The organism is Erwinia sp. S43 (genome assembly GCF_016624745.1).
Taxonomy (GTDB): Bacteria; Pseudomonadota; Gammaproteobacteria; order Enterobacterales; family Enterobacteriaceae; genus Erwinia; species Erwinia coffeiphila.
The window spans coordinates 1-115,343 of the sequence record NZ_JACVTX010000008.1 but is presented as its reverse complement, the minus strand read 5'-3'; the positions used below and the strand labels follow the sequence as shown (position 1 = coordinate 115,343).

Genomic DNA, 115,343 nt, shown 5'->3' with positions numbered 1-115,343 from the left:
CTGGCCGGGAAGATTTCCACTGTTGGTGAGCATAGAAACCAGTGCAGCGACCCGTTCACCAAAACGCGCTTTAATATCACCGAGTGTGCCGGGAGTATCTTCAACGGTATCATGCAGCCAGGCGGCAGCCAGCATTTCTTCATCATCACTAACGCTGCGAACCAGTTCCACTACCGCTTCAGGGTGGACGATATAGGGTTCATCGGTATACTTGCGTCTCTGTCCAGCCGCCGCATGCGCTTTAGTCGCATAGCGCCGGGCACGTTCTTCGAGTGTATGCATTGTTATTTTCCCCGATTGGCTTCGAAAAGAGGCAATTGTATCGGCTGAATGGTTAGTTAACAGAATGCCATCACGCAGCATGATTAACGATCGGCCATGGTCATCTGTGTCGGCATTTATGCTGTAAGAATAGTTTGTTTATAAAAGGGAATTTAGGTTTATAGGTTTTTTCCGAACTCTCTGACAGCACCAGGGTCTGATAAATGTTCAGAATGTGTATAGAAATTGTTTAGGTCACGCCAGGACTAAAATCCCAATGAATTATATTAGAATGCTTACCCAGCAAAAGTTATCTCTGATGCTGGCCGTTTATATCGGTATTTTTCTCAACATTTCAGTATTTTACCGACGTTTTGACCCTCTATTCTCCAGTTTTAAACCTATGCAGTGGCTCTCCGCACTGGCTGAAGTGACCGCAGCGGTTCTGCTCACCTTCTTCCTGATGCGCCTGCTGTCGCTGGGTGGGAAATGGTTCTATCGCGTTACCGCGACCCTGCTGGTGCTGATATCCGTTTCGGCCAGCTATTACATGACCTTCTTCAATGTTGTGATTGGTTATGGGATTGTCGCATCGGTCATGACTACCGATGTTGATTTGTCGAAAGAAGTCGTGGGTTACCACTTTATTCTTTGGATGGTGCTGGTTAGCGTCGTGCCACTGGCACTGATTTGGACCAATAAACAAAGCATGACGCTGCTGGAACAGCTGAAAACGCCGGGCCAGCGCATTAAACCGCTGCTGACGCTGCTGCTGGCCGTCGCTCTGGTCTGGCTGCCGATTCGCTATTTCGACAAGCTGCAAAGCGCCAACGAGAAACTGACCAATATTGACCTGCCAAGCTACGGTGGCGTCGTGGCTCACTCTTATTTGCCGTCAAACTGGCTCTCGGCGCTGGGGCTGTTTGCCTACACCAGCTACGATGAAAAGATGGAGCATGATGACCTGCTCGATCCGGCGAAGAAGTTTAGCTACGTTGCGCCCGCTGCGGGTCTTGACGATACCTACGTGGTATTTGTAATCGGTGAAACCACCCGCTGGGACCACATGGGCCTGTTGGGCTATGAGCGCGATACCACGCCGAAGCTTTCGCAGGAAAAAAATCTGGTCGCCTTCCGTGGCGAATCCTGTGATACCGCCACCAAACTCTCCCTGCGCTGCATGTTCGTCCGCGAGGGCGGCACCATGGACAACCCAGGGCGCACGCTGAAAGAGCAAAACGTCTTCGCCGTGCTGAAAGAGTTAGGTTTCAGCTCCGAGCTGTTCGCTATGCAGAGTGAAGTGTGGTTCTACAACAATACCGACGCCGACAACTATGTCTTCCGCGAGCAGATTGGCTCAGAGCAGCGTAATCAGGGCAAATCGGTGGATGACATGCTGCTGATCCCGGAGCTGAAGGCGTCGATCGATCGCCATCCCGAGGGTAAACATCTGGTGGTACTGCATACCAAAGGCTCCCATTATCTTTACTCGCAACGTTACCCACGTGAGTACGCGCGCTATCAGCCGGAATGCATGGGGGTGGATGACACCTGCAGTAAAGCCATGCTGATTAACGCCTTCGATAACTCGGTGCTGTATACCGATACGGTACTGGACAGCGTGTTCGACCAGCTGCGCGATAAGAAAGCCATTGTCTTCTACGCGGCGGATCACGGTGAATCCATCAGCGACAACATGCACCTGCACGGCACGCCGCGCAATATGGCACCACCGGAGCAGTTCCGCGTGCCGATGATTGTCTGGGCGTCGGACAAGTATCTGGCTGATGCCAACAACAAAAGTGCATTTGAACGCCTGCAGGAGCAGCAACGCGCGGGCAAAACGCATCGCCACGTAGAGCTGTTCGATACCATTATGGGTTGCCTGGGCTATACCTCACCCAACGGCGGTATTAAGCAGGCGAATAACTGGTGTGCCGACCCGAAAGCGGTAACAGAGAGCAGCGCGGCGAAATAAGCCCTCGCGCTGAGCTATCCCACACTCAATCACGTCGATGGACCGGCGTGGTGCTGGCTTTTGTAGATTTACAGCCTAATCGGGCAGGAGAAACCTCCCGCCCGATTCCCTCACGGCTGAATCCCCCCACCAGAAAAACAACCAGCCCAACCTTTCCACCCGTATTCCAACCCGCTTAAATACTTCCCCAGCCATTAAAACAGACGACGCTAAACCCGCAGAGCGGGCGGGTTCCGACTCTGAACCGACAATCCACTGCGCTAAACGAAGAGAGGAAGCCAGGGTTTTGCTTTCCCCACCCGTATTCCAACCCGCTTAAATACCTCCCCAGCCATTAAAACAGACGACACTAAATCTGCAGAGCGGGCGGGTTCCGGCTCTGAACCGGCAATCCACAGCGCTGAACGAAGAGAGGAAGCCAGGATTTGGCCGCATGGACGCGGCCAAAAGCCGCAGCCGGGCCAGGACGGCCCGTCTGAGGCGGTCCGACAGGCTGACGAACGGCGTGAGGGAACCACGCAGCGCGTGGCGCGAGGACCAGCCGGTCAGAGCCGGAACCCACACGCGAAAACGCTGAGGCAACAAGTCACCGACAATCTCCCCACACCCAACATAAAACTCTACTGTTGCAAAATTATCCACCGTTTCAAACCGCATTAAACCCGACATAAAAACAACCTAACATCATGTTATATATGTAAATAAAATCTTAATTCGCGACGAATTATGTTGATGTCCGATTCACGTGAAACGACGATTTCTCACCGGACCGTTGCAGCATATTTATCTATAAGATAGCCATATGGATAATTTTATCGCGCCACAGACGGGGTAATTCGGTTTATTTTAAAGGTTTTTTCTCAACGCGATCCGCTGGATATCAGCGGTGTATTTAGCGATTAATCTGGTTTTGTGACGAAGTCATAAGTTTTTAATCCGCAAAATAGAGCTAATTGTTTTTTTAATATTTGCATGCGGTTTCTCACACTCTGCGTAAATACACTACGATTGTATTGACGTTCCTTGAAACTGTTGACAAATTGAAACCCCAGCACAAAAGGTAAGGAGATTTGTCTGAAGGTTTCTCAATCGTATGGAAACCGCAAACTCCACTCCCAGGACTGACGCCGCAAGGCATTACGCCAGACCACACAAAAAAATTATCGGTCGGCACGCAACACACAACATCACATCACTATTGGAGCTAAGCATGAGTATTTCCCTGACTAAATCTGGGATGCTGAAGGTCGGTTTCAGCGCGATCGCACTAATGATGGCCGCCAGCGTACAGGCGAAAACCCTGGTTTATTGTTCTGAAGGATCGCCGGAAGGGTTTAACCCTCAGCTGTTTACTTCCGGTACCACCTACGATGCCAGCTCGCGCCAGATTTATAACCGCCTGGTAGAGTTCACCATCGGTACCACGGAACTGCATCCGGCTCTGGCGGAAAAATGGGACGTCAGCGAAGATGGCAAAACTTATACCTTCCATCTGCGTAAGGGCGTGAAGTGGCAAACGACCAAAGACTTTAAGCCGACGCGTGACTTTAACGCCGACGATGTGGTCTTCACTTTCGAACGCCAGCTGGATAAAAACAACAAGTATCACGGCGTTTCCGGCGGCAGCTACGAATACTTTGAAGGCATGGACATGCCTAACCTGATCAGCAAAATTGAGAAGGTTGATGACAACACCGTACGTTTCGTCCTGACCCGTCCTGAGTCGCCGTTCCTCGCCGATCTGGGAATGGACTTTGCCTCGATTCTGTCTGCGGAATATGCCGACAACATGCTGAAAGCGGGCACGCCGGAAAAAGTCGATCTTAACCCGGTCGGTACCGGTCCATTCCAGCTGCAGCAGTACCAGAAAGATTCACGCATCCTCTATAAAGCCAACGCGGAATACTGGGGCGAGAAGCCGAAGATTGACCGCCTGGTGTTCTCCATCACCCCTGATGCCTCGGTGCGTTACGCCAAGCTGCAGAAAGGCGAATGCCAGGTGATGCCGTATCCAAATCCTGCTGACATCGCCAGCATGAAAAAAGACACCAAAATTAACCTGATGGAGCAGCCGGGTCTGAACGTCGGCTATCTGTCGTTTAACGTTGAGAAAAAGCCGCTGGATAACCTGAAAGTTCGCCAGGCGCTGACCATGGCGGTGAACAAGCAGGCAATCATCGACGCGGTTTACCAGGGTGCAGGACAGGCGGCGAAAAACCTGATCCCACCAACCATGTGGGGCTACAACGACGCCGTGAAGGACTACGCCTACGACCCGGAAAAAGCCAAAGCGCTGCTGAAAGAAGCGGGCATGGCCGATGGCTTTGCCATCGATCTGTGGGCAATGCCGGTACAGCGTCCGTACAACCCGAACGCTCGCCGCATGGCGGAAATGATCCAGAGCGACTGGGCGAAGATTGGCGTGAAGGCCAAGATCGTCACCTATGAGTGGGGCGAGTATCTGAAGCGCGCGAAAGCCGGTGAACACCAGACCGTGATGATGGGCTGGACCGGTGATAACGGAGATCCGGATAACTTCTTCGCCACTCTGTTCAGCTGTGCGGCAGCCAAAGACGGTTCGAACTATTCACGCTGGTGTGACAAGTCGTTTGAAGATTTGATTCAGCCTGCACGTGCGACTGACGATCACAACAAGCGTATCGAACTGTACAAGCAGGCTCAGGTGGTGATGCATGACCAGGCTCCGGCGCTGATCATTGCCCACTCAACCGTGTATGAGCCAGTGAGCAAAAAAGTGTCCAACTACGTGGTTGATCCACTGGGCGGACACTACTTTGCCCAGGTTGATATCGCCGAGTAACGAACCCGATAAGGGGTTGAAGAGCTGCATCGGTGGCTGTTCAACCCCTTTCGATGTTTCGAAGCCCGCTTAATCCTTGTTTATTCAGGTCAAGGCGCAGTTCGCTGCGTCGTGGCCGGGTCTACCCGGCTACAAGATGTGAGCAATAATAATCCCGCAGGCTAAGACCGGCGGGAAACAGAAGAGAGTACGGAATATGCTGCAGTTCATACTCCGACGGCTGGGACTTGTTATCCCAACGTTTATTGGTATCACCCTGTTAACTTTCGCGTTTGTCCACATGATCCCCGGCGACCCGGTGCTGATTATGGCAGGCGAACGCGGGATCTCCGCTGAACGTCACGCTCAGCTGCTGGCCCAGCTTGGTCTGGATAAGCCACTCTGGCAGCAATACTTCACCTATGTCTGGAACGTGCTGCACGGCGATTTAGGTATGTCGCTGAAGAGCCGTATTCCGGTATGGGACGAATTTGTTCCGCGCTTCAAAGCGACAATGGAACTGGGCATCTGCGCCATGCTGTTTGCGGTAATCGTCGGTATCCCCGTTGGCGTGCTGGCCGCGGTTAAACGCGGTTCAATTTTCGATCACACCGCAGTAGGTATCTCCCTGACCGGTTATTCCATGCCGATTTTCTGGTGGGGCATGATGCTGATCATGCTGGTTTCGGTTCAGCTCAACCTGACCCCGGTGTCCGGGCGCATCAGCGATACGGTCTTCCTCGACGACACGCTGCCGCTGACCGGCTTTATGCTGATCGACACCCTGATCTGGGGCGAGCCGGGCGACTTTATTGATGCCGTGATGCATATGATCCTGCCTGCCGTGGTGCTGGGCACCATTCCGCTGGCGGTGATTGTGCGTATGACCCGTTCGGCGATGCTGGAAGTGCTGGGCGAGGATTATATCCGCACCGCGCGTGCCAAAGGGCTGACCCCGATGCGGGTGATTGTCGTACACGCCCTGCGCAATGCGATGCTGCCGGTGGTGACGGTGATCGGCCTGCAGGTCGGTACGCTGCTGGCTGGCGCTATCCTGACCGAAACCATCTTCTCCTGGCCAGGCCTGGGTCGCTGGTTGATCGACGCACTCCAGCGCCGCGATTACCCGGTCGTGCAGGGCGGCGTGCTGATGGTTGCCACGCTGATTATCCTCGTTAACCTGCTGGTCGACGTGCTTTACGGCGTGGTCAATCCACGCATACGCCACAAGAAATAAGGGGCCACTATGTCTGTTGTAGATCCGGGCAGCGTCCCTGCTGCACCCAAGCCGATGACCCCGTTACAGGAATTCTGGCACTACTTTAAGCGTAACAAAGGCGCGGTGATCGGCCTGGTTTACGTCGTCGTAATGATTTTAATCGCTATTTTTGCCAACGTTCTGGCACCGCATGCACCGGCAGAGCAGTTCCGCGACGCGCTGCTGCGCCCGCCGGCCTGGCAGGAAGGCGGTAGCTGGCAGTACCTTCTTGGTACGGATGATGTTGGCCGCGACGTCCTTTCCCGCCTGATGTACGGCGCACGCCTGTCGCTGCTGGTCGGCTGCCTGGTGGTGGTTCTGTCATTGATTATGGGCGTGGTGTTCGGCCTGATTGCCGGCTATGTCGGCGGTGCGATTGATGCAGCGATTATGCGCCTGGTCGATATCATGCTGGCGCTGCCAAGCCTGCTGCTGGCGCTGGTGCTGGTGGCGATCTTTGGCCCATCGATTGTCAACGCCTCGCTGGCACTGACCTTTGTCGCCCTGCCGCACTATATCCGCCTGACCCGCGCGGCGGTGCTGGTAGAAGTGACCCGCGACTACGTTACCGCCTCGCGCGTGGCGGGGGCAGGGGCGATGCGCCAGATGTTTATCAATATCTTACCAAACTGCCTGGCACCGCTGATCGTGCAGGCGTCTCTTGGCTTTTCCAACGCGATCCTCGATATGGCCGCGCTGGGTTTCCTGGGTATGGGGGCGCAACCGCCTACGCCGGAGTGGGGCACCATGCTCTCCGACGTACTGCAGTATGCGCAAAGTGCCTGGTGGGTGGTCACCTTCCCCGGTGTTGCCATTCTGCTGACGGTACTGGCATTCAACCTGATGGGCGACGGCTTACGCGACGCTCTTGACCCGAAACTCAAACAGTAGGCAGCGAGATGGCACTATTAACTGTAGATAAACTCTCGGTGCATTTCGGTGACGAAAAAGCACCGTTCCGCGCCGTAGACCGCATCAGCTACCAGGTTGAACAGGGACAGGTGGTCGGTATCGTCGGCGAGTCCGGCTCCGGTAAATCCGTCAGTTCACTGGCAATCATGGGGCTGATCGACTATCCCGGTAAGGTCATGGCAGATCAGCTGGTCTTCGATCAGCGCAACCTGCAGCAGATTTCCGAGAAAGAGCGCCGCCAGCTGGTGGGTTCGGAGGTCGCGATGATCTTCCAGGACCCGATGACCAGCCTGAACCCCTGCTACACCGTGGGCTACCAGATTATGGAAGCCATAAAGGTGCATCAGGGCGGTAATCGCCGTACCCGTCGCCAGCGCGCGATCGACCTGCTGAACCAGGTGGGTATCCCCGATCCGGCCTCCAGGCTGGATGTCTATCCGCATCAGCTGTCGGGCGGCATGAGTCAGCGCGTGATGATCGCGATGGCGATTGCCTGTCGACCTAAGCTGCTGATTGCCGATGAACCGACTACCGCGCTGGATGTGACCATTCAGGCGCAGATCATCGAGCTGCTGCTGGATCTGCAACGCCAGGAAAATATGGCGCTGATCCTCATCACCCACGATCTGGCGCTGGTCGCCGAAGCCGCGCAGCACATCATTGTGATGTATGCCGGGCAGGTGGTAGAAACCGGTAAAGCGGTGGATATCTTTAAAGCACCGCGCCATCCCTACACCCAGGCTTTGCTGCGCGCACTGCCGGAATTTTCCACCGACAAGGCAAGACTGGCCTCGCTGCCGGGCGTCGTGCCGGGTAAATATGACCGGCCCAACGGCTGTCTGCTGAATCCGCGCTGCCCGTACGCCACCAACCGCTGCCGGACGGAAGAGCCGCCGCTGCGCGATCTTGCAGGGCGTCAGTCCAAATGCCACTTCCCACTGGATGATGCCGGGAGACCAACTTATGAAGCCTGAAGGAACGAATCCGACCCTGCTGATGCAGGCGATCGATCTGAAGAAACATTACCCGGTTAAAAAAGGCCTGTTTGGCCAGGAACGACTGGTGAAAGCGCTGGACGGCGTATCGTTTAACCTCGAACGCGGTAAAACGCTGGCGGTGGTGGGGGAGTCCGGCTGTGGTAAATCCACCCTGGGCCGCCTGCTGACGATGATTGAAACGCCAACCGAAGGCCAGCTGTTCTATCAGGGACAGGACCTGCTGAAGCACGACCCGCAGGCGCAGCAGATGCGGCGACAGAAGATTCAAATTGTCTTCCAGAACCCGTATGGCTCGCTCAACCCGCGTAAAAAAGTCAGTCAGATCCTGGAAGAGCCGCTGGTAATCAATACCAACCTGACTAAAGCCGAGCGCCGGGAGAAAACCCTGGCGATGATGGCGAAAGTGGGCTTGAAAACGGAGCACTACGATCGCTATCCGCATATGTTCTCCGGCGGTCAGCGCCAGCGTATTGCTATTGCCCGTGGCCTGATGCTTGACCCTGACGTACTGATTGCCGATGAACCGGTCTCCGCGCTGGATGTATCGGTACGGGCGCAGGTCCTGAATCTGATGATGGACCTGCAGCAGGAACTGGGGCTTTCCTACATCTTTATCTCTCACGATCTGTCGGTGGTGGAGCACATTGCCGATGAAGTGATGGTGATGTATCTGGGGCGCTGCGTAGAGAAGGGAACCAAAGAGGAGATTTTCGCTAATCCGCGGCATCCTTATACTCAGGCTCTGCTTTCAGCGACTCCGCGCCTTAACCCGGACGAACGACGCGAGCGTATCAAACTAACCGGCGAGCTACCCAGCCCGCTGAATCCGCCGCCGGGATGTGCGTTTAACGCCCGCTGCCGTCGGCGGCTTGGCACCTGCACCCAGCTGCAGCCGCAGCTAAAATCCTGGGGTGGGCAGCAGGTCGCCTGCTTTGCCGTTGAACAGGATGAGAGCGAACCGGCCGCCTGAAGACGGTCATAATGCAAAAGCGGAGATTAGCTCCGCTTTCTTTTTAACAACACTGAAACTGTACACACCTTAAACACTTAAGATAAGTAAAAGAGTCGTTTTACCGATAAAGGTAATTTTTTCCAGTAGTGATAACGAGTTAACGGATAACCTTAATAATTTAAAGGAAAATTAAGGAAAAGAAGTTAATAACTATTTTTAAGCTATTTCAAGTTTGTGAAATGAAAGCCTTTAACCCGGTAAAATTATCCAATTTATTAACATAGTCACTATTATGATAAGTGACGTTGGCAATAAATAATTTTGCTAGTAAGCCGTTAATTTACTGATTGAAAATCAGCAAACTGCGCACTGAGATTAATCTGACGATTTCAAAAAGAGTGTGTTATATTGCCGTAAAATCCTCCTTCTGCGCGATCGCTTCTATGAAAAGTTATGATGACTTGCAGCGTTTTAAAGAAAAGACGCAAACAAACCACATCGAATTCAAAGATATGTCCGAGCAGTCACTCCATTCTGACAGCTCAAACTGGGCCATTATCAAGCAGTTGCTCAGTGATGGCTCCGACCCGGTGCTGGATAAGAGTCAGAGGATTGATGTTGTTGCGCCTCAGCCTATCGATCCGTCGGTGCTGCTGGCTCCGCCGGTAGCCGCTGCGCCCGCACAGCCGTTGCCGTCATTCTCCGCGTTGGAGGACCGCACTCCATCGGTGGGCGCATCGTTATTCGACAGCATTTCATCATCGCTGAAGCCAGGCACACCGCCTGAAGCATCCGTACCCGTTACGCCGCAGCCGGAAGTTCCGCCTGTTGCGCCTGTTGCACCAGCGAAACCAGTGCTGACCAAAGTCGCCGATCTGCGTCCGGAGTCTGTTGCTCAGGCGTCAGGCTCGCTGTTCGATCAGCTGGCGAAGTCACAGCCAAACACTGCGCAGAAAAAGCCTGATGCTCCGCTTGAGCAGCCCACTGCGCCGCAGCTCAACGCGCTGTTACAACAGCAGCCGGAATCAACGGCGCCGGGCACTCAGCCCCTGCTGCAATCAGGCTTCCCGCTGCCGCCTCCGCCTGTACAGCCACAGCTGAATGCACTGCTGCAGTCGCCGCCGGTAGCGCCACAGCCTCAGCAGGTTGCCGCACCGCAGTATCAGCCGCATCCGCAGCAGGTGCCGCCACAGTATCAACCACAGCCGCAGCAGGTTGTGCAGCAGCCGTACTATGCGTCCCAGCAGGTTTCACCGCAGCCGCTGTACCAGTCGCAACCGCAGCAGGTCGCGCCGCAGCCCGTTTATCCACAGCAGCAGGCCGCACCGCTTTATCAGTCGCAGCCGCCAGCAACCTCGCCGCTTTTTGCCAGTAGTCAGGCGATACAGCCGCACACGCAGCCTGCGGCAACATCTTCAAATATCAGCTATAAACAGTTATTCAGCCCGGCACACGGCTCGGCTGAACAGATCGTTTCTAAAGAGATGCCATTACAATCCCTGCTGGAGAAAATTGCCTCATGCCGTTAGTTTGCGTCTGTTCCCCTAAAGGCGGTGTGGGTAAAACCACCATGGCAGCCAACCTTGCACACGCGCTTGCCCGCAACGGTAGCAAAGTGCTGGCGATCGATTTTGACGTGCAGAATGCGCTGCGTCTGCATTTTGGTGTACCGCTGTCGGACGGACGCGGCTTCGTCGCCAAATCTGCCGAATCTTCCGACTGGAGCCAGTCCATTCTTACCACCGGCGGGAACATCTTTGTTCTGCCTTACGGTGATGTTACCGAACAGCAGCGTATGCAGTTCGAAGATAATCTGACCCACGATCCCAACTTTATTATCCGGGGCCTGAACACCGTACTGAACTATCCCGGTCTGGTGATTATCGCTGATTTCCCTCCGGGCCCTGGCCCGGCGCTGAAAGCCATGGCGGCACTGGCCGATATGCACCTGGTGGTGATGCTGGCCGACACGGCTTCGCTGTCGCTGCTGCCGCAGGTGGAAAATGAAAAACTGATTGGCAGTGCGCTTAATCATCGTAAAGGCCACTATTTCGTGCTGAACCAGAGCGACAGCCGCCGCAATATCAGCCGCGATGTGACGCTGTTTATGCAACAACGCCTGGGCGATCGGTTAATTGGCGTAGTAAACCGCGATGAAAGCGTGGCCGAGGCGAATGCCTCACAGCAGTCTATTTTTGATTTCAGTTCCGTATCCGCTGCCGCATTCGATATCGAGCTGATCGGTAAACGTCTTTCCGCGCTGCTTGATATTAAAGTCGGCGACGGCGAGATGCATGCGCCGCTTCAGTCTCGCTAGAGCGGGTCACAGGAACCTGGCACGGATGCCTGAAGACGCGTGGTGAAATGCGCCACGAAGAATTATACCCACACGTGTTCAGGATGACTTATGAATAAAGTCCTGTTTTATCTGCTCTTACTCATCTTACTGCCCGTTGCGGCGGTAATCGTTATCACCCCGATGGATAGCCAGAAACAATATACCTTTGGTCTGATTTCCATCGGTATTGTGTTCCTGCTGGGCTTTATTAAGAGCAAGCCGGTCTCGCTGATCATGGTATTTCTTTCCGCGATCATGTCGACCCGCTATATATACTGGCGCGCTACCGAAACCCTGCACTTCAATTCCGAAGTGGAAGCGATTCTGGGTATCGGCCTGTTTATCGCCGAACTCTACGTCTGGCTGATTTTAATTCTCGGCTACCTGCAGACCTCCTGGCCGCTAAAACGCACCATCGAACCGCTGCCGGATGATATTTCACTCTGGCCGACGGTGGACGTTTACGTTCCCAGCTATAACGAAAGCCTTGATGTGGTTCGCGACACCGTGCTGGCCGCGCAGTGTATCGACTACCCGCGCGACAAGCTGAAGATCTACCTGCTGGATGACGGCAAGCGCAGCGAATTTGCCCGCTTCGCCGCCGACGTCGGCGTGGGTTATATCACCCGCGACGACAACCGCCACGCCAAGGCCGGTAACCTGAACCACGCGATGAAAATCACTAAGGGTGAACTGATTACCGTCTTTGACTGTGACCACGTAGCCACCCGCACCTTTCTGCAGGCCACCGTGGGTGCCTTCCTGAAAGATGACAAGCTGGCGCTGCTGCAAACGCCACACTATTTCTACTCGCCGGACCCGTTTGAACGTAACCTGAAAGCCGCTCGCGAAATCCCTAACGAAGGCGCGCTGTTCTACGGCCCGGTACAGCAGGGTAACGATAACTGGAACGCAACGTTCTTCTGTGGTTCCTGTGCCGTTATTCGCCGTTCCGCGCTGGAAGAGATCAATGGTTTTGCGGTGGAAACCGTGACCGAAGATGCGCACACCGCATTAAAAATGCAGCGACTGGGCTGGGGTTCCGCGTTTCTGGCCATCCCGCTGGCTGCCGGTCTGGCTACCGAGCGCCTGGGTCTGCATATCGTTCAGCGTACCCGCTGGGCGCGTGGCATGACGCAGATTTTCCGCGTGGACAACCCGCTGCTGGGCCGTGGCCTGAAGTGGCAGCAGCGCCTGTGCTACCTCAACGCCATGCTGCACTTCCAGTTCGGTCTGCCGCGCGTGGTGTTCCTGACGGCGCCGCTGGCCTACCTGCTGTTTAACCTGAACATTATTCACTCATCGGCCAGCCTGATCTTCGCCTACGTGCTGCCGCACCTGGTGCTGTCGCTGTACGTGAACTCCCGTATGAATGGCCGGTTCCGCGCCACCTTCTGGGGTGAAATTTACGAAACGGTGATGGCATTCCACCTGGTGATCCCGACGTTGCTGACGATGATTTCGCCGAAGCACGGTAAGTTTAACGTAACGGATAAAGGCGGCCTGCTGGACGTCGGCTTCTTCGACTTCAACATCGTACGTCCACACGTGATCTGTGCCCTGCTGCTGGCAGCCGGGGTGATCAGCGGCATCGTACGCGCCACCGCTCACGACTACTTCGGCGTAGACCCTTACGTTATTGCGCTGAACGTCGGCTGGGCCACCTTCAGCCTGGTGATACTGATGGCGGCGATTGCCGTAGCGCGCGAAACCAAGCAGGTACGTAAAACCATTCGTATCGACGTGAACATCCCGGCAATTGTACATTATGCCAGCGGTATCTCCTCACGCTGCCACACCATCAACCTGTCAATGGGCGGCGCACAGCTGACCGCACCGGATCAGCGCTTCGAGAATGATGAAATTGAAGAGATCGAACTGATGCTGCACTCCGGCGCTATCTCGATTCCGGTTCATCTGATCAGCGCTGATTCCGGCGTACTGCGCTTCCAGTTTAAGGATATTCCGCTGTCGCGCCGCCGCGAGCTGGTGCGCGTGGTGCTGTCCCGTGCTGACGCCTGGTTGAAACCTGAAGGGCCAAAAGATAATCCGCTGCGCTCGCTGGTGAATATCATTCGTACAGTATTCGAACTGTTCTGGCTGACCTGGAAAGATCGCCGCGCGAATAAAAAGCGCCGTATGCGTGCTGAGAAGGATGGAGTGGCATGAAGCAATTGATACTTCGCGCACTGTGCCTGAGTACTGCGCTGACGCTGAGCAATCTCAACGCCGCAGATACGGCCAACAACAATTCGCAGTTTGGCAACTTACTGAATAACTTTGTTCCTGCCAACCAGGGTAACGGCGCGGAAGCTGAAGAGAACGATCAGCCCGCTGCGGCATCAGAAAATCCGGCACCGGCAACGGGCGCGGAAAACGGCTTGCCTGCGGGCAACGAACCGGCACTACCGCCGGGATCGGTGGCCGAGCTGCCGGGGCTGCCTCCGCTTCCTGCTCCGCCTGCGGATACCTCACCGATGGTCTCCCTGAATCAGCCGCTCTCCAGTACGGTGACGGTTGCACAGATGGGCCAGCCGCAGGGCGTGCTGCTGACCGGTGGCCAGCTGCAGTCCGGTATCACCTTTACGCTGCCGGGCGATGAAGTGATCACCAATGCGCGTCTGAATCTGTCGCTGAAGGTCTCTTCCGCGCTGGCGGCGCGTAATACCTCACTGCAGCTGATGATGAACGGTCAGCCTCTGGGTACGCTGCCGCTGAGCGCGTCGGATAAAGAAAGTGAAGACTATCAGCTGGATATCCCGGCGGCGATGGTGGTCTCTAGCAACAACCTGAGCTTCAAAATTAACGATGCCGACCAGCTCCTGTGCGAGCGCGATAGCGAAGATCAGTACCAGGTGACGATCCTGCCAACGACCACGCTGTCGCTGGAAGGCCAGCAGCTGAACATCGGCACCAGCCTGAGCAATTTCCCACGGCCGTTCCTCGATCCGCTGCGGATGAACTCCTCCAGCGTCTCCATGGCGTTTGGCGAAAATATTCAGCCGGGCGAAGTCAGCGCGGCGGCAATCCTGGCGTCGTGGCTGGGCATTCAGGCGGACTACCGTGGGATTACCTTCCCGGTGCTGCGCGGCCAGCTGCCGGAGAAAAACGGCGTGGTGTTCGGCCACCCGGGTGAAGTGATCTCCAGCCTGACGCTGCCGCAAACCAGCGTGCCGCTGGTGAAAATCGTCGATAACCCGGACAACCCGGTCTACAAACTGCTACTGGTGGTGGGGAAGGACGATCTACAACTGCGCCAGGCGGCAACCCGTCTGCTACAGCCAATGAAGGTAGACAGCGCCCAGCTGGAAGTGGGCCAGCAAACGCTGCCGCTGCGTAAACCTTATGACGCTCCGCGCTGGATTAATACCGAGCGCCCGGTTCGCCTGAGCGAGCTGCTGCGCCAGGATCAGAACCTGACTGCCAACGGCATCTGGCATGACGCGCTGCGGGTTAACTTCCGCGCGGCACCGGATCTGTTCCTGTGGGACGGCGATACGCTGCCGCTGCAGCTGAACTATCGTTTCCCGTCTGAAAACTGGATTGATGAAGATAACTCCGTTCTTAACGTCACCCTGAACGGCACTTTCCTGCGTAATCTGACGGTCAATAAACTCGGGCTGTTGGAAAATATCTGGCACCGCCTGGGCGGCGACGCACGCCAGGAGAAATACACGCTGAAACTGGACCCGTATCTGATTTACGGTGATAACCAGCTGCAGCTCTATTTCAATATCAAACCGAAGGCCAACGCACCTTGTAGCGTTCTGACTAACAACAATATTAAGAGCCGAATCGAAGAAGACTCGTCGATCGATCTGAGCCACACGCGCCACTTCGCGATGCTGCCGAACCTGTCTTACTTCGTCGGTGCCTCGTTCCCGTTCTCGCGTCTGGCTGACTATTCCCAGACCGTACTGATGCTGCCTGAGAAGCCAGCTAATGCCGAAATCAGCGCGCTGTTAAACATGGCCGGACGTTCCGGTAATGCCACCGGCGTAGCGCTGGCCTACAACAATGTTGTGTTCGGCGTACCTGGCGGCGGCGCGATGCGCGAACGTCTGGAAAACAGCGATGTGCTGGCGGTGTCCACGCTCGGTCAAACTGCTTTCAACGAGTCGATACTGGCCGCTTCACCGTATGAAGTTCACGGCCATACGCTGGGCGTGAAAGTGCAGGGAACGCTGGAAAAACTTCGCAGCTGGCTGACCGGCGACTGGTCACGGCAATCGCTGGATGCAGACCGCTATCTCTCTTCTAACGAAGACTGGCGCGGGTTTGTCAGCTATCGCTCGCCGTGGAACGGCAGCCGTCTGGTGGTGATGACCATCGCGACCGACGACGATCAGCTGAACCGCCTGAGCAACGATTTAACCTTGCAGCGCATCAACGCCGGTATTCGCGGCGATACGGCTATCATTACGGATGAAACCGGTGTGCGCAGCTTCCGCGTTGGCGCCCAGTTCCCCAGCGGACAAATGCCGTGGTACATGATGGTGGTCTGGTATGCCAACCAGCACTCCGTTCTGATGGCCCTTGTGGCACTGCTGTGTTCGACATTAGTGGGATTAAGTACCTACGTGCTGCTGAAACGCCACTCATGGCGTCGCCTGCATCCACCGAAATCATCCCGTTCCTCTGGCGAGAAAAAAGAATGATGAAAACACAACTCACACAGTTAAGCGCCAGAATTCGCCATCGCTGGATGATCGGCGGCAGCCTTGCGCTGTCGGTCATCTCCTTCCCGCTGATGGCGGCTGATAACAACCCGGCCGTTCAGGCGCTTTTTGACCAGGCAAACTACTGGCATCAGAAATCGCACGACAATCTGGCGCGTGAAGCGTTACAGAAAGTGCTGATGGTGGACGGCAACAACACCCAGGCGATGTATCTGATGGCTCTGTGGTCGCAGCAGAACGGCGACACCGCAGGCATGACCAAATGGCGTACCAAGCTGAGTGAGGTGTCGCCGCAGGACCCGCGTCTGGTTGAGCTGGATAACGCCCGCCAGATGCAGTCGATTCCGGCAGCACAGCTGTCGCTGGCCCGTCAGCAGGCGCGCACCGGCAACACCGCCGCCGCGCTGCAAACCTGGCGCAACACGTTCAGCGGCAACCAGCCGCCTGCCAGCGTGGCGGCGGAATACTATCTGACGATGGCCGGTGACCGTAACATGCTGCCGCAGGCGATCGATAACCTGCGCCAGTTCAGTGCCCAGAACCCACAGGACAACGCTGCCAAGCTGGCGCTGGCCAAAGCGCTGACCTATCAGGAATCCACCCGTCGTGAAGGCTTGCAGTCGCTGGAAACGATGGCTCCGGCCAACCCGGATGCCGACCGCTCGCTGCGCCAGGCGCTGCTGTGGCTGGGTCCGAAACCGACCGATGATGCGCTGTATCAGAACTACCAGCAGCGTCATCCGCAGGATACGGCGGTGATGGCCTACTACCGTAAAAACGTCGGTGGAGAAACCAAAGGTCAGGGCTTTAACGCGCTGAACAGCGGCGACGTTTCCGGCGCGCAAAACGCATTCGACCAGGTACTTCAGGTTAACCCGGAAGATGCGGATGCGCTGGCCGGTCTGGGCTACGTTGCCCAGCGCAACGGCAATTATACTCAGGCCGCCGACTACCTTGAGCGGGCGGCCAAACTGGGCGGCAATAACAGCCAGCAGCGTCAGCAGCAGGCGGATGATGCCCGCTTCTATGGTCAGCTGGCCACCGCCCAGCAGGCGCTGAAATCCGGCAATACCGCACAGGCGCTGTCGCTCAGTGAGCCACTGACTCAGGCCGCCGGTGAAAAAGGCGTTTCCGCCAAACTGTTCCGTGGCGATGCGCTGCGCCGCAGCAACCAGCTCGATCAGGCGGAACAGACCTTCCGCAGCGTGCTGGCAACCGAGCCTGACAACCGCCCGGCCAAAGAAGGGCTGTTCTACGTGCTGCGTCAGCAGAATCGTACGGCGGAAGCCAATACGCTGCTGGCCTCACTGCCAGCCAGCGTTCGCGCTGCGGTCACGCCGCGCCCGGTCGCCACCAGCGATCCGGTGCGTAACGAGGCTAAGCAGGCGCTGGCCGCGGGTAACCCGCAGCGTGCGGTGTCGATCCTACAGCAGGGGATGCAGCGCTTCCCGTCAGATCCGTGGCTGCGCCTCGATCTGGCTCGTATCTATGAGCAGCAGGGCAATTCGGCTCAGGCCGCAGGCGTCATGCAGCCCGCTTACCGCAACGGTGCCTCCAGCAACGAAGTTTACGCCGCCGCGCTGTTTGCCAGCGAAACGGGATCGTGGGCGCAGGCCAACAGCCTGCTGTCGCGTATTCCGGCCCGCAGCCAGAACGCCGATATGCGCACGCTGGCACAGCGGGCCAGCTTTAATCAGCAGATGGATGTGGCAAAACAGTACCTGGCGCAGGGCAACAGTGCTGCCGCCGCCAATACGCTGAAAGTGCTGGCAGCCAACCCGCCGTCCAGCCCGTCCGATGCTGGTAATCTGGCGAAAGCCCTGGCCCAGGCGGGCGATATGAGCACCGCCGTGTCGGTAGTACGCGGCAACATGCGCCGTGGCGTGCAGGGCAACGCCGGGGACTATGCCGCACAGGCCGCCGTACTTGAGCAGGCAGGATTAGGAGCCGAGGCACAGAGCTTCCTCAGCAGCCCGGAAATCCAGTCGCGCAGTACGCCAACTCAGCTGGCCGGTATTCGCAACGGTGGCGTGATCAATGAAGTTGACCGCCTGCGCGAGCAAAAGCAGTACGCTGCGGCCTACGACAAACTGATTACGGCCCTGCAGAAAGATCCGCAGAACACCGACCTGATGTTTGCCATGGCGCGGCTTTATCAGTCCGGCAAAATGAACAAAGAAGCTGGCGTGGTCTACGACTACCTGATGACCCGCGATACGCCGAATCAGGATGCGCGTGAAGGCGCTATCAACGTGGCGCTGGCACTGAACGATGTCCCACGCGCGCGCTCACTGAGTACCGGCCTGCGCGGTCAGCAGTCACCTGAGCGGCTGCTACTGCTGGCTCGCGTGGCGAATGCCGACGGCGACCATAACGAAGCGCTGAGCTACCTGCGTACCGCACGTGGTAAGGTGATCGGGCTTTCGGGCGCGGATACCGGCAGCAGTGCGGGGATCGGCGGTCTGGCGATGTCAGATAACCCGTTTATCAACCGCACCACGCTTTCGCCGCGTCCTTCACCGTCAACCTACGGTAAAACCATGCCGTGGCAGCTGTCGCCGACCTATCGTGATTACCGCGATATTCCGGGCGCCACCTTCACCATGGGTAATGCACCGCTGTTAAGAGAAAACCAGACGCTGGCCCAGATTGATACCATGATGGCCGATCTGGAAAAAGACACCGGAACCTGGATGCAGGCCGGAGTGCAGATCCGCAGCCGTGACGGTGAAAGTGGCCTCAGTAAACTGACCGAAGCCAAAGCGCCGCTGACCTGGACCAGTTCACCGCTGGGCGATGCACACTTTGACTTTACCGTTACGCCGATTAATCTCAGCTCGGGCAGCGCCACCGGCGATGCCTATCGCCGCCTCGGTTCCGGCGCAACCGAACAGGCTATCGGCAACCTGGTCAGCACCATCGAAAGCGAGCAGACCTACGTCAGCGGCTTAACCGATACCGAATTGACGACCTTCAACACCACCAATCCGGGGGTAGCGACCGCGCTGACCGCGCTCGACGGTGTGAAATTTGAAGATTTAAACCCGTTGACCGCCACCGGGTTGAAAAACCTGACCAGCCTGAACAACAACACGGCGCTGAAAAACTATCTCATCGCCTCCACGCGTAAACCGAGCGTCGACAGTGCCAGTACCGGCACCAGCGACTCGCAGAACGCCAGCGGCGTTGAGCTGAACCTGGCGCTGACCGGCACCAGCTACAAGATCGACCTCGGCAGCACGCCGCTGGGCCAGGACTTGAGCACCATGGTCGGTGGCGTGAAGTGGGCACCGAAGCTGACCGACTACCTGACGCTGATCCTCACCGGTGAGCGTCGTGCCGTCACCGACAGTCTGCTCTCCTATGTGGGCGTGCAGGATAAGCTCTCCGGCAGCAACTGGGGGCGGGTGACCAAGAACGGCGGTAACGCCCTGTTAAGCTATGACGACGGCGATGCCGGATTCTACGTCGGCGCAGGGGCATACAGCTATCTGGGTGAGAACGTGGCCAGCAACCAGAGCCTGGTCGCCAACGCCGGTGCCTACGTTCGTCCGTACCATTACGACGATCGCGAACTGAAAACCGGTATCAGCCTGAGCTGGATGGACTTCAAAAAGAACCTGAGCTACTACAGCTACGGCCAGGGCGGCTACTTCAGCCCGCAAAACTTCGTCAGCGTGGCCTTCCCGATCGACTACTCGCAAAGCTATGACGACCTGAGCGTGCGTATCGGCGGCTCGGCGGGTTATCAGGCCTATACCCAGGATCGCAGCGCCTATTATCCGAACAATCCTGAGTGGCAATCCGCGCTGGAATCAGCAGTTACTGCTGGTTTTGCGAAAGAAGCCTACTATTCCGGCGGCAGTAAGAGCGGAGTTGGCTATAATCTTCATGCGGGTGCGGATTACAAGATTAATAAAAATATCACCGTCGGTGGTCAGCTGGGTTATGACACCTTTGGTGAATATAACGAAAGCACGGCGCAACTTTATTTCCGTTACATGCTGGGAGGTAGTCAATAAGCATGAGCCAGTTACAGGATCGTACCCTGCAATATTATCGTCAGCAGCAGTGTCAGCCAGGCTGGTTTGACCTGCTGAGCGTGATGATCGGCGGCATGATGGGCAATGCCGGCGAGCGTGAGAGCCAGGCTTTCCTGCAGCAGATGGGGGACAGCCTCGCGGGCCGTTACCCGCTGGGTAAAGCGGCGACCGTTGGCGATTTGGAAAAGCAGATTAACCAGGTGCTGGCGCGCTTTAACTGGGGCTTTATCGACATTCAGCCTTCCGACAGCGCAATGATTATTGAACATCTGGCGCTGCCGGTAGCAGATGGCGCACTGCCGCTGCATCAGTGGCACCTCGCTCTGAGCGCAGTATTGACCGGATTGTACGCCCGCTGGCTGCGTGAGCAGGGAGGATACGATCGCGTTTCACTAAGCGTGGAAGCGACCAGCGATGTTTCACTCCGCTTCCGCTATAAGGCCTGAGTGATACGATGATTGCGATGTTGAGGGCGACGGTAATTATGCTGGTAATGGCACTGGGATGTACCCAGGCCTTTGCTGCGGACGGCTGGGGCAGTTTTAAGACACGCTTTATGACCAGTGATGGTCGCATTCAGGACACCGGTAACAAAAACGTCAGCCACACGGAAGGGCAGGGCTACGCCATGCTGATGGCCGTGCAATACAACGACCGCACCAGTTTTGACAAGCTGTGGAACTGGACGCAAAACACGCTAAAAAACCCGAACAATGGCCTGTTCTACTGGCGCTATATTCCGACCCAGGCTGACCCGGTGGCGGATAAAAACAATGCCTCCGATGGTGATGTGCTTATTGCGTGGGCGCTACAGCAGGCTGGGGAAAAATGGCACGTTCAGGCCTACCTGAAAGCGTCAGACGCCATTCAGCGGGCCATTCTGGCACAGAACGTTATCCCGTTTGGCGGCTACACGGTGATGCTGCCGGGCGCTCAGGGCTTCAATAAAAACAGCTACGTGATCCTGAATCCTTCCTACTTTGTGTTTCCGGCATGGCGTGACTTCGCCCGACGCAGCCATCTTCAGGTGTGGAATCAGCTGATTAGTGACGGAATGGAACTGCTAGCGCAAATGCGGTTTGGCGATACGAATCTGCCGCTGGACTGGGTAGCGCTGAACGCCGACGGCACCTTTGCTCCGGCCGCAGCCTGGCCGCCGCGCTTTAGCTATGACGCCATCCGCATCCCGCTCTATCTGCACTGGTACGACGCGCAGAATCCTCAACTGGTCCCGTTCCAGCGCTTCTGGGGTGGTTTCCAGCGTCTGCAAACACCGGCATGGATCGATGTGTTAAGCGGCGAGAAAGCCCCGTACAATATGGCCGGTGGCCTGCTGTCGGTGCGCGATTTAACGCTGAATGAAACCGGTTATCTCAACGATGCGCTGAGCAGTAACGAAGATTACTACTCCTCCAGCCTGCATCTGCTGACCTGGCTGGCATTTCTGCAACAGCAGCAATAACTGGCTCTCAGGAGCCAGTCGCCTTTCCGCGACGGAGAGGGAAACGATCGGAAAACGCTTAAACCGATAGTCGCAGAGCGTGATAGCTTAACAAGCGGTTGCCATAGGATATACTCAGGGCAGTTTTTTGCCTTATGCGCCACGAATCCGGGGATTCAGGCTTTGGAGAACAGGCTTGCGCGTCAGTCGTTCACTAACGATTAAGCAAATGGCAACGGTGTCGGGCGTTGCGGTCGTCACCATCTGCATCTTTATCGTTATACAGCTTTTCCACTTTGTGCAGCAGCGCAGAATTGACTACGCCCAGCAAATGGAAAATGTTGCCCATACGGTGCGCCAGCCGCTGTCTCAGGCGGTGCTGAAGGCGGATATTCCCCAGGCTGAATTCATCCTAAACTCCCTGCGCCCGGCGGGAATCCTGGCGCGTGCCGAAGTGGTGCTGCCCAACGGCCTGCAGGCGCTGCACACCGATTTCGAACCGGAAAAACCGGTACCGCAGTTTATCGCCACCCTGTTTGAGTTGCCGGTGCAGATCACCGTGCCGCTCTACTCTATTGAGCCCGCAAACCCCAAACCGCTGGCGCTGCTGATCCTGCAGGCCGACTCCTGGCGGGTGTATCAGTTTATCCTCAGCGCCGTTTCAACCATGGTGACCACCTTCCTGCTGCTGGCCCTGATCCTCTCTGTCGCTATCAGCTGGTGTATCAACCGCCTGATTGTTCGCCCCGTGCGTAAAATCGCCCAGGATCTGCAGGACCTTTCGCCGCAGGAGCTACTGAGCCACCAGCTGGCGCTGCCACGCTACCACCGTAACGATGAAATCGGCCTGTTGATCCGCAATTACAACCGCAACCAGCTAACGCTGGGGGCGATGAACGAGGACATCAGCCGACTGAGCACGCATTATTCGCTCACCGATCTGCCGAATAAAACCCTGTTCCTGGCGCTGCTGGAACAGCATTTGCGATCGGTGAAAGGCGGTGGCGTCTTCACCGTGCTGGTGCTGCGCATTGAGACGCTGCTGGACGCCAACGGCATCGTCAGCGATAGCGAACGGGATGTGCTAACGCTGACGCTGGTGGATAAAATCCGCGGCTGCATTGATGAACAAACGGTGCTGGCGCAGCTGTCCAACTGTGACTTCGCTTTGCTGGTCAAACAGGCGGATAACCCGTTCCGCGCGCTGCGGCTGGCGAACAGCCTGTTACAAACACTTAATCAACCGGTTAGTCTTCAGCATATGCAGCTGAGGCCCAACGTCAGCATCGGTATGGCGCAGCGAGCGGAAACCCGGCAGAACGCCACTGAGCTGCTGGGGCGTGCCGTCTCTGCGATGATGTCCGCCCGCCATCAGGGCAAAAATCAGATCCTGTTCTTTGATTCTGAACTGGCGGAAAAAGCCGAGAAGCGCCTGACCCAGGAATTCGACATTCTGCAGGGGATCGAAGAGGGTAAGTTTGCCCTCTGGCTCCAGCCGCAGATCGATATGCGCAGCGGCGAAGTGATTGGTGCAGAAGCCCTGCTGCGCATGCAGCAGCCGGATGGCAGCTGGTGCCTGCCGAGCGACCTGATTGTTAATGCAGAAGAGATCGGCGTGATTAATGCCCTTGGGCGCTGGGTCTTTGAGGAGTCCTGTCGCCTGCTGGCAGACTGGCAGCAGCGGGGCATAGAGCTGACACTGAGCGTTAATCTGTCGCCGATTCAGCTGCGCGATGCCGATATGGTTACCCATCTGCGTGAACATATCGATCGGCATAACATTACTCCCGGCAGCCTGGTGCTGGAAATCACCGAAACCGCACAGGTAGGTGAGTCTGACCACGCGCTGCATCTGTTACAGGCGCTGCATGAGGCGGGGATTTCCGTTGCGCTGGATGATTTTGGTATGGGCTATGCCAATCTGAACTGGCTGAATCAGTTTAAATCCCTGCCGATCAGCAAAATTAAAATCGACCGCAGCTTTGTGTCTGCGCTGCCGGATGATGACACGATGGTGCGAATTGTGGCGTCAATAGCCGCCATCAGCAAGCTGGATGTGGTGGCGGAAGGGATAGAAACCGAAGCACAGCGCGACTGGCTGCTGGCGCGTGATATCTATATCGGTCAGGGTTATCTCTATTCGGAACCTTTACCGCGAGGCCAGTTCGACCGTTATTATTTTTCCCTTGGAAAAGTGATAAATCACCGTGAAGAATGTTAATTTACCTGAGGTTATAGGAATCTTCTGCTGAAGTGATTCAGTTCATAAATTTGCGTTATGGCTGACCCCGTATTCCCTCCGGTTATATCAATCCCGTTACCCGGGTGTTATTTTCGCCCTATCGTATTCCCGCCGATAACGGATATTTTATGAAACTTTCCCTGTTTAAAAGCCTGTATTTTCAGGTACTGACCGCCATTGCTATTGGCGTATTGCTGGGCCATTACTATCCCGAACTGGGTGCGCAAATGAAGCCTCTGGGTGACGGCTTCGTTAAGCTTATTAAGATGATTATTGCTCCGGTAATCTTCTGTACCGTGGTAACCGGTATTGCCGGTATGGAAAGCATGAAAGCCGTGGGCCGCACCGGCGCGGTCGCGCTGCTCTACTTTGAAGTGGTCAGCACTATCGCTCTTATCATCGGTCTGATCGTCGTCAACGTGATGCAGCCAGGTGCCGGGATGAACGTTGATCCTGCCACACTGGATGCGAAAGCCGTGGCGGTCTATGCCCAGCAGGCAGAACAGCAGGGCATTGTTGCCTTCCTGCTGGATGTGATACCCGGTAGCGTTATTGGCGCATTTGCCAGCGGTAATATTCTACAGGTTCTGCTGTTCGCCGTGCTGTTTGGCTTTGCACTCCATCGCCTGGGCGATAAAGGCACGCTGGTATTCAACTTTATTGACAGCTTCTCGCGGGTTATTTTCGGCATTATCAATATGATTATGCGCCTCGCCCCGATTGGCGCATTTGGTGCTATGGCCTTCACCATCGGTAAATATGGCGTCGGTTCACTGGTACAGCTGGGCCAGCTGATCGTTTGCTTCTATATCACCTGTATTTTGTTTGTGGTGCTCGTGCTGGGATTCATTGCCCGCGTGGCCGGCTTCAATATTTTCAAGTTTATTAGTTATATCAAAGAAGAACTGCTGATCGTGCTGGGTACGTCTTCCTCCGAATCGGCACTTCCGCGCATGCTGGATAAAATGGAGAAGCTCGGCTGTAAGAAATCCGTCGTCGGGCTGGTGATCCCTACCGGCTACTCGTTCAATCTGGATGGGACGTCGATCTATCTGACGATGGCGGCGGTGTTTATTGCCCAGGCCACCAACAGCCATATGGATATTTTCCATCAGATTACCCTGCTGGTGGTGCTGCTGCTCTCCTCCAAAGGCGCCGCAGGTGTCACCGGCAGCGGCTTTATCGTGCTGGCAGCCACGCTATCCGCAGTGGGGCATTTGCCGGTCGCCGGGCTGGCGCTGATCCTCGGCATCGACCGCTTTATGTCGGAAGCCCGCGCCTTAACCAACCTGGTGGGTAACGGTGTGGCCACCGTAGTGGTGGCAAAATGGGTCGGCCAGCTGGATGAGAAACAGCTAAAATCGACGCTTAATGCCGGTAAGAGTCAAAAAAATCTCACTGATAGCGCTAATTAAGCACTTAATTTATTAAAATTTCACTGAAATGCCCACCGCGACTTGCCCTCGCGGCGGGCATTTGCATAATAACCTCCAATGCTTTTTTTACGATTTTTTTCTACGCTGTGTGACATCCTCGCCGATGCGTGGTCTAACAAGCTGTTCCTTTAAAATACAGCGGCTTCCCTGGGGTTTTTGACCGGCTGAAACGTCGCGGGCAGCAGGTAACAGATCACCAGTGATTCTTTTTGGTTTGTGATTGAGTAGGGGTTCACATGCAGGGCACCAGAATTCGTCTTTTGATTGGTGGGGTAGTACTGGCAGCAGCCAGCTGCACGGTACAGGCTGAAACTCTCCAACCCGATCCCGCCTGGCAGCAGGGAAAACTGGATAACGGTTTCAGCTGGCAGTTATTAACAACACCTCAGCGACCAAGCGATCGTATTGAAATTCGTCTGCTGGTTAATACCGGATCGCTGGTTGAAAGCGCCCAGCAAATTGGTTACAGCCACCTTTTGCCACGCCTGGCGCTGGTGCACAACGCCGCTCTTGAACCCGCTCAGCAGCGCTCTCTCTGGCAGCAAAGCATCGATCCACAGCATCCACTCCCTCCAGCCATCACCTCGTATAACTACACGGTTTATAATCTCAGCCTGCCTAATAATCGCCCGGAAATGGTGAAAGAGGCCCTGAACTGGCTGGCCGCGACCGTGGATAAAATGACCATCAATACTGAGGTGGTGAATACGGCGCTGAATGCCGACGATCCCATCGGTACCTGGCCCGGTAATACTCAGGATGTCTGGTGGCGCTACCGGCTGAAAGGTTCCACGCTGCTCGGCCACGATCCGGCGTCAGCGGTGAAAGTGCCGGTCGATCTGGCCCAGCTCAATGCATTCTATAAACAGTGGTATACCCCGGATGCGATGACCCTGTTTGTTGTCGGCAACGTTGACAGCCGCAGCCTGGCCGAGCAGATCAACAAAGTGTTCTCGCCGCTGGAAGGTAAACGTGAGCAGCCCGCGCCTCTGCCAACGCTTTCTCCACTGCCGCCGCAGCCGGTAAATCTGGTCAATCCTGCACTCGGCCAGGACCGCCTGTCTCTGGTCTGGGATAATCCCTGGATGCCAATCCGGGAATCGCAGAATCTGCAACGCTACTGGCAGGGCGATCTGGCGCGCGAAGCGCTGTTCTGGCACGTTCAGCGCGTGCTGAGCGAGAATAAAGCTCAGGGTGTACAGGTCGGCTTTGACTGCCGCGTGCTGTATCAGCGCGCCCAGTGCGCCATCAATATTGATTCGGACAACGCAGCGCTCAGTAGCAATCTGGACCTGATCGCCAAAGAGATGGCTAACGTGCGTGACAACGGCCTGACACAGCAGGAATTTGACACGCTGATGGCGCAGAAAAATACCGAGCTGAACAAGCTGTTCGCTACCTATGCCCGCACCGATACCGATGTGCTGATGAGCCAGCGCCTGCGTTCACAGCAAAACGCGGTGGTGGATATCGCACCGGAACAGTACCAGAAGCTGCGCCAGGCATTTCTCTCCGGCCTGACGCTGGACATGCTGAACCAGGAACTGCGCCAGCAGCTGACCCAGGATATCACCATGATGCTGATGCAGCCGCAGGGCGAACCGGAAATCAATGCCGGGCAGCTGCAGGAAAGCTGGCAGAAAATTATGAAGCCGGTTGACGCCGCGCCTCAGGCCCCCGCAACGCCAGCCGACCCGGCGGTAGCAACGGATGCGCCAGCGCAGTAACCGCAGGGCGGCCTTTCAGGGCCGCCCTTTTTCTTTGCGCGGGGCGATTCCGTTCCTGCTGCTCATCCTCTCAGCGTTCTCCTCTGCGCTCTGCGCACAGGAATATGCCTTCCTTAACGACAGCAACCTGGTACTGAACCGCCAGCGTTTATTACAGCAGCAGGCACCCGAACCGACGCTTACCGCCTGGCAGGCGCTGCATCGTGCGGCCGATAAAGCGCTGAAGCAACCGCTGCTCAGCGTCACCGATAAAGGAATGACTCCGCCCAGCGGTTCAAAGCATGACTACCTGAGCCTCAGCGCCTACTGGTGGCCGGACGGCAATAAACCGGACGGGTTGCCCTGGGTCAAGCGCGACGGTCACGTTAATCCGGCAAGTAAAAATGAGCAAAGCGACGGCGTGCGGCTGGCAACATTTACTGCCAGCGTGCAGACATTAACCCTCGCCTGGTATTTCTCCGGCGACCAGCGCTATGCGGATAAAGCCATCGCGCTGATCCGCCACTGGTTTATTAACCCGGCAACACGCATGAATCCCAACCTGGAGTATGCCCAGGGCGTGCCGGGCATCGCAGACGGACGGCACACCGGCGTGCTGGACGGCCGCTACTTCGCCACCCGCATTGTCGACTCGCTGATCATGCTGCGGCAGGCTCCGGGGTGGCAGGAAGAGGACGAACAGCAGATACAGCGCTGGATGAAAGATTATCTCCAGTGGCTGCTGACCAGCCGCGAGGGCCGGGGCGAGGCGGCGGCGAAGAATAACCACGGCAGCTGGTACAGCGCGCAGGTGGCGGGCATTGCCTGGTACGTTCAGCGACCTGACGTTATCCGCCAGATGTTCAAACAGGCACAACGGCGGATGGCCGGTCAGCTGACCGCCGACGGCCGTCAGCCTCTGGAACTGGCGCGCACCCGCTCGTTTCACTACAGCTGGTTTAACCTGCAGGCGCTGACCGCGCTGGCGACCGTTGTCGCTAAGAACGGATCGGGGGATTTATGGCGTTACCGGACGCCGCAGGGTTCCGGGCTGTTAAACGCGCTGGACTTTATGGCACCCTGGAGCGACGGCGCGAAGCACTGGCCTTACCCCAGCCTCGATCATATTGGCGTCAGACTGATTCCGCTGCTGGTACAGGCGGATAACCAGCTGCAAAGCCAGCGGTACCGGCAACAAATCGAACGGGCTGACTGGACGCTGCCCGCAGCCGGTGCCGCTCGCGGTGCAACGCTCGATGCCCTGCGAGCCAGCTGGCTGCTGGCAGTGCCCGCCTACAGCCGCTGACGGGCTTCACTGCAATCGAGATCGCCTTCCATACCCGACTGCTCAGCGTCGATATTGCCCGCTTAACTGTTTGCAGCCGGTTTAGTGAATTACCCTGCGTTTCTATACCGGCATCGCTTCACGGGGAATAATCGCACCGCGATGCTGGATCACCGTGCTGGCCGTCAGATGTCCGCGCTTAGCGGCCTCTTCTGCGCTGCCGCCGGTCAGGCGCACCGCCAGATAGCCCGCGCTGAACGAGTCCCCTGCGGCGGTGGTATCTACTACGCTATCGGCCGACAGCCGCACTGCAGGTATCTCCAGCAGCGGCTCCGCGCTCGTATCCACCAGGCAGGCATCGGCCCCGCGTTTAATCACGATTTCCTGTACGCCCGCAGCGCGGGTACGGCGAATCACCTCGGCGCTATCAGCCTCGCCCCACAGCAGCGTTTCGTCATCCAGCGTCAGGAACGCGATATCGGTGTAGCCCAGCATTGCCTGATAGGCAGACTGCGCCTCCTCCCGGCTTTGCCACAGGCGCGGGCGATAGTTGTTATCGAAGATAATTTTGCCACCGTTAGCGCGGCAGGCGGCCAGCAGGGCATACAGTTTTTCGCGGCTCTGCGGGCTGAGGATCGCCAGGCTGATGCCGCTCAGATAGAGATAGTCATAGTGCGCCAGCTGCTGGCAGATCGCGTCGGCCTGCTCGCTATCCAGCCAGAAGCGGGCGGCGGCATCATTGCGCCAGTACCAGAAGGTGCGCTCGCCCTGGGCATCGGTTTCAATCACGTACAGTCCCGGCAGCTTGTTCTCCAGCCGCTGGATCAAGTCGGTGTGCAATCCTTCGCTCTGCCACGCGTCAATCATTTCATTGCTGAAGCTGTCTTTCCCTAACGCGGTGACATAGTCCACGCGCAGCGCCTGGGGTTGTACCTGGCGGGCGACATAGACTGCCGTATTCAGCGTATCGCCGCCGAAACCCCGGCTCATATCGCTGCCGCGCTGGGAAAGCTCAATCATGCATTCGCCTATTACGGCAATTTTCTGTTGCGTCATTTTTCTCGGCTCGTAGGAAATTTTTTATCCAGTCTCGCCGCCCGCAGCTGCCCAGTCAATATTTAAAACGATGTTTTATTTTTATCGTGATGTCAGTTTAATTATTGCGTTCACGCGTGCTGCCGCTCCCACGGATGCCAGATCCTCCCCCCTGGGCTATCTTTACATAAGCCTAAAAAAGGGAAGGAGAAGCGCATGTCGCGTACCGGGAAAATAATCAGCTGGACCGCGGGGGTCCTGGTCCTGCTGCTCGTAGCTCTGGTGGTGCTGATTGCCACGTTCGACTGGAACCGTTTAAAGCCGACGATCAACCGCAAGGTTTCGCAGGAAATTAACCGTCCGTTCGCCATCCGTGGCGATCTGGGCGTCGCCTGGGAACGCAACCGCAGCGAGCCGGGCTGGCGCAGCTGGGTGCCGTGGCCACATATTCATGCTCAGGACATTATGCTGGGCAACCCGCCGGAAATCCCCGATCTGACCATGGCACATCTTGAGCGCGTTGATGCGTCGATTTCGCCACTGGCGCTGCTGGGAAAAGAAGTGTGGCTACCGTGGATCAAGCTACAGCAGCCGCAGGCGAAGCTGGTACAAACCGCTGACGGCAAGAACAACTGGACCTTTAACCTGGCCGGCAGCGAAAGCAAGGACCCGAATCAGCCACCTTCCGCCTGGTCATTCCGGCTGGACAATATCGTTTTTGACCAGGGAACCATCGGCTACCGCGACGCGATTAACAAAGCCGACGTTAAGGTAACGGTCGATCCGCTGGGTAAACCCGTGCCCTACGCCCAGCTGGCGGGAGGCGATGACAAACAGAAGGGCGCGGCCGACTTTGTCTTTGGCTGGCAGGCCAGCGGCACCTATAACAAGGAAAAACTGACCGGCGAAGGCAAGATTGGCGGCATGCTCTCACTGCGCAGCCAGACAACGCCGTTCCCGGTGCAGGCCGACGTACGCAGCGGAACAACCCGGGTTCGCCTGGCGGGGACCATCCAGAATCCGATGGATCCCGGCGGCGTTGACCTTCGGCTGCGCTTCTCCGGCGATACGCTGGCGAACCTCTACGGCCTGACCGGCGTGCTGCTGCCGGATACCCCGCCGTATGAAACCGACGGGCACCTTAGCGCCCGCTTCCGCGAGAAAGGTGGTGCGGTGTTCCGCTATCAGAACTTTAATGGTCATATCGGCGACAGCGATATTCGTGGCTCGCTTACCTACAGCCAGACGAAGCCGCGGCCAAAACTGGAGGGCGAGCTGGAATCACGCCAGCTGCGGATGGCCGACCTGGGTCCGTTAATCGGCGTGAACTCGGGTAAAGGCAGTGAGAAAACCGAGCAGGCGAAAAAGAAACGCGGTGAAGCCTCCACGCAGCCTGCCGACCGCGTGCTGCCGCATGATAAGTTCGACAGTAAAAGCTGGAACGTGATGGACGCGGACGTGCGCTTCAGCGGTAAACGCATCGAACACGGCAGTTCGCTGCCGCTGAGCGATCTTTCAACCCATGTGATACTGAAAAACGGCGATCTGCGCCTCGACCCACTGCGCTTCGGCATGGCGGGCGGCACGATAAACTCAAGCATCCATCTGGAAGGGGATAAAACACCGCTGCAGGGGCGGGCCGATGTGCATGCCCGCAGCCTCAAGCTACGTCAATTGTTCCCTGATGTGCAGGCGATGCAAAGCGCGCTGGGGCAGCTGAACGGTGATGCCACACTGAGCGGGCGGGGAAATTCGGTGGCCGACCTGCTGGCAACCAGTAACGGCAACCTGAAGCTGCTGATGAACGACGGCCTGATCAGCCGCAGCCTGATGGAAATTGTCGGGCTTAACGTCGGCAACTACGTGGTGAGCAAACTGTTTGGCGATGATGAAGTGAAGATCAACTGTGCGGCAGCCAATTTGCAGGTCAAAAACGGGTTGGCTTCGTCTCAGCTATTTGTTTTTGATACGGAAAATGCGGTAATCAATATTACCGGCACCACCAACTTCGCTAACGAACGCCTGGATCTGTCAATCGATCCGGAAAGTAAAGGCATCCGCATTATCACCCTGCGCTCGCCGCTGTACGTGCGCGGCACCTTTAAAAATCCTGATGCGGGGGTGAAAGCAGGCCCGTTGATTGCTCGCGGTGCTGCTGCGGTAGCGCTGGGTGCGGTGGTCGCTCCGGCTGCGGCCCTGCTGGCGCTCATTTCCCCCAGCGAGAACGATCAGAATCAGTGTACGAAGGTCCTTGGGCAGATGAAGGGGAAATAACCAATGCAGCGTGACGCATTTTAGTCAGAGGAAGCGAGGAAGGCTGCGGACGAAAAGCTAAAAAAATCACCGCCACGGTCAAGTGGCGGCGAAGAGGGTTGATGCGTGCTTCAGGCGGCATAACCGCCAGGAAGATTTAATCAAACAGTGATTCGTGACGGGTTTCGCGGCATTTAATCAGCGCGAGCAGCGTCAGGAACGCCATGGAAGCCAGGTAAACGCCAACGTAGAACAGGCCATAGGTGTGTGCTAACCAGGTGGCGATATACGGCGCTACGGATGCCCCTAAAATTGACGACAAATTGTAGGAGAACGAGGCTCCGGTATAGCGTACTTCGGTCGGGAACAGCTCCGGCAGCAGCGCACCCATCGGGCCAAAAGTCAGACCCATAATGCTCAGACCGCACAGCAGGAACGCCATCACCAGCGCCTGATTACCTGAACCCAGCATGGAAGGGAAGATCAGCGCGAAAGCGATAATCATCAGGGTAATCACAATCATCGTCTTACGACGACCAAAGCGGTCGGCCAGCATACCGGCAATCGGCACCATCACGCCAAAACCAATCACCGCAACCATCAGCATCCACAGGAAGGTATTACGCGGAATACCCAGGCCGTTTGGAGCCGGTGTTGTGCCATAGGTCATGGAGTACACGGTCATAATGTAGAACAGGGTGTAGGTCGCCAGCATGATAAAGGTGCCGAGCACGGTCGCACCCAGGTGCTTGCTCAGCAGCGTACCGATTGGCACTTTAACCTGCTTTTTCTCTTTCTGGACTTTGGCAAACACCGGCGACTCATGCAGCGAGACGCGAACGTACAGACCAATCAGTACCAGCACGGCAGAGAGTACGAACGGTACGCGCCAGCCCCAGTTCATAAACTGCTCATCGGTCAGCAGCCAGGAAAGCAGCAGGAAGGTGCCGTTGGCAAAGAAGAAGCCGATCGGTGCACCGAGCTGCGGGAATGAGCCGTAAAGCGCGCGTTTTTTCGCAGGCGCATTTTCGGTAGCCAGCAGAGCAGCACCGCCCCACTCGCCGCCCAGGCCGAGACCCTGACCAAAACGCGCCAGCGCCAGCAGCATTGGAGCAAATACGCCAATGCTGTTGTAGCTCGGCAGCAGGCCGATAATGACGGTGGAGATCCCCATGGTCAGCAGCGAGGCCACCAGCGTGGCTTTACGGCCAACGCGGTCGCCGAAGTGACCGAAGAGCGCAGAGCCGATCGGGCGGGCCACAAAGGCGATCGCAAAGGTCGCCAGCGACTGTAGCGTGGCGACGGTGGCATCACCCTGCGGGAAGAAAATATGCGGGAAGACGATCACCGCCGCAGTAGCATAAATATAGAAATCGAAGAATTCGATAGCCGTACCGACCAGAGAAGCAACCACCACTTTACTACGGGAGTTTACGGGTGCAGCGTCTTCAGCGGCGATAGATGGAGCGATGGAGGCTTGCATAATTGTTTCTTTATTCTAATAAACGAAAAAGAATCTTACGCAGAGGTTTAATCGCATTCAATGGTGAAAGTGCGCACTGTCTTTATGGATTCCGCAGGAAAAGAGGATAATGTTTAATATGCGATATTTGCGAGAACATGGCAGGGGAAATGAAATGTTTTTTAGAGTTAATCACTAAAAAATGGCAAATAAAAGTTAGGAGTCAGTGATAAATGCCCCTCTTTGGCTAAATAGTGACCTTTAACCAGGGTTTTTGACTACTTCTCGCCTCACACTCACCGTCTCTTTTCTATGCGGATGGCTTATTTATAATTTAAACCAATTAATGCCAATCTGATTTTAATTAAAATACATGCTCCGATGACGCGGACAGTATTACCGGTTTTGCCATGGGTGAAGGGAAAAGTGGCATTATTGCCAAAACGGATGAGGCGATTGCCGCACTCTCTGCTGAGCTAAAGAAAATAATACGCCGGGAGAAAGAAAAAGAGCAGATTACCCGGCTGACATTCGACCTTTTTGGCTTCAGCCGCGGTGCGGCGTCGGCGCGTCACTCTGCGAATTCGCCCGCGAGCAGGGGAAACGGCAGCGAAGCGGCAAATCGCCGTAGCCCTTCAGCCATGATGACCTGCGCACCGTAAAATGACGTTTTGCACATTCGTTGATAAACAGTTTAGGAAAAAACCGGCCATTTTTTAACGCCATACTAATTTTATTACTTTAAAATCATCATGTTATTTTTATAATCTTTATTACTACCCGTAATTAATCTCCGGGTTTACATTGCGTAGCCCGGCGATTAGAATCTCGGCAAATTACTAACGGAGCCTGCATTTCATTGGACAGTCACCCTTTACCTGAACATTACTGAAGGCAGGTCCACTCCGTTTAATGTGTGCCTGCCGTAAAAACGGCGGGCCATGCTGCAACTCTCTTCCGAGCTGTTTCATCCCGTAAATCAATTTCATTCGATCTGGTCTTCGCCAGCGGCATAGCTGCGTGGCTGACTATCAGAGCATCCTCTGCTGTACGAGCGATTTTCGCTGCGCGGCAGATTAACCCAGGAGCACACGATGAAAGAACCTCCGTCGCGAGAGAGGCGATGGCAGGATGAACACGGGAGGATAACGCACTAACGTTTCTTCTCCTTTCCGTCTGCCTGCCACGCCTCCTTCCCTGAATTTACTGAAAAAACCTCGTTTGCAGGGGCCTTCTCCTGCACGTAAAAAAACTTCATTCAAGGAGCAGGCAGATGAAAATGCATCACGCTGACCTGAAAAAGGCGCGCGATCTGGCGATCGCCAGCGCAGCCAGCCGGAGCCAGGAACACACCCTCGCTCAACTTAATACTCAACGCCACGGGCTGACCTTTGAGGATGCCGCAGAACGCCTGGAACACTTTGGCACCAACCAGGTTGCCAGCGAAAAAGCCCCGGCAGCAGCAATACAGCTGGTGCAGGCGTTCAATAATCCGTTTATCTGGGTGCTGACCGCGCTGGCAGCCATCAGTTTTGTTACCGATTATCTGCTGCCGCTGAATCGCGGTGAAGATACCGACCTGACCGGCGTGATCATTGTGCTGGTGATGGTCAGCCTCAGCGGCTTACTGCGTTTCTGGCAGGAATACCGCACGAACAAAGCGACGGAAGCGCTGAAATCCCTGGTGCGCACGACTGCCACGGTGATTCGACGCAGCCATGCGCACAGTGAAGCGATGGAGATGGAAATCCCACTACAGCAGGTCGTACCGGGCGATATCGTACGGCTTTCGGCGGGCGATATGATCCCGGCCGACGTGCGCCTGCTGGCCTCGCGCGACCTGTTTGTCAGCCAGGCGGCGCTGAGCGGTGAAGCGTTACCGATTGAGAAATATGACACCCAAAGCAGCCCGAACGTTGCCGGACCGCTCAGTGAACAGGAGCTGCTCAGCCTGCCCGGCATCTGCCTGATGGGCACCAGCGTGGCCAGCGGCAGTGCGACGGCAGTAGTCGTGGCTACCGGCGGCCATACCTGGTTTGGTTCGCTGGCAACTTCACTGCTGGGTAAGCGCCCGCAAACGGCGTTCGATCGCGGGGTCAACAGCGTCAGCTGGCTGCTGATCCGCTTTATGCTGGTCATGGTGCCGATCGTTCTGCTGCTGAACGGCTACAGCAAAGGTGACTGGAGCGATGCGCTGCTGTTTGCGCTGGCGGTTGCGGTGGGGCTGACCCCGGAAATGCTGCCGATGATCGTCAGTTCTAACCTCGCGAAAGGCGCGATTGCCCTTTCGCGGCGGAAAGTGGTGGTGAAAAGGCTCAATGCCATCCAGAACTTCGGCGCAATGGACGTGCTGTGCAGCGATAAAACCGGCACGCTGACTCAGGATCGCATCATTCTGTCTCACCACCTGGATTTGCACGACCGCAGCGACGAACGCGTACTACAGCTGGCGTGGCTGAACAGCCGCCATCAGACCGGCGTAAAAAATCTGATGGATAAGGCCGTTCTGGCCTTCAGCCAGGGCAATATGGCGGTCAACGACCTGTGGCGCTATCGCAAAATCGACGAGCTGCCGTTCGATTTTGAACGCCGCCGCCTGTCGATTCTGCTGGCGGACCAGAACCAGCAGCAGATGCTGGTCTGCAAAGGCGCGGTGGACGAAATGCTGGCGGTTTCCAGCTTCTGGCGCGACGGCGATGAAATCCGCCCGCTGGATGAGGCCGCGCGTCAGCGCCTTCGCGATCAGGCAGAGAACTATAACCAGCAGGGCTTCCGCGTACTGGTGGTCGGCTGGCGGGCTATTGAAGGCAGCCCGATCTCACTGCCGCTGAGTATCCATGACGAGCGCGAACTGATTGTCAGCGGCGTTTTGACTTTCCTCGATCCACCGAAGGAGAGCGCGGCAGAAGCCATTGCTGCCCTGCACGAAAACGGCGTGACGGTGAAAGTACTGACCGGCGATAACGCGATTATTACCAGCAAAGTGTGCCGCGATGTGGGTCTGGAGCCGGGAGAACCGCTATGCGGCAGTGAAATCGCCCAGCTCAGCGATGATGAACTCTACCTGCTGGTTGAGCAGCGTACGCTGTTCTGCCGCCTGACGCCGCAGCAAAAAACCCGCGTACTGCAGGCATTGCAACACAACGGACATACGGTCGGCTTCCTCGGCGACGGTATTAATGATGCGCCGGCACTGCGGGCGGCGGATATCGGCATCTCCGTGGATACCGCCACGGATATTGCCAAAGAATCCGCGGATATCATACTGCTGGAAAAAAGCCTGCTGGTGCTGGAACAGGGCGTGATGACCGGGCGCGAAACCTTCGGCAACATCATCAAATACCTGAACATGACCGCCAGTTCTAACTTCGGCAACGTCTTTTCGGTGCTGGTGGCCAGCGCGTTTATTCCGTTTTTACCGATGATGGCGATCCATCTGCTGCTGCAAAACCTGATGTATGACCTGTCGCAGCTGGCGCTGCCGTGGGACAAAATGGACAAAGAGTTTCTGCGCAAGCCGCGCCGCTGGGATGCGAAGAATATCGGCCGGTTTATGCTGTGGATTGGGCCAACGTCATCCATTTTCGATATCACCACCTTCTGGCTGATGTGGACGGTGTTCGCCGCCAATAGCGTTGAAAGCCAGGCGCTGTTCCAGTCCGGCTGGTTTGTGGAGGGGCTGCTGTCGCAGACGCTGGTAGTGCATATGCTGCGCACCCGAAAAATTCCGTTTATTCAGAGCCGTGCCGCGCTGCCGGTGATGCTGGCCACCGGGCTGGTGATGATTGCCGGGATTTTGATCCCGTTCTCGCCGCTGGGCCATGCCGTCGGGCTGGTGCCACTGCCGTGGAGCTACTTCCCATGGCTGCTGGCCACTCTGCTGGGCTACTGCGTGGTCGCGCAGGGCATGAAGCGTCTTTACATCCGCCGTTTCGGCCAGTGGTTCTGAGGGGGATAAGATGAAAAAAGATAATTCAGCGGTGGCGATTGTGTTGTTTTTTGTCGGGGTGGTGATTTTTTCCGGGGCGATACTGATGATATTTAGCGAATAGGGAGTGGGGTATCGGGCTGTGGATGGGTCCAGGTCGCGGGTGGGTTCGGGTTGCTGCACGTTCTGCGCATGGCCTGTCGGAGATATCCGGAACGCGGACCCGCTGCCACGTCCATGTACGCTCGGCCTCGCACTTCCCTGTGCTCGTGGGCCAGTTTATCCGGTACCCCCGATTACCTGTTAACTAAGGTGGTGCTGGTGAGTCCAGGTTGCTGCATATTCTGCCCATGGCCTATCGGGGTTATCCGGAACGCGGACCCGCTGTCACGTCCATGTCCGCTCGGCCTCGCACTTCCCTGTGCTCGGACGGTCCGCTAACCCGTCCATCCCCGATTGCCCGTAAACTAAGGTGTTGCTGTTTTAAAGTCTGTTTCTTCCGGCTTCACACTCTTGTTTACCGGATTGAAATTGCTCAGGGAGCACTCGCCATAAAACAGGCTGATAGAAGGAAGTGCATAGATTAGAGAAAGTGAGTGCTGAACTCTAAAGCGACGAAGCGAATGCAATGAGAAGCTGCGGCACCACTGTAAAGTCTTAACGGTAAAGGTGACGAGAACGGCGTAATACCAAAGCCTGAACGGTGAACGTGACAAGAATTCAGCAACACCAAAATCTGAACGGTGAACGTAACGAGAATGCCGCTACACCAAAACCTGAACGGTGAACGTGGCGAAAATGCTGCAACACCAAAACCTGAACGGTAAAGGTGACGAGAAAGCAGCAATCAATCAGCTTGAAAGGAGAACGTTACGGTGCAGATAAGCCGGGCGTATGCCGCAGGGACGCGGCATCCAAGTCCCCAGGGACTGGGCTCACGACGTCCCGGCGTTATGCCCCGTAACGGTCGCCGATGCTCCGATCCAGAAGCGATGAAAGCATCTCGTCACGTTAACCGATGCACAAATCCTGAAGCGAGAGAGGACTCTCGTCGCGTTAACCGATTCACTAAACGTGAAGCGACAAGATGCCCCGTAACGCTACAAACTCATCACTCTGTCGCGATCGGCGTTTCGCTAATCGCTACGGTTTCATCACCCTGGATTTTCTGTACCCGCTGCTCAACCTGCTGCACCGCACTGGCATCCTTCAGCAGAGAATAGGTCAGCGTAAACTCGGTACTCTGCCCTGGCTGCAACTGCTTCACGCGACCCTGCTCTTTCTCAATCGTCACCGGATAGGCATAGTTGGTACCCGGCTCAATCCCGGTCACGTAACCCTGCTTCTGCGTATCAGTGTTTTTCCACATGGTCAGCAGCGGCAGCTGTTTGATATCGAACTCAATTGATGCGCCCTTATCGCCCTTACTGTTAATCACTGCGGCCACGGTTTTACCGTTTTCGTCAGCTTTCGGCGTGAGGTTAAACACCATCTCGTCGAAGTCTTTCGTCGGCGCGCCGTAAACATTCCAGTCGTTCAGACCTTTCTTCGCGTAGTCGTTAAACGGTGAAACCGACTTCAGCGGCGCGATAAACCGTGCGTCTTTCTCAAGGATCGGCGTACCGAAGTTGCTGTGATAGATAATCTGGTAATCGTGCGGATAGTCCGCGTGGTTGGTCAGCACATCGTGCACGGTAAAGGAGTCAGAGCCGGGCACGTAACGCAGCTCGGTCCAGGTTTCGAGCTTCGCTTTTTTGAAGGTGGTTTCTTTCAGCAGACCGCGAATACGGATTTCATGCGGTGCTTTTTCATCGACGATCACTTCAACTTTTGAAGCCGGGGTATTACCCGCTTTGCCGTGCAGCGTGTAAATCACGCCATCTTTGGTGACCGGGTGGCCGGTCCACTCAAAGCCACAGCGCACCATCATTTCGTTGAACCCTTCCAGCCAGCCCAGGCCGTTGCGGCTTTCCAGATTGATGTAAGCCGGATTCACGACCTCGTCGACCGGGGAATCCCAGCCAAGGCGCACACCATGGCCGTTAACATGCAGCAGATCCATGCCTCGCGTCGGGCTGAGGGCGATGGTCAGGCCATTTTTACTGGTGATGGTCAGCACTTTCGAGCCTTCCTGCTTGCCGCCGTGCAGAACTTTTTGCTGAATGCTGAAGTTCTCACCGGAAAGCTTCAGCTGCTGGCTGTTTACCTGCCAGTTTCCCTTTTCCACACTGGTTTCAGCATCCGTCAGCAGCCAGCTTTGTGCCGATGCCTGACCGCAGATTAACGCCGTAATTACCCCTGCCAGAAGTCTTTTCTTCATCGTATTATCCCTTTTGCTGAATTGATTTAGCTTTGACCGCGTCAAGACTACAAATCAGCGCGGGAGAAAAATGTGACAATCATCACCGCATGGACTTTTAGCCATTTTTAGTCGAATAATCGTGCTATTTCTCACTAAAAAATGCATACGACATCGTTTGTTTCATTATTAATGCGACGTAAATCCATTTATCCACCCGTCAAGACTTAACGATTCAGCTAATTTTTCAGGGCCAGTGAAAAATCATCATTGCCCGAAACCCCTCCTGCCCGCGTGCGGTCCTGGATGCACGAAGATTGCATCACACCAGTGCCAGCGTTAAGGTGGTCACCCTTAGTGAATAACAAGTGATTAACAGGGTATGAGCTTCTCGGCTTTCGGTGACAAATTTACGCGCCACTCAGGCATTACGCGCCTGATGGAAGATATGGGTGAGGGTTTACGCACGCCGGGTACGGTGATGTTAGGCGGCGGTAACCCCGCGCAGATCCCCGCAATGAATGACTATTTCCATCAGCTTTTGCAGGAGATGCACGACGAAGGCAAGCTGACGGATGCGCTGTGCAACTATGACGGCCCACAGGGTAAAAGCACCCTGCTGAACTCCCTGGCGGAGCTGCTCAGTAAAGAGCAGGGCTGGCAGATTTCGCCGAAAAATATTGCCCTGACCAACGGCAGCCAGAGCGCCTTTTTCTACCTGTTTAACCTGTATGCCGGGCATCGTGCTGACGGCCAGAAAAAGCGCGTACTTTTCCCGCTGGCTCCAGAATATCTTGGCTATGCCGATGCCGGGCTGGATGAGGACCTGTTTGTCTCCACCCGACCGAATATCGAAATGCTGCCGGAAGGCCAGTTCAAGTATCACGTGGACTTTGAACATCTTCACATCGGCGAAGATACCGGCCTGATCTGCGTCTCCCGACCCACCAACCCCACCGGTAACGTGATTACCGATGACGAGTTGCTGAAACTGGACGCACTGGCGCAGCAGCACGATATTCCACTGCTGATTGATAATGCTTACGGCGTTCCTTTCCCGGGCATTATTTTCAGCGAAGCGCGCCCGCTGTGGAATCCGAACATCATTCTGTGCATGAGTCTGTCCAAGCTGGGGCTGCCGGGCTCGCGCTGCGGCATCATCATCGCCGATGAGAAGGTGATCTCGGCCATCAGCAATATGAACGGGATTATCAGCCTCGCCCCCGGCAGTATTGGCCCGGCCATGGCGCATGAGATGATTCAACGTGGCGATCTGCTGCGGCTGTCGGAAGAGGTGATTAAGCCCTTCTATCAGGAACGCGTTAAGCAGACGATCGCGGTTATTCGCCGCTATCTGCCTGAAGATCGCTGCCTGATCCATAAACCTGAAGGCGCGATTTTCCTCTGGCTGTGGTTTAAGGACCTGCCGATTTCGACTGAGGTTCTCTATCAGCGGCTGAAGCAGCGCGGCGTGCTGATGGTGCCGGGGCATTTCTTCTTCCCGGGGCTGGAGGCTGAGTGGCCTCACACGCATCAGTGCATGCGCATGAACTACGTTCCGGATAGCGAAGTGATTGAGCGGGGCGTGGCGATTCTGGCGGAAGAGATAGAGCGAGCGAGAAGCGAAGGATAAACAACAGGGGCCGCTTAACGGCGGCCCCTGCATCAGCATTATTTCAGAATTTCAATGCGGCGCGGTTTATTGGCTTCAGGCACCACGCGTTCCAGGTCGATGTATAGCAGACCATTCTCCAGGCGAGCATCCCGCACGTGGACGTGCTCCGCCAGCTGGAATTTACGCTCAAAGTTACGTTCCGCGATGCCCTGATACAGATAGGTGCGCTGCTCCTGCTCTTCAGGATGTGAACCGCGAACGGTCAGTAAATTGTCGTGGGAGGTGATTTCCAGCTCGCTTTCCGCAAAACCGGCCACGGCAATCGTAATACGATAGTGGTTTTCCGCCACCAGCTCCACGTTGTAGGGAGGGTAGCCGCCGTTGTTCCCCTGGCCCTGGCTGGTTTCCAGCAGGTTGATCAGACGGTCAAAGCCGATAGATGAACGATACAGTGGGGCAAGGTCGAAATTACGCATGTTTAAGCTCCTGATATACAGCGAGTTATTAAGATATCGACTCTCCACTATGGACGAGTCGCTGGCTCAGTAAGTACCGCCCTGTCGGCGCAGGTACTTCACTGACCGTAGTAGTAAAATGGTGACACCAGTGACGCTTTCAAGGGGAAGTTGTGATTTTTTTAACCCGATCGCACTGAATGTCATACACTCAGGGATGAGTTCGTCGGCCTTAGTGCCAGCCACCGCAGAGTGGACCGGGATTTCCCCGCGTTTGACGACAGATCTCAGCAGGCTGCAACGACTGAAGGGATAGTAAATGATGAAGGCATTAAAGAAGTATACCGCTGCAGGATTGCTTACCTGCGCCTCACTTGGCGCCACCAGCGGCTGCTCAAGCGTTATGACCCATACCGGCCCCAGCCAGGGCTATTATCCAGGAACGCGCGCCAGCGCCAGCGTGTTGACCGATGACGACAGCAGCTGGGCGATGAAACCACTGGCGGCAATTGATTTACCGTTTTCTGCGGTGATGGATACGCTGCTGCTGCCGTGGGATTACTATCGTAACGATGATACGGACTCGCCGCGCGAGCGCGTGCGCCGAAGCGAACAGCAAAACAGGACCGCCGACGGACTGTCGCAGGCGGCCCCGATGGTTTCTAATTCACCGACGCCATAAAGATCTGCTGATACCCGTCGTGGCTGCGCAGGTAAGCCACGCGCTGCCCGTCGGGAGAAAATACCACCGCATCCGCTGAGGGTGCGGTTTCACTGCGTGGAGTAATGCGGCGCAGTTTTCCCGTTGCCAGCGTACAGAGCGTCACGCTGTTGTCGCAGATAAACGCCAGGCTGCCACCGTCGGGATGCCAGCTGAAGGCGGACTGAATGCCGCTTTCCGACCGGGTAATCTGGCGCGGTTCGCCCCCCAGCGGGGATACCGTCCACAGCTGAACCACACCGAGATCGTCCTTCATCAGAAAGGCAATTGCGCTGCCATCCGGTGAGCTACGCAGCCAGTGCCTCGGTGTACTGACCAGACCGGGATAGCGGCGTTGATGGGTAAAGGTAACGCGCCGCTGCTGTACGCTCTCAGGCGGAGCAGGCAGGCGCGTTGCCGTACCTTCCAGCGGAAAGGCCCCCGGAACGGCAAAATCAGCGTTATCCTCCGGCAGATCGACGACGAACACTTCCGCCACCTTTTCACCGTTTGCCGCCAGCGTATCGCCAATAAAGGCCAGCGCCCATCGCTGCCGCTGCGCACCCCGCTGATAGCCACGGGAGCCAATCCATCCCTCTTCGTAAGCGCGATTGATCTCATCGCTGCCCGGCTGCGGCGTTGGCGTGGTCTGACTGACCAGCACGCAGTAGTGGCTGCCGTCGTATTCACGCGGGTGACGTTTCGGCGGGCACACCGCATGCAGCGGTACGGCAACGCCAACGTTGCGCAAATCCTGGGTTTTGTCCCACTCGTGCATGACATGATCGTTGTAGGTAAAACTTAAGCGGCTGCCGTCCGGGCTAAAGACATGAACGTGGGAACCACCGCGCAGCGCGCCGGGCGTGAAGGGTGGCGTAATATCGCAGGCGTCCAGATTCTCCGCCACGCCGTGCTGAATAATCACTCCACGCCGGTGGTGAAAATCATATTTCCACAGGCTGTCGGGATGCTCCGGCCCGTGAATACAGACGTAGCGCGGCGGAAGATCAGGACTGGCGGTGACCACGCCAACGCGCGCACCGTCCCGCGCCTGATACAGCACCTCCACCGCGCCGCTGCTGACGTTGACCCGCTCAATAGTCAGACCGGTAAAAGACGCCCCGGAAGGGCGCACGTCATAGACCAGCCACTGGCTGTCGGCGGTCCAGACGTTTATGTTGGTCAGCTGATGATGCCGGGGGGCGAAGGTGATCTGTTGTTCACTCATCGGGCAGCCCTTTTACAGAACAAATTTCTCAATCGCCACGGCGACACCGTCTTCACGATTGGATGTCGTTACGAACTGGGCGATCTCTTTCACCACCGGAATCGCATTGCCCATCGCCACGCCCGTACCGACAAATTCCAGCATCGCCAGGTCGTTTTCCTGATCGCCCAGCGCCATCAGTTCGTCGCGCTGCAGGCCAAGAAGCTCCGCCAGCAGCTTAACACCGGCCCCTTTGTTCACCTCTTTATTGAGGATTTCCAGGAAGAACGGTGCGCTTTTCATGATGGTATTACGTTCGTAAGCTTCAGCAGGAATGCGGGCAATCGCCGCGTCCAGCAGTTCAGGCTCATCGATCATCATGATTTTCGGGAAGATTAACGTTGGGTCCATCTCTTCCACGGTACGGTAGCGCAGCGGCATGCCGGTGAGGCCCGCTTCGTGGACGGTGTAACGGCTAATATCTTTGTTGGCGGTATAGAGGTGGCTCTGGGTCAGCGCCTGGAAGTTTACCCCCAGCTCGCGGGACATCTGCTCATAGTAGAGGTAGTCATCGAAGGTCACCGGCACTTCAGCCACGCAGCTGGCATCGTTCGCTTTTTGCACCAGTGCGCCGTTGTTGGTGATGCAGTACTGGCCTTCTTGCTCCAGGCCTAGCTCGCGCAGGTAGCGCTGTACGCCGAGGAACGGCCGTCCGGTTGCCAGCACCACCGCCACGCCTTTATCGCGCGCCGCTTCAATCGCCGCCTTCACCCGGGGCGTCACTTCGTGCTGCGGGTTAAGCAGCGTCCCATCGATATCAATCGCTATTAATTTAATCGCCATGCCACACTCCTTAGCTTCTGTTTTGCTCCATGCTAGCGCGATTCAGCTGGCGATCTCCAGCAGGTTACACAGTTAGTTGTTAGCCCGATGGATTACGGGAAAGTCACGATCGCTGGCGGACGCGTCTGGGATACGGGTAATGCAACTGGAGCAGCAGAAAAAGAATCAAGACAGAGACAGCAGAGGCAGAGGCAGAGGCAGAGGCAGAGGCAGAGGCAGAGGCAGAGGCAGAGAGGTTATTCAGGGGCGGCCCGAAAACAAGCCGCCCCTGCATCGGGTCTTAGATATCGATGTTTGCCGCCCGCAGGGCGTTTTCTTCGATAAAGGCACGACGTGGCTCAACCGCATCACCCATCAGGGTAGTGAACAGCTGATCGGCCGCAATCGCATCTTTCACCGTCACGCGCAGCATACGACGGCTGTCCGGGTCCATGGTGGTTTCCCACAGCTGTTCCGGGTTCATTTCACCCAGACCTTTATAACGCTGTACGGACAGGCCACGACGTGACTCTTTCACCAGCCAGTCCATTGCCTGCTCGAAGCTGGCAACCGGCTGGCGGCGCTCGCCGCGCTCAATGTAGGCATCTTCTTCAATCAGGCCGCGAAGTTTTTCACCCAGCGTACAGATTTTGCGGTATTCCGCGCCCAGCATAAACTCCGTATCGAGCGGATAATCGGTATCCACACCGTGAGTACGGATGCGAACCACCGGCTCAAAGATATGCAGCTCACGGTTTTCACGCACTACACCAACGTAGCTGCTGCCGTGCTGCTCTTTCTCGTTCAGCCAGGTCACCAGGGTATCCAGCCAGCTTTGTACCGCCGCTTCCGCAGAGAGATCGCTCAGCGTTGGGTTGTAGATCAGCGCATTCAGCAGCGACACCGGATAGCGGCGCTCCATACGCTTGATCATTTTGCGCGTGCTGTTGAATTCAGCCACCAGCGACTCCAGCGGCTCACCGCCCAGCGCAGGCGCGCTGGCGTTGGTGTGCAGCGTGGCACCATCAAGGGCGATAGCGATCTGGTACTGGTCCATGGCTTCGTCGTCTTTGATGTACTGTTCCTGCTTGCCTTTTTTCACCTTATACAGCGGCGGCTGTGCGATATACACGTGGCCACGCTCGATGATTTCCGGCATCTGACGGTAGAAGAAAGTCAGCAACAGCGTACGGATATGCGAACCATCGACGTCGGCATCGGTCATGATGATGATGCTGTGATAGCGCAGTTTGTCCGGGTTATATTCATCGCGACCAATGCCGCAGCCCAAGGCGGTGATCAGCGTCGCGACTTCCTGCGAAGAGAGCATCTTGTCGAAGCGCGCCTTCTCCACGTTAAGGATTTTACCTTTCAGCGGCAGAATCGCCTGGTTTTTACGGTTACGACCCTGCTTGGCTGAACCGCCCGCAGAATCACCCTCCACCAGGTAAATTTCAGACAGCGCCGGGTCGCGCTCCTGACAGTCGGCCAGTTTGCCCGGCAGGCCTGCCAGATCCAGCGCGCCCTTACGACGGGTCATCTCACGGGCACGGCGTGCGGCTTCACGCGCACGCGCAGCATCAATAATCTTACCGACGACGATTTTCGCATCGCCCGGATTTTCCTGCAGATAATCACTCAGCAGTTCGTTCATCTGCTGCTCAACTGCCGATTTCACCTCAGAGGAAACCAGCTTGTCTTTAGTCTGCGAGGAGAATTTAGGGTCCGGCACTTTCACCGACACGACCGCAATCAGGCCTTCACGCGCATCGTCACCGGTGGCGCTGACTTTGGCTTTCTTGCTGTAGCCTTCTTTATCCATGTAGGCATTCAGCGTACGGGTCATCGCCGCACGGAAGCCGGCCAGGTGCGTACCACCGTCGCGCTGAGGAATGTTGTTAGTGAAGCAGTAAATATTTTCCTGGAAACCGTCGTTCCACTGCAGCGCCACTTCCACGCCAATGCCGTCTTTCTCAGTAGAGAAATAGAACACGTTTGGGTGAATCGGGGTTTTATTCTTGTTCAGATACTCCACAAACGCCTTAATACCGCCTTCGTAGTGGTAGTGATCTTTCTTATCGTCGCGCTTGTCTTCCAGCTTGATAGAAACGCCGGAGTTCAGGAAGGAAAGCTCACGCAGGCGTTTTGCCAGGATCTCATATTCGAAATCGGTAACATTGGTAAAGGTCTGGTGACTTGGCCAGAAGCGCACGCGGGTTCCGGTGAGTTCAGTCTCGCCGGTCACGCTCAGCGGAGCCTGCGGCACGCCGTGAACATAAACCTGCTGATGGACCTGACCGTCGCGACGAATGGTCAGCTCTAATTTTTCCGACAGGGCGTTAACCACTGAGACACCCACGCCGTGAAGACCGCCGGAAACCTTATAAGAGTTGTCATCAAATTTACCGCCTGCGTGCAGCACGGTCATGATCACTTCGGCAGCGGAAACCCCTTCTTCCGGGTGAATACCGGTCGGGATTCCACGGCCATCATCCTGCACGGAAACAGAGTTATCGGCATGAATGGTAACAACAATATCGGAGCAGTAGCCGGCGAGTGCTTCGTCAATGGCGTTATCCACGACCTCGAAGACCATGTGATGCAGACCGGTACCGTCATCCGTATCGCCGATATACATACCAGGGCGCTTGCGTACAGCATCAAGTCCTTTAAGAACTTTAATACTTGAGGAGTCATAAGAATTCGACATCAACGTTTCTCGCTCATTTAATCTTCAGGTTGAACCGCTATTTTACCTTGTTCTACGTGGAACATCTTGCCCTTTTCGCCAGCCATATCGAACACATGTTCAGTACCAATGGCACTAACGAAAACCTGGGCCTGAGTGGCTTTTAAACGCGACGCCAGCAGCTGTCGACGCGTCTCATCCAGCTCAGAGGCAAAATCATCTATCAGATACAGGCAACGACGCCCGCTCTGTCGGGTGAGAAACTCACCCTGCGCCAGCCTCAGGGCGCACATCAGCAGCTTAAGTTGGCCGCGTGAGAGTAAATCTTCCACCGGCGTCCCTTCGGCACGAATGCGGAAATCCGCTTTGTGCGGGCCGCTGGCGGTATAGGTCAGTGCGCGATCGCGCTCAAACTGACGTTCAAGCAGTTCCGCATAGTCGCTCTCTTTATCCCAGCCGCGCTGGAAAGAGAAACTCAGTTCGAACTCGGGTAAAAACTGCGCACAGGTTGTATTGATATCGGCGGCAATCGCTTCGCTGTAGGCCGCACGCCATGCGCTTATCTGCTCGGCAAGCGGAGCCAGTTCACGATCCCATGCCTGAATCTGCTGGTAGCGCGTCACCTGGCGCAGCGCGGCGTTGCGCTGCTTTAACAGCCTGCGCAGATTGTTCCAGGCGTTAAAAAAGCCCGGCTCGTTGTGAAAGCAGCCCCAGTCTATGTAGGCACGGCGAAATTTCGGCCCGCCGTTCAGCAGGGTAAACCCCTCCGGCGTGATCAACTGCATCGGTAACATCTGCGCCAGCTCGGCCACTTTATGGCCGTCGCTGCCGTCAATGCGGACTTTACTGTCACCGGCACGATTTTTGGTCAGGCCGACCGAGATCTCGCGTTCGGCGCCAGCAATACGGCCGTGCAGCACAAAGGCATCCTGGTCATGACGGATTACCCGACCGGCCTGCAGGCTGCGAAACGCACGCCCGTGGCCAAGGGTATAGATCGCTTCCAGCACGCTGGTTTTACCGCTGCCGTTGGGGCCAACAAGAAAGTTGAACCCCGGGGCCAGCGTCAAATCCGCATTTTCGATATTGCGAAAATCTTTAATAAGAAGGCGGGTTAAAGCCATAGCAGACAAAATCTCAATACCGGCGATATAACAGCACCCTGTCCTTTCTGTACGTCAGGCCAGTGCATTAACGGGCAACGCGCAGGTTAGCCCGGAATTATAACCGCATTGGCATAACAACGTAGGCCGCACTCTGGCTTGCTGCATCTTCAATCTGCACGCTGGAAACCGAATCCGTCAGCAGCAGACGCACGTTCTCGCACTTCAGCGCATTCAGAACGTCCAGCACGTAGCTGACGTTGAAGCCGATTTCGAGATCGGTGCCGCCGTAGCTCACGTCCAGAATCTCTTCTGCTTCTTCCTGTTCCGGGTTATTGGCGGTGATTTTCAGCTGGTTTTCACTGATATACAGACGCACGCCACGGAACTTTTCGTTGGAAAGAATCGCCGCACGGGAAAATGCCTGCTTCAGCAGATCGCAGCTGGCATCCAGGGTTTTGTCCGGATTTTTCGGCAATACGCGGCGATAGTCAGGGAAACGGCCGTCAACCAGCTTCGAGGTGAAGATGAAGTCACCAACGTGCGCGCGGATATTGTTGCTGCCGATCTGCACCTGCAATGGCGTATCGCCACCGTCGAGCAGACGAACCAGTTCAATCACCCCTTTACGCGGCACGATCACCGAATGGTTTGGCAAAGACTGGCCCACCGGCATTGAACAGACCGCCAGGCGGTGTCCGTCGGTGGCTACGGTGCGCAGCTCTTCGCCTTCGGTTTCAAACAGCATACCGTTCAGGTAGTAGCGAACGTCCTGATGCGCCATTGAAAACTGCGTAGCTTCGATCAGGCGCTTCATGGTCGCCTGCGGCAGGGTGAATTCGACATCAATCTGCCAGTCGTCCAGGTTCGGGAAGTCGCTGGCGGGCAGAGTGGAAAGTGAGAAGCGGCTGCGGCCGGAGCGCACCAGCATTCTGTCACCTTCCAGAATCACGGTGATCTCCGCGCCTTCGGGCAGGCCACGGCAGATATCAAAGAATTTACGTGCCGGAACCGTCGTGGCGCCAGGCTGATGATCTTGAGTCAGCGCCACGCGCGCGACCATTTCCATCTCTAAATCCGTACCGGTCAGCCGCAGGGTGCCTTCATCGACCTGCAGCAGCAGGTTACCAAGGATCGGCAGAGTAGGGCGGCCGCCTAACGGGCTGCTGACCTGCTGTAATGGTTTAAGCAAACGCTCACGTTCTACAATAAATTTCATAGTCAGGAAGATAATGTTCTGATTAGATTTGAGAAATCTTCTTTAATGTCGTGACTCTCTTCACGCAGCTGCTCAATTTTACGGCAGGCATGTAGCACGGTGGTATGGTCACGACCCCCGAAAGCGTCGCCGATCTCCGGCAGACTGTGGTTGGTCAGCTCTTTCGCCATCGCCATCGCCATCTGGCGCGGACGGGCTACGGAGCGGGATCGCCGTTTAGACAGCAGATCGGCCACTTTAATTTTGTAGTATTCGGCAACCGTCTTTTGAATGTTGTCGATAGTGACCAGCTTTTCCTGCAGCGCCAGCAGGTCACGCAGCGCTTCACGGACGAAGTCGATAGTGATGGCACGCCCGGTAAAGTTGGCATTGGCGATAACGCGGTTCAGCGCCCCTTCCAGCTCGCGGACGTTAGAGCGCAGACGCTTGGCAATAAAGAATGCCACTTCACCCGGCAGGCGGATGTCATTCTCATCTGCTTTTTTCATCAGAATCGCCACGCGGGTTTCCAGCTCAGGCGGCTCGATCGCCACCGTCAGGCCCCAGCCAAAGCGGGATTTAAGACGATCTTCTACCCCATTGATCTCTTTCGGATAGCGATCCGAGGTCAAAATGATCTGCTGATTACCTTCCAGCAGCGCATTAAAGGTATGGAAGAACTCTTCCTGAGAGCGCTCTTTGTTGGCAAAGAACTGGATATCATCGATCAGCAGCGCATCGACCGAACGGTAGTAACGCTTAAATTCTTCTATCGCATTGTTTTGTAATGCTTTTACCATGTCCTGTACGAAACGCTCGGAGTGCATATACACCACTTTGGCATTGGGCTTGCGCGCCATAATGCCGTTGCCGACCGCATGCAGCAGGTGCGTTTTACCTAAGCCCGTACCGCCGTACAGAAATAACGGGTTGTATGCGCCGCCGGGGTTATCGGCCACCTGACGCGCCGCCGCGCGCGCCAGCTGGTTTGATTTACCCTCAACGAAATTGTCGAAGTTGTGCTTGGTATTGACGTTAGAGCGGTATGACAGTTCCGCCGGTGCAGGTACGCTGTCCCAGCTTGGGCGAACCGGAGCCGCGCGGCTGCTTGTACCCGGCGCACTGGCGTGCGCGCTGGCCATGACCGGCTGACTGACAGGTTGTACCGCCGGTTTGCTGCCCACTTCAAAACGCAACAGCGGAACGTTCGGCCCACAGAAGTCATTTAGCAGTGCATTGATATTATTCAGGTATTTATCCCGAACCCAGTCGAGTACAAACCGATTTGGTGCATATAATGCCAGCGTGTTGTCATTCAGTTCGGCCTGCAAGGGGCGTATCCACATGCTGAATTCTGTGGCAGGTAGCTCATCCTGCAAACGGGCAAGACACTGTTGCCAAAGCGTAAGTGACACGGCGGACTCCACTCGAAAAAAAATTCGATAAGAAAAAATAAGGGCGCTGAAGCGATAATTTCATCATTGTTGACGCATGCCGATGAGACGCATGCGAACCGTTATCTACGGTTACTCCACTCTAGCCCGGCATCCTGGAAGCATGCGGTTAGCAAGACGACCCGAAGGATCGTTAGCGGAACGGCGGATCATAGCGTAAACCGTCGCAGAGATCTTCACTTTCTACACAGTTTTGATCCAATTTATCCACAGGCGCATACAACGCAGATTAGTTTACGCCACCTTGCGCAAAAGACATTCAGGATCGTCTGCATTCAGTGAAATTTAATGGTGCCATCACGTTATTGCCGCAAAAACAATGTAACGGGATCGCGAGATGATCCTGCACGATCCTTGCGCTTTTTAACGGAGGCCGTATAATTCTTGCCCCGGCGTGCTGCGCCGTGGCCCTTATGGCTGTTTTTGCGGGTCAAAACGGGCAATCAGGGCGCGGTTTTCACGCGAAGTAAATTGACTCTGGACTGTACAATTATTACAATCCCGCCTCTTTATTAAAGATACACTGAGGCGTCGGTCGGTTTTTCGGGCCAGTTAACGCGTCACTAAGTGAAATTATTCAAGTTTAGGTAGAAATCGCCATGAAACGCACTTTTCAACCGTCCGTACTGAAGCGTAACCGTTCACACGGTTTCCGTGCTCGTATGGCAAATAAAAATGGTCGTCAGGTTCTGGCACGTCGTCGTGCTAAAGGCCGTTCTCGTCTGACCGTTTCTAAGTAATAAAAGCTAACCGCTGAGTGGTTAAGCTCGCATTTCCCAGGGAGTTACGTTTGTTAACTCCCACTCATTTCACTTTCGTCTTCCAGCAGCCACAACGGGCTGGCACGCCGCAAATCACCATTCTCGGCCGCCTGAACACGCTGGGGCATCCCCGCATCGGTCTGACCGTCGCAAAAAAACATGTTAAGCGTGCGCACGAGCGTAATCGGATCAAGCGATTGACCCGTGAAAGCTTTCGCCTGCGCCAGCATGAGCTTCCCGCAATGGATTTTGTGATTGTGGCGAAGAAAGGGGTCGCTGACCTGGATAATAAGGCATTGACGGAAGCGTTGGAGAAATTATGGCGCCGCCATTGTCGCCTGGCTCGCGGTTCCTAATCGCGCTGATTCGCGTCTATCAGCGCGTAATCAGCCCGTTACTGGGACCTCACTGCCGATTTCATCCTACCTGTTCGCAATACGGAATTGAGGCATTGCGCAGGTTTGGGGTGATAAAAGGGAGTTGGTTGACGATGAAACGCATATTAAAATGCCACCCTTTGAACCCAGGTGGCGACGATCCGGTACCGCCAAACAACCATTGATACCAGAGAACATTAACGATGGATTCGCAACGCAATCTCTTTCTCATCGCTTTTCTGTTCGTGTCTTTTATGATCTGGCAAGCCTGGCAGACGGATAATAATCCTCAGCCATTGCAAACCCAGACCACGCAGACCACGACAGCAGCGGGTGATGTCGCTAATCAGGGTGTTCCTGCCAGCGGCCAGGGCAAAACGATCACCGTTAAGACCGATGTCCTGTCTTTAAGCATTAATACTCGCGGTGGTGATATTGACCAGGCACAGCTGCTGACCTATCCGGACTCACTGGGTTCCGATAAGCCTTTCCTGCTGCTGGAAAACACCCCTGATTTCCTGTACCAGGCGCAGAGCGGCCTGACTGGTCGTAACGGCCCGGATAATCCGGCAAACGGCGGTCGTCCTCTTTACACGGCTTCTCAGGATAGCTTCGAACTGGCCGATGGTCAGAACGAACTGCGTATCCCACTGACCTTTACCGCTGAAAACGGCGCGGTCTACACCAAGACCTTCGTGCTGAAACGCGGTGAATACGCTATTGGCGTCGATTATCAGATCAACAACGCCAGCCAGCAGCCGCTGGAAGTGTCGATGTTTGGTCAGCTGAAACAGACTATCGATCTGCCTAAGCATCGTGATACCGGCAGCAACAACTTTGCTCTGCATACTTTCCGTGGCGCGGCTTACTCCAGCAGTGAGACCAACTACGAGAAGTATAAATTCGATAAGATCAGCGAAAACGAAAACCTGAGCACCACCACCACCAACGGTTGGGTGGCGATGCTGCAGCAGTACTTCGCGACGGCCTGGGTACCGCAGACCGCTGGCAGCAACACGCTGTACACCAGCAACCTGGGTAACGGCGTAGCGGCAGTTGGCTTCAAATCTGCACCGGTGACTATCGCGGCAGGTTCTCAGCAAGAGCTGAAAGCCACGCTGTGGGTTGGCCCGGAAATTCAGGACAAAATGGCGGCGATTGCCCCACACCTGGATCTGACCGTAGACTACGGCTGGCTGTGGTTTATCTCTCAGCCACTGTTTAAGCTGCTGAAATTCCTGCACAGCTTCATCGGTAACTGGGGCTTCTCGATTATCGTTATCACCTTTATCGTTCGTGGCATCATGTACCCGCTGACTAAAGCGCAGTACACCTCCATGGCGAAAATGCGCATGCTGCAGCCGAAGATTCAGGCGATGCGTGAGCGTTTAGGCGATGACAAACAGCGCATGAGTCAGGAAATGATGGCGCTGTATAAGTCTGAGAAGGTTAACCCGCTGGGCGGCTGTCTGCCTCTGGTTATCCAGATGCCAATCTTCCTGGCCCTGTACTACATGCTGATGGGCTCGGTAGAACTGCGTCATGCGCCGTTTGCACTGTGGATCCACGATCTGTCCGCGCAGGACCCGTACTACATCCTGCCGATCCTGATGGGTGTCACGATGTTCTTCATCCAGAAGATGTCGCCGACCACCGTGACCGATCCGATGCAGCAGAAGATCATGACCTTTATGCCGGTCATCTTCACCGTGTTCTTCCTGTGGTTCCCTTCAGGTCTGGTGTTGTACTACATCGTCAGTAACCTGGTGACCATTATCCAGCAGCAGCTGATTTATCGCGGCCTGGAAAAACGTGGCCTGCACAGCCGCGACAAGAAGAAAGCGTAAGAGTAATAACACGGGGCAGCCTTTTTACGGTTGCCGCGTGCCAATACCGAACACACTGTTTACACTAAGGCGGTCACTCAGACCGCCTTATTTTTTTGCATCAAAAGAGAGTTAACCATGAGCCATAGCGATACGATTGTTGCCCAGGCAACCCCGCCAGGACGCGGCGGCGTAGGTATTCTGCGCGTTTCCGGTAGCAAAGCGGCGGAAGTAGCACAGCTGCTGCTGGGCAAGCTGCCCAAGCCGCGCTATGCCGACTATCTGCCGTTTCGCGACGCCGACGGTAGCACCCTGGACCAGGGTATCGCGCTGTGGTTCCCCGGCCCTAACTCCTTTACCGGCGAGGATGTGCTGGAGCTGCAGGGCCACGGCGGCCCGGTGATCCTCGACCTGCTGCTGAAACGCATCGTGGCGCTGCCCGGGCTGCGCATTGCCAACCCGGGTGAGTTCTCCGAGCGCGCCTTCCTCAACGACAAGCTGGACCTGGCCCAGGCGGAAGCGATTGCCGACCTGATCGACGCCAGTTCCGAGCAGGCGGCGCGCTCGGCCGTTAACTCGCTGCAGGGCGTTTTCTCCACCCGCGTTAACAACCTTGTGGAAGCACTTACTCACCTGCGGATCTACGTGGAAGCGGCCATCGACTTCCCGGATGAAGAGATCGACTTCCTATCAGACGGTAAAATTGAAGCGCTGCTGCACAAGGTGATTGCCGATCTGGACGGCGTACGTGCCGAAGCGCGCCAGGGCAGCCTGCTGCGCGAAGGGATGAAGGTCGTGATCGCCGGGCGGCCCAACGCCGGTAAATCCAGCCTGCTAAATGCGCTGGCTGGCCGCGATGCCGCTATCGTCACCGATATTGCCGGCACCACGCGCGACGTGCTGCGCGAGCATATTCATATCGACGGCATGCCGTTGCATATCATTGATACTGCGGGCCTGCGTGAAGCCAGCGACGAAGTTGAGCGCATCGGCATCGAACGTGCGTGGAAAGAGATCGAACAGGCCGATCGTGTGCTGTTTATGGTCGACGGCACCACCACCGGTGCGACAGAACCGGGCGAGATCTGGCCGGACTTTATTGCCCGCCTGCCGGAGGCGCTGCCGATCACCGTGGTACGTAATAAAGCCGATAAGACCGGTGAAACGCTGGGAATTATAGAAGTAAACGGTCACTCACTTATTCGCCTTTCCGCCCGCACCGGCGAAGGAGTGGACGTGCTGCGCGAGCATCTGAAGGCCAGTATGGGCTTCTCGGGCAATATGGAGGGTGGATTCCTCGCTCGTCGCCGTCATCTTCAGGCGCTGGAACTGGCGGCAGAACATCTGCAACAGGGTAAACATCAGCTGCTTGGGGCCTGGGCAGGGGAACTGCTGGCGGAAGAGCTGCGTCTGGCGCAGCAAAGTCTGAGTGAAATCACCGGGGAATTCAGCTCCGATGACCTGCTGGGGCGGATATTCTCTAGTTTCTGTATTGGTAAGTAATTAACAGTGAGGCACCGATAAGGTGCCTACGTCCAGCCAGTCACTAATCGCCCTGCTCTGGCCTGCATGCCTTCAAGAATTGAATCACCTATCGGAGCGGGGAACTCAGCAGGTAGCTGGTTTCTGACTTTCGTTACAACGGCATCCATCGACTGTGCAAATTCAGTCAGAATACTTTCCATCGATTCTTTGGCGAACCCAACAGCTTGAGCCGTCTGAAAAAAGTGACGAGGGAAAATCTGCTCAATGGCATATTTCTTGCCCTTTGAGCCAGTCAGCCCCATGGCAAGTTTGGCATCCCTGCGATCAATACCCCGGCCACCAATCCCCGGGTACATGGAGAGGATGTCATAGTAAGGCGTGAGACGATATCGTCCCTCAGACTCAATGAACACGGAAAAATTCTTTGCATGCCCATCCGTGGCTGCCAATAGCCAAAACAACACCTGAGCCTTCATAAAGCTATAGCGGTCTTTTTCTGGCTCTACCGCCCCTAACAGAAACGACATAATGGCGGAAATTCCTGGTCCACCGTGATTTTCATATTTCAGCGCGGGGGGGACACTCAACACCTGGCAAAAATCCTCCTGCGGCAGTCGCATAATCCAGCGACCGTCCGAGGCATATTTACGATCGAACCGTTCTACCGCCAGCGCTTTTATCTTTCCGGCTCTGAGCATAAAGCATTGCGGTACCGGCAGCCCGAACTCGCGGGCAATCATCATACATAGATATTCATTCTCAACGCTGTCAGACATATCTATCGTATAGGAGTGGCTCTCGATTTTACCAATCGGTAACTTGATGATATGCGTAGTTGGCGTGGCATTGATGGGAAGGCACCAGCGGTCATCTTTAAAAAGCAGTGCTGTCTTTTCCTGGGCACCGGCAAGAGAGATACGAAAATCATCCTCCGAGTCAATCATTCCGAGGGGGGCATCGGACAGATATCCCATCAATATGCTTTCAAATTTTTGCTCGGAAAGGGATTTATATTCGATCTGCTTTATATCGCTGACAGATTTTCCCTGTGGTACTAATTGCAACGCACCAACGCTGTCCTGGCCCACTTTAGCCAACAGATCAAAGGGCTGGGTGGAATCAGCCTGATGTCGGGTAACAATTCGTCTTCTGATATCCAGATTATCAGGCAACAGATTGTCGAAGAAATTATAAACTTCATCACCTTGATAGGGCTGATGGCGCAGCGGCATAGAGAGTGAGACAGGGCGACTACCCGGTAGCCCAATCCAGTTCGCATCATAGGTAAAATGATGTGCTCCACTCCCCGTTTTTGTTAATACCCCTACATGATAGCCATTCATGTAAACATCGAGCGCAGCCATTACCATTCCTCTTTCCATGAAGATGCTGCCCCGGAAGCCTCATTACTGTCGGCACCGCTATTCCTGGGCGTGACGGTCAATTCTAAATTCAATGCCGAAAGGATCTTAAAGAAGGTTTCCAGCTTGGTGGAATCTGGATACTGTTCGAAGTTGGATACTGTATCCTGGCGAATCCCCACCTTAGTAGCCACTTTCCCCTGTGAAAGCTTCTGCGTGATGCGGACATCTTTCAGATAACTACTCAGCTGTTTGCTGTTAGTAACCTTCATTATTTACACCTTACCGGTTGTGGGCGGTAGGATAAATATTACACGCTTTAGCAGGTAAAACAATAATTACACGCTACAGGCGGTAATACTAACTCTACCGTCTATAGCGTGTAAGTTGCATCTCAAAGTGAGCATTTACTGACCTGCACTAACGGACTGTTAATGCAGGTTTTTATCAATAATTAATTCTCAGCCTGGCAGTTACGCGGGGTAATATTGTTTTCCTTCGCGTAGGCGCTGGCGGATTTCTCGATGATCGGACGCAGCAGCGCCCAGTCCGGTGAAATCCAGTCGCTAATCACTTTCCACTGGCTGCCGTCCCACTGCTGGAAGGTCACGCGGCCCTGGCCTTCGTGATCCTCACAGGTTACGTTAATCGAGTGGAACAGGCCTTTGGCGCCCAGCGCTTCCACACGGGCAGGATCAAGCTGCAGATGCTCGAAGCCCCAACGGATTTCATCGCCGGTCAGCGTGCGGTGGCCAAACTTCTGCTGCGCGATACGAATCGCCTCAACGTTCAGAATGCCGTTAACGATGCCGAGGTTATGATAAACGCTGCCGATGCGTTTACGATCCTGCAGATTCCCTTTACCGGCACCGTAGACCTTATCAATAATCTCTTTCACTACCGGATACACCGAGCCGGATGCCTGGGTGGTCAGTGCGATATAGCCCTTCGCCGCATTCCCCGCAGGGATCACGTCCTCTTCGGAATTCGACCAGACGTTGCCGATAATGTGATCCGCCGGGTAACCAACCTTCTGCGCGGTTTTCAGCGCCACCGGGTTCATCACGCCAAAGCCACGCAGCACCACGTAATCCGGTTTCGCACGACGAATGGTCAGCCACTGCGACTGCTGTTCGTTGCCCGGATGCGGCACTTCGATCTGCTGTACTTCAAAGCCGTATTTTTTCGCCAGCAGCTCAAAAATCGGGATGGTTTCCTTGCCGTATGGCGAACCGTGGTACAACACGACAATTTTTTTACCCTGCAGTTTGTCCAGGCCGCCGAGACGGGTGCCGATAAATTTGATGATCCCCGACGTTTCGCTGTACGGGTTAAGCAGCAGCGGGAAAACATACGGGAAGACGCGGCCATCGGTCGAGTCGGTACGACCATGATCGATGGTGATCAGCGGCGTTTTATCGCGGGTGACGTCATCGATCATCGCATAGGCAATACCCACGGAAAGCGGGTTCCAGGCGGCAACGCCGGGCTTACTTTTTTGGCGTTTATAACACTCAACGCCACGCTCCACTTCATACTGGGTTTCACACTCGTCCCAGGTAAGCTTGACGCCGTTAACTCCGCCGTCACGCTGATTGATCAGCTGTAAGTAGTCAATAAACCCGCCAAAGAAGCCACTGCCCGCGGCGGCATAAGGCCCGACGCGATAGCTCTGTAACGGGAAATACTGTTCATCCGCCCTGGCGCCGAGCGAGAGCTGCGCCAGCAGCAGCGTAACCCCGACGATAAGCCGGGTAAGCGATATCACCTTCATTTTCACCATTTTCATGCCCTGTTATTAGTAGAATTATTTTTGCCCGGCGAAACCGTCAGCTCCAGGCGTGCAGCGGTGGATTGACCCCGTTCAGCGCGTAGTTGCCGAGGATGGCGTACTTCCAGCGCACCGGATCGTGCAGCGTATGGGTACGTGCGTTGCGCCAGTGACGATCGAGATTGTGCTCGGCAAGCGTGGAACGGGTGCCAGCCAGTTCGAACAGGCGGTTGGTTGCTTCAATGGCGATTTCCGTGCTCAGCACCTTGGCTTCCGCCACGGCAATCTGCGCTTTTGCCACGTTATCCGCCGTCGGTTCTGCCACCGCGCGATCGATCCACAGGCCCGCTTTTTCCTGTAGCGCCTCGGCGGCGTGCAGCCGCAGCGTCAGATCGCCGACGCGCTGAATGGTGTAAGGATCGTCGGAGGCGCGATCCAACCCGCTGTCCACCCAGGGGCGTGATTTCTCGCGTACGAAGCGGATGGTTTCGTTAATGGCCGCCTCGGCGATGCCGGAATCAATCGCCACCTGCACAATCTGGAAAATCGCGCCGTCGGCGCTGGGCGCTTCATAGCCTTTATAGCCGGGAACCAGATGGGTTTTCGGCACCCGCACGTTATCCAACAGCACGGTGCCGCTGGCGGTGGTGCGCTGGCCGAAGGCAGACCAGTCGTCGATTACCGTCAGCCCCGGCGCATCGCGGTCGGCAATGGCGTACCACGCCCGGCCCTGATCATCCAGCGCCACGATCGGCACCAGATGCGCCAGCAGCGCACCGCTGGAGTAAAATTTCTTGCCGCTCACCAGCACATGATCGCCGTCATCAACAAAGCGCGTTTCGAAATCCGCCGCGCGCTTGCTGCCAAACTCAGAGAAGGCGTTGCCAAAGCGCACGCCGCTCAGCACTTGAGCAAACAGTTCACGCTGCTGCGCTTCATCGCTGACCGTGCGGATCGCCGCCACCACGCCAAGATGGTTCTGGGAAATCTGCGAAATTGAGGGATCGGCGGCGGCAATGATCTGCACCACCTTCGCCAGCGTGGCGTAGGAGACCTCCGGGCCGCCGAAGCGCTTCGGCACATTGATCGACCACAGCCCGCTCTGAGAAAACGCGTCCAGCTCGGTAATCGGCAGGATGCGATCGCGATCGCGATCGGCGGCGGTGAGAACAAACTGCGCGGCCAGTTCGGTAGCCACGCGGATCGCCTCTTCATCACTCTGAATAATATGCGCGGGCTGCGCCGGGCGCGGATAGCCCGGCACGCCACGCGGTGTGGTATTGGTAGGATGTGGCTGAGAGGCGGTTACTGCGTCTTCGGTCTGAAGCGTACTCATCGGTATTCTCCTGTATAAAAGTTATGCTGCAAATCCCAGATAAATTCTCTGTACGTCTTCCTGCTGGCTTAATGCCTGCGCATCACCGGAAAGCGCCACGCTGCCGGTATCCAGCACATAAGCGCGATGGGCATGGCGTAATGCCACCGTGGAGTTCTGTTCCGCTACCAGAATCGATAGCTTTTGCTGCTGGTTAAGGCGGGTCAGCACCGCAAAAATCTCTTCAACAATCAGCGGTGCCAGGCCCATTGAGGGTTCGTCCAGCAGCAGCAGCTGGGGTTTCGCCATCAGCGCGCGGCCGATGGCCGCCATCTGCTGCTCGCCGCCGGAAGCCAGCCCGGCGGCCAGCTGCCGTTTGTCCTTCAGCCGTGGGAAAATCTGATAGATCTCCTCCAGCCCCTGGCGTATCTCCGCCCGGGAGGCCGAACGTGCCAGCGCCCCGGCGATCAGGTTTTCTTCCAGAGTCAGCGAAACGAAGCAGTGCCGCCCTTCCAGTACCGGGACGATGCCGCGCTTCACCAGCCGGTGCGGGGCTTCGGCGGTAATATCCGCGCCGCGCCACAGCACGCGGCCCGCGCTGACCTCACCGCGACGCGCGGGCAGCAGGTGTGAGATCGCCTGCAGGGTGGTCGATTTCCCTGCGCCGTTGCGCCCGAGCAGCGCCACAATTTCCCCTTCGCCAACGGTGAGCGAAATATCCTCCAGCGCCACGATATGGCGCTGATAGCGGGCGCTGAGGTGCGCTACCTCAAGCAGCGCGTTACGGTCAGTCATGATGTTCTCCGCGAGGTGAAGTACGACGCCAGCCGCTGCGTCAGCGCCGCCAGCCCTTTTGGTTCGGCAATCAGGAACCCGATCAGCAAAACGCCGACAATGATGTTCTGCACCAGCTCCAGCACGCCGGAATCCACCTGCTGGCCAAACAGCCATGCGCCAAGCCGGGAAAGCAGCAGCGGAAACAGCGTCAGCAGCGCCGCGCCAAGAAACGCGCCGCGAACCGTGCCTAATCCCCCGATAATGATGATAAACAGCAGCTGGAATGAGCGATCCAGATTGAAACCCGCGGGTTCGACGTTGCGCAGATAGGTGAATGACCACAGCACGCCGGCAATACCGATAATGAAAGAGGAGAAGCCGAAGGCGATCATCCGGGTTCGCAGCATCGGTACACCGATCGCTCTCGCCGCCAGCGGGTTGTCACGTACGGCGATAAAGTTGCGCCCGGCCGAGCTGTTAACCAGCCGCCAGACCAACCAGGTCAACAAACTGACCACCGTCAGGGTAAATAGATAGCGACGCTCGGAGCTGTCGATGATCCACGCACCCAGGTGCAGCGGAGCCACCGATACCACGCCGGACGCGCTGTTCATCGAAAACCAGCTAAAGTTGTTCAGCGCCCACTGGACAAAGAACTGCGTCGCCAGGGTAGAAATCGCCAGATAAAAACTGCTGAGCCGCAGGCTCGGCAGGCCGAAGATCAGTCCCAGCAGTGCACTGATACCGCCTGCCAGCAGTAACACCAACGGCAGCGGCAGGTCCAGGCGACCAATCAGATTCAGCGCGGCGTAGGCACCCACCGCCATAAAGGCGGCGCTGCCGAGGGAGATCTGCCCGGTATAGCCTGCCAGCACGTTCAGCCCCAGCGCAGCCAGAGACAGCGCGAGGAACGGCGTGAGTACCGCATCAAACAGGTATTCGTTACCGATCAGCGGCAGCAGAATAAACGCCACGATGGGTAGAATAATCCCGCCAGCACTGAGGCGAGGCAGGGTACGACGAACGTCCGGTGAGAGTGTCGACATCGTTACAGCCTCGATAAACGGTGGGAGCCAAACAGGCCCGCAGGACGGATCAGCAGGAATAGCAGCGCTACGGCGTAGGCGATCCAGCTGTCGATTCCGCCGCCCAGCAGCGGACCGAGATACACCGATCCCAGCTTTTCGATCAGGCCAACCAGCAGCCCGGCAACGATCACCCCGGCCACCGAATCAAATCCGCCCAGTACCAGAACCGGCAGCGCTTTCAGAACCACCAGAGACAGTGAGAACTGTACGCCCAGCCTTGCACCCCACAGCAGCCCGGCAACCAGCGCGACAATCCCTGCCGCCGCCCAGACCACCGCCCACAGGCGGCCAATATTCAGGCCCACCGCCAGCCCGGCAAAGGTGTCATCCGCCACCGCACGGAACGCCAGTCCGGTGTGCGTATAGCGAAAGAACAGGCTCAGCAGCAGTACCATCAACCCGGCAACGCCGGCGGCAAACAGATCGAACTGGCTGATCAGCACGCCGCCAACTTCAAACGGCGTGTCGTCGATGCCCAGGTCCAGTGCGTGAACCTGCGTTCCCCACAACAGCTGTGCAGCACCCTCGATGATGTACGACACGCCAAGCGTGGCAACGAACAGCACGATCGGCGGCTGATTCACCAGCGGCCGCAGCACGGAGAATTCAATCAGCATGCCGAGCAGCGAAATCGCCACCAGGGTAATGGGAAGCACCGCCCATACCGTCCAGCCGCGTTCGATCAGGCAAACGAAGGTGAGTGCCGAGAACAGCAGCATCGAACCCTGGGCAAAGTTGAAGACGCCGGAGCTTTTGTAGACCAGCACAAACCCCAGCGCGACCAGTGAATACATCACCCCCGACAGCAGGCCACCGACGCTAACTTCAATCAGGAACAGCCAGTCAATATTCATCCTCGGGCTCCCGGTGCGGTAGTTTCCGCCGCTGAACCCAGATAGGCGGCAATCACCGCCGGATTTTGCCGGATCTCATCCGGCGTTCCCGTCGCGATATTACGCCCGTACTCCAGTACCACAACGCGATCGGACAGGCTCATCACCACCGCAATATCGTGCTCGATCAGCAAAATGGTGGTGCCGAAATGGCGGCGTATCTCGCGAATAAGCTCGCTAAGCTGCTGTTTATCCGCCAGCGTCATTCCCGCCATCGGTTCGTCGAGCAGCAACAGGCGAGGGTGGGCAACCAGCGCTCTCGCCAGCTCAACGCGTTTTTGCATGCCGTAGGACAAACTGGTCGTCAGGCGCGATGCCACCGCATCCAGACCGAAAAAATTCATCACCGCCTGCGCCTGCTGAAGCTGACTGGCACTCTCATGCCGTGCGCGCCGCAGTCCGAAAACCTCGCTCAGCAGAGATGTTTCCCGACGGTGTGCCAGCCCCTGCAAAATGTTATCGACCACTGAAAGGCCGCTAAACAGCGCAAGATTCTGGAAGGTCCGAGACACGCCCGCACTGGCGAGCTTTTCCGGGCGAATTGAACGAAAACGATGCTCATCAAGACCGATCTCGCCGCGATCGGGCCGGTAAATACCGGAAATCACATTCAGCAGGGTGCTTTTCCCCGCGCCATTCGGGCCGATAATCGCCATTAACGATGAAGGTTCCGCCCGCAGCGAGACGTCACTTAAGGCCTTAACCCCGCCAAATGAGAGCGAAATACCAGAAAGCTGTAGCGATGCGCCCGGCTTTCTGGCTCTGGCCGTTTCGGCTGAGTAACCCGCTAACGGCGATTGTCGCAGTGCCGCCAGCGAGGTCGGGGATAGTTCTGATAACGACATATTTCTCTCCTGGTCAGCAGCGCTTTCGATCGCTTTGCCGCTTTCTCATATAACTATTTGCAATTTATAAATATACAAACCAACCTTTAAGTTATAAGAACGTAAGCAGAATGCGTGCCAAAGTTGGAAATGGTTATTTTCCTTTTAATTCAGTTAATTAGACTTAAAAACCCTGAGAGAAAATGCTGCATTTGCAGCATAAATGTTGTTTAGATGCTGCAAATGCAGCAGCAGGTGTTCAACGGAAGGATATAGCGGGGAATGATTAAGATTTAGTGGGTTTGTGGTGTTTATGCTGTGAAAATGGCATTAAAAGCGATGATTATCTGGCTGTTTTCCTATTACGTATTGATCTTCTCGGTTTAACCCCAGGAGAAATAATATTAATCCGAATTTCGCCCCGTTAAGGGAATCACGGGTGAAAATTCGTAGGATTATTCTTACAATAGAGTTGATGATTACCCGACCATTTTCATGGAGTGACAGATGGCAAGTCATTTTGCACGATGGACACTTGTCCAGACGAAAGCACAGGTTCACCGACTTCCGCTGCAGCTGGTAGAGCATTCAGCCAGTCTGGCGGAGAGACGTCGACGCCGCTACCTCGCGGCCAGAACGCTGCTGGCGGAACTGATGCTGCGGGTCTACGGCATCCCCCAGCTCCCTGATATCCGCCTTGCTGAGGGCGGACGCCCTTGTTTTTCCGATCCCGACCTTCCTGATTTCAGCATCTCCTACGCCGGTAATGTGGTGGGTGTTCTGCTGGCGGAAGAGGGCTGCCGCGCCGGTCTGGATATGGAAATTGTTCGCGCGCACAGCCGCCAGACTTTAGAGCAGTACCTGCACTCTTTTTCATCCGGTGAAAAAGCCTGGATTAACGCCCAGAACGATCCGTCTGAAGCCTGTACCCAGATTTGGACTCTTCGCCAAAGTATTCTGAAGATGACCGGGGAAGGTAACGGTGGTTTTGATGCCCTGCGCCTGCATCCCGCTTCGGGAAGGCTGCGTTCTTCAACGCTGGCCGATATTCAGGCTATCTGTGATGTGGAAGCGCTGATGGTCTGGTCCTGCGCACTCTCGCCGGGAACCGATCGGCTACAGCTGTGGGAGTATGACGATACTGAAGGGTGGAATTCACTGCAGAGTATTAACGTCTATTCGTTAAATATGGGGCCACGGGCGCTGCGTTTAACCAGCCTGCCCGCCGAGAAGCAGCACTACTATTCCTGATAGCAGGGTGGCACAAGGCCACCCTGCGGTTTCAGGGCGTTTAATGTGCGTCAACAAACACAATCTTCAGCACGAACAGCAGCGCCACCACTACCACGCACGGGCTGATTTCACGCCAGCGGCCGGTTCCCAGCTTCATCACACAGTAAGAGATAAAGCCCAGCGCGATCCCTTCGGTAATCGAGAAGCTGAACGGCATCATCGCGGCGGTGACAAAGGCCGGAACGGCTTCGGTCAGGTCGTCCCACTTCACGCGTGCAAGGCTGGACGTCATCAGTACGCCAACGTAAATCAGCGCACCGGCTGCCGCATAGGCGGGCACCATACCGGCCAGCGGAGACAGGAACATCACCAGCAGGAACAGAATTCCGGTGACGACCGCCATCAGCCCCGTGCGCCCGCCGACGGACACGCCGGAAGAGCTTTCGATGTAGGCAGTCACAGAGGAAGTACCGATAAATGAACCGGCTACCGAGCTGATGCTGTCAACGTACAGCGCCTGCTTCATGCGTGGGAATGTGCCTTTTTCATCGGTCAGACCGGCCTTATCGGTAACGCCGATCAGCGTGCCGGAGGAGTCAAACAGGTTGACCAGCATAAAGGAGAAGATAATCCCGGCCATTCCGATATTCAGTGAGCCTGCGAGATCCACCTGGCCCAGCACCGACGTAACCGGCGGCGGCGCAGAGAAAATGCCGGTGTATTTCACATCACCAATCGCCAGGCCAATCCCGGTTGTCACCACGATGGACACCAGTACCGCCGCGTGAATATTGCGGGATGCCAGAATCGCGATGATAAAGAAGCCCAGCGCCCCCAGCAGCACACTGTGCGAGGTCAGATTGCCGACGCTGACCAGCGTGGCTTCGTTAGGCACGATGATCCCGGCATTTTTCAGGCCCATCATCGCGATAAACAGCCCGATACCGGCGGTGATACCCACGCGCAGGCTGACCGGGATATTGGCAATCATCCAGTAGCGCACGCGGAAAATGGTCAGCAGCAGCAGGCCGGTCGCGCCCCAGAAGATCGCCCCCATACCCACCTGCCAGGAGATTCCCATCGCACCCACCACCACGAAGGCAAAGAAGGCGTTCAGGCCCATTGCCGGTGCCAGCGCAACCGGCAGATTAGCCACCAGCCCCATCAGGATGCTACCGGCAGCGGCGATCAGGCAGGTGGTTACAAACACCGCCTGCGTGTCCATACCGGCCACGCCGAGGATCTGCGGGTTAACAAAAACGATGTACACCATCGTCAGAAACGTGGTGAAGCCGGCAATCACCTCAGTGCGTGCTGTGGTGCCATGCTCCTGCAATTTAAAAATCCGTTGTAACAAACCGGGATTAGTCATTATGTGTTTCCAGAAACGGAGAAAAATGTCGACGGCTATCCTACCCCATAATGATGCGTTTTGGATGGGGGGTAACCGGTTTTTTCGCAACCGATTGCGCTGTTTTCGCCGTCGTATCACTACCATTAACCGTAATTGACATTTGCAGTCGCAATCCTGCTACAGTCGCGTAAAGTAGAAAAGAAAGCCTAACCGACCTGAAGGACGCGCAGATGTCAGTGGAGTGTGTATTTTTTGATTGTGATGGAACGCTGGTAGACAGCGAAGTGCTCTGTACCCAGGGCTATGTGAATACCTTTGCGCAGTTTGGCGTTACGCTTTCGCTGCAGGAGATGTTCGAGAAATATAAAGGCGTAAAACTGTATGACATCGTGGCCGATGTCTGCGAACAGCATGGCCTGACCACCCCGGTTGAGGTGCTCGAACCGGCCTACCGCGCCGAAGTGGCAAGACTGTTCGATCGGGAACTGAAGGCGATCCCCGGCGCTAAAGCGCTGGTAGAAAACATTCAGGTGCCAATGTGTGTCGTATCCAACGGTACGGTACCGAAAATGCAGCACTCGCTGGGCCTGACCGGGCTGCTGCCGTTTTTCAGCGATCGCCTCTACAGCGGCTACGATATCCAGCACTGGAAGCCCGAGCCGGAGCTGATGCACCACGCCGCGCAGCAGATGGGCATCCCGATTGAGCATTGCATCCTGGTGGATGACTCAGAAGCCGGGGCAAAAGCAGGGATCGCCGCCGGTATTCCGGTATTTTACTACTGCGCGGACGCACACAATCCCACTCTCGACCATCCGCTGGTCACCGTATTTACCGATATGGCGCAGCTTCCCGCCCTGTGGCGTGAAAAAGGCTGGCAGCTGACGCGCTAGCGGCCGGGCCAGCGCCGGGTATAGAAACCGTCTATATCCGGCCGGAATAAATCAATTTCACTTCGTCCCCTCCCTGACCCTATGCTGCTACAGCACAGGCATCGGCCAGGAGAGAATATGGAAAACCAACGACTTGCTACCGCCGTACTGGCGGCACTGGGCGGCGCGGATAACGTCGCCGCACTGCGCTACTGCGCCAGCCGCGTTCGGCTAAAACTGCACGATAACACCCAAATTGACCGGCAGCTGATTGAGCAGCAGCCCCCGGTCAGAGCGCTGCTGGAAGTCACCCTTTCCCCGCAGCTCACGGAATTCCAGCTGGTAATGGGGCCGGGCCAGTCGCGGCCGCTGTATCAGGCGCTGGTCGAACGGGTCGGTGAAAAGTAGCTACGACACCAGATGGCGAACCGGTTCAAGGAACTGATGTAACAGCTCCTGCATTTGCACCACATGGGGCGCATCGGCCTTTTCCCGCATCAAATAGATGCCGACCGTACACGGCTGGCTTTCTTCTGCCAGCTGCAAAGGCTCAAGGCCATACCGGGCAAAATACCCCGCCATGCAGGAAGGGTAGTTCAGCATCATGGCGTCAGAGTCGTTAATCATATCCACCGCCGACATCATTGAGCTGGTAGACCAGATCACCCGTTCGGCCAGGTGCAGACGATTACGCGCCTGCCTTTTGTGCTGCATATCATCCATCATATGCTGGTAGCGGCTCTCGTCCGGCGTCAGCTCCACATAGGGGTATCCCAGCAGCTCGTACTCCTCCACCGGCCTGCCCAGCAGCGGATGCCCGCCGCGGACAAACATGCTATCGCGCGTGCTGAACAGCGGCAGAAAACTGATGCCCGCCTTCGGATTCAATCCTTTGATTTCATGTCCAATAAACAGATCGATATCGCCACCTAACAGCAGATCCATCAGGCGCAGGTGATTGCCGAGATCGATATGAATATTGACCGTGGGATGCAGGGTGCGATAGGCGTTAAAGCTGTCGCGAACGAACATATACCACCAGGCATGTCCCGCCCCCATCCGCAGGCTCTGCCCCTGCCGGGCTTTTATCGAAGCCAGCTTAATCAGGGTGTTATCGTAGATGCGCTGCATCATCTGGGCCTGCTCCAGCAGCAGTTCACCAAATTCCGTGGTATTCACCCCGGTTGAGGTGCGCTCCAGCAGCTGCACGCCTAAATTCTCTTCCAGTTTCTTCATGTTATGGGTCAACGTGGGCTGACTCAGGCAAAGTTTGTTTGCCGCATGGCTCACATTTCCCAACATCGCGACTTCGATAAACTGACGTAAAATTTTGTCCACGATCATATTTTCCGCAAGTGACATAGATATTTTCTATAGCATAGCCAATTAAATCGATTTCCTTCAATGATCCGCTTTCGCTAGCTTGTCCGGTAACGGCACCCGGCCGCTAACTGAGAGGACGTCATGAGAAAAGTGATTCCGAGCCTGCTTGTCTGCGCGGCGGCGCTGCTATCTGCTCCCACCCTGGCCGATACCCTGCGTATGGAGTGCCCACCCAGCAGGGAAGGCCGCCAGTTCTGTAATGACATCAAGCAGCGCTTTGAAGCGCAGACCGGCCATACGCTGGAATTTATCGATCTCCCCCGCGCCTCGGATGAAAAGCTGTCGCTGTTTCAACAGCTGTTTGCGGCGAAAGACAGCAGCGCCATCGATCTGTTTCAGGCCGATACCGTGTGGATCGGCGTACTGAATAAGCATCTGCTGGATCTCACCGATCGCGTCGGCTCGATGCGCGACGATTTCTTCCCCTCCGCCTGGCAAAATAACGTGGTTAACGGTCGGGTCAAAGCCGTACCCGCTTTTCTGGATACCGGCGCGCTCTATTACCGCAAAGACCTGCTGGAGCGCTACGGTGAACAGCCGCCAAAAACCTGGGATGAGATGGCCCGCATCAGCACGCGCATTCAGCAGCAGGAGCGTGAGGCCGGGCATAAAAACTTTTGGGGCCTGGTGTTTCAGGGCAAATCCTACGAGGGGCTGACCTGCAACGTGCTGGAGTGGGTGGCTTCGCAGAGCGGTGGCGACTTTATTACTCAGGACGGCGCGATCACCATCAATAACCCGCAGGCGGCGCTGGCGCTGGATAAAGCCGCGGGCTGGATCGGCAACATCGTGCCGCGCGGCGCGCTGGGCTACATGGAAGAGGAGTCACGCGCGGTATTCCAGAACGGCGATGCGCTGTTTATGCGCAACTGGCTGTACGCCTGGGTTCTGACCCAGGACAGCAGCAGCGCAATCAAGGGCAAAGTGGGCCTGATGCCGCTGCCCGCAGGCGATGAAGGCCGTTCACTCAGTACGCTTGGCGGCTGGCAGTGGGCGATCAGCGCCTACACCAAAAACCCCGATGCCGCCTTCGAACTGCTGAAAATCGTCAGCGATGCCAAATCGCAGCGCGAAGGGCTGACGCTGATGGGCTGGCCGCCGTCGCGTATCGCACTGTATGACGATCCGCAGGTGCTGGCTCAGGTGCCCTATCTGGCCAGCTTCAAGGAGATTTTCGCCAGGGCCATTCCGCGCCCGGCCACCCAGACTAAACGCCAGTACGCCCAGGTTTCCCGGGCGATCTACAACGCCACCTTTAATGTGCTTCGCGGCAGCAGCGATGGCGCAACGGCAGTCGCTGGTCTGCAGCAGCGCCTGGAAAGAATCAAAGCCAGAGAGTGGCGCTGATATCGCCCTGTAAACCTACCGGAGCCTGCACGATGAAAGATGAAACGCGTTCCTTATCCCTGACGGCAACGCCGGAGCCGCACGCGGTAACCTCGGCGAAACGCAGCAAACTGAATCATCAGCAGCGGCGCAGCCGCGTGGCCTGGCTGCTGGTGGCACCCGCTATGCTGCTGCTGGCGACAGTGGCGGGATGGCCGCTGTTGCGCACCCTGTTCTACAGCTTCACCGATGCCATGCTGGATACGCCGGACGATTATCGTTTCGTCGGCTTCGCTAACTACCTCGACTTCGCCGACGGCGGCCATCGCTTCGGCATCCTGGCCGATCCGCAGTGGTGGCTGGCGGTGGGCAATACGCTGCGCTTCAGCCTGATTTCGGTATCTCTGGAGCTGGTGTTTGGCATGCTGCTGGCGCTGCTGATGAACCAGAAGTTTCGCGGTCAGGGCCTGGTGCGCACCGCCATTCTGGTTCCCTGGGCTATCCCGACGATCGTCTCCGCCAAGATGTGGGGCTGGATGTTTCACGATCAGTACGGCGTGGTGAACGATCTTCTGCTGAAGCTGGGCGTTATCAGCACGCCGCTGGCCTGGGTGGCAGAACCGAATCTGTCGATGTGGGCGGTGATTATCGCCGACGTATGGAAAACCACGCCGTTTATGGCGCTGATGCTGCTGGCCGCGCTGCAGCTTATCCCCGGCGATCTGTATGAAGCCGCCCGGGTTGACGGGGCCAACGCCTGGCAACGTTTCCGCCGCATCACGCTGCAGCTGATTATGCCCGCGATGATCGTTGCGCTGATTTTCCGCGTGATGGATGCGCTGCGGGTGTTTGACCTGATTTACGTCCTGACCTCCAACAGCGAAGCCACGGTATCGGTCTCCGGCTATGCCCGCGACCTGATGGTCAGCTATCAGCAGATGGGTTCCGGCTCTGCCGCCTCGGTACTGGTGTTCATGATGGTCGCGGGTATCGCAGCCTGCTTCCTGGCGGCGGGCCGCTTTAATAACGGAGAAAACAAATGAAACTGAGCCGTCACCAGCAGCGAATGGGCCATAAGGCGCTGATTTTTTCCGGCGCGGCGCTGGCCAGTATTCTCTGCCTGTTCCCGTTTTATTACGCCATTGTCACCTCGCTGCGCGAGGGGAAAGATCTTTTTCGCGTCAGCTATCTGCCGGACGGGATGAACTGGGGCAACTACCTGAATGCGCTGATGGAAAGCGGCATTGCCCGCAGCCTGCTGAACTCGATAACGGTGGCGACTCTGACGGTAGGCCTGTGCCTGCTGGTTTCCATCACCGCCGCGTTTGCGCTGGCGCGCATCCGCTTTCGCGGCCGCAAATACCTGCTGTTTACCATCCTCTGCGTTTCGATGTTTCCGCAGGTGGCGGTGCTTTCCGGCATGTTCGAGCTGGTGCGCTTTATGGGCCTCTACGACTCACTGGGCGCGCTGGTGCTCTCGTACACCACCTTCTCGCTGCCGTTTACCGTCTGGGTGCTGACCACCTTTATGCGCGCTATCCCGGTGGAGCTGGAAGAGGCGGCAATCGTCGACGGTGCCAGTACCTGGACCATCATCACCCGCGTTTTCTCCCCCATTATGGGGCCGTCGCTGGTTACCACCGGGCTGCTGGCGTTTATCGGCGCATGGAATGAGTTCATGTTCGCGCTGACCTTCGTGATTTCCAGCGGCAAACGCACCGTGCCCGTCGCTATCGGCATGCTACAGGGTGCCTCTCAATATGAACTTCCGTGGGGCACCATCATGGCGGCCTCGGTCATCGTCACGCTGCCGATCGTCGGACTGGTGCTGCTGTTCCAGCGCCGCATTGTCAGCGGATTAACTAACGGCGCAGTTAAAGGCTAATGTCGATTTACCTCAAGGAGATAAGCAAATGGCTACAAAAATCGTTTTAGTGGGTGCGGGCAGTGCACAGTTCGGCTACGGCACGCTCGGGGATATTTTCCAGAGTACCACGCTGTACGGCAGCGAGATCGTGCTGCTCGATATCAATCCTGCCGCGCTGGCGGTGACGGAAAAAACCGCACGTGATTTTATTGCCCATGAAGATCTGCCCTTCATCATCAGCGCCACCACCGACCGCCGTGAAGCCCTGCGCGGCGCGGAGTTTGTAATTATCTCCATCGAGGTGGGCGATCGCTTCGCGCTGTGGGATCTCGACTGGCAGATCCCACAGCAGTACGGTATTCAGCAGGTGTACGGCGAAAACGGCGGCCCCGGCGGCCTGTTCCACTCGCTGCGCATCATCCCGCCGATTCTGGATATCTGCGCCGATATTGCCGATATCTGCCCACAGGCCTGGGTGTTCAACTACTCCAACCCGATGAGCCGCATTTGTACCACCGTACATCGCCGCTTCCCGGAGCTGAACTTTGTCGGCATGTGCCACGAAATCGCCTCGCTGGAGCGCTATCTGCCGGAAATGTTAGGAACATCCTTTGATAATCTCAGCCTGCGAGCGGGGGGGCTTAACCACTTCAGCGTGTTGCTGGAAGCGCGCTACAAAGACAGCGGCGAGGATGCCTATGCCGATGTCCGTGCGAAAGCGCCGGATTATTTCTCCCGCCTGCCGGGCTACAGCGATATCCTGGCCTACACCCGCATCCACGGAAAAGTGCTGGAAACGGAAGGCGCTACCGAACGCGCCGCGCTGGGCGGCCGGGACAGCGCCTGGGAGTGGGCGGACCGCACGCTGTTTAAGGAAATTTTGCAGAAGTTTAATTATCTGCCGATCACCAGCGACAGCCACTTCGGCGAGTACATTCGCTGGGCCAGCGAGGTCAGCGATCATCGGGGTATCCTCGACTTCTATACCTTCTACCGTAACTACCTCGGCCACGTTCAGCCATCGATCGAACTAAAGATGAAAGAGCGGGTGGTGGCAATCATGGAGGGGATTATCAACGATTCCGGTTACGAAGAGGCCGCGGTCAATATTCCCAACCGTGGCTTTATCAAACAGCTGCCGGAATTTATCGCGGTGGAAGTCCCGGCGATTATCGATCGTAAAGGCATCCATGGCATTCCGGTTGAGGTTCCGTCCGGCATCGCCGGGCTGCTGTGCAACCAGATTGGTATCCACGATCTGACCGCAGAGGCAATTCTTAACGGCTCGCGCGATCTGGTGATTCAGGCGCTGCTGGTGGATTCGGTTAACGACAAGTGCCGCGCCATTCCTGAACTGGTGGACGTGATGATATCGCGTCAAAGCCCGTGGCTTGATTACCTGAAATAAGCCCTGGACGGGGCGCCGCGGCGCTCCGTCTACCCATCGCAAATGCTGAGTGGAGAGAATATGGCGCAATTAACGCTGAAAAACCTGCAAAAACGCTACGGCAACAAAGCGGAAGTGATTAAGTCACTGGATCTTCAGATTAACAGCGGCGAGTTCGTGGTGGTGGTCGGGCCTTCCGGCTGCGGCAAGTCCACGCTGCTGCGCATGATCGCTGGCCTGGAGGAGATCAGCGGCGGCGGCATGTACATCGACGGTAGCTACGTGAACGACGACAGCCCTTCAGAACGCGGTATCGGCATGGTCTTCCAATCCTATGCGCTCTATCCGCATATGAGCGTGTACAAGAATATGGCCTTCGCGCTGGAGCTGGCGGGCCATCCGGCGGATGACATCGCGCGTAGAGTACATGAAACCGCCGGAATCCTGCAGCTGGAACCGCTGCTGGAGCGGCGACCGAAGGATCTCTCCGGCGGTCAGCGCCAGCGCGTGGCGATTGGCCGGGCGATTGTGCGCGAACCCCGGCTGTTTTTGTTCGATGAACCGCTCTCTAACCTCGATGCCTCACTGCGCGTGCAGATGCGGATGGAGGTCGCCTCGCTGCACAAGCGGCTTGGCTCGACGATTATTTATGTCACCCACGATCAGGTGGAGGCCATGACTCTGGCCGACCGCATCGTCGTGCTGAATAAGGGAAATATTGAACAGGTTGGCACGCCGCTGGAGCTGTACGACCATCCGGCCAACGAATTTGTCGCCCAGTTTATTGGCTCACCGAAAATGAATCTGATCCCGGCGGTTCTGCGCCGCGCCGGAGAACAACAGAGCGTGGTGGAGTTGGATAACGGTAAATCACTGGTGCTGCCCATCGCGACGCCGCCCGAAGCCGAGGGGCAAAGCGTCAATATCGGTATTCGCCCGGAGCATATCCGCGGTGGCAACCTGGCGCAGTGTGAATATCAGGGCGAAGTGATGTTTGTTGAGCATATGGGCAACGAAACCTACCTTTATCTGGATAACGGCAACGTCAGTGAACCCTGGGTCGTGCGCAATCCCGAACGCTCAACGATCCGGGTGGGAGATACCGTTGGCGTTGGCCTGCCGGTAGAGTGCTGCTACCTGTTCGACAGCCAGGGCCGCGCCTTTCAGCGGCTGGTCGCATCGTCGGCAACGCATTAAACCTGAAGGGAAACGTTATGCATCATGTCAATACGGTACACTGACGGAACAGCAAGGGAGTGAGAGTCTGCAATCTGAGCGGGAAACTGCTGCGGCACTGTGAAGCACGGATCTCAACGCGACAGACCCGCTCGGCCCGGACGATCATCGCATCCGGGCCTGGCCAGTATCAGCCAATCGCTCCCAGCACATCCTCGCTGCCCTGCTTTTTCGGCAGCAGGAACAGGGTGGCGAAGATATCCAGCAGGTAGATCAGCGCCAGCAGAGTAATCGCGGCGGTAAACGACCACTGGCCCACCAGCAGACCGATCACCAGCGGACCAAAGCCGCCGACGCCACGGCCCAGATTGAACAGGACGTTCTGCGCGGTTGCACGCACCTTCACCGGATAGGTGTCAGAGATCAGCGCGCCGTAGCCGCCAATCATGCCGTTAACAAACATCCCCATCAGCGCGCCGGTAAACAGCATCACCGTCGGATCGCGCAGCTGGGCATAAACCACCACCATCACTACTGCGCCAACCTGATAAATCAGGAAAATTTTCCAGCGCGCGAAGCGATCCGCCAGCACACCAAACAGCCAGATGCCGAAGGTCATGCCCACCACGGTCACCGCCGTCCACAGGCCGGATTTGGTCAGCGAGAAGCCGAAGCTGGAGGAGAGGTAGCTCGGCATCCAGATCATCAGCCCGTAGTAGCCGAAGTTCTGCACCGAACAGAGGATAAAAATACCGATACTGGCTTTCGAAGTGGCCCTGTCGGCAAACAGCAGCCGGATGCGTGCCGGGAACGACAGCCCCTGGTTCACGTCGACATGCTTCGTAAAGGCTTCCGGTTCGCCCATGCCGCGACGGATGGCAAATGAGGCCAGCGCCGGGAGAAGGCCGACAAGGAACATGCCGCGCCAGCCGATAATGTCCAGCAGGAACGGGGTGATAAACGCCGCCAGCAGTACGCCGAGCTGCCAGCCCATGCCCACCCACGCCGAGGCGCGGTTACGTTTGTTGGCGGGCCAGGCCTCGGCGATCAGCGCCATGCCGATACCAAACTCACCGCCCAGCCCCATACCGGCCAGGGTGCGATACGCCAGCAGATCCCAGTACCCCTGCGCCACGGCGCAAAGTCCGGTAAACACCGAGAACATCAGAATGGTGAAGGTCAGCACGCGTATACGACCCAGCCGGTCACTGAGGTGACCGAAGACAATTCCACCGATCACCGCACCGATCAGCGTCCAGGTCACCAGAGATCCCGCCTGAGACGCGTTAAGCACCAGCGAGGCGCTGATCGCCGGCAGCATAAAGCCGAGGATCAGCAGGTCAAAACCATCCATTGCATAGCCGCTGACCGCGGCAACCATCGCTTTACCCGGCGTCACGCCGCGTTTAGCAGAAGGAGAAGAAGACATTATTTCAAAGCCATATCGTTCAAATTGTGCGCCAAGTATATACCTGAAATAAATCCGGTTGCATCTGCCGGGCAGCGGGTGGGAAAAAAGCGTTGTCGTCGGTTACGCTTTGGCGGAGAAATGAAACTTCAGTGAGGCCGTCGCAGACAAGGTGTAGAACAAAAAAAGAACAGTCGGGGAGAATGTCGGCAGCGGAAAAAAACCAGATCGGCAGTATGAAGATGCGAGCAGAGGAAAAGCGGGGCTGCGATTGGCGGCCCCGCTGATTATCAGGCGGGATTGCTGCCGCTGTCGTCACCGGCCAGCAGTTTATCCAGCTGGTCGCCGCCGACGTGGCGGAAATCCTGGCCCTTCACGAAGTAGAAGATGATTTCGCAGATATTCTGGCAGCGGTCACCGATACGCTCGATGGCGCGGGCGCAGAACAGCGCGGTCAGCACGCTTGGGATGGTGCGAGGGTCTTCCATCATATAGGTCATCAGCTGGCGCACGATGCCCTCATATTCCTGGTCAACCTTCTTATCTTCGCGATAGATTTCAATCGCCGCATTCAGATCCATGCGCGCAAACGCATCCAGCACGTCGTGCAGCATCTCAATGGTGTGGTGGCCCAGCGATTCCAGGCTCACCAGCAGCGGCTGCTGCTGCTGGGTAAATTTCTCCAGCGCGGTACGGCTGATCTTCTCCGCCACGTCACCGATGCGTTCCAGCTCGGAGATGGTTTTGATAATCGCCATGACCAGGCGCAGGTCGCTGGCGGTCGGCTGACGTTTGGCGATGATGCGCACGCAGGCTTCATCGATCGCCACTTCCATCATGTTGACCTTGTGATCGCCTTCAATCACTTTGTTGGCCAGCTCGCCATCCTGGTTATGCATGGCGGTAATGGCGTCAGTCAGCTGCTGCTCCACCATTCCTCCCATGGTCATCACCTGGGTACGAATATGCTCCAGCTCGGCGTTGAACTGGCCGGAGATGTGTTTGTTCAGATTTAAGCTTTCCATCTCAAACTCCAGACCTGTTTAAAACAGGCGTTAAGAACGCAGTCAGTTTGGGGGCGGACCGTCCGCCACCGCAAATTGGCAAGGGTAACTGCCTGTTTTCAGCCGTAGCGGCCGGTAATGTAATCTTCTGTTTGCTTCTGGGCTGGCTTGGTAAACAGCGTATCGGTATCGCTGAATTCAATCAGTTCACCCAGGTACATAAACGCAGTGTGATCGGAGCAGCGTGCGGCCTGCTGCATGTTGTGGGTCACGATCACCACGGTGTAGTCCTGTTTCAGCTCGGTAATCAGCTCTTCAACGCGGCCGGTTGAGATCGGGTCCAGCGCTGAGCAAGGCTCATCAAGCAGCAATACTTCCGGGCGAATCGCGATGCCGCGCGCGATACACAGGCGCTGCTGCTGGCCGCCGGACAGACTGTAACCGCTCTGATGCAGCTTGTCTTTGGTTTCCGTCCACAGCGCGGCTTTGGTCAGTGCCCACTGCACGCGCTCATCCATATCGGCACGCGACAGTTTTTCGAACAGGCGCACGCCGAAGGCGATGTTGTCATAGATGGACATCGGGAACGGCGTTGGCTTCTGGAACACCATCCCAACACGGGCACGCAGCAGGGCGATATCCTGGCTGGCATTCAGAATGTTGTCGCCATCCAGCAGGATTTCGCCTTCCGCGCGCTGCTCCGGGTAAAGAGAAAACATCTTGTTAAAGGTACGCAGCAGGGTGGATTTACCACAGCCGGACGGACCGATAAACGCGGTAACCTGGTTTTTCGCAATATCCAGGTTGATGTTCTTCAGCGCGTGGAATTTTCCGTAATAGAAGTTCAAATCGCGAACCTGAATCATCTTAGCGGAAGTATTAATCATTTTGCTCTCACTTAGTCCGCGCCGCCGCAGCCGCGCTGCTTAATTAATGTTTACTCTTGGCGAAAACTACGCGTGCCAGGATGTTAAGTAACAGTACGCACAGCGTAATAATCAACACACCCGCCCAGGCCAGGCTTTGCCATTCGGCAAACGGACTCATAGCGAACTTAAAGATGGTCACCGGCAGGTTCGCCAGCGGCTGCATCATGTCGGTACTCCAGAACTGGTTCGACAGTGATGTAAACAGCAGCGGAGCGGTTTCCCCGGCAATACGGGCAATCGCCAGCAGCACACCGGTCAGGATGCCGGAGATTGACGCTTTAAGCGTAATCGCCGAAATCATCTTCCACTTTGGCGTACCCAGCGCGTAGGACGCTTCACGCAGGCTGTCAGGAACCAGCTTGAGCATGTTTTCCGTCGTACGAATAACGATAGGGATCTGCAACAGCGCCAGCGCAACCACACCAGCCCAGCCGGAGAAGTGCTGCATCTGCGCCACCACGATGGTGTAGACGAACAGGCCCACCACAATCGACGGTGCTGAGAGCAGGATATCGTTAATAAAGCGGATAATTTCAGCCAGCCAGGACTTACGGCCGTACTCGGCCAGATAAATCCCCGCCATAATGCCCAACGGTGTGCCGAACGCGGTTGACCAGAAAATCAACAGGCCGCTGCCCGCCAGGGCGTTAGCCAGGCCGCCACCCGCCGTGTTTGGCGGAGGGGTGTTTTCGGTAAACAGCGACAGAGACATGCCGTCGATGCCGCGTGTCACGGTGGCGAACAGGATCCACACCAGCCAGAACAGGCCAAATGCCATGGTCAGCAGCGACAGGGTAAGGGCGATACGGTTCTTGGTCCGACGCCAGGACTGCATTTTACGACGCGATGCTTCCAGCTCAGCGCGAGCCTGCATTTCCATCGTGGTCATGAGCGCGCTCCTTCACTTTTCGCCAGACGCATAATCATCATCTTGGAACAGGCCAGTACGATGAAGGTAATCACAAACAGAATCAGCCCCAGCTCCATCAGCGCAGCGGTATGCACACCGGACTCGGCTTCAGCAAATTCGTTAGCCAGTGCGGAGGTAATACTGTTGCCAGGCATAAACAGCGAGGCGCTGTCGAGCTGGTAGGTGTTACCGATAATAAAGGTCACCGCCATCGTTTCGCCCAGCGCACGCCCCAGACCCAGCATCACGCCGCCGATTACACCGTTTTTGGTGAACGGCAGGACGACGCGCCAGATGACTTCCCAGGTGGTACAACCGATGCCGTAGGCGGACTCTTTCATCATCACCGGCGTCTGCTCGAAGACGTCGCGCATCACCGAGGCGATATACGGAATGATCATGATCGCCAGGATGATACCCGCCGCCAGGATACCGATACCGAATGCCGGGCCGGAGAACAGCGCACCAACAATCGGGATGTTGGACAGAACATCACCGACCGGCTGCTGGAAGTACTTCGCAAACAGCGGCGCGAAGATAAACAGGCCCCACATGCCGTAAACGATACTTGGAATTGCTGCCAGGAGTTCAATTGCCACGCCAAGAGGACGGCGCAGCCAGTTTGGAGCCAGCTCGGTCAGGAACAGTGCGATACCAAAGCTCACCGGAACAGCAATGATCAGGGCAATAACAGAGGTGACGATGGTGCCGTAAATCGGAACCAGCGCACCGAATTGTTCGTTAGGCGCATCCCACTCTTTGGTCCACAGGAAGGAGAAACCAAATTTATGGATGCTGGGCCAGGAGGAAAATATCAGGGAAACAATAATGCCACCGAGGAGGAGCAGAACAATCAGCGCGGACAGTTTTACCAGCGCACCGAAAATAATGTCACCCTGTTTGCCGGGGGCTTTGAATGTCGGCTTGGTTGCAGCCATAGTCTTCTCGATTTTGATACTGCGGATAAGTATCGGGTCAGGCGAACCTGACCCCTGGGATAGTCAGCCGAAGCTTAGTACAGAGCTTTACCGGAGCTGTCTTTCACGTTCGCTTTCCATGCTGCGCGGATCTGCGTTACCACTGACTCAGGCAGTGAAGCGTAGTCCAGGCCAGCGGTGGTTTTGCTACCGTTTTTGTAAGCCCAGTCGAAGAACTTCAGTACGGCTGCGCCTTTCTCAGCGTTAGCCTGCTCTTTGTGCACCAGGATAAAGGTGGTAGAGGTGATTGGCCACGCGTTGTCGCCTTTCTGGAAGGTCAGATCCTGAGCGAACGATTTGCTCCAGTCTGCGCCTTTAGCAGCATCGCTAAAGCTCTTCTCGCCTGGCTCGATTGCTTTACCATCCGCATCCACCAGCTTGGTGTACGCCAGGCTGTTTTGCTTAGCGTAAGCGTATTCAACGTAACCGATTGAACCCGGCAGACGCTGTACGAATGCAGCTACGCCGTCGTTGCCTTTACCGCCCAGACCAACCGGCCAGTTAACGGTGCTGCCTTTACCGATTTTGCTGTTCCAGTCGCTGTTCACTTTAGACAGGTAGCTGGTGAACACGAAAGAGGTACCGGAACCGTCAGCGCGGCGTACCACGTTGATGTCAGAGTCCGGCAGTTTCACGCCCGGGTTCAGCTTGGTGATCGCCGCGTCGTTCCACTTTTTGATGTTGCCCAGGTAGATGTCGCCTACGGTTTTACCGTCGAGGATCAGCTGGCCAGATTTGATACCAGGAATATTAACCGCCAGTACCACGCCGCCAATAACTGTCGGAAACTGGAACAGGCCGTTAGTCTGTAAATCTTCATCTTTCATTGGCGCATCAGATGCACCGAAATCTACGGTTTTAGCGATGATCTGCTTAACGCCGCCGGAGGAACCGATCCCCTGATAGTTAACCTGAGTACCTGTTGCTGTGTTGTACTCAGCAGCCCACTTGTTATAAACCGGAGCAGGGAAAGTACCGCCAGCGCCGGTCAGGTTGGTGGCTGCCATGGCAGAAACCGCGCTCAGAGACAGGGTTACGGCGACGAATTGAGCCAGGGTTTTGTGCATCAGTGTCATGTTCCCTCCACGGGATTAAAAGTCAGGCCAGTGCTGTGTTTATCTGATTAATGTTTGCTGCTGGAGGCAAAATAGGACAGTTTGGTGACAGTAAAATGTACGAAATATGACACTTTTATGACATGCACCCTGAGGCATTACAGACGGGGTTTAAATCAGTGACGCTGAATTAACGCGCAATACCTGATGGGATATTGCGCGAAGGGACATTCACGTTTATTACGGCTGAGAACACTCAATTCCTTCCATGGCCTGGCAGATAACATCGTCAAACTGATGTGACTGCTGAAGTTTTTCCGGCCACTGATAGTAGGGCAAGTTCGCCTGTCGCGACTGTTCCTTACTTAACTCCTGAAGTCGGGTTAGCAAAGGTTCCAGCGCCTCTCCGCCGGGCAGCGTGGTAGTGCGAAAGACCGGATTACCGTCAAGATAGCGTACGGCCTCAAGTTCCGGCGACAGCGTGACCGTGCCGTATTTCTCCCTGGCCAGGCGCTGCCAGAAAGGCCAGGCGGAATAGCGCAGGGCATAAAGCTCAGCGCCTTTCAGCGGCGGCCGCGCCTGTAGTTTTTTCGACATGACAATTTCGCCGTTATACGCGGATTCGATCCAGCGTGTCATCCCCTCCAGCAACCAGCCGACTTTAAACTGGGTGTAGCCGTACTGATAAAGATGAAACAGCTCGTGAGCCGGGGTGGGATTAAGCGGTTGATTGAGCTTAGAACTGATGCGGATGGTTAAGGCACAGGGCAGCCAGTTACCGTCCTCTCCCTTCACCCGCGTCACTTCATCGAAGGCCATACCGTTGCCGCGCGGCAGGTCAAACAGATAAACATGGATGGCTTTTGCCAGCCGGTAACGCGGCTGTTCCAGCGGTGGAGTTAATCGCAGCATCTTTTGATAGTACTGATTGGCGGCCTGCAGCTGGATCGCCACGTTTTTGACGTAGTCCGGCGTGCCGCTGCCGGTGGTGTCCTCCAGCGGTGGGGCATTGTCACCGCTGCGGGTGTAGAAAATAACAAAAGGCTCGGCACGCAGGGTTTCCGTCAGCGGATGCTGCTGTAAAAAGGCGCTGTCTCGGCACTCCCCCGGTGCATCCATTGCAGGCTGCGGTGGACGCGCTGCCTGTGCGCCGCCGGAGATGCCTAGCAGCCCGCCCAGCCCCATCAGTATCGCCATCAACTTTTTCAGTAACATGTCCTGCTCCTGCAACTCGCCCGGATAATCCCGCTGTCGAAAGATAAAAAAAATCCAGCCGGCTGTAGGTCAGCGGGCTGGATTATATTTTAGCCGGGATCTGCGAACAGAAACGGCGGGGCAGAAATTATTCTACGGTAACGGATTTCGCCAGGTTGCGCGGCTGATCGACGTCGGTGCCCTTAATCAGGGCGACGTGATAGGAGAGCAGCTGTAGCGGCACGGTGTAGAAGATCGGCGCAATCACCTCTTCAACGTGCGGCAGCGGAATAATCCGCATCCCTTCGCTACTGGCAAATCCGGCATCGACATCGGCAAACACGTACAGCAGGCCGCCGCGCGCGCGAACTTCTTCAATGTTCGACTTCAGCTTCTCCAGCAGTTCGTTGTTTGGCGCCACCACGATCACCGGCATATCGGCATCAATCAGCGCCAGCGGACCGTGCTTCAGCTCGCCCGCCGCATAGGCTTCCGCATGAATGTAGGAGATCTCTTTCAGCTTCAGCGCCCCTTCCATAGCGATCGGATACTGATCACCACGGCCAAGGAACAGCGCATGCTGTTTATCAGAGAAATCTTCCGCCAGCTCGGCAATCAGCTCATCCTGAGACAGCATCTGTTCAATGCGGCTCGGCAGCGCCTGCAGGGCATGCACGATATCGTGCTCAACCTGCGGGTCGATACCTTTCAGGCGGCCCACGCGCGCCACCAGCATCAGCAGCACGGTCAGCTGGGTGGTGAAGGCTTTGGTGGAGGCCACGCCAATTTCAGTACCGGCTTTGGTCATCAGCGCCAGATCCGACTCGCGAACCAGTGAAGAACCTGCCACGTTGCAGATGGCCAGCGATCCCAGGTAGCCCAGCTCTTTTGACAGACGCAGCGCCGCCAGCGTATCGGCGGTTTCACCGGACTGCGAAAGAGTGATCAACAGGCTGTTTTTACGCACTGCGGATTTGCGGTAGCGGAACTCAGAGGCGATCTCCACATCGCACGGCACGTTAGCCAGCGATTCAAACCAGTAGCGGGACACCATACCGGAGTTATAGGAGGTGCCGCAGGCCACAATCTGGATATGCTCAACGTTGGACAGCAGCGCATCGGCATTTGGCCCCAGCTCGGAGAGATCCACCTCGCCGTGACTGAAACGCCCGCTCAGGGTGTTTTTAATCGCGACGGGCTGTTCATAAATTTCTTTCTGCATATAGTGTCGATAAATCCCTTTATCACCGGCGTCATATTGCACGTTGGATTCAATTTCCGCACGTTTCACCGTGTTGCCGTTGCGATCGATGATGATCACATCACGGCGGGTGATTTCAGCAATATCGCCTTCTTCCAGATAAACAAAGCGGCGAGTGACCGGCAGCAGCGCCAGCTGATCGGAGGCGATGAAGTTCTCACCCACACCGCGACCAATCACCAGCGGACTACCGGAGCGTGCCGCTACCAGCGTAGACGGATCGCGGCTGTCCATAATGACCATGCCGTAGGCACCGCGCAGCTGAGGAATGGTGCGCAGCACCACCTCACGCAGCGATCCGCCCTGTTTTTGCTCCCAGTGAACCAGATGGGCAACCACTTCGGTGTCGGTTTCGGAAGCAAATGAGTAACCGCGCTCGATCAACAGCTCGCGCAGCGGTTCGTGATTCTCGATAATGCCGTTGTGAACAATGATGATATGGTCGGAAATATGCGGATGCGCATTGGCCTCCGACGGCTCTCCGTGAGTTGCCCAGCGGGTATGAGCAATACCGGTTCCCCCCACCAGCGGCGTTTCTTCCGCCGCTTCGGCCAGGTTAACGACCTTGCCCAAACGACGCAGACGGGTCACATGCCCCTGCTGGTCAACAACGGCCAGACCGGCGGAGTCATAACCGCGATACTCCAGACGACGCAGGCCTTCAAGCAGGATTTCTGCAATATCACGCTGCGCTACAGCACCAACAATTCCACACATAGTAAATTTTCCTGACTTAATGGCATTTCATATGCCATCAGCGTTGTCTTCTGACCTGATTTTCCGGTGTATACCGGTTCCCCGAGCCTTGTAGAGAGTGGGGATTATTTTTATGTTTACTGCTTTTTATATCGGGCAGGGGAGAACCCCAGCCCGTTGAAAACCTATTTTTTCTTTACCGGACGCTGCCAGCTGGCGTTCAGCTGCTGCTCTTTCCGATTGTAGACCAGCCCGGCGGCGGGCACGTCTTTCATAATAGTCGTTCCGGCAGCAATAGTGACGCCGTCAGCGACTGTAACCGGGGCAATAAGCTGGGTATCCGAGCCGACAAACACATCATCACCGATGATGGTTTTCGACTTATTCACGCCGTCGTAATTGCAGGTGATTGTACCTGCTCCAATATTTACGTTTGTACCAATCTCGGCATCACCCAGATAGCTCAGATGTCCCGCCTTGGAGCCTTTGCCGAGGCGTGCTTTTTTCATCTCAACAAAGTTACCGACATGGGCACCTTCTGCCAGCTCACTTCCCGGACGCAGGCGGGCGAATGGCCCGACTGTGCAGGCTTCAGCCAGCTGCGCATCTTCAATGACGGTGTACGGGCTGATAATACTGTCGTCGGCGATAACGCTGTTTTTAATCACGCAGCCGCTGCCGATTTTTACCCGGTCACCCAGGGTAACGTGGCCTTCAATAATCACATTGGTATCAATCACCACATCGCGACCGTGCTCCAGCGTACCGCGCAGATCGAAGCGTGCAGGGTCCAGTAGCATTACCCCGGCCAGCAGCAGCTTTTCCGCCTGCTCGGCCTGATAAACACGTTCCAGCGTAGCCAGCTGCAGGCGATTGTTGACGCCGTCGGTTTCCGTGGTGCGGGCAGGGTGCACCGCTTCAATATGGCGGCCTTCCTGATGCGCCAGCGCAATGATATCGGTGATGTAGTATTCACCCTGGGCGTTGTTATTAGTGAGCTTGCTCAGCCAGCGCTTGAGGTCAGCACCATTGGCGATCAGGATACCGGTGTTGATTTCATTAATCAGCAGCTGTTCCGGTGCGGCATCTTTTTGCTCGATAATGCCAACCACATTGCCACCTTCCCGGATGATGCGACCGTATCCCGTTGGGTTATCCAGGATCACCGTCAGCAGGCCAATGCCGCCTTCGGGTTTAGCCGACTGCAGGCGGCGCAGGGTATCCACCGAGATCAGCGGCACGTCGCCGTACAGCATCAGAATATCTTCATCATCGGCAAAATGAGGTGCAGCCTGCTGCATCGCGTGCCCGGTTCCCAGCTGCTCGGCCTGGAGCACCCAGTTCAGAGAGGCATCATCCAGCGTGCTTTTCAGCAGATCGCCACCGTGACCGTAAACCAGATTAATCTGCTGCGCGTTTAACACCTTAGCGGCATCAATAACGTGCTGAACCATCGGTTTTCCGGCCAGCAGGTGCAGCACTTTTGGCAGGTCGGAGTACATGCGGGTTCCTTTGCCAGCGGCAAGGATCACCACGCTCATCGGGCTGGTAGACATAGACATCCTGATTCTTGTTTTGATGAGGAAAGTAAAGCGGTTTAGCGCTAAGAATACTACATTTTTCTTGGCCCGAAATTAGCTTTCAGAACGGTGGAAATCTCAAACGGCAGGCAAAAAAATGCCAGTCAGTTTCCTGACTGGCATTCTGCAGCTTAAACCTGAGTTACATCGCTTTCTTGGTCAACTCAATGACGCGCAGCTTAGCAATGGCTTTCGCCAGTTCTGCCGACGCGATAGCGAAGTCAACATCGCCGTGAGAGCTGTTCATATGCTCTTCAGCTTTGCGTTTCGCTTCCAGCGCGCGCGCTTCATCAAGGTCGGTACCACGGATCGCGGTGTCAGCCAGCACGGTAACCGCGCCAGGCTGCACTTCCAGCACGCCGCCGGAGAGGTAAATCACCTCTTCGTCACCGTGCTGCTTAACGATGCGAACCATACCAGGCTTAATGGCAGTCAGGAGCGGGGCGTGGTTTGGGCGAATACCCAGCTCACCTTCGCTACCTGATACCTGGATGCTTTGTACCAGACCGGAGAACATTTGCAGTTCTGCGCTGACAACGTCCAGGTGAAAAGTCATAGCCATAATTAACCTCCTGAGAAACTAACCCGTCATACTTCAGGCCGCATTGCTGCAGCCTGAATGACTCAGGGTAAAAATTACAGTTTCTTCGCTTTTTCCACGGCTTCTTCGATGGAACCAACCATGTAGAAAGCCTGCTCTGGCAGATGGTCGAACTCGCCTTCCATAATGCCTTTAAAGCCACGGATGGTATCTTTCAGCGACACGTATTTACCCGGAGAACCGGTGAATACTTCTGCCACGAAGAATGGCTGGGACAGGAAACGCTGCATCTTACGAGAGCGTGCTACCACCAGTTTGTCTTCTTCTGACAGTTCGTCCATACCCAGGATGGCGATGATGTCTTTCAGTTCCTGATAACGCTGCAGCAGTGACTGAACGCCACGCGCGGTGTCATAGTGTTCCTGACCAACAACCAGTGGATCCAGCTGACGGCTGGTAGAATCCAGTGGGTCAACCGCCGGGTAGATACCCAGGGAAGCGATCTGACGGCTCAGTACCACGGTTGCGTCAAGGTGCGCAAAGGTGGTGGCTGGTGATGGGTCAGTCAAGTCATCCGCAGGAACGTAAACGGCCTGTACGGAGGTGATTGAACCGGTCTTGGTAGAGGTGATACGTTCCTGCAGAACGCCCATCTCTTCCGCCAGCGTTGGCTGATAACCTACCGCAGAAGGCATACGACCCAGCAGTGCTGATACTTCAGTACCGGCCAGGGTATAACGGTAGATGTTATCGATGAACAGCAGTACGTCACGACCTTCGTCACGGAACTTCTCAGCCATGGTCAGGCCGGTCAGCGCAACGCGCAGACGGTTTCCTGGTGGCTCGTTCATCTGGCCATAAACCAGTGATACTTTGTCGATAACGTTAGAGTCGGTCATCTCGTGGTAGAAGTCGTTACCCTCACGAGTACGCTCACCCACACCGGCAAATACGGAGAAACCTGAGTGCTCAGCCGCAATGTTACGGATCAGCTCCATCATGTTTACGGTTTTACCTACACCCGCACCACCGAACAGACCCACTTTACCGCCCTTAGCGAACGGACACATCAGGTCGATAACTTTGATACCGGTTTCCAGCAGCTCCTGAGAGTTTGACTGGTCTTCGTATGAAGGTGCTGCGCGGTGAATCGCCCAGCGCTCTTCTTCGCCGATATCGCCTTTCATATCGATTGGCTCACCCAGCACGTTCATGATACGGCCAAGTGTTGCAGTACCTACTGGTACTTCGATCGGGTGCTCAAGGTCAACGGTTTCCAGACCACGCTTCAGGCCGTCTGAAGAACCCATAGCGATGGTACGAACCACGCCACCACCCAGCTGCTGCTGAACTTCCAGCACCAGACGAGCATCACCATTTTTAACCTCAAGGGCGCTGTACACTTGTGGTACTGCGTCCTGAGGGAATTCGACGTCAACTACGGCGCCGATTACCTGGACAATCTTTCCAGTAGCCATCTTGAATCCTCTACCTAATTCGTTTATACCCCGCCGGTTCGAAACGCAGCAGGGTATACCTGGTTAAACCGCGGAGGCCCCCGAGACGATCTCGGTAAGTTCCTGGGTGATGCTGGCCTGACGAGCCTTGTTGTATACCAACTGCAGCTCTTTGATCAGGTTTCCGCCGTTGTCGGTTGCGGCTTTCATCGCCACCATTCGCGCGGCCTGCTCGCTGGCCAGGTTTTCTACAACACCCTGGTAAACCTGAGATTCGACATAGCGACGCAGTAACGTGTCCAGCAGCGCTTTCGGATCCGGCTCATACAGATAGTCCCAGGTGCTCTTCTTCACAACGCCTTCCGAATCATCGGCTGCAGGTAACGGCAGCAGCTGTTCGATCTGTGGAGACTGAGACATGGTGTTGATAAATTTGTTGCTGACAATAAACAGCTTGTCCAGGCGGCCTTCATCGTATGCTTGCAGCATCACTTTGACCGGGCCAATCAGGTCGGAGAGGGCAGGTTTGTCGCCCATTCCGGTTACCTGAGCAACCACGTTGCCACCGACAGAACTGAAGAATGACAGACCTTTGGAACCGATAATGGCGAGATCGCTCTCAACGCCTTTATCCGCCCAGCCTTTCATATCCGCCAGCAATCTTTTGAACAGGTTAATGTTCAAACCACCACAAAGCCCGCGGTCGGTAGATACGACCAGATAGCCAACGCGTTTAACGTCGCGCTCTTCCAGGTAAGGGTGCTTGTATTCCAGATTACCTAACGCAATGTGACCAATCACTTTGCGCATGGTTTCTGCATAAGGACGGCTGGCCGCCATGCGTTCCTGCGATTTACGCATTTTGGAGGCGGCGACCATTTCCATCGCTTTGGTGATCTTCTGCGTGTTTTGCACGCTGCCGATCTTACTACGTATCTCTTTTGCGCCGGCCATAAGCTTCTCCTCAAAGCCTTGCGGCCTGCCCCCTAAGGGACAAGCCGCCAGACATTACCAGGACTGGGTTGCTTTAAACGTCTCGAGGAGGCCTTTCAGCTTCTCTTCGATTTCGCCGTTATAGTTACCAGTCTGGTTGATATCAGCCATCAGCTCAGCGTGATCGCGATCCGCGAAGGCCAGCAGTGCCGCTTCGAAGCTACCGATTTTCGCCAGTTCGACGTCATTCAGGAAGCCGCGCTCGGCAGCAAACAGCACCAGACCCTGCTGCGCTACAGACATCGGCGCATACTGTTTCTGTTTCAGCAACTCGGTCACTTTCTGACCGTGGCTCAGCTGTTTGCGGGTTGCTTCGTCCAGATCGGATGCGAACTGAGAGAACGCAGCCAGTTCACGATACTGTGCCAGAGCGGTACGAATACCACCGGACAGTTTCTTGATGATCTTGGTTTGCGCTGCACCACCAACACGGGATACAGAGATACCCGGGTTAACCGCTGGACGAATACCAGAGTTAAACAGGTTGGTTTCCAGGAAGATCTGACCATCGGTAATCGAGATTACGTTGGTCGGAACGAACGCAGAAACGTCACCCGCCTGGGTTTCGATGATTGGCAGCGCGGTCAGAGAACCGGTTTTACCTTTCACTTCACCGTTGGTGAAACGCTCAACGTAGTCGGCGCTCACGCGGGAAGCACGCTCCAGCAGACGGGAGTGGAGGTAGAACACGTCGCCTGGGAATGCTTCACGGCCCGGTGGACGGCGCAGCAGCAGGGAAACCTGACGGTAAGCAACGGCCTGTTTAGACAGGTCATCGTATACGATCAGCGCGTCTTCACCGCGGTCACGGAAGTATTCGCCCATCGCACAACCGGCGTATGGTGCCAGGTATTGCAGAGCAGCAGACTCAGATGCGGTTGCAACCACAACGATGGTGTTAGCCAGCGCGTTGTGTTCTTCCAGCTTACGCACCACGTTAGCGATGGTAGAAGCTTTCTGACCGATAGCAACGTAAACGCATTTGATGCCGGAATCGCGCTGGTTGATGATCGCATCGATCGCCATCGCGGTTTTACCGGTCTGACGGTCACCGATGATCAGCTCACGCTGGCCACGGCCGATTGGAATCATCGCATCGACAGATTTGTAACCGGTCTGTACAGGCTGGTCAACGGACTGACGATCGATAACGCCAGGTGCAATCACTTCGATCGGCGAGAAGCCGTCGTTGTCGATAGCGCCTTTACCGTCGATTGGTGCACCCAGGGTGTTCACCACGCGGCCCAGCAGGCCACGGCCTACCGGAACTTCCAGGATACGGCCAGTACACTTAACCTTCATGCCTTCGGCGAGGTCAGCGTATGGGCCCATCACTACTGCACCAACGGAGTCGCGCTCCAGGTTCAGTGCGATAGCGTAACGGCTACCCGGCAGGGCAATCATCTCACCCTGCATCACATCGGCCAGGCCGTTAACGCGGATGATACCGTCACTGACGGAAACAATAGTACCTTCGTTGTGAGCTTCGCTCACTACATTGAACTGAGCAATGCGCTGCTTGATCAGTTCGCTGATTTCGGTGGAATTCAGTTGCATATGCTCCAGTCCCCTTAAGACTGCAAGACGTCGGTAAGGCGCTCAAGACGGCCGCGTACGCTGCCATCAATGACCATATCACCCGCACGGATGATTACGCCTGCCATTACAGACTTATCAATTTTGCAATTCAGCTTAACTTTGCGTGACAGACGTTTTTCCATCGCTGCGCTGATTTTGGTCAGCTGCGCGTCACTCAATGTAGAAGAAGAGATAACTTCAACCTCGGCGGTCGCATCATGTGCGGCACGCAGTTGGATGAACTGATCCAGTACATCGGCAAGTGCTGGCAAACGTTTGTTTTCAGCCATAACCTTAATCAGGTTCTGGCCGGCTTCGTCGAGTTGGTCACCACAGATTGCGATGAACGCAGCAGACAACGCTTCCGGCGCCAGAGCGCCGGAAAGAAGTTCTGATACCTGTTCATTGCCAGCCACTTCGGCGGCAAACGCCAGCATCTGCTGCCAGCGATCGACACTTTGATGCTCAACCGCAAAGTCAAAAGCGGCTTTAGCGTAGGGGCGAGCTACGGTAGTAAATTCAGACATCAGCCCCTCCCTTACAGTTCAGCGACCAGTTTATCTACGATGTCGCTGTTAGCAGCTTCATCCACGGAACGTTCAATGATTTTCTCGGCGCCGGCAACAGCCAGCATCGCGACCTGCTTACGCAACTCTTCACGTGCACGTTTACGCTCGGCGTCGATTTCAGCCTGCGCCTGGGTGACGATCTTGTTACGTTCCTGTTCAGCCTCGGCTTTCGCTTCGTCCAGGATCTGCGCGCGACGTTTGTTCGCCTGCTCAATGATTACCTGGGCGTCTTCTTTCGCTTTTTTCAGCTGGTCGGTCGCATTAGCCTGCGCGAGATCCAAATCTTTTTTGGCACGTTCAGCGGAAGCAAGGCCTTCAGATACTTCTTTCTGGCGCTTTTCGATAGCGGCCATCAGCGGCGGCCATACGTACTTCATGCAGAACAGGACAAACAGGATGAACGCGATGGCCTGGCCGAGGATTGTTGCATTAATGTTCACAGCACAATGCCTCTTATTAAGTTAACTTTTTCTGCCGCCTTTACAGCGGCAGAAGCCGTTTATCGCTGACCTGCGCCGGCGATAAACAATCGGTTATTTACGCGACAGCAAACATCACGTACAGACCCAGACCAACGGCGATCATTGGGATTGCATCCACCAGACCCATTACAACAAAGAACTGCGTACGCAGCAGAGGAATCAGATCCGGTTGGCGTGCGGCGCCTTCCAGGAATTTGCCTCCGAGGATGCCGATACCGATCGCAGCACCGATTGCCGCCAGGCCCATCATCACAGCGGCAGCCATGTACAGCAGATCCATATTCAGGTTTTCCATGACAGTCTCCAGTTTGTTTCAGTTAAAACGCAGTAGTGTTGAGAAAAAAATCAGTGTTCTTCAGATGCCATCGACAGATAGACAATCGTTAAGACCATGAAAATGAAAGCTTGCAGCGAAATGATCAGGATGTGGAAAATGGCCCAAGGCACATTCAGAACCCACTGTGACCACCACGGCAGCAGGCCGGCAATCAGGATAAAAATCAATTCACCCGCGTACATGTTTCCGAACAGTCGCAGACCCAGAGAAACAGGCTTGGACAGCAGGCTCACACCTTCCAGAATCAGGTTGACCGGAATAAAGACGGGGTGGTTGAAGGGTTGCAGAGTCAGCTCTTTACTAAAGCCGCCAATGCCTTTCATCTTGATGCTGTAGAACAGAATCAAAATAAATACGCCAAGCGCCATCGACAGCGTAACGTTCACGTCTGCGGAAGGCACCACACGCAATGCTGGCAGCCCAAAGACATGTTCACCAATGTATGGCAACAGATCGATTGGCAGCAGATCCATGAAGTTCATCAGGAATACCCAGACGAAAATCGTCAGGGCCAGCGGAGCGATAAGTTTGCTTTTGCCGTGGTACATATCGCGAACGTTGTCGTCAACAAAGCCAACAACTAACTCGATAGCGGCCTGTAACTTGCCCGGTACACCGCTGGTGGCTGACTTCGCGACTTGGCGAAACAGCACCAGGAATACCAGTCCCAGCACCACAGAGAAAAACATGGAGTCGATATTTAATAACCAGAACGTCGCCGGAGCGTCGTGCGGATTCACTAGCTCGAAGGTACGCAGGTCCAACTGAAGGTGCGTCAGGTGGTGACCTATGTATTCTTGCGGCGTAGAGATTTCTCCTGCAGCCATGATGCCCTTACCCTTTGTTGTTGATTACAGCCGGTGCGACGATTTGCACAATCAGCACCGATAACCAGGCCAGTCCCAGCGGCGTAAACGCCGCCTTAAACACACCCAGCGCCACGATTAGCATGAGAATAGTAACGACCACTTTCAGCGCCTCGCCGAAGACGAACGTCCAGGCAAGCCGACCTGTTACTTCATGTCCCGCCTGGTGGCGCCAGGCAAAAATCATAAACAGCATGTTTGGCAGCCAGGCTGCCAGTCCACCTAACAGAGCGGACACGCCCCAGGTCAAATCTTTAAGGGCAAACAGCGCACCGATTAAGACGAATGTCACCAGCTGTAATATCAGCACGGTTCGGGCAAATTTTACTCTGTAAAGGGACACTGACATGACGCTGAAACTCTCCTGCCCCGCTCGGGCTATGTCGCGTGTCGTATAAAACTGCCTTTACTCATTTGAGTCAAGCAGCAAAAAACGTGCAAATTATACGGGGCGCACCTGTGATTTCAATGGATAAGTAGAGAAAAGGTGAACAATTATTTAAAATTCTTTCCAGCGGCCTATTTTCCGAAACAAATGACTTCCATCCCATTCGTCCATTTTTCTAAAATACACAGGCTAATTTGCTCACAAAGCGTGCGGAAGATCACAAATTAGTAATATCCTTTCCGGTATAGAAACAAGACTGATGCTAATAATTATTACCGAGACAGAAGCAATGCATTTAATATCAATAACTTAAGTTCATTCTATTAGCAAAACAGATTGTTATCTTGATTAAAACCGCTTATTGACATCGCCAGCAAATATTTAACAACTTCAAAGCCATTACTTACGAGAATTTATTAAGAAGATATATTTTCCCATGTGACTATTCTCTATCTAAAATGCCATGGATAAGGTGATCGTTGTGATAATAAATTGTGAACAGAGCGTTAAATGTAAACGAAGTTGTCAGTGCGTTTCCGCGCTCTGATTTAACGCTATAGCAACAGCTCCGTCCAGGCTGATTGGTCCGAAAAAAATAAAAAAAGATGACCGGCTAAAACTCAGCGACGAGCGTATCTCCTCAAATGCACAAAAAAATCATACAAATTCAAGGGTTATTAACTGATACTACCCTGAATTAGCGTCTCCCAACAGGGTAAAAATGGCGAAAAAAAAACCGCCAGCATCAAAAGTGGCGGTTTTTTTCACTTAAAAAGTCAGCCCTTTGGCGAAATGATCACCAGATGGCGATCGCCTTCCAGTTCAGGAACGGCAAGGGAGGCAATTTTTTCGACGACGAATCCCACCGGTAGCGCAGCAATTTCATCCTCGGGTAGCAGGCCTTTCAGCGCATAGAAACGCCCTTCAGAGCCAGGCAGATGATGACACCAGCTGACCATATCGTTCAACGATGCGAATGCGCGACTAATCACGCCATCAAACGGGGGTTCAGCAGGAAAATCTTCAACACGGCTTTGTACCGGAGTAATATTCTCCAGTTTCAGTTCATGCTGCACCTGACGCAAAAAACGCACGCGTTTACCCAGGCTGTCCAGCAGGGTGAAATGAGCCTGAGGACGCACAATAGCCAGCGGCACGCCGGGAAGCCCGGGGCCGGTACCCACATCGATAAAACGTTCACCTTCCAGATGCGGTTCTACCACGATACTGTCGAGGATATGGCGCACCAGCATCTGTTCAGGATCGCGGACGGAGGTCAGGTTATAGGCCTTATTCCATTTGTGCAGCATATCCACGTAGCCAATCAACTGTTGTTTTTGCAGATCGGTCAGGGAAATGTTGGCGCTCTTAAGCAGGGCGGAGAGTTTGTTGATCACAGGCGATGGTCCAGAAAATTAAGATTTACGGCAGCAGAAATGCCGGGCAGGGGCGGATGGCATCCGCCCCTGTTGATGTCGTTACGCGCTTTTACGCAGCAGTCCCTGCTTTTTAAGATAAATAAGCAGAATGGAAATCGCCGCAGGCGTGACGCCGGAAATACGCGAAGCCTGGCCGATCGATCCCGGTTTGTGATCGTTGAGCTTGGCGATCACTTCGTTGGACAGACCGCTGACCTGCCGATAATCCAGCTCCACCGGCAGCAGCGTGTTTTCGTTACGCTGCTGTCTGTCGATCTCTTCCTGCTGACGTGCGATATAGCCTTCGTATTTAACCTGAATTTCAACCTGCTCGGCGGCCTGCTCATCGCTGAGCGCCGGAGCGAAAGTGCTCAGCGTCATTAACTGTTGATAAGTCATTTCCGGGCGACGCAGCAGATCTTCTCCGCTGGCCTCTTTGGTCAGAGGCGCACTGATAACCGTATTGATCTCATCAACGGTCGCGGATTTCGGGTGAACCCAGATATCACGCAGGCGCTGACGTTCCAGCTCAATGCGCTCCAGTTTTTCATTGAAGCGCGCCCAGCGGGCGTCATCAACCAGTCCCAGCTCGCGACCGGCAGCGGTCAAACGCAGATCGGCGTTGTCTTCACGCAGCATCAGACGGTATTCGGCACGTGAAGTAAACATGCGGTACGGTTCTTTGGTACCCAGCGTGCAGAGATCGTCAACCAGCACACCAAGGTAAGCCTGATCGCGGCGCGGTGCCCAGCTCTCTTTATCCGCAGAGAAGCGACCGGCATTCAGACCGGCCAGCAGTCCCTGAGCAGCGGCTTCTTCATAACCGGTGGTGCCGTTAATCTGTCCGGCAAAGAACAGGCCCTGAATATATTTACTTTCCAGCGACGGCTTCAGATCGCGCGGGTCGAAGAAATCGTACTCAATGGCGTAGCCAGGACGCACGATTTTGGCATTTTCCATCCCCTGCATGGAACGGACGATCTGCATCTGCACGTCAAACGGCAGGCTGGTGGAGATGCCGTTTGGATAGATTTCATTACTAGTCAGGCCTTCCGGTTCAAGGAAGATCTGATGCGCGTTACGATCGGCAAAGCGCATCACTTTGTCTTCGATCGACGGACAGTAACGAGGACCGATCCCTTCGATGATCCCGGCATACATCGGGCTGCGATCGAGGTTGTTACGGATCACATCGTGGGTTTTCTCATTGGTGTAGGTGATGTAACACGGCACCTGCTGTGGATGCTGAGCCACATTGCCCATGAACGAGAAGACCGGCATCGGCGTATCACCGTGCTGGGTTGCCAGCACGCTAAAATCTATCGTGCGGGCATCAATACGCGGAGGTGTACCGGTTTTTAAACGGTTAACGCGCAGCGGCAGCTCACGCAGGCGGCGCGCCAGCGGAATGGATGGCGGATCGCCGGCACGGCCACCGCTGTAGTTATCCAGTCCGATATGGATTTTGCCATCGAGGAATGTCCCGACAGTCAGCACCACGGCTTTTGCACGGAACTTCAGGCCCATCTGGGTAACGGCACCGACGACGCGATCGTTTTCAACAATCAGATCCTCAACCGCCTGCTGGAAGATCATCAGGTTTGGCTGGTTCTCCAGCGCAGTGCGAACGGCCTGACGATACAGCACGCGATCCGCTTGAGCGCGGGTTGCCCTGACGGCTGGCCCTTTGCTGGCGTTTAGTATCCTAAACTGAATACCGGCCTGGTCAATGGCATGGGCCATCAGCCCACCCAGTGCATCCACTTCTTTAACCAGATGTCCTTTCCCGATACCCCCGATCGCCGGGTTGCAGGACATCTGCCCGAGCGTATCGATGTTGTGGGTTAATAACAGGGTTTGTTGACCCATACGGGCAGCTGCCATTGCAGCTTCGGTTCCCGCATGACCACCACCGATTACGATGACGTCAAAAGGATCTGGATAAAACATGGTACTGCACCTCGCGGTTTGTGCGATTAAGGGATCGTTGCCTGGGGCGTGAATTCTACTCAACTTTAGACGACGGGGAAAGCGGCGGGATCTTCACGTATTAAAAAGAAGATCTTTTTTATTTAAAGATCTCTTTATTAGATCTTCTATTAGGATCGTCCTGGTCTGTGGATAAGCGCTTTTTGCTGATAACGATCAATCGATTAGGAAGGATCATTAGCTGTGAATGATCGGTGATCCCGATCCGTATAAGCTGGGATCAAAATACTATGTTATGCACAACCACAGGCAAGGTATAAAGTTGTTCTTGGGATAACAACCGGTTATTACCGTGATTTAAGCATGTTTATCCACAGATGAATGCTGATAAACCAGGCGAAAAAGCACATAATTTACAAAACTCACGGGCTGAAAAACGCCGATCGGACGGATCTAACCGTCGATCTCAGCCCGATCGATGTGATATTTAGATCGACTCTTTCCAGGTTTCCACCCAAACACCGGCAGGATCTTCCGGAATCTCGTGCTCGAGGACGTCGATTTTCAGGCAATCGCCAATACGCTTAGCGCCCAGAGAGCTTAGCAATGTCTCAAACTGATCGATGGCACCACAAAACAGATCGTATTCACGGTTACCAATGCCTACTGCACCGTAACGCAGGTTACTCAGATCCAGCTGTTGTTCTTTTAATGCATCGAAGAACGGCTGGATATTTTCAGGCAGTTCACCAGCACCGTGGGTAGAGCTCACCACCAGCCAGATCCCTTCAGGCTTCACTTCATCCAGTTCCGGACCATACAGCGTCTCGGTGGTATAACCGGCCTCGTTCAGCTTCTCTGCCAGATGATCGGCAACGTATTCCGCGCTGCCTAAGGTGCTGCCACTGATTAAGGTAATGTCGGCCATGATGGATCCCTGAGTCACAAAGGTGAGCATTGTACTCTGTGATCAGGCTGGGATCTACCTGTGGGTAAGTAGGGATATTATGCAGATACTACATTAAGCACTCAGGAAAACATCTGTGCATAAAATGATTCACAGGATCGCCCGGAAATTGCCGCGGGGAGGGAGGACAAGCGCCCGATCAGGGCTTAATTGCCCTCATTATTGGGTTCTGCAGCGAGATCAGCGTTTCCGTGGACTGAATTTCATCAATCGTCTGGATCTTGTTGATCAGCACCTGCTGTAACGCATCAATAGATCGGCACATCACCTTGATAAAAATACTGTAATGCCCGGTGGTGTAATAAGCTTCCACCACTTCATCAAGTGCTTCAAGACGGGCCAGTGCAGAAGGATAATCCTTCGCGCTTTTGAGAATAATGCCGATAAAACAGCAGACGTCGTAGCCCAGCTGCTTCGGATCGATTTCAACCCGCGTGCCTTTAATGATCCCCGCCTGCTTCATCTTTTCTACGCGCACGTGGATGGTCCCTGGGCTGACGTTGAACTGCTTTGCCAGCTCGGCGTAGGCGGTACGGGCGTTGTCCATCAGGGCGATCAGAATGCCGCGATCGAGGTTATCGGGCTGCATGTTTTCGGGCATAGTGGCTCCATGATTATTAGCGGGTGCCTGGAATAGCGTTACTGTGCGGGATCGTGAAGGCGATGGCAATCGATTGAAATAAACCGCAGGCAGTGGGATGCCTGCGGGGTAGGGGAGATCAGCGTTTACGCCACAGCGTCAGCTGCGCCAGCGTATGCTGGTATTTACGCGCCGTTTCGCGAATGACAAACGGAATGTCCTGTGCGGGTGCGATCTCTTCAAAATCCGCCGCCAGCAGTCGTTGCAGTGCCTGGTAAGTGGTCAGGGCTTCCCCGTTCTCACGGACCCCTCCAAGCCAGTTTTCCTTCGGCGTATACTCCTCCAGCCAGGTATAGGGCGAGGAGAGCATCAGTACGCCACCGCTGCGGATCATGCCGCTGATATCCTGCAGGAAGCGTTTGGGCTGGCGTAACCGGTCGATCAGGTTAGAAGCCAGGACCAGATCGTAGTGTTCCGGCTGCGGCTTCAGATTGCAGGCATCGCCCTGTACGAACTGAATGCGGCTGGCCTGCTGAGTGTCCAGACCAAAATCTTTCAGCCTGACCTGGCGATACTCCACCAGATCGCCCTCTTCCTGGGTGACATAGCGGAAGTCTTCACCACCGGTCAGCTGCAGCGCGACGTCAATAAAACGCGCCGAGTAGTCCATGCCCACCACCTGCTCGAAATGGCGCGCCAGTTCAAAGCTGGCGCGTCCGGTGGCACAGCCGAGATCCAGCGCGCGCTGCCGCTTATCCGTCAGCCCGCAGGCGATTTCCACCAGCGTACGTGCATAGTTGGCCACGCCGAAATATTCCGGACCGTACTGGAAATCCAGATACTGCGACACCATGGTGTCGGTTTCGTAAGGGTTTTGCGCCATGGTTTCCTGATGGCTGGAGACGACGTAGCGGAATCCCGCATGCTGGAAGAAGTGGCGGCGGAAGGCATAACGCGCAGATTTCAGCGCCTCGTTACCGGTGGAGATCCAGCTGCCGCCTTTGATCAGCGCATGTTTGCCGTCAAAGGTTGGCGTGGAGAAATCGTCGTACAGCGGATGCACGCGAAACCCTTCAAAGCCGTTAATCGGCGTGGTGGTCCACTGCCAGACGTTGCCGATCGGGTCGAAGAAATCCCCCTGGCTGAAGCGATCGACCGGGCAGGAAGAGGCCCAGTAGGCCAGATTGATATTGCCCGGTGCGGTGTCCCAGTCGGGCTGATCGCCGGCGACCTGTTCGCGCAGCAGCATCCATTCACTTTCTGCCGGAAGCTGGATAGACTTACCGGTTTCCTCTGCTTTCCAGCGACAGAAGGCTGCGGCCTCCAACTGGTTCACTTCGGCGGGCCAGTCCCACGGCATCGGCACTTCTTCCGTCATCAACCGCAGACGCAGGCTATCCGGCTGCCCGGCGCTGCCGATCCAAAACGTCGGCATTGTGGCTTTGGAAAATGTCCTCCAGCCCTCGCCCTCTTCATCCCACCAGCGCGACTGCTGGTAGCCCCCTGCCGCGACGAAGGTGAAGAACTCGGCGTTGCTGACCAGCATTTTACTGGCGCGGAAGGGCTTCACTTCACTGACCTGCGTGCCGTATTCGTTATCCCAGCCGTAAGTTTGATCGGTTTTTCCCTGGGTCACCCGGCCACCGGCGACGGCGATAAGCGAATTTTCCGGCACCGCCAGACGATCGTGGCGGGCTTCGGTGCAGGCGGGCCAGTGGAGCTGTGGTTTAACCCATTCGATCGGCAGCTGGCGAATCAGTACGCTGGAGGTTTCCAGATGGATGCGCTCGTGTTCAATCCCCATCAGGATCACCCACGCCGGGCTGTCCCAGCCAATCGGCAGCGACAGCGGCATCTCTGCAATAAACTGCTCTACCCGGCTACGAACCTTACCGCGATAGTCACGCAGTTCGCTGACCGACGGCCAGCTGTAGTGGCTGTTATCCAGATCGTCCCAACTCATTTCATCAACGCCGATCGCCATCATGGCTTCGATCCGGTCATCAACTCGGGCGTCAATCAGCCTGCCTGCCATGAGTTTATTAATGTAGAAGGTGGCGGTATGGCCAAAATAGAAGATCAGCGGATGGCGCAGCGGGATCGCTTTGTTGTAATACGCCCGTTCATCGGCCAGGCAGTCAAACAGGCGCTCGTAGAGTTCCCAGGTCTGGCGGAAGTAAGCGAGCAGCTGCTGGCGTTTTTGTTCGGGGTCGCTGCCGTCAAGAAGTAGCGTGCGGGTTGGTGCGGGAAGCCCGCTCTGATGCTGTTGTTGTGCTGTCACGTAATGCTCCCATCTGCCGATTGGCTAAAGCCGATATATGACTATAGCAAATAAGGTTTGCCGTATTTTGCGCAAAGGGCTGAGGGAAGAGGACTAGCGCTGCCAGCGGCGCAGAAGGCGGCTTTTTAGTCCGGTGTCAAAACGCCAGATATGGTTGAAGATACGCATGATGGCCGGTTTTCCATGATCGGACATGGCAACGGCATGAAAACGCTGCTGCTGGCGATTTTGATGATCGCGAACGCGTTTAACCAGCTCTTCCGGCAGGCGCTGGGCGATAAAATCGGAGAGGATCACCGCATCGGCATCCTGCCACGGGCTGCCGCTGAGTTTTTTTAATACTTCGTCCAGACAGGCGGCAAGATCGGTGCCGCCGCGAAAGCGCTGGCTGAGGAAACGGATCGCCTGGCTGATACCGTCTCCGGCGGTGAGTTCATAGCCGATGACTTCGTGCGCGAACAGCATAATGTAGCAGCGGCGGTTGTCCGCCAGCGCCACTTTCAGCAGCGCCAGACAGAAGGCTTTTGCGCAGCGCTCGTTAAATCCGCCCATCGATCCGGATGTATCGACGCAGACAATAAAGGGTCCTCTCGGTTGCTCATCATGATGCTGATGAACGACGGGCCGCTCGATGATCTTATCGTGCCAGCTCTCGCCCTGCAGGCGATAGGTCAGCAGGCGCTTTTCCACCAGCCGGCGGTAAAACTCGAATTCCAGTTCGCTGATGCCGAGGGTAGCCAGCTCCGGCGGCAGCAGGCGCAGGATATCATCGCTTTGATGCAGCCCGTTGACCTCTTCCGGCACGCTTTCCGGTTCGCGCACCAGTTGGTGGAAGGCTTCCAGCGGCGCCTCTTCCGCCTGCACGGCTTTGGCTTCGCGGCTGCGGCCCAGCTGTTCGGCCAGCTTCATCAGCTCGGGCTGCCCCGCCAGAAAATCACCGTACTGCACAATCAGCTGATAATCCTCACGCTGTAGCGTGCTGCGGGTGAGATCCCACAGCCTGCCAGCCGCCGCGTCATCATCACTGGCCAGTACCGGTGCCAGCTGGCCGCTCATCGCCATTCTGTGCTGTAGCTCGGCCAGCAGCTTGTCGCGCTCCTGGTCCAGCAGCTGTTGGTTCAGCGACAGGGTTTGCAGGGTCAGGCTCAGCCGCCAGCGCTGGAGAAACAGCGTCTGCTGAGCCGGGCTCAGATGACCGTTCTCCGTATGTTCCACCAGGTGACGGGCTTTCTCTGCAAAGGGCGAGTGGTTGGTATCCAGCCACTGCAACAAAGCGGGCAGCTGCGCGCTGAATTCGTGGGAGTTAAGCGTCTGGAAGTGCTGGAAGCGGCTGAACTCTTCGGCCACGTCGTCGGGAACCGGGGTCGATTTGAGCTGTTGCAGCACGCCTGCTTTCCAGTTGGGCAAATCGCGAGTCAGGGCATTTTTCAGCCCCGGGAATTTTTTGAAAAAAGCGGCCAGCTTTGGCGAGGCCAGCATGGCGATGGCCACTTCTTCGATCAGCTCGTTTTCGCTGATGGTCAGCAACATACTCAGTGTATCGAGTGAGATCACTGCCGCGCCTGCTTCAGCTGTTCGGCCACCTGCTGCAGGCTGTCCTCAACGCGAGCCAGCCAGTCATCGCTGATAAACAGGCAGCGATGGTGCTGACTGAACAGCGTGCGCTGGGCACGAAGTTGAGTATCCAGCTCATCCAGCGCCTGAATAATCTCTTCCGGCAGCGCCTGCTGGAGTTTACCGGGCAGCATCAGCCGCGTGCTTTGCAGACTGATATCACGCAGCGTCAGACACTCCTGAGCATCCACGTGCAGATCCAACATCTGCGCAAAGCCGATGCCATTCAGCTTGCCGCGTACCTCTCCCCCTTTTTGCAGCCAGTGATGCAGCGCCTCGCGGGCCAGAGTCACGTGCGTAACCTGCATATCATGCAGCGTCAGCGGCTTTTGCAGCATCAGGGTCAGCTCATCGGCCGACAGCGCGGCGGGCAGCTCGAAATGCGGCTTGCGGCTGAACATGCCGCCGTGTTTCTCCAGGCGAATGGCCTGCTCCACGCTCTGCTGCTGCTGAAGCGCCAGGCGGCGGGTGTTAATCTGCTGGAGTTTGATCAGGATCGGCTGCTGCTGCCACGCCTGCTGGGTCAGCAGATTATCAATTTCGCGATCCAGCAGTTTCATCGAATTCACGTCATGCCACAGACAGTCTTTCAGCAGGATCAGATCGATCGGCGCGATAGAATTGCGCCCGCTGTAAAAGGCGCTGGCCTGCAGCAGATGAATGGCTTTTTTCCAGCGGCGGTCGGAGATATATGGCGCTTCTGGCTGATTTTCTAACTGCTGGCGCAGCTGGAAGATCAGCTCGAAGACATCATCCGGCAGGTTAACTTTGGTAATGCCTTGCTGCCAGGCCAGATACTCCTCGTCGCTGATGCACAGTGATTCCGCAACCGGATTCTGATTTTCATCCTGCTGGTGGGTCAGCAGGCTGCGGAAATTCTGCTTCTCGTGGACGTTATCTAGCCACAGGCGGATCAGCATGCGGTCATACAGCGCTTCCAGCCCGCTGTCCGCCTCCGGCAATTCGTTAGAGGCGGTGACCAGCAGCCGCATCGGGATTTTTTCTTCGTTGTCGCCGTTGCGGAAACGGCGTTCGTTAATGGCGGTCAGCAGAGTATTGAGGATTGCCGGGCCGGCTTTCCAGATCTCATCCAGGAATACGATTTCCGCATCGGGCAAGTAGCCTTTGGTCAGGCGCTGATAGCGGCCTTCATCCTTCAATGCCTGAATGGACAGCGGGCCAAACACCTCTTCCGGCGTTGAGAAGCGGGTCATCAGATACTCAAAGGCGCGGGAGTGCTGAAAAGCAAACTTCAGGCGTCGGGCGATCAGGCTCTTGGCGATGCCCGGCGGCCCGAGTAAAAAAACGCTTTCGCCACATAGCGCGGCTAGAAGGCAGAGCCGAATCGCGTGATGGCGTTCGTAAAGTCCTTTCTCTAACGCATTGCTCAGGCGGGAAATACGCTCCGCCAGTAAGTGAGACTGGGCCATAATCAAACATCCATCCTTTTTCTACGGTCAGGCCAGCATCGTGGCTGGCGAGCGCAAACACTACTGACTATGATGCTTGAAAGAGTTGATAGCAGTCAGCTTTTTTATTATCAAAGGGTGACACTGGCCATTGAAGTTAGTTCCGTTTGGGCGATATCCCGTCAATAAACAATAGGCATTCGTGATGAATCATGCATACTGTGCGCTTTTTGATAGCCTGGTAAACTGTGCGCAATCCCGCGCTGGCCGGCTGCAACAAAAGATTAACCTATGAGCTCTGACAAAAAGCAGTCCCTTGGTGCCGTTACTCTTGCCGCAATCGGCGTGGTCTACGGTGATATCGGTACCAGCCCGCTGTATACCCTGCGCGAATGTCTGTCGGGACAGTTCGGCTTTGGCGTAGAGCGCGATGCGGTATTTGGTTTCCTCTCCCTGATCTTCTGGCTGTTGATCCTGACGGTATCCCTCAAGTACATCACCTACGTCATGCGCGCGGACAACGCCGGTGAGGGCGGTATTCTGACGCTGATGTCGCTGGCCGGGCGCAATACCGGCGGGCGGGCAACCGCGATCCTGCTGATTATGGGCCTGATTGGCGGCAGCTTCTTCTATGGCGAAGTGGTGATAACCCCTGCCGTATCGGTACTGTCGGCGATAGAAGGGCTGGAGATTGCCGCACCGTCGCTCGACAGCTATATCGTCCCGCTGGCCATCGCGGTGCTGACTCTGCTGTTTGTGATTCAGAAACACGGTACAGGCATTGTGGGTAAGCTGTTTGCACCAGTGATGCTGGTGTGGTTTATCGTACTGGCGGTGCTGGGTGCGCGCAGCATTATCAATCACCCTGACGTATTGCAGGCGATGAATCCTTACTGGGCGGTTCACTTCTTTATTGAATATAAAACCGTATCCTTCTTTGCGCTGGGTGCCGTGGTGCTGGCGATTACCGGGGTGGAAGCGCTGTATGCGGATATGGGCCACTTTGGCAAATTCCCTATCCGACTGGCGTGGTTTATTGTGGTGCTGCCTTCGCTGGTGCTGAACTATTTCGGCCAGGGTGCGCTGCTGTTGGCACATCCTGAAGCCATCAAAAACCCGTTCTTCCTGCTGGCACCTGACTGGGCGCTGATCCCGCTGCTGCTGCTGGCGACTCTGGCCACGGTGATCGCCTCTCAGGCGGTGATTTCCGGGGTATTCTCACTCACGCGTCAGGCCGTGCGTCTGGGCTATCTACCGCCGATGCGTATTGTTTACACCTCAGAGCAGGAATCCGGCCAGATCTATATTCCGGTGATCAACTGGCTGCTGTTTGTTGCCGTGGTCATCGTGATTATCGGCTTTAAGCACTCCAGCAACCTCGCTGCGGCCTACGGTATTGCGGTGACGGGTACCATGGTGCTGACGGCCATTTTGTGTACAACAGTGGCGATCAAGAACTGGCACTGGAATCGCTATCTGTCACTGCTAATCCTCGTGGCCATGCTGTGTATTGATGTGTCACTGTTCTCGGCAAACCTGGTGAAGGTGTTCTCCGGCGGCTGGCTGCCGCTGGCGCTGGCGCTGGTGATGTTTGTGATTATGACCACCTGGAAAAGCGAACGCTTCCGCCTGCTGCGTCGTATGCATGAGCACGGTAATTCGCTGGAGGCGATGATCGCCTCGCTGGAGAAATCGCCGCCGGTCAGGGTACCGGGAACCGCAGTGTATATGTCGCGCGCGCTGAACGTGATCCCCTTTGCCATGCTGCATAATCTTAAGCATAACAAGGTACTGCATGAACGCGTGGTGCTGCTGACGCTGCGTACTGAAGATGCGCCGTACGTGCATAATGTGAAACGCGTGACCATTGAGCAGCTTTCCCCGACCTTCTGGCGCGTGGTGGCCAGCTACGGCTGGCGCGAAACGCCAAACGTCGAGGAGATCTTCCACCGCTGCGGTCTGGAAGGGCTGAGCTGCCGGATGATGGAAACCTCGTTCTTTATGTCCCACGAATCGCTGATTATCGGTAAACGACCGTGGTATCTGCGCCTGCGCGGCAAGCTGTTCCTGATGCTGCAAAAGAACGCCCTGCGCGCGCCGGATCAGTTTGAAATCCCGCCTAACCGGGTGATTGAGCTGGGTACGCAGGTCGAAATCTGATGAACGGGCGCGGTCTGAACATGACCGCGCCCTACAACCACACCGTCACGACTAATCCACCCTCATCCCGATTCTTCAGCGTGACCCCCATACCGTGCAGCCGGGCAATATGATGAACGATCGATAATCCCAGGCCGCTGCCGGACTGCTGCTGACCGGGAGGACGATAGAAACGCTCCCCGATGCGCGGCAGCAGATCTGCCGGAATACCCGGGCCGTTATCGCTTATCGTCAGGCTGTTCTCCGTTAGCGCCAGTGCCACCTGGCTGCCCTCTGGCGCATAGCGGATAGCGTTATCCAGCAGATTGCGCACCAGCAGAGCCAGCAGCAGCGGGTTTGCCAGCTGTCTGAGCGGTTCTTCCGGTGCATCCAGACTGAGATCGATTCCTTTTTCCCGCGCCTGTTCATAGTGCTCGACCACGGCCTGCTGCAATAGAGACTGCATTTCCAGCGACTGTTTTTGCAGATCCTGGCCATTATCCAGCCGCGAGAGGATCAGCAACTGATCCACCAGCCGCGTGGCGCGCTCGATACCGATATCCAGATTACTCAGTGCGTGGCTGAGCGCAGCGGTATCGTCGTGGGCCAGCTGTGCCACTTCGGTCTGGACCTTCAGCGCCGCCAGCGGGCTGCGCAGTTCGTGGGCGGCATCGGAGATAAAGCGCCGCTCGCGCAGCAGCATCGCACCGATGCGGGCAAACAGCTGGTTAAGCTCGTCCAGCAGGGGACGAACTTCCTGTGGGACGCGCTCAGCTTCGAGCGGTGCGGCATCATCCGCCGCCCGCTGGCGGAGCTGTTGCGCGATGTACTTGAGGGGTTTAAGTTCGTGGCTGACCAGCCAAAGCATCAGTAGCAGCATCACCGGCAGCGCCAGCAGCCAGGGGCTGAGACTGGCGTGTACCAGATCGCGGGTCATATCATCGCGGTATTCCCACTCCTGGCCCACTGCCACGATATAGCGGCCGTCCGCCGTGGTGAGCCACACCAGCCGCCACATATCGTCATCATCTTTTAATCTGCCGTCGGTAAAGCCGTCGCGCTGATAGCTAAAGGGGAAATCTTTGCCATTATCACCGTCATTGAGCAGCATTTTCCCTTCGCGGCTGAACACGGCGAAGGCCAGCGCATCATCTTCCTGGTCGCCGCGATGATGGCGCAGCAGCTTTTTAGTTTTTGGCAGGGTGAGGGGATCGTTACTCAGTCGTTCAGGATTAATCGCCGCCAGTCGTTTAGCAAACAGCATCTGCTGGGTATCAAACAGCTGGTTGATGTTGTGCCGCGTTTGCCACCAGCCGCCCACCGCGGCCGCTCCCCAGCACAGAATACTCAGTAGTAGAAAACCGACCGTCAGGCGCAGGCGCAGGCTTCTTTTTTTCATAGCGCCCCCAGCGTGTAGCCAACGCCGTGAACGGTACGGATAAATTCGCTGCCCAGCTTTTTGCGCAGGTGATGGATATGCACCTCTATCGCATTACTCGAGACATCTTCATCCCAGCCGTAGAGCTTCTCTTCCAACCGGGCGCGGGTCAGCACTCGACCCGGGTTGAGCAGAAACAGCTCCAGCAGCGCCAGCTCGCGCGCTTTCAGCTCCAGCGGCTTGCCGTCCAGGGTGACGCTGTGAGAAGCCGGCTCCATCATCACCCTGCCGTGCTGCAATATGGGCTGTAGCTGGCCGTGGCGTCGACGGATCAGCGCCTGCAGCCGTGCCGCCACTTCAGTGAGGGCAAAAGGCTTGCACAGATAGTCGTCGGCCCCCTGCTGCAGGCCATCGACCCGCTGCTCAAGGGCATCGCGGGCGGTCAGGATCAGCACCGGCTCGTCGCGGCCCTGCTGGCGCCACTGGCGCAGGATCTCCAGGCCATCGATCCCCGGCAGGCTGAGGTCCAGCACCACGGCATCGTAGGGTGCTGCGCTGAGGGCGAGCAGGCCATCATTTCCCTCAGTAAACCAGTCAACGCTAAACCCCAGCTTGCCCAGTCCGGCTTTTATCCCGTCGCCAATCAGGCGATCGTCTTCAATCAGTAAAATTCTCATCGGCTTATCCTTGGCTGTTAGCGATTTATACGGAATGAGGATGCCGCTTGTACAGGGACGATCGGCGAAATTGCCTGAATTTACGCAATAAACAGAAATAAACTCATCAGCTGATGTTCCTTAAGATCCTGTTAAGAAGCGTTTGTTTTAATCACGTTCAGAGACCCTCCGGCAGTGGAACGCTGCCTCCGTTCAGGAAGAAAGGTGATAAAGATGAACATGAAAAAAACAGCTGCATTACTGGCGATTACCGCCCTGATTTCTACCCCGGTTCTGGCCGTACAGGGAGGCGGCTTTGTCGACCCGAATGCGCCGACCTCCGTCGTACAGAAAGGGGGCTTTAGCGGGCCAAATGGTACGATGGTGACCGTAAAACAGGCGCAGGATATGAAAGACGACGCCTGGGTAACGATGCGCGGTAATATCGAGAAGCGTATCGGGGATGAAGACTATCTGTTTCGCGATGCCACCGGCACTATGACGGTAGAGATTGACCACAAGCGCTGGGAAGGCCAGACCGTCGGCCCGAAAGATAATGTCGAACTTCAGGGCAAGTTGGATAAAGACTTTAACTCCCTTGAGCTGGATGTGAAGCAGATCAGAAAAATCAGTCAGTAAGGATGACTCATTCCCGGCAGCGCGAGCGATAAACTATTCTTCCAGCATCGGCGGATAATGCTGTTTGCTGGAGGATTATCTCGCGCTGTTCCGCAAGGCAATCATTCATATCAAAATCCCCCCAACTTTCTTTCTGAAGCCTCTTTGACGCCGTAAATTCATCTTCGTGCAACGACAGCGAAACGTTTCGATGGCGATCACATTTTCACGATCTGGCGATTGTTTTCCCCTGGCCGTTGCTTAAACTGCAGTCAGCGAAACGTTTCGCTCTGGAGTGAAAGATGAAAAAAGGCACCTTACTGAATTCTGATATTTCGTCCGTGGTTTCCCGCCTGGGACATACTGATAGCCTGACCATCGGCGATTCTGGCCTGCCTGTCCCGCATGGCCCGCAGCGCATCGATCTTGCGCTGACTCACGGTATTCCCAGTTTTTTGCAGGTAACCAAAACGGTAACTGAAGAAATGCAGGTTGAGAGCGCCATCCTTGCGGAGGAGATTTTGCAGCACAATCCGCAGCTCCACAGTGAACTGATCGCCCTGCTTGAATCCTTGCAACAACACCAGGGTAATACCATTAGTATCAGCTATATCAGTCACGAACAGTTCAAACAACAAACACAACGTAGTAAGGCTGTTATTCGCAGCGGGGAGTGTTCTCCGTATGCGAATATCATCCTTAACGCTGGCGTGACCTTCTGAGGCCGTTATGCAACCTTTACTGCAACTGAAAGGCATTGAGAAATCCTTCCCCGGCGTGAAAGCGCTGTCGGGGGCTGCACTTGCCGTTTATCCTGGCCGCGTCATGGCGCTGGTGGGGGAGAACGGTGCAGGTAAATCCACCATGATGAAAGTCCTGACCGGGATCTACGCTCGCGATGCCGGTAGCTTTGAGTGGTTGGGTAAAGAAACAACGTTCAACGGGCCGAAGGCGTCGCAGGAAGCGGGTATCGGCATTATCCACCAGGAGCTTAACCTGATCCCGCAGCTCAGTATTGCGGAGAATATTTTCCTCGGTCGCGAGTTCGTTAACCGCTTTGGCCGTATTCAGTGGAAAGCGATGCACGAGAAGGCGGACGCGTTGCTGAAACGCCTGAACCTGCGGTTCAGCAGCCACAAACTGGTGGGCGATCTGTCAATTGGCGATCAGCAGATGGTTGAGATTGCCAAAGTGCTGAGCTTTGAATCTAAAGTCATCATTATGGACGAGCCAACGGATGCGCTGACCGATACGGAAACTGCCTCGCTGTTTCGCGTGATCAACGAGCTGAAGGCGCAGGGCTGCGGCATTGTGTATATCTCCCATCGCATGAAAGAGATTTTTGAGATCTGCGATGACGTGACTATTTTCCGCGATGGTCAGTTTATTGCCGAGCGGGAGGTCAACTCGTTAAGCGAAGAGTCGCTGATCGAAATGATGGTCGGCCGCAAGCTCGAAGAGCAGTATCCGCGCCTGGACAAAGCACCGGGTGATATTCGCCTGAAGGTGGAAAACCTGAGCGGTTCCGGCGTTGACGATGTCAGCTTTACTCTGCGTAAAGGAGAGATCCTTGGCGTGGCGGGCTTGATGGGCGCTGGCCGTACCGAATTAATGAAAGTGCTGTACGGCGCACTGCCGCGTTCAGCCGGAACCGTAACTCTGGACGGCAAAGCGGTAGTAGCGCGTTCGCCAGAAGAAGGGCTGCTCAACGGTATCGTCTATATCTCTGAGGACCGCAAGCGCGATGGTCTGGTGCTGGGGATGTCGGTAAAAGAGAACATGTCGCTGACCGCCCTGAAGTATTTCAGCCATACCGGCGGTCGTCTGAAGCACGGTGAAGAGCAGCTGGCCGTCGGGGACTTTATCAAGCTGTTTAACGTTAAAACCCCTTCGATGAATCAGCCGATCGGCCTGCTTTCCGGCGGGAATCAGCAGAAGGTGGCTATTGCCCGTGGCCTGATGACCCGGCCTAAGGTGCTGATCCTGGATGAACCGACTCGCGGCGTGGACGTTGGCGCGAAGAAAGAGATTTATCAGCTAATTAACCAGTTTAAAGAAGAGGGGCTGAGCATCATCCTCGTCTCTTCTGAAATGCCGGAAGTGCTGGGCATGAGCGACCGCGTGCTGGTGATGCACGAAGGTCGCCTGAGCGGTGACTTCCCGATTGAACACGCCTCGCAGGAAATTCTGATGGCGGCGGCAGTAGGCAAACAATACAGCGCGGAGCTGGCATAACTATGAGTACGCAAACAATCCCTTCACGCCGCCTGATCAGTAAGGCATGGCTGCTTGAACAGAAATCGCTGATTGCACTGCTGGTGCTGATCGCCATTGTCTCCAGCATGAGCCCGAACTTTTTCACCGTGGCGAACCTGTTCAATATTCTGCAACAGACCTCGGTTAACGCCATTATGGCCGTGGGGATGACGTTGGTTATCCTGACCTCGGGCATCGATCTGTCCGTCGGTTCGCTGCTGGCGCTGACCGGCGCGGTGGCGGCATCGATCGTTGGCCTGGAAGTGAATGCGCTGGTGGCGGTTGCCGCTTCGCTGGCGCTGGGCGCCCTGATCGGCGGTATTACCGGTACGATTGTCGCGAAAGGCAAGGTTCAGGCGTTTATCGCCACGCTGGTGATGATGCTGCTGCTGCGCGGGGTGACCATGGTGTACACCAACGGCAGCCCGGTGAATACCGGTTTTAGCGACAATGCGGATCTGTTCGGCTGGTTCGGTATTGGCCGCCCGCTGGGTATCCCAACGCCGGTCTGGCTGATGGCAATTGTCTTCTTTGCCGCATGGTACATGCTGCATCACACCCGTCTGGGTCGTTATATCTATGCGCTGGGTGGTAACGAAGCGGCGACCCGTCTTTCAGGCATCAGCGTGAATCGGGTAAAAATCACCGTTTATGCATTGTGCGGCATGCTGGCTGCGCTAGCCGGAACCATTGAAGTCGCGCGCCTTTCTTCCGCACAGCCAACGGCGGGAACCGGCTATGAGCTGGATGCGATTGCGGCCGTTGTACTCGGCGGGACCAGCCTCGCTGGTGGCAAAGGACGTATTATGGGAACGCTGATCGGTGCGCTGATCCTTGGTTTCCTCAACAACGGGCTGAACCTGCTCGGTGTCTCTTCTTACTACCAAATGATCGTCAAAGCTGTAGTGATTTTACTGGCGGTGCTGGTAGACAACAAAAGCAGTAAATAACTGATTACCCTACAGGATTAAGAACATGAAAAAACTGACTGCACTGGCTTTACTGTTAGGCGCTACTCTGAGCACCAATGCGCTGGCAAAAGACACTATCGCGCTGGTGGTATCCACGCTGAACAATCCCTTCTTTGTCTCGCTGAAAGATGGGGCACAGAAAGAAGCCGATAAGCTGGGTTACAACCTGGTGGTGCTGGATTCACAGAATAACCCGGCGAAAGAGCTGGCGAACGTGCAGGACCTGACCGTTCGCGGCACCAAGGTTATGCTGATCAACCCAACCGATTCCGATGCGGTGGGCAATGCGGTGAAAATGGCTAACCAGGCCAACATCCCGGTGATCACCCTTGACCGCGTAGCCACACAGGGCAAGGTGGTCAGCCATATCGCTTCTGATAACCGCGCAGGCGGTAAGCAGGCCGGCGAGTTTATCGCTCAGAAGCTGGGTGACGGTGCAAAAATTATCGAACTGCAGGGGATTGCCGGTACGTCAGCCGCGCGTGAGCGTGGTGAAGGCTTCAAACAGGCCGCCGATGCCCATAAATTTAATATCCTCGCCAGCCAGCCGGCCGATTTCGACCGTACCAAGGGCCTGAACGTGATGCAGAACCTGCTGACCGCGCATCCAGATGTACAGGCGGTGTTTGCCCAGAATGATGAAATGGCGCTGGGTGCATTACGCGCATTGCAAACTGCCGGTAAATCTGGTGTGGTGGTTGTGGGCTTCGACGGCACGCCTGATGGGGTGAAGGCTGTTGAAGGCGGCAAACTGGCCGCGACCGTTGCTCAGCTGCCGGAGCAGATCGGCTCTATCGGTGTAGAAACCGCTGATAAAGTGCTGAAAGGTCAGAAAGTCGACGCGGTAAATCCGGTAGACCTGAAGCTGGTTACCAAATAAATCAAAGAAAAGCATGGCACGCGCCACCCTCGGGTGGCGCACTTATCTGGACGATTCCCCATATGAAAAATACCGGCAAACTGGCTGTTCTTGGCAGCATCAACGCAGATCACATTCTTAATCTGGCGCAGTTCCCGCGCCCGGGTGAAACGGTGATCGGGAAGCAGTATCAGGTCGCATTTGGTGGAAAAGGGGCGAACCAGGCCGTTGCTGCCGGGCGTAGCGGCGCGGATATTTCCTTTATTGCCTGCGTGGGTCATGACGATATTGGTGAACGTATCCGCAGGCAGCTGGCGGACGATCGTATTGATGTGGCTCCGGTGATTGCCGTTGAGGGTGAGTCTACCGGCGTGGCGCTGATTTTTGTCAATGGCGAAGGTGAAAACACCATCGGCATTTACGCCGGTGCGAATGCGGCGCTGACGCCGGAGCGTGTGGCTCAGCATCAGCAGGTGATTGCCGACGCTGACGCGTTATTGATGCAGCTTGAGTCGCCGCTGGACAGCGTGCTGGCCGCTGCGCGCATTGCCCATCAGAATCAGACCCGGGTGATTTTGAATCCGGCCCCGGCAACGGCGCTTTCCGATGAACTGCTGTCGCTGGTGGATATGATTACCCCAAATGAAACAGAAGCGCAGATCCTGACTGGCGTGTCTGTAAAAACCGATGAGGATGCGGCGAAGGCTGCGGCAGTGCTACATGCTAAAGGGATTGAATCGGTATTGATCACCCTCGGCAGCCGCGGCGTGTGGTTGAGCGAGCAGGGCAACGGCCTGCGTATTCCAGGATTCCGCGTAGAGGCGGTGGATACGATTGCTGCCGGCGATACGTTTAACGGTGCGCTGATTACCGCACTGCTGGAGAAAAAGCCGATGGCCGAGTCGGTGCGCTTTGCTCATGCTGCTGCGGCTATTGCCGTCACGCGCCATGGTGCTCAGCCCTCCGTACCCTGGCGTGAAGAGATCGACAGCTTCTTGCAATCGCAGGGGTAAACGTGGCCACAATGAAAGATGTCGCCCGACTTGCGGGCGTCTCAACCTCTACCGTATCCCACGTGATTAACAACAATCGGTTCGTCAGCGAGACGATCCGAGAGAAGGTCACTTCGGCAATCAGCGAGCTGAACTACGCGCCGTCAGCGCTGGCTCGCAGCCTGAAGCTGAATCAGACCCGCACTATCGGCATGCTGTTGACCGCCAGCAGCAACCCGTTTTACGCGGAAGTGGTGCGTGGCGTTGAACGCAGCTGTTATGAGCGCGGTTACAGCCTGATCTTGTGTAATACCGAAGGGGATAAGGACCGTATGGATCGGAGCCTGGAAACGTTGCTGCAAAAGCGCGTTGATGGTTTGCTGATCATGTGCACCGAAAGCCATCTGCCCTCCGCCGAGATCCTTGGCCGCTATCCTTCTATTCCTTCGGTGATGATGGACTGGGCACCGTTTGAAGGCGGCAGCGACATCATTCAGGACAACTCGTTGCTGGGCGGAGAAATGGCGACTCAGCATCTGATTTCCTGCGGTTATACGCGCATTGCCTGTATTGCCGGCCCTCAGGACAAAACGCCAGCGCGCCTGCGCCTTGAAGGCTATCAGCGAGCGATGGCCACGGCGGAGTTACCGATCCTGCCCGGATATATTGTTGACGGTGATTTTGAGTTTGAAGGTGGCTTCAACGCCATGCAGCACCTGTTAACCCTGGACCCGCGACCTCAGGCGGTATTTACCAGTAATGATGCTATGGCCGTTGGCGTTTATCAGGCGCTCTTCCAGGCCGGGATGACCATTCCGCAGGATATGGCGGTGATGGGATACGATGATATTGAGCTGGCGCGCTATATGACCCCGCCTCTAAGCACTATCCATCAGCCGAAAGACGAGCTGGGTGAGCTGGCGATTGATACTCTGCTGCACCGGCTGAGTAGCCCCGATGCCAGCCAGCAGCTGCTGGTACTGACACCGGAACTTATGGCGCGCGCCTCGGTGGGGGAACGCTAAGCCTTCTTCTTTTTATCGCGGTCGCTGATCAGGTTGCGGCCGTCTCCTGGTTTCAACAGCAGGAACACCAGCGCGGAAATCACGGTAATGACGCCCATCGTCAGGAAGGTGGCGTGGAAGTGCTGGAAGGTTGTGCCATCGAAGTTTTCATAAAAGCGCAGGACCGCCGCGCTAACCGCTACACCAAAACCAATCGCCAGCTGCTGCGTTACCGCCAGCATGCTATTGCCGCTGCTGGCATTGGCATCGGTTAAATCCGCAAGGGTGATGGTGTTCATCGCCGTAAACTGGGTAGACATCGCCATCCCGAGAATAAACAGCGGGATTAACATTGCCAGCACGCTCCAGCTTGCTGATTGCAGGGAAAACGACGCAATCAACACGCCGATAATCACACTGATACCGACCAGCGTTTTACGATAACCAAACCAGCGCAGAACTCTTGTGACCAGCGATTTTGCCAGAATCGATCCCAGCGCCGTCGGGGCCATCATGCATCCGGCGATCAGTGCGGTATAGCCAAAGCCAACCTGTAACATCAGCGGCATAAGAAAAGGAATACAGCCGGTTCCCAGACGAGAGGCGATATTACCAATGATGCCGACGGAGAACGTGCGGGTTTTAAACATCGGCAGCGGCAGCAGCGGAGAAGGATGGCGGCGGGCGTGCACTATATATAGAAGAAGAAGGACAATCCCTCCGACCAGGACACTTAGTGCGATAAGGCTGGAGACGACCCGCTCGCCAAACAGCTCGATGCCGCTTGAGATCCCAACCAGTCCAAGACCGAACAGCAGAAAGCCCAGTAGGTCGAACCGTCGTTTTGGGGTGGTGAAGTCCGGCATGTATTTGCGCGCATAGATAATGCCGAGAATCCCAATCGGGATATTGATGAGAAATATCCAGTGCCAGGTTGCCCATGTGACCAATACACCGCCCAACAGAGGGCCCAGTACCGGGCCAATCAACCCGGGCATGGTGACAAAGTTGAGTACCGGCAGCAGTTCGCTGCGCGGATAGGCCCGCAGCAGGGCCAGCCGCGCCACCGGCATCATCATCGCGCCGCCGACGCCCTGGATAACGCGAGAGATCACCAGCATGCCCAGCGAGTTTGATAGCGCACAGGCCAGGGAACCAAAAGAGAACAGGAAGACGGCAACGATAAACACTTTACGTGTGCCGAAGCGATCGGCCAGCCAGCCGCTGACGGGAATCAGCATGGCGACGGTTAAGGTGTAGCTGATAACGGCTGACTGCATGGCCAGCGGTGAACGGTTCAGGCTATGGGCGATAGCGGGCAGAGCGGTGTTGAGAATGGTGGCATCAAGCGCCTGCATAAAGAACGCCATGGCGGCGATCCACGGAAGTCCGGCCATACTGCGCGCGGATTTTATCATTGGTCGTCCTTTTTTATTTAGGAAGCCAGCAGAAATCTGCCTGCGGTGCAGCAAGAATAGCATCCCGTATCTCAATTTTGTGATGGGCGTCTGCTGTTTTCTGGCTATATCTGGGTGATTATTAATCGCCTGTTGTATTCTTTTTATTCTTTTGGTTAAAAATAAGACGCTCGGTAATTTATTTGCAATAAAAACTTGTCAGCCGCCAGAAAATCCCTATACTGCGCCTCCACTGACACGGAACAACGGCTTACAGGCCAGCGTGTTAGAGGTTCAGAAAGTTGTCTGAACCGCCGGAAAAAACTTCTCAAAAAGAAGTTGACTCCGAAGGAGGAAAGCGTAATATACGCCACCTCGCAGCAGGAAGCCTCGGCACTGACTGCACTGCTCTTTAACAATTTATCAGACAATCTGTGTGGGCACTCGCAGGATTGATATCAACGTCTCCGGACGTAAAAAATATCAAGTCTCACGAGTGAACACATAATGAAATTCATTATGACGTTTTACAGATGAGCATCGCTGAACTGGTTTCAGCAAATCAAGCTTTTAATTGAAGAGTTTGATCATGGCTCAGATTGAACGCTGGCGGCAGGCCTAACACATGCAAGTCGAACGGTAGCACAGAAGAGCTTGCTCTTTGGGTGACGAGTGGCGGACGGGTGAGTAATGTCTGGGAAACTGCCCGATGGAGGGGGATAACTACTGGAAACGGTAGCTAATACCGCATAACGTCTTCGGACCAAAGTGGGGGACCTTCGGGCCTCACACCATCGGATGTGCCCAGATGGGATTAGCTAGTAGGTGGGGTAATGGCTCACCTAGGCGACGATCCCTAGCTGGTCTGAGAGGATGACCAGCCACACTGGAACTGAGACACGGTCCAGACTCCTACGGGAGGCAGCAGTGGGGAATATTGCACAATGGGCGCAAGCCTGATGCAGCCATGCCGCGTGTATGAAGAAGGCCTTCGGGTTGTAAAGTACTTTCAGCGGGGAGGAAGG

91 protein-coding genes, 1 rRNA gene and 1 pseudogene (1 of these 93 running past the window's edge) are annotated in these 115,343 nt (G+C 55.8%); 44 read left to right on the top strand and 49 right to left on the bottom strand.

All coding sequences use genetic code 11. The annotated features are described in order from the left end of the window. Positions 1-282, bottom strand: the 5' end (the start) of a protein-coding gene (locus tag IBT47_RS12485; protein ID WP_200560656.1) for an HD domain-containing protein. Its footprint begins 300 nt before the window's first position; only the first 282 of its 582 coding nucleotides appear in the window; it begins with the start codon at positions 280-282; its stop codon lies off the left edge, out of view. A 256-nt stretch (positions 283-538) separates the two neighbouring features. Here IBT47_RS12485 and eptB point away from each other — a divergent pair, with 256 nt between their 5' ends. The 17 genes from eptB to IBT47_RS12400 all read left to right on the top strand — a co-directional run bounded on the left by eptB (position 539) and on the right by IBT47_RS12400 (position 28,350). After that, positions 539-2,239 (top strand): kdo(2)-lipid A phosphoethanolamine 7''-transferase, encoded by a 1,701-nt coding sequence (eptB, locus tag IBT47_RS12480; RefSeq protein WP_200560655.1) that lies wholly within the window; start codon positions 539-541, stop codon positions 2,237-2,239. Positions 2,240-3,449: 1,210 nt separating this feature from the next. Beyond that, complete coding sequence (gene dppA / locus IBT47_RS12475; RefSeq protein WP_200560654.1) at positions 3,450-5,060, top strand: dipeptide ABC transporter periplasmic-binding protein DppA; 1,611 nt, start codon at positions 3,450-3,452, stop codon at positions 5,058-5,060. A 196-nt stretch (positions 5,061-5,256) separates the two neighbouring features. After that, complete coding sequence (gene dppB / locus IBT47_RS12470; protein ID WP_105593686.1) at positions 5,257-6,276, top strand: dipeptide ABC transporter permease DppB; 1,020 nt, start codon at positions 5,257-5,259, stop codon at positions 6,274-6,276. Positions 6,277-6,285: 9 nt separating this feature from the next. Continuing rightward, a complete protein-coding gene (gene dppC, locus IBT47_RS12465) occupies positions 6,286-7,188 on the top strand; it encodes a dipeptide ABC transporter permease DppC (protein WP_105593687.1) in 903 nt (300 codons plus the stop codon). 8 nt (positions 7,189-7,196) lie between these two features. Continuing rightward, positions 7,197-8,183: a dipeptide ABC transporter ATP-binding protein gene (gene dppD / locus IBT47_RS12460; protein ID WP_200560653.1), complete on the top strand. Its 987-nt coding sequence runs from the start codon at positions 7,197-7,199 to the stop codon at positions 8,181-8,183. Further along, entirely contained in the window at positions 8,173-9,177 is a 1,005-nt protein-coding gene (gene dppF / locus IBT47_RS12455; protein ID WP_105593689.1) for a dipeptide ABC transporter ATP-binding subunit DppF, read from the top strand. The genes dppD and dppF overlap by 11 nt, the downstream gene beginning before the upstream one ends. 425 nt (positions 9,178-9,602) lie before the next feature. After that, positions 9,603-10,688: a cellulose biosynthesis protein BcsO gene (bcsO, locus tag IBT47_RS12450; protein ID WP_200560652.1), complete on the top strand. Its 1,086-nt coding sequence runs from the start codon at positions 9,603-9,605 to the stop codon at positions 10,686-10,688. Beyond that, positions 10,679-11,476 (top strand): cellulose biosynthesis protein BcsQ, encoded by a 798-nt coding sequence (gene bcsQ / locus IBT47_RS12445; RefSeq protein WP_105593690.1) that lies wholly within the window; start codon positions 10,679-10,681, stop codon positions 11,474-11,476. The genes bcsO and bcsQ overlap by 10 nt, the downstream gene beginning before the upstream one ends. Positions 11,477-11,566: 90 nt before the next feature. Further along, positions 11,567-13,666 (top strand): UDP-forming cellulose synthase catalytic subunit, encoded by a 2,100-nt coding sequence (gene bcsA, locus IBT47_RS12440; protein WP_105593691.1) that lies wholly within the window; start codon positions 11,567-11,569, stop codon positions 13,664-13,666. Then, complete coding sequence (bcsB, locus tag IBT47_RS12435) at positions 13,663-16,155, top strand: cellulose biosynthesis cyclic di-GMP-binding regulatory protein BcsB (RefSeq protein ID WP_200560651.1); 2,493 nt, start codon at positions 13,663-13,665, stop codon at positions 16,153-16,155. The genes bcsA and bcsB overlap by 4 nt, the downstream gene beginning before the upstream one ends. Beyond that, positions 16,155-20,198 carry a cellulose biosynthesis protein BcsC gene (locus IBT47_RS12430; protein WP_200560711.1) on the top strand — a complete coding sequence of 1,348 codons (4,044 nt, stop codon included), beginning with the start codon at positions 16,155-16,157 and terminating at the stop codon, positions 20,196-20,198. The genes bcsB and IBT47_RS12430 overlap by 1 nt, the downstream gene beginning before the upstream one ends. A 2-nt stretch (positions 20,199-20,200) precedes the next feature. Next, on the top strand, positions 20,201-20,665 hold the full coding sequence (gene bcsD, locus IBT47_RS12425; protein WP_200560650.1) for a cellulose biosynthesis protein BcsD: 465 nt from the start codon (positions 20,201-20,203) through the stop codon (positions 20,663-20,665). An 8-nt stretch (positions 20,666-20,673) separates the two neighbouring features. Further along, positions 20,674-21,681, top strand: coding sequence for a glycosyl hydrolase family 8 (locus IBT47_RS12420; RefSeq protein ID WP_105593694.1), 1,008 nt, complete (start codon positions 20,674-20,676; stop codon positions 21,679-21,681). A 175-nt stretch (positions 21,682-21,856) separates the two neighbouring features. After that, a complete protein-coding gene (gene hmsP / locus IBT47_RS12415; protein ID WP_200560649.1) occupies positions 21,857-23,881 on the top strand; it encodes a biofilm formation regulator HmsP in 2,025 nt (674 codons plus the stop codon). Between the two features lie 149 nt (positions 23,882-24,030). After that, positions 24,031-25,317 carry a dicarboxylate/amino acid:cation symporter gene (locus tag IBT47_RS12410; protein WP_200560648.1) on the top strand — a complete coding sequence of 429 codons (1,287 nt, stop codon included), beginning with the start codon at positions 24,031-24,033 and terminating at the stop codon, positions 25,315-25,317. Between the two features lie 257 nt (positions 25,318-25,574). Beyond that, positions 25,575-27,065: a pitrilysin family protein gene (locus IBT47_RS12405; protein WP_200560647.1), complete on the top strand. Its 1,491-nt coding sequence runs from the start codon at positions 25,575-25,577 to the stop codon at positions 27,063-27,065. Beyond that, a complete protein-coding gene (locus IBT47_RS12400; RefSeq protein ID WP_200560646.1) occupies positions 27,049-28,350 on the top strand; it encodes an alginate lyase family protein in 1,302 nt (433 codons plus the stop codon). The genes IBT47_RS12405 and IBT47_RS12400 overlap by 17 nt, the downstream gene beginning before the upstream one ends. Positions 28,351-28,452: 102 nt before the next feature. On the opposite strand, the gene IBT47_RS12395 is transcribed toward IBT47_RS12400, so the two are convergent. Further along, positions 28,453-29,385 carry a sugar kinase gene (locus IBT47_RS12395; RefSeq protein WP_200560645.1) on the bottom strand — a complete coding sequence of 311 codons (933 nt, stop codon included), beginning with the start codon at positions 29,383-29,385 and terminating at the stop codon, positions 28,453-28,455. Between the two features lie 195 nt (positions 29,386-29,580). Between IBT47_RS12395 and IBT47_RS12390 the strand changes: the two genes are divergently transcribed. Beyond that, complete coding sequence (locus tag IBT47_RS12390) at positions 29,581-31,638, top strand: AsmA family protein (RefSeq protein ID WP_200560644.1); 2,058 nt, start codon at positions 29,581-29,583, stop codon at positions 31,636-31,638. Positions 31,639-31,774: 136 nt separating this feature from the next. Here IBT47_RS12390 and IBT47_RS12385 read toward each other — a convergent pair whose 3' ends face one another. After that, a complete protein-coding gene (locus IBT47_RS12385) occupies positions 31,775-33,100 on the bottom strand; it encodes an MFS transporter (RefSeq protein WP_105593701.1) in 1,326 nt (441 codons plus the stop codon). Between the two features lie 389 nt (positions 33,101-33,489). Here IBT47_RS12385 and IBT47_RS12380 point away from each other — a divergent pair, with 389 nt between their 5' ends. Both IBT47_RS12380 and mgtA read left to right on the top strand, forming a co-directional pair. Continuing rightward, the gene (locus tag IBT47_RS12380) at positions 33,490-33,741 is read left to right on the top strand and encodes a hypothetical protein (protein ID WP_200560643.1); all 252 of its coding nucleotides are present in this window, start codon (positions 33,490-33,492) and stop codon (positions 33,739-33,741) included. Between the two features lie 575 nt (positions 33,742-34,316). Beyond that, on the top strand, positions 34,317-37,028 hold the full coding sequence (mgtA, locus tag IBT47_RS12375; protein ID WP_255569903.1) for a magnesium-translocating P-type ATPase: 2,712 nt from the start codon (positions 34,317-34,319) through the stop codon (positions 37,026-37,028). Positions 37,029-38,118: 1,090 nt separating this feature from the next. Here mgtA and IBT47_RS12370 read toward each other — a convergent pair. Next, entirely contained in the window at positions 38,119-39,327 is a 1,209-nt protein-coding gene (locus tag IBT47_RS12370; protein ID WP_105595329.1) for an aldose 1-epimerase family protein, read from the bottom strand. Positions 39,328-39,688: 361 nt separating this feature from the next. Here IBT47_RS12370 and IBT47_RS12365 point away from each other — a divergent pair, with 361 nt between their 5' ends. Further along, the gene (locus IBT47_RS12365; protein ID WP_200560641.1) at positions 39,689-40,939 is read left to right on the top strand and encodes a valine--pyruvate transaminase; all 1,251 of its coding nucleotides are present in this window, start codon (positions 39,689-39,691) and stop codon (positions 40,937-40,939) included. 38 nt (positions 40,940-40,977) lie between these two features. Here IBT47_RS12365 and ibpA read toward each other — a convergent pair whose 3' ends face one another. Further along, on the bottom strand, positions 40,978-41,397 hold the full coding sequence (gene ibpA / locus IBT47_RS12360; RefSeq protein ID WP_105595327.1) for a small heat shock chaperone IbpA: 420 nt from the start codon (positions 41,395-41,397) through the stop codon (positions 40,978-40,980). Positions 41,398-41,698: 301 nt separating this feature from the next. Between ibpA and IBT47_RS12355 the strand changes: the two genes are divergently transcribed. Beyond that, the gene (locus tag IBT47_RS12355; RefSeq protein ID WP_105595335.1) at positions 41,699-42,058 is read left to right on the top strand and encodes a YceK/YidQ family lipoprotein; all 360 of its coding nucleotides are present in this window, start codon (positions 41,699-41,701) and stop codon (positions 42,056-42,058) included. On the opposite strand, the gene IBT47_RS12350 is transcribed toward IBT47_RS12355, so the two are convergent. The 6 genes from IBT47_RS12350 to dnaA form a co-directional block, all read right to left on the bottom strand. Then, entirely contained in the window at positions 42,039-43,304 is a 1,266-nt protein-coding gene (locus IBT47_RS12350; RefSeq protein ID WP_200560640.1) for a DUF3748 domain-containing protein, read from the bottom strand. The two genes, IBT47_RS12355 and IBT47_RS12350, sit on opposite strands and share 20 nt — an antisense overlap. Before the next feature lie 12 nt (positions 43,305-43,316). Beyond that, positions 43,317-44,126 carry a sugar-phosphatase gene (yidA, locus tag IBT47_RS12345; protein ID WP_105595325.1) on the bottom strand — a complete coding sequence of 270 codons (810 nt, stop codon included), beginning with the start codon at positions 44,124-44,126 and terminating at the stop codon, positions 43,317-43,319. Positions 44,127-44,406: 280 nt separating this feature from the next. Continuing rightward, positions 44,407-46,815 carry a DNA topoisomerase (ATP-hydrolyzing) subunit B gene (gyrB, locus tag IBT47_RS12340; protein ID WP_200560639.1) on the bottom strand — a complete coding sequence of 803 codons (2,409 nt, stop codon included), beginning with the start codon at positions 46,813-46,815 and terminating at the stop codon, positions 44,407-44,409. Between the two features lie 17 nt (positions 46,816-46,832). Beyond that, on the bottom strand, positions 46,833-47,918 hold the full coding sequence (gene recF, locus IBT47_RS12335; RefSeq protein ID WP_200560638.1) for a DNA replication/repair protein RecF: 1,086 nt from the start codon (positions 47,916-47,918) through the stop codon (positions 46,833-46,835). 97 nt (positions 47,919-48,015) lie between these two features. Further along, positions 48,016-49,116, bottom strand: coding sequence for a DNA polymerase III subunit beta (gene dnaN / locus IBT47_RS12330; protein ID WP_105595322.1), 1,101 nt, complete (start codon positions 49,114-49,116; stop codon positions 48,016-48,018). 2 nt (positions 49,117-49,118) lie between these two features. Next, positions 49,119-50,510 (bottom strand): chromosomal replication initiator protein DnaA, encoded by a 1,392-nt coding sequence (gene dnaA / locus IBT47_RS12325; RefSeq protein ID WP_200545859.1) that lies wholly within the window; start codon positions 50,508-50,510, stop codon positions 49,119-49,121. A gap of 638 nt (positions 50,511-51,148) precedes the next feature. Between dnaA and rpmH the strand changes: the two genes are divergently transcribed. From rpmH to mnmE, 5 genes and pseudogenes are all read left to right on the top strand, one after another. Next, positions 51,149-51,289 carry a 50S ribosomal protein L34 gene (gene rpmH / locus IBT47_RS12320; RefSeq protein ID WP_003023858.1) on the top strand — a complete coding sequence of 47 codons (141 nt, stop codon included), beginning with the start codon at positions 51,149-51,151 and terminating at the stop codon, positions 51,287-51,289. Between the two features lie 17 nt (positions 51,290-51,306). Beyond that, positions 51,307-51,666, top strand: coding sequence for a ribonuclease P protein component (gene rnpA, locus IBT47_RS12315; RefSeq protein ID WP_105595320.1), 360 nt, complete (start codon positions 51,307-51,309; stop codon positions 51,664-51,666). Further along, positions 51,630-51,888, top strand: a pseudogene (yidD, locus tag IBT47_RS12310) (membrane protein insertion efficiency factor YidD). Before rnpA ends, yidD begins: the two are co-directional and overlap by 37 nt. A gap of 2 nt (positions 51,889-51,890) precedes the next feature. Beyond that, positions 51,891-53,534: a membrane protein insertase YidC gene (gene yidC / locus IBT47_RS12305; protein ID WP_200560637.1), complete on the top strand. Its 1,644-nt coding sequence runs from the start codon at positions 51,891-51,893 to the stop codon at positions 53,532-53,534. 117 nt (positions 53,535-53,651) lie between these two features. Further along, on the top strand, positions 53,652-55,016 hold the full coding sequence (gene mnmE, locus IBT47_RS12300) for a tRNA uridine-5-carboxymethylaminomethyl(34) synthesis GTPase MnmE (RefSeq protein WP_200560636.1): 1,365 nt from the start codon (positions 53,652-53,654) through the stop codon (positions 55,014-55,016). Between the two features lie 26 nt (positions 55,017-55,042). On the opposite strand, the gene IBT47_RS12295 is transcribed toward mnmE, so the two are convergent. The 8 genes from IBT47_RS12295 to IBT47_RS12260 all read right to left on the bottom strand — a co-directional run bounded on the left by IBT47_RS12295 (position 55,043) and on the right by IBT47_RS12260 (position 63,048). Continuing rightward, positions 55,043-56,362 carry a type II toxin-antitoxin system HipA family toxin gene (locus tag IBT47_RS12295; RefSeq protein ID WP_200560635.1) on the bottom strand — a complete coding sequence of 440 codons (1,320 nt, stop codon included), beginning with the start codon at positions 56,360-56,362 and terminating at the stop codon, positions 55,043-55,045. Beyond that, positions 56,362-56,631: a helix-turn-helix domain-containing protein gene (locus IBT47_RS12290; protein WP_105595316.1), complete on the bottom strand. Its 270-nt coding sequence runs from the start codon at positions 56,629-56,631 to the stop codon at positions 56,362-56,364. Before IBT47_RS12290 ends, IBT47_RS12295 begins: the two co-directional genes overlap by 1 nt. Positions 56,632-56,813: 182 nt before the next feature. Continuing rightward, positions 56,814-58,142: an ABC transporter substrate-binding protein gene (locus IBT47_RS12285; protein WP_234471863.1), complete on the bottom strand. Its 1,329-nt coding sequence runs from the start codon at positions 58,140-58,142 to the stop codon at positions 56,814-56,816. A gap of 46 nt (positions 58,143-58,188) precedes the next feature. Then, the gene (locus tag IBT47_RS12280) at positions 58,189-59,466 is read right to left on the bottom strand and encodes an SfnB family sulfur acquisition oxidoreductase (RefSeq protein WP_200560633.1); all 1,278 of its coding nucleotides are present in this window, start codon (positions 59,464-59,466) and stop codon (positions 58,189-58,191) included. 21 nt (positions 59,467-59,487) lie between these two features. Next, complete coding sequence (locus tag IBT47_RS12275; protein ID WP_105595314.1) at positions 59,488-60,240, bottom strand: ABC transporter ATP-binding protein; 753 nt, start codon at positions 60,238-60,240, stop codon at positions 59,488-59,490. After that, on the bottom strand, positions 60,237-61,268 hold the full coding sequence (locus IBT47_RS12270) for a branched-chain amino acid ABC transporter permease (RefSeq protein ID WP_200560632.1): 1,032 nt from the start codon (positions 61,266-61,268) through the stop codon (positions 60,237-60,239). Before IBT47_RS12270 ends, IBT47_RS12275 begins: the two co-directional genes overlap by 4 nt. Before the next feature lie 2 nt (positions 61,269-61,270). After that, positions 61,271-62,164 (bottom strand): branched-chain amino acid ABC transporter permease, encoded by an 894-nt coding sequence (locus IBT47_RS12265; RefSeq protein WP_200545853.1) that lies wholly within the window; start codon positions 62,162-62,164, stop codon positions 61,271-61,273. Then, the gene (locus IBT47_RS12260; RefSeq protein WP_200545852.1) at positions 62,161-63,048 is read right to left on the bottom strand and encodes an ABC transporter ATP-binding protein; all 888 of its coding nucleotides are present in this window, start codon (positions 63,046-63,048) and stop codon (positions 62,161-62,163) included. The genes IBT47_RS12265 and IBT47_RS12260 overlap by 4 nt, the downstream gene beginning before the upstream one ends. 486 nt (positions 63,049-63,534) lie before the next feature. Here IBT47_RS12260 and IBT47_RS12255 point away from each other — a divergent pair, with 486 nt between their 5' ends. Further along, a complete protein-coding gene (locus IBT47_RS12255) occupies positions 63,535-64,278 on the top strand; it encodes a 4'-phosphopantetheinyl transferase superfamily protein (protein WP_200545850.1) in 744 nt (247 codons plus the stop codon). A gap of 40 nt (positions 64,279-64,318) precedes the next feature. Here IBT47_RS12255 and IBT47_RS12250 read toward each other — a convergent pair whose 3' ends face one another. Further along, on the bottom strand, positions 64,319-65,632 hold the full coding sequence (locus tag IBT47_RS12250) for an NCS2 family permease (RefSeq protein WP_105595309.1): 1,314 nt from the start codon (positions 65,630-65,632) through the stop codon (positions 64,319-64,321). Positions 65,633-65,844: 212 nt separating this feature from the next. Here IBT47_RS12250 and yieH point away from each other — a divergent pair, with 212 nt between their 5' ends. Beyond that, the gene (gene yieH, locus IBT47_RS12245; protein WP_200560631.1) at positions 65,845-66,507 is read left to right on the top strand and encodes a 6-phosphogluconate phosphatase; all 663 of its coding nucleotides are present in this window, start codon (positions 65,845-65,847) and stop codon (positions 66,505-66,507) included. Between the two features lie 117 nt (positions 66,508-66,624). Then, the gene (locus IBT47_RS12240; protein ID WP_105595307.1) at positions 66,625-66,894 is read left to right on the top strand and encodes a PTS transporter subunit EIIB; all 270 of its coding nucleotides are present in this window, start codon (positions 66,625-66,627) and stop codon (positions 66,892-66,894) included. On the opposite strand, the gene IBT47_RS12235 is transcribed toward IBT47_RS12240, so the two are convergent. Then, positions 66,895-67,830 carry a LysR family transcriptional regulator gene (locus IBT47_RS12235; protein ID WP_105595332.1) on the bottom strand — a complete coding sequence of 312 codons (936 nt, stop codon included), beginning with the start codon at positions 67,828-67,830 and terminating at the stop codon, positions 66,895-66,897. Between the two features lie 120 nt (positions 67,831-67,950). Here IBT47_RS12235 and IBT47_RS12230 point away from each other — a divergent pair, with 120 nt between their 5' ends. The 5 genes from IBT47_RS12230 to IBT47_RS12210 are packed head-to-tail and all read left to right on the top strand — an operon-like array spanning position 67,951 to position 73,646. After that, positions 67,951-69,216, top strand: a complete 1,266-nt coding sequence (locus IBT47_RS12230; RefSeq protein ID WP_200560630.1) for an ABC transporter substrate-binding protein — start codon at positions 67,951-67,953, stop codon at positions 69,214-69,216. Between the two features lie 32 nt (positions 69,217-69,248). Continuing rightward, complete coding sequence (locus IBT47_RS12225) at positions 69,249-70,238, top strand: carbohydrate ABC transporter permease (RefSeq protein ID WP_200560629.1); 990 nt, start codon at positions 69,249-69,251, stop codon at positions 70,236-70,238. Next, positions 70,235-71,080, top strand: a complete 846-nt coding sequence (locus tag IBT47_RS12220) for a carbohydrate ABC transporter permease (protein ID WP_200560628.1) — start codon at positions 70,235-70,237, stop codon at positions 71,078-71,080. The genes IBT47_RS12225 and IBT47_RS12220 overlap by 4 nt, the downstream gene beginning before the upstream one ends. 28 nt (positions 71,081-71,108) lie before the next feature. Next, positions 71,109-72,470, top strand: a complete 1,362-nt coding sequence (locus tag IBT47_RS12215) for an alpha-glucosidase (protein ID WP_200560627.1) — start codon at positions 71,109-71,111, stop codon at positions 72,468-72,470. A 60-nt stretch (positions 72,471-72,530) separates the two neighbouring features. Beyond that, complete coding sequence (locus IBT47_RS12210) at positions 72,531-73,646, top strand: ABC transporter ATP-binding protein (protein ID WP_200560626.1); 1,116 nt, start codon at positions 72,531-72,533, stop codon at positions 73,644-73,646. 169 nt (positions 73,647-73,815) lie between these two features. On the opposite strand, the gene IBT47_RS12205 is transcribed toward IBT47_RS12210, so the two are convergent. The 25 genes from IBT47_RS12205 to ravA form a co-directional block, all read right to left on the bottom strand. After that, positions 73,816-75,054, bottom strand: coding sequence for an MFS transporter (locus tag IBT47_RS12205; protein ID WP_200560625.1), 1,239 nt, complete (start codon positions 75,052-75,054; stop codon positions 73,816-73,818). Positions 75,055-75,323: 269 nt separating this feature from the next. Next, on the bottom strand, positions 75,324-76,058 hold the full coding sequence (gene phoU, locus IBT47_RS12200) for a phosphate signaling complex protein PhoU (protein WP_105595300.1): 735 nt from the start codon (positions 76,056-76,058) through the stop codon (positions 75,324-75,326). Between the two features lie 98 nt (positions 76,059-76,156). Next, entirely contained in the window at positions 76,157-76,924 is a 768-nt protein-coding gene (gene pstB, locus IBT47_RS12195) for a phosphate ABC transporter ATP-binding protein PstB (protein ID WP_105595299.1), read from the bottom strand. Positions 76,925-76,967: 43 nt separating this feature from the next. Next, complete coding sequence (pstA, locus tag IBT47_RS12190; protein ID WP_200545842.1) at positions 76,968-77,855, bottom strand: phosphate ABC transporter permease PstA; 888 nt, start codon at positions 77,853-77,855, stop codon at positions 76,968-76,970. Further along, the gene (gene pstC, locus IBT47_RS12185; protein WP_105595297.1) at positions 77,852-78,814 is read right to left on the bottom strand and encodes a phosphate ABC transporter permease PstC; all 963 of its coding nucleotides are present in this window, start codon (positions 78,812-78,814) and stop codon (positions 77,852-77,854) included. The genes pstA and pstC overlap by 4 nt, the downstream gene beginning before the upstream one ends. A 74-nt stretch (positions 78,815-78,888) precedes the next feature. Beyond that, a complete protein-coding gene (gene pstS / locus IBT47_RS12180) occupies positions 78,889-79,929 on the bottom strand; it encodes a phosphate ABC transporter substrate-binding protein PstS (RefSeq protein ID WP_200560624.1) in 1,041 nt (346 codons plus the stop codon). A 219-nt stretch (positions 79,930-80,148) separates the two neighbouring features. Then, complete coding sequence (locus IBT47_RS12175; protein WP_200560623.1) at positions 80,149-81,123, bottom strand: peptidase; 975 nt, start codon at positions 81,121-81,123, stop codon at positions 80,149-80,151. A 127-nt stretch (positions 81,124-81,250) separates the two neighbouring features. Continuing rightward, complete coding sequence (gene glmS / locus IBT47_RS12170) at positions 81,251-83,080, bottom strand: glutamine--fructose-6-phosphate transaminase (isomerizing) (RefSeq protein ID WP_200560622.1); 1,830 nt, start codon at positions 83,078-83,080, stop codon at positions 81,251-81,253. A 164-nt stretch (positions 83,081-83,244) separates the two neighbouring features. Beyond that, positions 83,245-84,615 carry a bifunctional UDP-N-acetylglucosamine diphosphorylase/glucosamine-1-phosphate N-acetyltransferase GlmU gene (gene glmU, locus IBT47_RS12165; RefSeq protein ID WP_200560621.1) on the bottom strand — a complete coding sequence of 457 codons (1,371 nt, stop codon included), beginning with the start codon at positions 84,613-84,615 and terminating at the stop codon, positions 83,245-83,247. A gap of 166 nt (positions 84,616-84,781) precedes the next feature. Further along, a complete protein-coding gene (locus tag IBT47_RS12160) occupies positions 84,782-85,201 on the bottom strand; it encodes a F0F1 ATP synthase subunit epsilon (RefSeq protein ID WP_105595290.1) in 420 nt (139 codons plus the stop codon). 74 nt (positions 85,202-85,275) lie between these two features. After that, the gene (gene atpD, locus IBT47_RS12155) at positions 85,276-86,658 is read right to left on the bottom strand and encodes a F0F1 ATP synthase subunit beta (RefSeq protein ID WP_105595289.1); all 1,383 of its coding nucleotides are present in this window, start codon (positions 86,656-86,658) and stop codon (positions 85,276-85,278) included. Between the two features lie 63 nt (positions 86,659-86,721). Continuing rightward, the gene (gene atpG, locus IBT47_RS12150) at positions 86,722-87,591 is read right to left on the bottom strand and encodes a F0F1 ATP synthase subunit gamma (protein WP_105595288.1); all 870 of its coding nucleotides are present in this window, start codon (positions 87,589-87,591) and stop codon (positions 86,722-86,724) included. Between the two features lie 54 nt (positions 87,592-87,645). Continuing rightward, positions 87,646-89,187, bottom strand: coding sequence for a F0F1 ATP synthase subunit alpha (gene atpA / locus IBT47_RS12145; RefSeq protein WP_105595287.1), 1,542 nt, complete (start codon positions 89,185-89,187; stop codon positions 87,646-87,648). A gap of 14 nt (positions 89,188-89,201) precedes the next feature. Continuing rightward, on the bottom strand, positions 89,202-89,735 hold the full coding sequence (gene atpH, locus IBT47_RS12140) for a F0F1 ATP synthase subunit delta (protein WP_105595286.1): 534 nt from the start codon (positions 89,733-89,735) through the stop codon (positions 89,202-89,204). Positions 89,736-89,746: 11 nt separating this feature from the next. After that, positions 89,747-90,217, bottom strand: coding sequence for a F0F1 ATP synthase subunit B (atpF, locus tag IBT47_RS12135; RefSeq protein ID WP_105595285.1), 471 nt, complete (start codon positions 90,215-90,217; stop codon positions 89,747-89,749). A gap of 97 nt (positions 90,218-90,314) precedes the next feature. Next, on the bottom strand, positions 90,315-90,554 hold the full coding sequence (gene atpE, locus IBT47_RS12130; RefSeq protein ID WP_003849523.1) for a F0F1 ATP synthase subunit C: 240 nt from the start codon (positions 90,552-90,554) through the stop codon (positions 90,315-90,317). Between the two features lie 50 nt (positions 90,555-90,604). Then, on the bottom strand, positions 90,605-91,423 hold the full coding sequence (atpB, locus tag IBT47_RS12125; RefSeq protein WP_105595284.1) for a F0F1 ATP synthase subunit A: 819 nt from the start codon (positions 91,421-91,423) through the stop codon (positions 90,605-90,607). A gap of 7 nt (positions 91,424-91,430) precedes the next feature. Next, positions 91,431-91,811 carry a F0F1 ATP synthase subunit I gene (gene atpI / locus IBT47_RS12120; protein WP_105595283.1) on the bottom strand — a complete coding sequence of 127 codons (381 nt, stop codon included), beginning with the start codon at positions 91,809-91,811 and terminating at the stop codon, positions 91,431-91,433. Positions 91,812-92,626: 815 nt separating this feature from the next. Then, positions 92,627-93,247 (bottom strand): 16S rRNA (guanine(527)-N(7))-methyltransferase RsmG, encoded by a 621-nt coding sequence (gene rsmG, locus IBT47_RS12115; protein ID WP_200560620.1) that lies wholly within the window; start codon positions 93,245-93,247, stop codon positions 92,627-92,629. Between the two features lie 81 nt (positions 93,248-93,328). Further along, the gene (gene mnmG / locus IBT47_RS12110) at positions 93,329-95,218 is read right to left on the bottom strand and encodes a tRNA uridine-5-carboxymethylaminomethyl(34) synthesis enzyme MnmG (RefSeq protein WP_200560619.1); all 1,890 of its coding nucleotides are present in this window, start codon (positions 95,216-95,218) and stop codon (positions 93,329-93,331) included. Between the two features lie 466 nt (positions 95,219-95,684). Next, complete coding sequence (mioC, locus tag IBT47_RS12105) at positions 95,685-96,125, bottom strand: FMN-binding protein MioC (protein WP_200560618.1); 441 nt, start codon at positions 96,123-96,125, stop codon at positions 95,685-95,687. A gap of 178 nt (positions 96,126-96,303) precedes the next feature. Then, positions 96,304-96,765 carry a transcriptional regulator AsnC gene (gene asnC, locus IBT47_RS12100; RefSeq protein ID WP_105595279.1) on the bottom strand — a complete coding sequence of 154 codons (462 nt, stop codon included), beginning with the start codon at positions 96,763-96,765 and terminating at the stop codon, positions 96,304-96,306. Between the two features lie 118 nt (positions 96,766-96,883). Beyond that, entirely contained in the window at positions 96,884-99,046 is a 2,163-nt protein-coding gene (ovoA, locus tag IBT47_RS12095; RefSeq protein ID WP_200560710.1) for a 5-histidylcysteine sulfoxide synthase, read from the bottom strand. A gap of 72 nt (positions 99,047-99,118) precedes the next feature. Next, a complete protein-coding gene (viaA, locus tag IBT47_RS12090; protein WP_200560617.1) occupies positions 99,119-100,579 on the bottom strand; it encodes an ATPase RavA stimulator ViaA in 1,461 nt (486 codons plus the stop codon). Then, on the bottom strand, positions 100,576-102,069 hold the full coding sequence (ravA, locus tag IBT47_RS12085) for an ATPase RavA (RefSeq protein ID WP_200545831.1): 1,494 nt from the start codon (positions 102,067-102,069) through the stop codon (positions 100,576-100,578). Before ravA ends, viaA begins: the two co-directional genes overlap by 4 nt. A gap of 270 nt (positions 102,070-102,339) precedes the next feature. On the opposite strand from ravA, the gene kup reads away from it, so the two are divergent. Further along, entirely contained in the window at positions 102,340-104,208 is a 1,869-nt protein-coding gene (gene kup / locus IBT47_RS12080; protein ID WP_200560616.1) for a low affinity potassium transporter Kup, read from the top strand. 31 nt (positions 104,209-104,239) lie between these two features. Here the strand turns inward: kup and qseC are convergent, their stop codons facing one another. Both qseC and qseB read right to left on the bottom strand, forming a co-directional pair. Next, positions 104,240-105,586, bottom strand: a complete 1,347-nt coding sequence (qseC, locus tag IBT47_RS12075; protein ID WP_200560615.1) for a quorum sensing histidine kinase QseC — start codon at positions 105,584-105,586, stop codon at positions 104,240-104,242. Continuing rightward, complete coding sequence (gene qseB / locus IBT47_RS12070) at positions 105,583-106,242, bottom strand: quorum sensing response regulator transcription factor QseB (RefSeq protein ID WP_200560614.1); 660 nt, start codon at positions 106,240-106,242, stop codon at positions 105,583-105,585. Before qseB ends, qseC begins: the two co-directional genes overlap by 4 nt. A 219-nt stretch (positions 106,243-106,461) precedes the next feature. Between qseB and IBT47_RS12065 the strand changes: the two genes are divergently transcribed. From IBT47_RS12065 to rbsR, 7 genes are all read left to right on the top strand, one after another. Beyond that, positions 106,462-106,860, top strand: coding sequence for a YgiW/YdeI family stress tolerance OB fold protein (locus tag IBT47_RS12065; RefSeq protein ID WP_200560613.1), 399 nt, complete (start codon positions 106,462-106,464; stop codon positions 106,858-106,860). A gap of 281 nt (positions 106,861-107,141) precedes the next feature. Beyond that, positions 107,142-107,561: a D-ribose pyranase gene (gene rbsD / locus IBT47_RS12060; protein WP_200560612.1), complete on the top strand. Its 420-nt coding sequence runs from the start codon at positions 107,142-107,144 to the stop codon at positions 107,559-107,561. Between the two features lie 7 nt (positions 107,562-107,568). Beyond that, the gene (gene rbsA, locus IBT47_RS12055; protein WP_200560611.1) at positions 107,569-109,074 is read left to right on the top strand and encodes a ribose ABC transporter ATP-binding protein RbsA; all 1,506 of its coding nucleotides are present in this window, start codon (positions 107,569-107,571) and stop codon (positions 109,072-109,074) included. A gap of 2 nt (positions 109,075-109,076) precedes the next feature. After that, positions 109,077-110,045 carry a ribose ABC transporter permease gene (gene rbsC / locus IBT47_RS12050; RefSeq protein ID WP_105595270.1) on the top strand — a complete coding sequence of 323 codons (969 nt, stop codon included), beginning with the start codon at positions 109,077-109,079 and terminating at the stop codon, positions 110,043-110,045. A 25-nt stretch (positions 110,046-110,070) separates the two neighbouring features. Then, positions 110,071-110,946, top strand: coding sequence for a ribose ABC transporter substrate-binding protein RbsB (gene rbsB, locus IBT47_RS12045; RefSeq protein ID WP_123334683.1), 876 nt, complete (start codon positions 110,071-110,073; stop codon positions 110,944-110,946). A 62-nt stretch (positions 110,947-111,008) separates the two neighbouring features. Next, complete coding sequence (gene rbsK, locus IBT47_RS12040) at positions 111,009-111,938, top strand: ribokinase (RefSeq protein ID WP_200560610.1); 930 nt, start codon at positions 111,009-111,011, stop codon at positions 111,936-111,938. A gap of 2 nt (positions 111,939-111,940) precedes the next feature. Further along, positions 111,941-112,942 carry a ribose operon transcriptional repressor RbsR gene (gene rbsR / locus IBT47_RS12035; RefSeq protein ID WP_200560609.1) on the top strand — a complete coding sequence of 334 codons (1,002 nt, stop codon included), beginning with the start codon at positions 111,941-111,943 and terminating at the stop codon, positions 112,940-112,942. Here the strand turns inward: rbsR and mdtD are convergent. After that, positions 112,939-114,339 carry a multidrug transporter subunit MdtD gene (gene mdtD, locus IBT47_RS12030; protein WP_200560608.1) on the bottom strand — a complete coding sequence of 467 codons (1,401 nt, stop codon included), beginning with the start codon at positions 114,337-114,339 and terminating at the stop codon, positions 112,939-112,941. The genes rbsR and mdtD overlap by 4 nt on opposite strands. Positions 114,340-114,889: 550 nt before the next feature. Between mdtD and IBT47_RS12025 the strand changes: the two genes are divergently transcribed. Beyond that, positions 114,890-115,343: ribosomal RNA gene (locus IBT47_RS12025) — 16S ribosomal RNA — on the top strand; the annotation flags it as partial.

What these genes read in the sequence shown, in the direction of transcription:
- pstB (WP_105595299.1), bottom strand. Translation starts at nt 76,924, where the DNA reads ATGATTAATACTTCCGCTAAGATGATTCAGGTTCGCGATTTGAACTTC.
- bcsD (WP_200560650.1), top strand. Translation starts at nt 20,201, where the DNA reads ATGAGCCAGTTACAGGATCGTACCCTGCAATATTATCGTCAGCAGCAG.
- rbsA (WP_200560611.1), top strand. Translation starts at nt 107,569, where the DNA reads ATGCAACCTTTACTGCAACTGAAAGGCATTGAGAAATCCTTCCCCGGC.
- IBT47_RS12175 (WP_200560623.1), bottom strand. Translation starts at nt 81,123, where the DNA reads ATGTTACTGAAAAAGTTGATGGCGATACTGATGGGGCTGGGCGGGCTG.
- gyrB (WP_200560639.1), bottom strand. Translation starts at nt 46,815, where the DNA reads ATGTCGAATTCTTATGACTCCTCAAGTATTAAAGTTCTTAAAGGACTT.
- rbsC (WP_105595270.1), top strand. Translation starts at nt 109,077, where the DNA reads ATGAGTACGCAAACAATCCCTTCACGCCGCCTGATCAGTAAGGCATGG.
- IBT47_RS12385 (WP_105593701.1), bottom strand. Translation starts at nt 33,100, where the DNA reads ATGCAAGCCTCCATCGCTCCATCTATCGCCGCTGAAGACGCTGCACCC.
- IBT47_RS12285 (WP_234471863.1), bottom strand. Translation starts at nt 58,142, where the DNA reads ATGGTGAAAATGAAGGTGATATCGCTTACCCGGCTTATCGTCGGGGTT.
- rbsK (WP_200560610.1), top strand. Translation starts at nt 111,009, where the DNA reads ATGAAAAATACCGGCAAACTGGCTGTTCTTGGCAGCATCAACGCAGAT.
- atpA (WP_105595287.1), bottom strand. Translation starts at nt 89,187, where the DNA reads ATGCAACTGAATTCCACCGAAATCAGCGAACTGATCAAGCAGCGCATT.
- glmS (WP_200560622.1), bottom strand. Translation starts at nt 83,080, where the DNA reads ATGTGTGGAATTGTTGGTGCTGTAGCGCAGCGTGATATTGCAGAAATC.
- IBT47_RS12260 (WP_200545852.1), bottom strand. Translation starts at nt 63,048, where the DNA reads ATGTCGTTATCAGAACTATCCCCGACCTCGCTGGCGGCACTGCGACAA.
- IBT47_RS12220 (WP_200560628.1), top strand. Translation starts at nt 70,235, where the DNA reads ATGAAACTGAGCCGTCACCAGCAGCGAATGGGCCATAAGGCGCTGATT.
- eptB (WP_200560655.1), top strand. Translation starts at nt 539, where the DNA reads ATGAATTATATTAGAATGCTTACCCAGCAAAAGTTATCTCTGATGCTG.
- bcsA (WP_105593691.1), top strand. Translation starts at nt 11,567, where the DNA reads ATGAATAAAGTCCTGTTTTATCTGCTCTTACTCATCTTACTGCCCGTT.
- yieH (WP_200560631.1), top strand. Translation starts at nt 65,845, where the DNA reads ATGTCAGTGGAGTGTGTATTTTTTGATTGTGATGGAACGCTGGTAGAC.
- IBT47_RS12280 (WP_200560633.1), bottom strand. Translation starts at nt 59,466, where the DNA reads ATGAGTACGCTTCAGACCGAAGACGCAGTAACCGCCTCTCAGCCACAT.
- IBT47_RS12355 (WP_105595335.1), top strand. Translation starts at nt 41,699, where the DNA reads ATGAAGGCATTAAAGAAGTATACCGCTGCAGGATTGCTTACCTGCGCC.
- yidA (WP_105595325.1), bottom strand. Translation starts at nt 44,126, where the DNA reads ATGGCGATTAAATTAATAGCGATTGATATCGATGGGACGCTGCTTAAC.
- recF (WP_200560638.1), bottom strand. Translation starts at nt 47,918, where the DNA reads ATGGCTTTAACCCGCCTTCTTATTAAAGATTTTCGCAATATCGAAAAT.
- IBT47_RS12250 (WP_105595309.1), bottom strand. Translation starts at nt 65,632, where the DNA reads ATGACTAATCCCGGTTTGTTACAACGGATTTTTAAATTGCAGGAGCAT.
- rpmH (WP_003023858.1), top strand. Translation starts at nt 51,149, where the DNA reads ATGAAACGCACTTTTCAACCGTCCGTACTGAAGCGTAACCGTTCACAC.
- dppB (WP_105593686.1), top strand. Translation starts at nt 5,257, where the DNA reads ATGCTGCAGTTCATACTCCGACGGCTGGGACTTGTTATCCCAACGTTT.
- dppD (WP_200560653.1), top strand. Translation starts at nt 7,197, where the DNA reads ATGGCACTATTAACTGTAGATAAACTCTCGGTGCATTTCGGTGACGAA.
- qseB (WP_200560614.1), bottom strand. Translation starts at nt 106,242, where the DNA reads ATGAGAATTTTACTGATTGAAGACGATCGCCTGATTGGCGACGGGATA.
- dnaN (WP_105595322.1), bottom strand. Translation starts at nt 49,116, where the DNA reads ATGAAATTTATTGTAGAACGTGAGCGTTTGCTTAAACCATTACAGCAG.
- pstS (WP_200560624.1), bottom strand. Translation starts at nt 79,929, where the DNA reads ATGACACTGATGCACAAAACCCTGGCTCAATTCGTCGCCGTAACCCTG.
- IBT47_RS12230 (WP_200560630.1), top strand. Translation starts at nt 67,951, where the DNA reads ATGAGAAAAGTGATTCCGAGCCTGCTTGTCTGCGCGGCGGCGCTGCTA.
- IBT47_RS12275 (WP_105595314.1), bottom strand. Translation starts at nt 60,240, where the DNA reads ATGACTGACCGTAACGCGCTGCTTGAGGTAGCGCACCTCAGCGCCCGC.
- IBT47_RS12065 (WP_200560613.1), top strand. Translation starts at nt 106,462, where the DNA reads ATGAAAAAAACAGCTGCATTACTGGCGATTACCGCCCTGATTTCTACC.
- IBT47_RS12240 (WP_105595307.1), top strand. Translation starts at nt 66,625, where the DNA reads ATGGAAAACCAACGACTTGCTACCGCCGTACTGGCGGCACTGGGCGGC.
- bcsQ (WP_105593690.1), top strand. Translation starts at nt 10,679, where the DNA reads ATGCCGTTAGTTTGCGTCTGTTCCCCTAAAGGCGGTGTGGGTAAAACC.
- atpE (WP_003849523.1), bottom strand. Translation starts at nt 90,554, where the DNA reads ATGGAAAACCTGAATATGGATCTGCTGTACATGGCTGCCGCTGTGATG.
- IBT47_RS12430 (WP_200560711.1), top strand. Translation starts at nt 16,155, where the DNA reads ATGAAAACACAACTCACACAGTTAAGCGCCAGAATTCGCCATCGCTGG.
- IBT47_RS12210 (WP_200560626.1), top strand. Translation starts at nt 72,531, where the DNA reads ATGGCGCAATTAACGCTGAAAAACCTGCAAAAACGCTACGGCAACAAA.
- IBT47_RS12395 (WP_200560645.1), bottom strand. Translation starts at nt 29,385, where the DNA reads ATGACGCAACAGAAAATTGCCGTAATAGGCGAATGCATGATTGAGCTT.
- dppC (WP_105593687.1), top strand. Translation starts at nt 6,286, where the DNA reads ATGTCTGTTGTAGATCCGGGCAGCGTCCCTGCTGCACCCAAGCCGATG.
- ravA (WP_200545831.1), bottom strand. Translation starts at nt 102,069, where the DNA reads ATGGCCCAGTCTCACTTACTGGCGGAGCGTATTTCCCGCCTGAGCAAT.
- phoU (WP_105595300.1), bottom strand. Translation starts at nt 76,058, where the DNA reads ATGGAAAGCTTAAATCTGAACAAACACATCTCCGGCCAGTTCAACGCC.
- dppA (WP_200560654.1), top strand. Translation starts at nt 3,450, where the DNA reads ATGAGTATTTCCCTGACTAAATCTGGGATGCTGAAGGTCGGTTTCAGC.
- mioC (WP_200560618.1), bottom strand. Translation starts at nt 96,125, where the DNA reads ATGGCCGACATTACCTTAATCAGTGGCAGCACCTTAGGCAGCGCGGAA.
- mdtD (WP_200560608.1), bottom strand. Translation starts at nt 114,339, where the DNA reads ATGATAAAATCCGCGCGCAGTATGGCCGGACTTCCGTGGATCGCCGCC.
- IBT47_RS12370 (WP_105595329.1), bottom strand. Translation starts at nt 39,327, where the DNA reads ATGAAGAAAAGACTTCTGGCAGGGGTAATTACGGCGTTAATCTGCGGT.
- IBT47_RS12400 (WP_200560646.1), top strand. Translation starts at nt 27,049, where the DNA reads ATGCGCCAGCGCAGTAACCGCAGGGCGGCCTTTCAGGGCCGCCCTTTT.
- bcsB (WP_200560651.1), top strand. Translation starts at nt 13,663, where the DNA reads ATGAAGCAATTGATACTTCGCGCACTGTGCCTGAGTACTGCGCTGACG.
- glmU (WP_200560621.1), bottom strand. Translation starts at nt 84,615, where the DNA reads ATGTCTACCAGCCCGATGAGCGTGGTGATCCTTGCCGCTGGCAAAGGA.
- dppF (WP_105593689.1), top strand. Translation starts at nt 8,173, where the DNA reads ATGAAGCCTGAAGGAACGAATCCGACCCTGCTGATGCAGGCGATCGAT.
- pstA (WP_200545842.1), bottom strand. Translation starts at nt 77,855, where the DNA reads ATGACCACGATGGAAATGCAGGCTCGCGCTGAGCTGGAAGCATCGCGT.
- IBT47_RS12380 (WP_200560643.1), top strand. Translation starts at nt 33,490, where the DNA reads ATGGGTGAAGGGAAAAGTGGCATTATTGCCAAAACGGATGAGGCGATT.
- pstC (WP_105595297.1), bottom strand. Translation starts at nt 78,814, where the DNA reads ATGGCTGCAACCAAGCCGACATTCAAAGCCCCCGGCAAACAGGGTGAC.
- IBT47_RS12350 (WP_200560640.1), bottom strand. Translation starts at nt 43,304, where the DNA reads ATGAGTGAACAACAGATCACCTTCGCCCCCCGGCATCATCAGCTGACC.
- IBT47_RS12390 (WP_200560644.1), top strand. Translation starts at nt 29,581, where the DNA reads ATGTCGCGTACCGGGAAAATAATCAGCTGGACCGCGGGGGTCCTGGTC.
- ibpA (WP_105595327.1), bottom strand. Translation starts at nt 41,397, where the DNA reads ATGCGTAATTTCGACCTTGCCCCACTGTATCGTTCATCTATCGGCTTT.
- rbsD (WP_200560612.1), top strand. Translation starts at nt 107,142, where the DNA reads ATGAAAAAAGGCACCTTACTGAATTCTGATATTTCGTCCGTGGTTTCC.
- IBT47_RS12410 (WP_200560648.1), top strand. Translation starts at nt 24,031, where the DNA reads ATGAAACTTTCCCTGTTTAAAAGCCTGTATTTTCAGGTACTGACCGCC.
- IBT47_RS12235 (WP_105595332.1), bottom strand. Translation starts at nt 67,830, where the DNA reads ATGATCGTGGACAAAATTTTACGTCAGTTTATCGAAGTCGCGATGTTG.
- atpB (WP_105595284.1), bottom strand. Translation starts at nt 91,423, where the DNA reads ATGGCTGCAGGAGAAATCTCTACGCCGCAAGAATACATAGGTCACCAC.
- atpD (WP_105595289.1), bottom strand. Translation starts at nt 86,658, where the DNA reads ATGGCTACTGGAAAGATTGTCCAGGTAATCGGCGCCGTAGTTGACGTC.
- IBT47_RS12205 (WP_200560625.1), bottom strand. Translation starts at nt 75,054, where the DNA reads ATGTCTTCTTCTCCTTCTGCTAAACGCGGCGTGACGCCGGGTAAAGCG.
- asnC (WP_105595279.1), bottom strand. Translation starts at nt 96,765, where the DNA reads ATGCCCGAAAACATGCAGCCCGATAACCTCGATCGCGGCATTCTGATC.
- qseC (WP_200560615.1), bottom strand. Translation starts at nt 105,586, where the DNA reads ATGAAAAAAAGAAGCCTGCGCCTGCGCCTGACGGTCGGTTTTCTACTA.
- kup (WP_200560616.1), top strand. Translation starts at nt 102,340, where the DNA reads ATGAGCTCTGACAAAAAGCAGTCCCTTGGTGCCGTTACTCTTGCCGCA.
- IBT47_RS12270 (WP_200560632.1), bottom strand. Translation starts at nt 61,268, where the DNA reads ATGTCGACACTCTCACCGGACGTTCGTCGTACCCTGCCTCGCCTCAGT.
- yidC (WP_200560637.1), top strand. Translation starts at nt 51,891, where the DNA reads ATGGATTCGCAACGCAATCTCTTTCTCATCGCTTTTCTGTTCGTGTCT.
- bcsO (WP_200560652.1), top strand. Translation starts at nt 9,603, where the DNA reads ATGAAAAGTTATGATGACTTGCAGCGTTTTAAAGAAAAGACGCAAACA.
- IBT47_RS12215 (WP_200560627.1), top strand. Translation starts at nt 71,109, where the DNA reads ATGGCTACAAAAATCGTTTTAGTGGGTGCGGGCAGTGCACAGTTCGGC.
- IBT47_RS12405 (WP_200560647.1), top strand. Translation starts at nt 25,575, where the DNA reads ATGCAGGGCACCAGAATTCGTCTTTTGATTGGTGGGGTAGTACTGGCA.
- IBT47_RS12225 (WP_200560629.1), top strand. Translation starts at nt 69,249, where the DNA reads ATGAAAGATGAAACGCGTTCCTTATCCCTGACGGCAACGCCGGAGCCG.
- IBT47_RS12420 (WP_105593694.1), top strand. Translation starts at nt 20,674, where the DNA reads ATGATTGCGATGTTGAGGGCGACGGTAATTATGCTGGTAATGGCACTG.
- mnmG (WP_200560619.1), bottom strand. Translation starts at nt 95,218, where the DNA reads ATGTTTTATCCAGATCCTTTTGACGTCATCGTAATCGGTGGTGGTCAT.
- mnmE (WP_200560636.1), top strand. Translation starts at nt 53,652, where the DNA reads ATGAGCCATAGCGATACGATTGTTGCCCAGGCAACCCCGCCAGGACGC.
- atpG (WP_105595288.1), bottom strand. Translation starts at nt 87,591, where the DNA reads ATGGCCGGCGCAAAAGAGATACGTAGTAAGATCGGCAGCGTGCAAAAC.
- IBT47_RS12295 (WP_200560635.1), bottom strand. Translation starts at nt 56,362, where the DNA reads ATGGCTGCGCTCGATGTTTACATGAATGGCTATCATGTAGGGGTATTA.
- atpH (WP_105595286.1), bottom strand. Translation starts at nt 89,735, where the DNA reads ATGTCTGAATTTACTACCGTAGCTCGCCCCTACGCTAAAGCCGCTTTT.
- IBT47_RS12265 (WP_200545853.1), bottom strand. Translation starts at nt 62,164, where the DNA reads ATGAATATTGACTGGCTGTTCCTGATTGAAGTTAGCGTCGGTGGCCTG.
- IBT47_RS12160 (WP_105595290.1), bottom strand. Translation starts at nt 85,201, where the DNA reads ATGGCTATGACTTTTCACCTGGACGTTGTCAGCGCAGAACTGCAAATG.
- IBT47_RS12365 (WP_200560641.1), top strand. Translation starts at nt 39,689, where the DNA reads ATGAGCTTCTCGGCTTTCGGTGACAAATTTACGCGCCACTCAGGCATT.
- atpI (WP_105595283.1), bottom strand. Translation starts at nt 91,811, where the DNA reads ATGTCAGTGTCCCTTTACAGAGTAAAATTTGCCCGAACCGTGCTGATA.
- rbsB (WP_123334683.1), top strand. Translation starts at nt 110,071, where the DNA reads ATGAAAAAACTGACTGCACTGGCTTTACTGTTAGGCGCTACTCTGAGC.
- IBT47_RS12255 (WP_200545850.1), top strand. Translation starts at nt 63,535, where the DNA reads ATGGCAAGTCATTTTGCACGATGGACACTTGTCCAGACGAAAGCACAG.
- IBT47_RS12290 (WP_105595316.1), bottom strand. Translation starts at nt 56,631, where the DNA reads ATGAAGGTTACTAACAGCAAACAGCTGAGTAGTTATCTGAAAGATGTC.